The 115,343-nt window shown below is 38.7% G+C and carries 112 protein-coding genes, 3 tRNA genes and 1 riboswitch (2 of these 116 running past the window's edge); of the genes, 60 read left to right on the top strand and 55 right to left on the bottom strand.

Features of this window, described 5'->3' with window-relative positions; genetic code table 11:
- Together ilvE and folP are read right to left on the bottom strand one after the other, a co-directional pair.
- Positions 1-527 carry the 5' portion of a branched-chain-amino-acid transaminase gene (gene ilvE, locus BBI00_RS01310; protein ID WP_065397069.1) on the bottom strand. Its footprint begins 346 nt before the window's first position, so the window shows 527 of its 873 coding nt (coding positions 1-527); the start codon lies at positions 525-527; its stop codon lies beyond the left edge, outside the window.
- Positions 528-892: 365 nt separating this feature from the next.
- Positions 893-1,759 (bottom strand): dihydropteroate synthase, encoded by an 867-nt coding sequence (gene folP / locus BBI00_RS01305; RefSeq protein WP_065397068.1) that lies wholly within the window; start codon positions 1,757-1,759, stop codon positions 893-895.
- 291 nt (positions 1,760-2,050) lie between these two features.
- Here folP and BBI00_RS01300 point away from each other — a divergent pair, with 291 nt between their 5' ends.
- The 7 genes from BBI00_RS01300 (at position 2,051) to BBI00_RS01270 (ending at position 7,809) form a co-directional block, all read left to right on the top strand.
- Positions 2,051-2,617, top strand: coding sequence for a DUF1599 domain-containing protein (locus BBI00_RS01300; RefSeq protein WP_065397067.1), 567 nt, complete (start codon positions 2,051-2,053; stop codon positions 2,615-2,617).
- Position 2,618: 1 nt separating this feature from the next.
- Entirely contained in the window at positions 2,619-3,728 is a 1,110-nt protein-coding gene (locus tag BBI00_RS01295) for a BT_3928 family protein (RefSeq protein ID WP_065397066.1), read from the top strand.
- 82 nt (positions 3,729-3,810) lie between these two features.
- Positions 3,811-4,161 carry a TerB family tellurite resistance protein gene (locus tag BBI00_RS01290; RefSeq protein WP_065397065.1) on the top strand — a complete coding sequence of 117 codons (351 nt, stop codon included), beginning with the start codon at positions 3,811-3,813 and terminating at the stop codon, positions 4,159-4,161.
- Positions 4,162-4,185: 24 nt separating this feature from the next.
- Complete coding sequence (locus tag BBI00_RS01285; RefSeq protein ID WP_065397064.1) at positions 4,186-6,312, top strand: S9 family peptidase; 2,127 nt, start codon at positions 4,186-4,188, stop codon at positions 6,310-6,312.
- Between the two features lie 3 nt (positions 6,313-6,315).
- Positions 6,316-6,720 (top strand): hypothetical protein, encoded by a 405-nt coding sequence (locus tag BBI00_RS01280; protein ID WP_065397063.1) that lies wholly within the window; start codon positions 6,316-6,318, stop codon positions 6,718-6,720.
- A 13-nt stretch (positions 6,721-6,733) separates the two neighbouring features.
- Entirely contained in the window at positions 6,734-7,495 is a 762-nt protein-coding gene (gene tpiA, locus BBI00_RS01275; protein WP_065397062.1) for a triose-phosphate isomerase, read from the top strand.
- 14 nt (positions 7,496-7,509) lie between these two features.
- The gene (locus BBI00_RS01270) at positions 7,510-7,809 is read left to right on the top strand and encodes a hypothetical protein (protein WP_065397061.1); all 300 of its coding nucleotides are present in this window, start codon (positions 7,510-7,512) and stop codon (positions 7,807-7,809) included.
- Between the two features lie 47 nt (positions 7,810-7,856).
- Here the strand turns inward: BBI00_RS01270 and BBI00_RS01265 are convergent, their stop codons facing one another.
- Entirely contained in the window at positions 7,857-9,125 is a 1,269-nt protein-coding gene (locus BBI00_RS01265) for an esterase-like activity of phytase family protein (RefSeq protein ID WP_065397060.1), read from the bottom strand.
- Between the two features lie 258 nt (positions 9,126-9,383).
- A riboswitch (cobalamin riboswitch) is annotated at positions 9,384-9,571 on the top strand.
- Positions 9,572-9,642: 71 nt separating this feature from the next.
- On the opposite strand from BBI00_RS01265, the gene BBI00_RS01260 reads away from it, so the two are divergent.
- Complete coding sequence (locus BBI00_RS01260; protein ID WP_083988395.1) at positions 9,643-10,755, top strand: T9SS type A sorting domain-containing protein; 1,113 nt, start codon at positions 9,643-9,645, stop codon at positions 10,753-10,755.
- A 197-nt stretch (positions 10,756-10,952) separates the two neighbouring features.
- Here the strand turns inward: BBI00_RS01260 and clpP are convergent, their stop codons facing one another.
- The 3 genes from clpP to BBI00_RS01245 all read right to left on the bottom strand — a co-directional run bounded on the left by clpP (position 10,953) and on the right by BBI00_RS01245 (position 14,659).
- Positions 10,953-11,639: an ATP-dependent Clp endopeptidase proteolytic subunit ClpP gene (clpP, locus tag BBI00_RS01255; RefSeq protein WP_065397058.1), complete on the bottom strand. Its 687-nt coding sequence runs from the start codon at positions 11,637-11,639 to the stop codon at positions 10,953-10,955.
- A 113-nt stretch (positions 11,640-11,752) separates the two neighbouring features.
- Positions 11,753-13,738, bottom strand: coding sequence for a DNA primase (dnaG, locus tag BBI00_RS01250; protein ID WP_065397057.1), 1,986 nt, complete (start codon positions 13,736-13,738; stop codon positions 11,753-11,755).
- A 183-nt stretch (positions 13,739-13,921) separates the two neighbouring features.
- Positions 13,922-14,659 carry a T9SS type A sorting domain-containing protein gene (locus tag BBI00_RS01245; RefSeq protein WP_065397056.1) on the bottom strand — a complete coding sequence of 246 codons (738 nt, stop codon included), beginning with the start codon at positions 14,657-14,659 and terminating at the stop codon, positions 13,922-13,924.
- A gap of 160 nt (positions 14,660-14,819) precedes the next feature.
- On the opposite strand from BBI00_RS01245, the gene tsaE reads away from it, so the two are divergent.
- The 9 genes from tsaE to BBI00_RS01200 all read left to right on the top strand — a co-directional run bounded on the left by tsaE (position 14,820) and on the right by BBI00_RS01200 (position 22,351).
- Entirely contained in the window at positions 14,820-15,221 is a 402-nt protein-coding gene (gene tsaE / locus BBI00_RS01240) for a tRNA (adenosine(37)-N6)-threonylcarbamoyltransferase complex ATPase subunit type 1 TsaE (protein ID WP_065397055.1), read from the top strand.
- Between the two features lie 67 nt (positions 15,222-15,288).
- Positions 15,289-16,479: an alanine dehydrogenase gene (locus BBI00_RS01235; protein WP_065397054.1), complete on the top strand. Its 1,191-nt coding sequence runs from the start codon at positions 15,289-15,291 to the stop codon at positions 16,477-16,479.
- Complete coding sequence (locus BBI00_RS01230) at positions 16,480-16,851, top strand: hypothetical protein (RefSeq protein ID WP_065397053.1); 372 nt, start codon at positions 16,480-16,482, stop codon at positions 16,849-16,851.
- 18 nt (positions 16,852-16,869) lie between these two features.
- A complete protein-coding gene (locus BBI00_RS01225; RefSeq protein ID WP_083988394.1) occupies positions 16,870-17,643 on the top strand; it encodes a histidine kinase in 774 nt (257 codons plus the stop codon).
- Entirely contained in the window at positions 17,618-18,328 is a 711-nt protein-coding gene (locus BBI00_RS01220) for a LytR/AlgR family response regulator transcription factor (RefSeq protein WP_065397051.1), read from the top strand. The genes BBI00_RS01225 and BBI00_RS01220 overlap by 26 nt, the downstream gene beginning before the upstream one ends.
- A 108-nt stretch (positions 18,329-18,436) precedes the next feature.
- Positions 18,437-18,826, top strand: a complete 390-nt coding sequence (locus BBI00_RS01215; protein ID WP_065397050.1) for a hypothetical protein — start codon at positions 18,437-18,439, stop codon at positions 18,824-18,826.
- A gap of 103 nt (positions 18,827-18,929) precedes the next feature.
- Positions 18,930-21,200 carry a cation:proton antiporter gene (locus tag BBI00_RS01210; protein WP_083988518.1) on the top strand — a complete coding sequence of 757 codons (2,271 nt, stop codon included), beginning with the start codon at positions 18,930-18,932 and terminating at the stop codon, positions 21,198-21,200.
- Between the two features lie 99 nt (positions 21,201-21,299).
- Positions 21,300-21,782 (top strand): hypothetical protein, encoded by a 483-nt coding sequence (locus BBI00_RS01205; RefSeq protein WP_065397048.1) that lies wholly within the window; start codon positions 21,300-21,302, stop codon positions 21,780-21,782.
- 47 nt (positions 21,783-21,829) lie between these two features.
- Positions 21,830-22,351, top strand: coding sequence for a hypothetical protein (locus BBI00_RS01200; protein ID WP_228394694.1), 522 nt, complete (start codon positions 21,830-21,832; stop codon positions 22,349-22,351).
- Positions 22,352-22,668: 317 nt separating this feature from the next.
- Here the strand turns inward: BBI00_RS01200 and BBI00_RS01195 are convergent, their stop codons facing one another.
- A complete protein-coding gene (locus BBI00_RS01195) occupies positions 22,669-23,316 on the bottom strand; it encodes a hypothetical protein (RefSeq protein WP_065399571.1) in 648 nt (215 codons plus the stop codon).
- 180 nt (positions 23,317-23,496) lie between these two features.
- Between BBI00_RS01195 and BBI00_RS01190 the strand changes: the two genes are divergently transcribed.
- The 6 genes from BBI00_RS01190 (at position 23,497) to BBI00_RS01160 (ending at position 28,816) form a co-directional block, all read left to right on the top strand.
- Positions 23,497-24,078 carry a hypothetical protein gene (locus BBI00_RS01190; RefSeq protein WP_065397046.1) on the top strand — a complete coding sequence of 194 codons (582 nt, stop codon included), beginning with the start codon at positions 23,497-23,499 and terminating at the stop codon, positions 24,076-24,078.
- 248 nt (positions 24,079-24,326) lie between these two features.
- Positions 24,327-24,926: a hypothetical protein gene (locus BBI00_RS01180; RefSeq protein ID WP_123902210.1), complete on the top strand. Its 600-nt coding sequence runs from the start codon at positions 24,327-24,329 to the stop codon at positions 24,924-24,926.
- A 260-nt stretch (positions 24,927-25,186) separates the two neighbouring features.
- Positions 25,187-26,029, top strand: a complete 843-nt coding sequence (locus BBI00_RS01175; RefSeq protein ID WP_065397043.1) for a prephenate dehydrogenase — start codon at positions 25,187-25,189, stop codon at positions 26,027-26,029.
- A gap of 280 nt (positions 26,030-26,309) precedes the next feature.
- Complete coding sequence (locus BBI00_RS01170) at positions 26,310-26,576, top strand: DUF2089 family protein (RefSeq protein ID WP_065397042.1); 267 nt, start codon at positions 26,310-26,312, stop codon at positions 26,574-26,576.
- An 18-nt stretch (positions 26,577-26,594) separates the two neighbouring features.
- Complete coding sequence (locus BBI00_RS01165) at positions 26,595-27,176, top strand: YIP1 family protein (RefSeq protein WP_065397041.1); 582 nt, start codon at positions 26,595-26,597, stop codon at positions 27,174-27,176.
- A 5-nt stretch (positions 27,177-27,181) separates the two neighbouring features.
- The gene (locus BBI00_RS01160; protein ID WP_083988393.1) at positions 27,182-28,816 is read left to right on the top strand and encodes a serine hydrolase domain-containing protein; all 1,635 of its coding nucleotides are present in this window, start codon (positions 27,182-27,184) and stop codon (positions 28,814-28,816) included.
- Positions 28,817-28,914: 98 nt separating this feature from the next.
- Here BBI00_RS01160 and BBI00_RS01155 read toward each other — a convergent pair whose 3' ends face one another.
- Positions 28,915-30,333: an L-serine ammonia-lyase gene (locus tag BBI00_RS01155; protein WP_065399569.1), complete on the bottom strand. Its 1,419-nt coding sequence runs from the start codon at positions 30,331-30,333 to the stop codon at positions 28,915-28,917.
- 177 nt (positions 30,334-30,510) lie between these two features.
- Here BBI00_RS01155 and BBI00_RS01150 point away from each other — a divergent pair, with 177 nt between their 5' ends.
- Both BBI00_RS01150 and BBI00_RS01145 read left to right on the top strand, forming a co-directional pair.
- The gene (locus BBI00_RS01150; protein ID WP_065397040.1) at positions 30,511-31,089 is read left to right on the top strand and encodes a Crp/Fnr family transcriptional regulator; all 579 of its coding nucleotides are present in this window, start codon (positions 30,511-30,513) and stop codon (positions 31,087-31,089) included.
- A 61-nt stretch (positions 31,090-31,150) separates the two neighbouring features.
- Positions 31,151-31,774 (top strand): FMN-dependent NADH-azoreductase, encoded by a 624-nt coding sequence (locus tag BBI00_RS01145; RefSeq protein ID WP_065397039.1) that lies wholly within the window; start codon positions 31,151-31,153, stop codon positions 31,772-31,774.
- Between the two features lie 80 nt (positions 31,775-31,854).
- Here BBI00_RS01145 and BBI00_RS01140 read toward each other — a convergent pair whose 3' ends face one another.
- The 6 genes from BBI00_RS01140 to BBI00_RS01115 form a co-directional block, all read right to left on the bottom strand.
- Complete coding sequence (locus BBI00_RS01140) at positions 31,855-33,198, bottom strand: ammonium transporter (protein ID WP_065397038.1); 1,344 nt, start codon at positions 33,196-33,198, stop codon at positions 31,855-31,857.
- A 102-nt stretch (positions 33,199-33,300) separates the two neighbouring features.
- Positions 33,301-33,948, bottom strand: a complete 648-nt coding sequence (locus BBI00_RS01135; RefSeq protein WP_065397037.1) for an alpha/beta hydrolase — start codon at positions 33,946-33,948, stop codon at positions 33,301-33,303.
- A gap of 143 nt (positions 33,949-34,091) precedes the next feature.
- Positions 34,092-34,718, bottom strand: coding sequence for a YceI family protein (locus tag BBI00_RS01130; RefSeq protein ID WP_065397036.1), 627 nt, complete (start codon positions 34,716-34,718; stop codon positions 34,092-34,094).
- Positions 34,719-34,796: 78 nt separating this feature from the next.
- Positions 34,797-35,363 carry a YceI family protein gene (locus BBI00_RS01125; protein WP_065397035.1) on the bottom strand — a complete coding sequence of 189 codons (567 nt, stop codon included), beginning with the start codon at positions 35,361-35,363 and terminating at the stop codon, positions 34,797-34,799.
- A gap of 145 nt (positions 35,364-35,508) precedes the next feature.
- Positions 35,509-36,558 carry a glucokinase gene (locus BBI00_RS01120; protein WP_065397034.1) on the bottom strand — a complete coding sequence of 350 codons (1,050 nt, stop codon included), beginning with the start codon at positions 36,556-36,558 and terminating at the stop codon, positions 35,509-35,511.
- Between the two features lie 116 nt (positions 36,559-36,674).
- On the bottom strand, positions 36,675-37,238 hold the full coding sequence (locus BBI00_RS01115) for a hypothetical protein (protein WP_065397033.1): 564 nt from the start codon (positions 37,236-37,238) through the stop codon (positions 36,675-36,677).
- A 394-nt stretch (positions 37,239-37,632) separates the two neighbouring features.
- On the opposite strand from BBI00_RS01115, the gene BBI00_RS01110 reads away from it, so the two are divergent.
- Both BBI00_RS01110 and BBI00_RS01105 read left to right on the top strand, forming a co-directional pair.
- Complete coding sequence (locus tag BBI00_RS01110; protein WP_065397032.1) at positions 37,633-39,012, top strand: DUF1800 domain-containing protein; 1,380 nt, start codon at positions 37,633-37,635, stop codon at positions 39,010-39,012.
- 54 nt (positions 39,013-39,066) lie between these two features.
- On the top strand, positions 39,067-40,251 hold the full coding sequence (locus BBI00_RS01105) for a DUF1501 domain-containing protein (protein WP_065397031.1): 1,185 nt from the start codon (positions 39,067-39,069) through the stop codon (positions 40,249-40,251).
- Positions 40,252-40,705: 454 nt separating this feature from the next.
- Here BBI00_RS01105 and BBI00_RS23195 read toward each other — a convergent pair whose 3' ends face one another.
- From BBI00_RS23195 to BBI00_RS01095, 3 genes are all read right to left on the bottom strand, one after another.
- Positions 40,706-40,843, bottom strand: coding sequence for a hypothetical protein (locus BBI00_RS23195; protein WP_002980888.1), 138 nt, complete (start codon positions 40,841-40,843; stop codon positions 40,706-40,708).
- Between the two features lie 94 nt (positions 40,844-40,937).
- Positions 40,938-41,957 (bottom strand): helix-turn-helix transcriptional regulator, encoded by a 1,020-nt coding sequence (locus tag BBI00_RS01100; protein WP_065397030.1) that lies wholly within the window; start codon positions 41,955-41,957, stop codon positions 40,938-40,940.
- A gap of 111 nt (positions 41,958-42,068) precedes the next feature.
- Complete coding sequence (locus tag BBI00_RS01095) at positions 42,069-42,404, bottom strand: HopJ type III effector protein (RefSeq protein ID WP_065397029.1); 336 nt, start codon at positions 42,402-42,404, stop codon at positions 42,069-42,071.
- A 159-nt stretch (positions 42,405-42,563) separates the two neighbouring features.
- Between BBI00_RS01095 and BBI00_RS01090 the strand changes: the two genes are divergently transcribed.
- The 3 genes from BBI00_RS01090 to BBI00_RS01085 all read left to right on the top strand — a co-directional run bounded on the left by BBI00_RS01090 (position 42,564) and on the right by BBI00_RS01085 (position 46,098).
- On the top strand, positions 42,564-43,946 hold the full coding sequence (locus tag BBI00_RS01090; protein WP_065397028.1) for an RtcB family protein: 1,383 nt from the start codon (positions 42,564-42,566) through the stop codon (positions 43,944-43,946).
- A 43-nt stretch (positions 43,947-43,989) separates the two neighbouring features.
- A tRNA-OTHER gene (locus tag BBI00_RS23190) sits at positions 43,990-44,100 on the top strand.
- Between the two features lie 243 nt (positions 44,101-44,343).
- The gene (locus BBI00_RS01085) at positions 44,344-46,098 is read left to right on the top strand and encodes a hypothetical protein (RefSeq protein ID WP_065397027.1); all 1,755 of its coding nucleotides are present in this window, start codon (positions 44,344-44,346) and stop codon (positions 46,096-46,098) included.
- 333 nt (positions 46,099-46,431) lie between these two features.
- Here the strand turns inward: BBI00_RS01085 and cobC are convergent, their stop codons facing one another.
- Genes cobC through cobT form a run of 3 tightly spaced genes read right to left on the bottom strand, consistent with a single transcriptional unit; the run spans position 46,432 to position 48,758 of the window.
- Entirely contained in the window at positions 46,432-46,986 is a 555-nt protein-coding gene (gene cobC, locus BBI00_RS01080) for an alpha-ribazole phosphatase (protein WP_065397026.1), read from the bottom strand.
- The gene (locus tag BBI00_RS01075) at positions 46,971-47,753 is read right to left on the bottom strand and encodes an adenosylcobinamide-GDP ribazoletransferase (RefSeq protein WP_083988392.1); all 783 of its coding nucleotides are present in this window, start codon (positions 47,751-47,753) and stop codon (positions 46,971-46,973) included. The genes cobC and BBI00_RS01075 overlap by 16 nt, the downstream gene beginning before the upstream one ends.
- Positions 47,754-48,758, bottom strand: coding sequence for a nicotinate-nucleotide--dimethylbenzimidazole phosphoribosyltransferase (gene cobT / locus BBI00_RS01070; protein WP_065397025.1), 1,005 nt, complete (start codon positions 48,756-48,758; stop codon positions 47,754-47,756).
- A gap of 259 nt (positions 48,759-49,017) precedes the next feature.
- Here cobT and BBI00_RS01065 point away from each other — a divergent pair, with 259 nt between their 5' ends.
- The 9 genes from BBI00_RS01065 to BBI00_RS01030 all read left to right on the top strand — a co-directional run bounded on the left by BBI00_RS01065 (position 49,018) and on the right by BBI00_RS01030 (position 56,234).
- The gene (locus tag BBI00_RS01065; RefSeq protein ID WP_065397024.1) at positions 49,018-49,779 is read left to right on the top strand and encodes a nucleotidyltransferase domain-containing protein; all 762 of its coding nucleotides are present in this window, start codon (positions 49,018-49,020) and stop codon (positions 49,777-49,779) included.
- A 16-nt stretch (positions 49,780-49,795) separates the two neighbouring features.
- The gene (locus tag BBI00_RS01060) at positions 49,796-50,527 is read left to right on the top strand and encodes an ATP-grasp domain-containing protein (protein WP_065397023.1); all 732 of its coding nucleotides are present in this window, start codon (positions 49,796-49,798) and stop codon (positions 50,525-50,527) included.
- 4 nt (positions 50,528-50,531) lie between these two features.
- A complete protein-coding gene (locus tag BBI00_RS01055) occupies positions 50,532-50,966 on the top strand; it encodes an AAA family ATPase (RefSeq protein WP_065397022.1) in 435 nt (144 codons plus the stop codon).
- Positions 50,956-51,738: a tRNA(His) guanylyltransferase Thg1 family protein gene (locus BBI00_RS01050; protein WP_065397021.1), complete on the top strand. Its 783-nt coding sequence runs from the start codon at positions 50,956-50,958 to the stop codon at positions 51,736-51,738. The genes BBI00_RS01055 and BBI00_RS01050 overlap by 11 nt, the downstream gene beginning before the upstream one ends.
- A gap of 72 nt (positions 51,739-51,810) precedes the next feature.
- Positions 51,811-51,942: transfer RNA gene (locus BBI00_RS23185), tRNA-OTHER, on the top strand.
- A gap of 105 nt (positions 51,943-52,047) precedes the next feature.
- On the top strand, positions 52,048-53,424 hold the full coding sequence (locus BBI00_RS01045) for a TROVE domain-containing protein (RefSeq protein ID WP_065397020.1): 1,377 nt from the start codon (positions 52,048-52,050) through the stop codon (positions 53,422-53,424).
- A 43-nt stretch (positions 53,425-53,467) separates the two neighbouring features.
- Complete coding sequence (locus BBI00_RS01040; protein ID WP_165602485.1) at positions 53,468-54,367, top strand: WG repeat-containing protein; 900 nt, start codon at positions 53,468-53,470, stop codon at positions 54,365-54,367.
- Positions 54,368-54,453: 86 nt separating this feature from the next.
- Complete coding sequence (locus BBI00_RS01035; protein ID WP_123902209.1) at positions 54,454-55,167, top strand: hypothetical protein; 714 nt, start codon at positions 54,454-54,456, stop codon at positions 55,165-55,167.
- A gap of 8 nt (positions 55,168-55,175) precedes the next feature.
- Positions 55,176-56,234: a nucleotidyltransferase domain-containing protein gene (locus BBI00_RS01030; protein WP_065397017.1), complete on the top strand. Its 1,059-nt coding sequence runs from the start codon at positions 55,176-55,178 to the stop codon at positions 56,232-56,234.
- 121 nt (positions 56,235-56,355) lie between these two features.
- Here the strand turns inward: BBI00_RS01030 and BBI00_RS01025 are convergent, their stop codons facing one another.
- On the bottom strand, positions 56,356-56,700 hold the full coding sequence (locus BBI00_RS01025; RefSeq protein WP_065397016.1) for a TfoX/Sxy family protein: 345 nt from the start codon (positions 56,698-56,700) through the stop codon (positions 56,356-56,358).
- Between the two features lie 167 nt (positions 56,701-56,867).
- Between BBI00_RS01025 and BBI00_RS01020 the strand changes: the two genes are divergently transcribed.
- From BBI00_RS01020 to BBI00_RS00995, 6 genes are all read left to right on the top strand, one after another.
- Positions 56,868-57,383, top strand: coding sequence for a DUF2975 domain-containing protein (locus BBI00_RS01020; protein WP_065397015.1), 516 nt, complete (start codon positions 56,868-56,870; stop codon positions 57,381-57,383).
- Position 57,384: 1 nt separating this feature from the next.
- Complete coding sequence (locus BBI00_RS01015) at positions 57,385-57,588, top strand: helix-turn-helix domain-containing protein (protein ID WP_045494476.1); 204 nt, start codon at positions 57,385-57,387, stop codon at positions 57,586-57,588.
- 158 nt (positions 57,589-57,746) lie between these two features.
- A complete protein-coding gene (locus BBI00_RS01010) occupies positions 57,747-58,619 on the top strand; it encodes an ABC transporter ATP-binding protein (RefSeq protein ID WP_065397014.1) in 873 nt (290 codons plus the stop codon).
- Positions 58,620-58,621: 2 nt separating this feature from the next.
- Positions 58,622-61,867, top strand: coding sequence for a M1 family aminopeptidase (locus BBI00_RS01005; RefSeq protein WP_065397013.1), 3,246 nt, complete (start codon positions 58,622-58,624; stop codon positions 61,865-61,867).
- A gap of 101 nt (positions 61,868-61,968) precedes the next feature.
- On the top strand, positions 61,969-62,409 hold the full coding sequence (locus BBI00_RS01000; RefSeq protein ID WP_065397012.1) for a MarR family winged helix-turn-helix transcriptional regulator: 441 nt from the start codon (positions 61,969-61,971) through the stop codon (positions 62,407-62,409).
- Between the two features lie 6 nt (positions 62,410-62,415).
- On the top strand, positions 62,416-64,830 hold the full coding sequence (locus BBI00_RS00995) for a TonB-dependent receptor (protein WP_083988391.1): 2,415 nt from the start codon (positions 62,416-62,418) through the stop codon (positions 64,828-64,830).
- A 99-nt stretch (positions 64,831-64,929) separates the two neighbouring features.
- Here the strand turns inward: BBI00_RS00995 and BBI00_RS00990 are convergent, their stop codons facing one another.
- Positions 64,930-67,170: a polyribonucleotide nucleotidyltransferase gene (locus BBI00_RS00990; protein ID WP_065397011.1), complete on the bottom strand. Its 2,241-nt coding sequence runs from the start codon at positions 67,168-67,170 to the stop codon at positions 64,930-64,932.
- A 436-nt stretch (positions 67,171-67,606) separates the two neighbouring features.
- Between BBI00_RS00990 and BBI00_RS00985 the strand changes: the two genes are divergently transcribed.
- A complete protein-coding gene (locus BBI00_RS00985) occupies positions 67,607-69,022 on the top strand; it encodes a sugar MFS transporter (protein ID WP_065397010.1) in 1,416 nt (471 codons plus the stop codon).
- A 192-nt stretch (positions 69,023-69,214) separates the two neighbouring features.
- A complete protein-coding gene (locus BBI00_RS00980) occupies positions 69,215-69,574 on the top strand; it encodes a DUF4260 domain-containing protein (RefSeq protein WP_065397009.1) in 360 nt (119 codons plus the stop codon).
- A gap of 85 nt (positions 69,575-69,659) precedes the next feature.
- Here the strand turns inward: BBI00_RS00980 and BBI00_RS00975 are convergent, their stop codons facing one another.
- Positions 69,660-70,430, bottom strand: coding sequence for a hypothetical protein (locus BBI00_RS00975; protein ID WP_065397008.1), 771 nt, complete (start codon positions 70,428-70,430; stop codon positions 69,660-69,662).
- Between the two features lie 197 nt (positions 70,431-70,627).
- Positions 70,628-70,897 carry a 30S ribosomal protein S15 gene (rpsO, locus tag BBI00_RS00970; RefSeq protein ID WP_034692246.1) on the bottom strand — a complete coding sequence of 90 codons (270 nt, stop codon included), beginning with the start codon at positions 70,895-70,897 and terminating at the stop codon, positions 70,628-70,630.
- Between the two features lie 173 nt (positions 70,898-71,070).
- On the opposite strand from rpsO, the gene BBI00_RS00965 reads away from it, so the two are divergent.
- From BBI00_RS00965 to BBI00_RS00950, 8 genes are all read left to right on the top strand, one after another.
- On the top strand, positions 71,071-71,619 hold the full coding sequence (locus BBI00_RS00965) for a pyruvate decarboxylase (RefSeq protein ID WP_065397007.1): 549 nt from the start codon (positions 71,071-71,073) through the stop codon (positions 71,617-71,619).
- A 133-nt stretch (positions 71,620-71,752) separates the two neighbouring features.
- A complete protein-coding gene (locus BBI00_RS23180) occupies positions 71,753-71,911 on the top strand; it encodes a bacteriocin-like protein (RefSeq protein WP_165602484.1) in 159 nt (52 codons plus the stop codon).
- 170 nt (positions 71,912-72,081) lie between these two features.
- Positions 72,082-72,228, top strand: a complete 147-nt coding sequence (locus BBI00_RS23175; protein WP_165602483.1) for a bacteriocin-like protein — start codon at positions 72,082-72,084, stop codon at positions 72,226-72,228.
- 57 nt (positions 72,229-72,285) lie between these two features.
- Complete coding sequence (locus BBI00_RS23170) at positions 72,286-72,429, top strand: bacteriocin-like protein (protein ID WP_165602482.1); 144 nt, start codon at positions 72,286-72,288, stop codon at positions 72,427-72,429.
- Between the two features lie 33 nt (positions 72,430-72,462).
- On the top strand, positions 72,463-72,633 hold the full coding sequence (locus BBI00_RS23165) for a hypothetical protein (RefSeq protein ID WP_165602481.1): 171 nt from the start codon (positions 72,463-72,465) through the stop codon (positions 72,631-72,633).
- 168 nt (positions 72,634-72,801) lie between these two features.
- Complete coding sequence (gene mgtE / locus BBI00_RS00960; protein WP_065397006.1) at positions 72,802-74,124, top strand: magnesium transporter; 1,323 nt, start codon at positions 72,802-72,804, stop codon at positions 74,122-74,124.
- A 26-nt stretch (positions 74,125-74,150) separates the two neighbouring features.
- A complete protein-coding gene (locus tag BBI00_RS00955) occupies positions 74,151-74,888 on the top strand; it encodes an ABC transporter substrate-binding protein (protein ID WP_065397005.1) in 738 nt (245 codons plus the stop codon).
- Between the two features lie 348 nt (positions 74,889-75,236).
- A complete protein-coding gene (locus tag BBI00_RS00950) occupies positions 75,237-75,704 on the top strand; it encodes a cupin domain-containing protein (RefSeq protein WP_065397004.1) in 468 nt (155 codons plus the stop codon).
- Positions 75,705-75,760: 56 nt separating this feature from the next.
- Here the strand turns inward: BBI00_RS00950 and BBI00_RS00945 are convergent, their stop codons facing one another.
- Entirely contained in the window at positions 75,761-76,210 is a 450-nt protein-coding gene (locus BBI00_RS00945; RefSeq protein ID WP_065397003.1) for a GAF domain-containing protein, read from the bottom strand.
- Positions 76,211-76,223: 13 nt separating this feature from the next.
- On the bottom strand, positions 76,224-77,651 hold the full coding sequence (locus BBI00_RS00940; RefSeq protein WP_065397002.1) for a nicotinate-nucleotide adenylyltransferase: 1,428 nt from the start codon (positions 77,649-77,651) through the stop codon (positions 76,224-76,226).
- Positions 77,652-77,705: 54 nt separating this feature from the next.
- On the opposite strand from BBI00_RS00940, the gene BBI00_RS00935 reads away from it, so the two are divergent.
- Positions 77,706-78,473, top strand: a complete 768-nt coding sequence (locus BBI00_RS00935) for an MBL fold metallo-hydrolase (RefSeq protein WP_065397001.1) — start codon at positions 77,706-77,708, stop codon at positions 78,471-78,473.
- A 92-nt stretch (positions 78,474-78,565) separates the two neighbouring features.
- Positions 78,566-78,645, top strand: a tRNA-Leu gene (locus BBI00_RS00930).
- 90 nt (positions 78,646-78,735) lie between these two features.
- Here BBI00_RS00930 and BBI00_RS00925 read toward each other — a convergent pair.
- From BBI00_RS00925 to BBI00_RS00790, 27 genes are all read right to left on the bottom strand, one after another.
- Entirely contained in the window at positions 78,736-81,024 is a 2,289-nt protein-coding gene (locus tag BBI00_RS00925) for a S8 family peptidase (RefSeq protein ID WP_065397000.1), read from the bottom strand.
- Between the two features lie 6 nt (positions 81,025-81,030).
- Complete coding sequence (locus BBI00_RS00920) at positions 81,031-82,164, bottom strand: AAA family ATPase (RefSeq protein ID WP_083988390.1); 1,134 nt, start codon at positions 82,162-82,164, stop codon at positions 81,031-81,033.
- A gap of 394 nt (positions 82,165-82,558) precedes the next feature.
- Positions 82,559-82,771 (bottom strand): T9SS type A sorting domain-containing protein, encoded by a 213-nt coding sequence (locus BBI00_RS23725; protein ID WP_065396999.1) that lies wholly within the window; start codon positions 82,769-82,771, stop codon positions 82,559-82,561.
- A gap of 236 nt (positions 82,772-83,007) precedes the next feature.
- A complete protein-coding gene (locus BBI00_RS00910) occupies positions 83,008-83,952 on the bottom strand; it encodes a hypothetical protein (protein WP_065396998.1) in 945 nt (314 codons plus the stop codon).
- Between the two features lie 4 nt (positions 83,953-83,956).
- Entirely contained in the window at positions 83,957-85,348 is a 1,392-nt protein-coding gene (locus BBI00_RS00905; RefSeq protein WP_065396997.1) for a DUF4280 domain-containing protein, read from the bottom strand.
- Positions 85,336-86,040, bottom strand: coding sequence for a hypothetical protein (locus BBI00_RS00900; RefSeq protein WP_065396996.1), 705 nt, complete (start codon positions 86,038-86,040; stop codon positions 85,336-85,338). The genes BBI00_RS00905 and BBI00_RS00900 overlap by 13 nt, the downstream gene beginning before the upstream one ends.
- A 2-nt stretch (positions 86,041-86,042) precedes the next feature.
- Positions 86,043-87,875 carry a phospholipase effector Tle1 domain-containing protein gene (locus tag BBI00_RS00895; protein ID WP_065396995.1) on the bottom strand — a complete coding sequence of 611 codons (1,833 nt, stop codon included), beginning with the start codon at positions 87,873-87,875 and terminating at the stop codon, positions 86,043-86,045.
- 10 nt (positions 87,876-87,885) lie between these two features.
- Positions 87,886-88,920, bottom strand: coding sequence for a DUF2931 family protein (locus tag BBI00_RS00890; protein WP_065396994.1), 1,035 nt, complete (start codon positions 88,918-88,920; stop codon positions 87,886-87,888).
- A 137-nt stretch (positions 88,921-89,057) separates the two neighbouring features.
- Complete coding sequence (locus tag BBI00_RS00885) at positions 89,058-89,357, bottom strand: hypothetical protein (protein WP_065396993.1); 300 nt, start codon at positions 89,355-89,357, stop codon at positions 89,058-89,060.
- A gap of 4 nt (positions 89,358-89,361) precedes the next feature.
- Complete coding sequence (locus BBI00_RS00880; protein WP_123902208.1) at positions 89,362-91,221, bottom strand: type VI secretion system Vgr family protein; 1,860 nt, start codon at positions 91,219-91,221, stop codon at positions 89,362-89,364.
- Positions 91,222-91,478: 257 nt separating this feature from the next.
- Complete coding sequence (tssD, locus tag BBI00_RS00875; RefSeq protein WP_065396992.1) at positions 91,479-91,883, bottom strand: type VI secretion system tube protein TssD; 405 nt, start codon at positions 91,881-91,883, stop codon at positions 91,479-91,481.
- 257 nt (positions 91,884-92,140) lie between these two features.
- A complete protein-coding gene (locus tag BBI00_RS00870; protein ID WP_228394693.1) occupies positions 92,141-93,349 on the bottom strand; it encodes a PepSY-associated TM helix domain-containing protein in 1,209 nt (402 codons plus the stop codon).
- Between the two features lie 6 nt (positions 93,350-93,355).
- A complete protein-coding gene (locus tag BBI00_RS00865) occupies positions 93,356-94,396 on the bottom strand; it encodes an alpha/beta hydrolase (RefSeq protein ID WP_065396991.1) in 1,041 nt (346 codons plus the stop codon).
- A gap of 31 nt (positions 94,397-94,427) precedes the next feature.
- Complete coding sequence (locus BBI00_RS00860) at positions 94,428-96,587, bottom strand: TonB-dependent siderophore receptor (RefSeq protein ID WP_065396990.1); 2,160 nt, start codon at positions 96,585-96,587, stop codon at positions 94,428-94,430.
- A 337-nt stretch (positions 96,588-96,924) separates the two neighbouring features.
- Complete coding sequence (locus tag BBI00_RS00855) at positions 96,925-97,620, bottom strand: VIT1/CCC1 transporter family protein (RefSeq protein WP_065396989.1); 696 nt, start codon at positions 97,618-97,620, stop codon at positions 96,925-96,927.
- A gap of 553 nt (positions 97,621-98,173) precedes the next feature.
- Positions 98,174-99,649 carry an alpha-amylase gene (locus BBI00_RS00845; protein ID WP_228394692.1) on the bottom strand — a complete coding sequence of 492 codons (1,476 nt, stop codon included), beginning with the start codon at positions 99,647-99,649 and terminating at the stop codon, positions 98,174-98,176.
- A 14-nt stretch (positions 99,650-99,663) separates the two neighbouring features.
- Entirely contained in the window at positions 99,664-100,077 is a 414-nt protein-coding gene (locus BBI00_RS00840) for a low affinity iron permease family protein (RefSeq protein WP_065396987.1), read from the bottom strand.
- Between the two features lie 80 nt (positions 100,078-100,157).
- Positions 100,158-100,754 (bottom strand): Crp/Fnr family transcriptional regulator, encoded by a 597-nt coding sequence (locus BBI00_RS00835; RefSeq protein WP_065396986.1) that lies wholly within the window; start codon positions 100,752-100,754, stop codon positions 100,158-100,160.
- Positions 100,755-100,819: 65 nt separating this feature from the next.
- On the bottom strand, positions 100,820-101,227 hold the full coding sequence (locus BBI00_RS00830; protein WP_065396985.1) for a cytochrome C: 408 nt from the start codon (positions 101,225-101,227) through the stop codon (positions 100,820-100,822).
- A 5-nt stretch (positions 101,228-101,232) separates the two neighbouring features.
- Positions 101,233-101,505, bottom strand: a complete 273-nt coding sequence (locus BBI00_RS00825; protein ID WP_065396984.1) for a hypothetical protein — start codon at positions 101,503-101,505, stop codon at positions 101,233-101,235.
- A 2-nt stretch (positions 101,506-101,507) separates the two neighbouring features.
- Positions 101,508-102,500, bottom strand: coding sequence for a cytochrome c (locus BBI00_RS00820; RefSeq protein ID WP_065396983.1), 993 nt, complete (start codon positions 102,498-102,500; stop codon positions 101,508-101,510).
- An 11-nt stretch (positions 102,501-102,511) separates the two neighbouring features.
- On the bottom strand, positions 102,512-104,263 hold the full coding sequence (locus BBI00_RS00815) for a cbb3-type cytochrome c oxidase subunit I (protein ID WP_065396982.1): 1,752 nt from the start codon (positions 104,261-104,263) through the stop codon (positions 102,512-102,514).
- Positions 104,264-104,386: 123 nt separating this feature from the next.
- The gene (locus BBI00_RS00810) at positions 104,387-104,599 is read right to left on the bottom strand and encodes a hypothetical protein (RefSeq protein WP_065396981.1); all 213 of its coding nucleotides are present in this window, start codon (positions 104,597-104,599) and stop codon (positions 104,387-104,389) included.
- A gap of 320 nt (positions 104,600-104,919) precedes the next feature.
- Positions 104,920-105,840: a carbohydrate kinase family protein gene (locus BBI00_RS00805; RefSeq protein WP_065396980.1), complete on the bottom strand. Its 921-nt coding sequence runs from the start codon at positions 105,838-105,840 to the stop codon at positions 104,920-104,922.
- Positions 105,841-105,902: 62 nt separating this feature from the next.
- Positions 105,903-106,628, bottom strand: coding sequence for a hypothetical protein (locus tag BBI00_RS00800; RefSeq protein ID WP_065396979.1), 726 nt, complete (start codon positions 106,626-106,628; stop codon positions 105,903-105,905).
- A gap of 83 nt (positions 106,629-106,711) precedes the next feature.
- A complete protein-coding gene (locus BBI00_RS00795) occupies positions 106,712-108,058 on the bottom strand; it encodes an MFS transporter (RefSeq protein ID WP_065396978.1) in 1,347 nt (448 codons plus the stop codon).
- A 6-nt stretch (positions 108,059-108,064) separates the two neighbouring features.
- Entirely contained in the window at positions 108,065-109,501 is a 1,437-nt protein-coding gene (locus BBI00_RS00790) for a mannitol dehydrogenase family protein (protein WP_065396977.1), read from the bottom strand.
- 163 nt (positions 109,502-109,664) lie between these two features.
- Here BBI00_RS00790 and BBI00_RS00785 point away from each other — a divergent pair, with 163 nt between their 5' ends.
- Together BBI00_RS00785 and lgt are read left to right on the top strand one after the other, a co-directional pair.
- Positions 109,665-110,669: a LacI family DNA-binding transcriptional regulator gene (locus BBI00_RS00785; protein ID WP_065396976.1), complete on the top strand. Its 1,005-nt coding sequence runs from the start codon at positions 109,665-109,667 to the stop codon at positions 110,667-110,669.
- Between the two features lie 238 nt (positions 110,670-110,907).
- Positions 110,908-111,744, top strand: a complete 837-nt coding sequence (gene lgt / locus BBI00_RS00780; protein WP_065396975.1) for a prolipoprotein diacylglyceryl transferase — start codon at positions 110,908-110,910, stop codon at positions 111,742-111,744.
- 113 nt (positions 111,745-111,857) lie between these two features.
- Here the strand turns inward: lgt and BBI00_RS00775 are convergent, their stop codons facing one another.
- Positions 111,858-112,613 carry an SDR family oxidoreductase gene (locus BBI00_RS00775; protein ID WP_065396974.1) on the bottom strand — a complete coding sequence of 252 codons (756 nt, stop codon included), beginning with the start codon at positions 112,611-112,613 and terminating at the stop codon, positions 111,858-111,860.
- A 723-nt stretch (positions 112,614-113,336) separates the two neighbouring features.
- Between BBI00_RS00775 and BBI00_RS00770 the strand changes: the two genes are divergently transcribed.
- Entirely contained in the window at positions 113,337-113,765 is a 429-nt protein-coding gene (locus tag BBI00_RS00770; protein WP_065396973.1) for a cold shock domain-containing protein, read from the top strand.
- Positions 113,766-114,008: 243 nt separating this feature from the next.
- Here the strand turns inward: BBI00_RS00770 and BBI00_RS00765 are convergent, their stop codons facing one another.
- On the bottom strand, positions 114,009-115,343 hold the 3' portion of the coding sequence (locus tag BBI00_RS00765; RefSeq protein WP_065396972.1) for a TolC family protein. The gene runs 108 nt beyond the window's last position; the window shows 1,335 of its 1,443 coding nt (coding positions 109-1,443); its start codon lies beyond the right edge, outside the window — the gene reads right to left on this strand; the stop codon is at positions 114,009-114,011.

Here is a 115,343-nt window from a genome sequence, read left to right as displayed (position 1 = left end):
GCTTCGTCATATCCTTTATCTTTAGCATCCTGACAAGCCAGAATGGAATTGACATAGTGCCCGCCTACTTTGGCTTCTACCTTGAAGGCTTTAGGGTTGGGCCGCTGAAAGTCTGAAGTCATGATCTTCATTTTATCGGCGAGATATCCGTTATTCCATTCCCAGGCCAACAGGGAGAGATAAGACTGTTTTCCTTTTGACAGAGACATATTCGGGGAGCAGGTCACCAACGGTCGGATATAGGCATCTGTGAATCCGTTTCGTTCCAAAAGCTCATACGTAAGTTCTGTAAGCTGTTCTACGGAGTAATCGAAAGGGATATGCATCAGTTCTGCTGATCTTTTGAGTCTTTCATAATGTTCTTTTGCTTTAAAGATTGCTGTTCCGTTTTCTGTGCGGTAGGATTTAATGCCTTCAAACACAGAGTATCCGTAGTGGAGTGACTGCCCGTAAAGATCAGTTCCCGCTTCTTTTGCTTTCATAAAGTTTCCGTCAAAATAGATGATCGTGTCGTCGTTGTAATACATGTTATATGGGGGTTAAAATTTAATAAATGGGAATAAAAAAAGCCCTCTCACGCTGTGAGAGGGCTCAATATATGTACAGTCATACACTTTCCTTCTCACAGACGCAAGGGAATAATAATGACGATAATAATTACTGCTAATAACTGATACATATGCTGTACAAATAAAAATTAAAAAAAGCCGCTTCAAAAATGAAACGGCTTATATATAATTTAAATTAAAAATCTATTTTTAAAATGCCGTTTCCTTACTGTTGTAAATGACAACAGCTGCAATAGAAATGACAATAATATTTTTCTGATTCGTAAAATTCATGTTGCAAATGTATAAACTTTTTAATTACTCACAAGTTTTTTTAACACTTTTTATTTTTTTAACAAAAAGTGAGTAAGTGTTTCCTTTGCTTCAGCGACGTCATGAACTCTTAAAATTTTAGCTCCCTGTTCCAATACTTTCAGGTGAAGTTTCTGGGTTTCTTCATTGATATCCAGCGGTGATTTCCCAAGCGGTTTATAGATAAATGATTTTCTTGAAATCCCTATGAGTAAAGGTAATCTTCCAAATCCAAGGTATTCCACTTCACTGATCATTTTCATCTGGTCTTCTACGGTTTTTCCAAAGCCGAAACCGGGGTCAAGAATAATGTCTTTGACTCCTTTTTCCCGAAGCAGATTCACCTTCCCGGAAAAGTAACGATTGACCTCCAGCGTAATGTCTTCAAATTTTATCTTCTCATGCATGGTTTCATAAGACGGATTGATGTGCATAAGGATATAGGGAAGCTTTGTTTCCGCCACTGTATCAAACATTTCCGTATCATACTGCCCCCCTGAAATATCATTAACGATATCGATTCCTTCACTGAACCCAAACCTGACAGTAGCAGCATAAAAAGTATCCAGCGATATCAACGCTTCCGGAAATTCTTTTTTGATTCCGGAAATGACATTTCCAATCCTGTTTATTTCTTCTTCACTGCTGAGAAATTTGGCATGGGGGCGTGTAGACTGCGGACCGATATCAATGATTTCAGCTCCATCTTTCAGAAGTTTTTCGGTCTGCTTCAATGCCGCATTTTCATTATTGAATTTTCCGCCGTCAGAGAAAGAATCGGGAGTAAGGTTGAGAATTCCCATGATCTTTGGAGTGTCTAGCTGTACCAGGCGGCCATTGCAGTTGATTGAATAGGTTGGAGAGTCTGAGTGTGGGAGAGTTGAAGAGTTGGAGAGCATGGGAGTTTATAATTGATGAATGATAATTGATAAATGATTCTGTATTCTGCAAAATTAGTGATTTGTGAGTGTTTAATGAGAAATTAGAAGCTGGAAATTAGAAATGATGGGCGGGAAGTTAGAAGTTAGCACCCCACACTACACCCCGAAATCCAGTCCTCTTTATTCTTCAACCCTCAAACGCTCTTACTTCTTACTCTCCTACTCTCAAGCCCTCTCACTCACAAACTCGCCTCCTCAAATTCAAAAATCTAAAACCGAATTCGTATATTTGGAAGATTAAGAAAATTTATGCTAAAAACATCAGTACAATTCGGGGAAGTTATCAGTCAGTGCCGTGATCTTTTCAGTAAAAAATTACAGGATTACGGTGCGGCATGGAGGGTTTTAAGGCCGAGTTCCATAACGGATCAGATTTACATCAAAGTCAACAGAATCCGTACGCTGCAGATGACCGATAAAAAGATGGTGGATGAAAGTGAAGAAGATGAATTCGTCGCCATTGTCAACTATTCTATCATTGGACTTATTCAGCTTGAAAAGGGGCTTGCCAATGACTTTAATGAAAATAAGGAAGAAATTTTAAGCCTGTACGATAAATATTCCGGTGAAGCCAAGGCTTTAATGGAAAGAAAAAATCATGATTACGGTGAGGCATGGAGGGATATGAGAATTTCATCCATCACAGATCTTATTTATCAAAAAGTACTGAGAACCAAACAGATTGAAGACAACCAGGGGAAAACCATCGTTTCTGAAGGTCTTGATGCCAACTATTTCGATATGCTGAACTATGCCGTTTTCTGTCTGATTAAATTCTCTGAAAAAAACAATCAATTCGAACCCAAAACTATTTAATATGATCAAAGGTTTATTACGCTTTATTATTGCAGTTATTTTCATCCTTTCAGGCTTTGTAAAAGCTGTGGATCTGGTAGGATTTTCTTTCAAAATGGAGGAATATTTTTCTCCTGCGGTCTTTAATATGCCGTTTTTTGAAAAATTTGCCCTGCTGTTTTCAATCATTGTAGTGGTGCTTGAGCTTTTCCTCGGGTTTATGCTGCTGCTGAAATTAAAGCTTAAATTTACCTTATCATTTTTAATCGCTCTCTGTGTATTCTTCGGATTTCTTACTTTTTATTCGGCTTACTTCAATGTGGTAACGGATTGCGGATGTTTCGGCGATGCGATCAAATTCACACCATGGCAGAGCTTTTTCAAAGATGTGGCTCTTTTAGCAGGGCTTATCCTTCTGTTTGTAATGTATAGAAAAGAGTTCCGTAAAAAGGACGAATACGGAGTGAGCAGAAAAGAGTCTTCCAGCAAATTGAAATATGCTCTTCTGGGTATTTTTTCATTGGTCATGATTTACATTATGGCTCAGGGCATTATGCATGAACCGATCATTGATTTCCGTGATTACAAAATAGGAACCGACATCAGAGGAGAAAAGCTGAAAATAAGTAAAAACCCTTCTGAATATAAGACCTTTTATTCTCTGAAAAATCAGAAAACCGGGGAAGTTATCAGAATCAATCAGGATGATTATATCAAAGAAACAAAATACTGGGAAGAAGGATCGCCATGGAAAATTGAAGAAGGAAAAAATGAATCTGTACTGACGAAAGAAGGTTACAAATCTGAGATCGTAAAATTTAAAATTGAAAATCCTTCAGGAATGGAACTTACGGAAGAGATCATTAATGCGCCAAAAGCCGTATTGGTTTTTTCCTACCATCCAAAAGAGGTTCCGGCTGAACTGCTTCAAAAAGTGGAGGCCAAAGTAAACACGCAGAAAGGAGCATTAATCTATGGAATTTCTACAGACCCGAATACTTTTAAAACAATCAAAAATGCCATGATGGACGGAACTGCCATCAAAACAATAGCAAGAAGCAACCCGTTTGTTCTGATCCTGGAAAAGGGTAAAATCATTGACAAGCAGCCTGCTAAAGATTACGTTAAATAATACCGGAACAAAGGCCGGAATATCAATATCAATCCACAGAGCTGATCATCAACGTTAAACACTAAACTTAATTATAATACTTATGCAAAAATCAAATAAATCAATCGCCGGTTATCACTTACTAATGATCCTTTCTTCTGTAGACGGAGAGTTTGCTCCTGAGGAAGGAATGCTTGTACAGCAATATCTGGCCGATGAATTCCCGTTCAGGATGAATCTTGACAATGAGCTTGAAACCCTGGCTCTTTTACAGCCTGAAGAATGGAAAGACCATTTTGAGTTTCATGCAAGATGCTTCCACGAAGATTCTACCGAAGATGAGCGTGTAAAATTTGCAGAATTTGCAAAATCGCTGATCAAAGCAGATCATAAGGTAACGGATGAAGAGCATACATTTTACATTCTTCTTAAAAACCTATGGGGTTTGTCATAAAACCTCAATTCTAATAAAAAAACCATGAAAAAAATTTATCTAGGATTATTAGTAATGAGTGCATCTACATTTCAGTCTCAGCAATTTCCAAACCTGAAGGCTCCTGTTGCAGAAAAGCAGGAACACATTAGAGAAATCCACGGCGATAAGGTCAATGATCCTTATTACTGGATGATTGATTATTTTAAAAAAGGAAAAGACTCTACCAAAGTCGTTGACTATTTAAAGGCCGAAAATTCCTATTGGGAAGGTATGATGAAAGATACTGAACCTTTCAGAGAGAAGCTGTTCCAGGAAATGAAGGCCAGAATCAAGGAAAAGGATGAGTCTGTGCCTGTTTTCAAAAACGGTTATCATTACTACAGCCGTACAGAAGCAGGAAAACAGTATTTTAAATATTGTAGAAAAAAAGGCAGCCTTACTGCTCCGGAAGAAGTACTTCTGGATGTAGACAAGATGGCGGAAGGACATCCTTATTATGCCGCAGCAGGCTTCAGCATAAGCCCTGACAATACTAAAATGATCTACGGAGTGGATGATGTTTCGAGAAGGCAGTACAAGCTATTCTTAAAAGATCTTTCTACCGGAAAAACAACTGATCTCGGGATAAAAAATACAACAGGTTCTGCAACATGGGCCAACGATAACAAAACAATTTTCTATACCTCCAAAAATCCTGAAACCCTTTTAACGGAAAAGATCTTCAGACATACACTGGGAACAGATTCCGCAAAAGATGTTCTGGTATATGAGGAAAAGGATAAAACCAACTATATTGGTGTAGGAAAGACCAAAAACAACAAGTTTATCCTGATCGAATCCAGTGCTACCACTTCTTCTGAAACAAGGTATCTGGATGCCAATGATCCCAATGGAAACTTCAAAGTTTTCCAGCCCAGAATAAAGAACGTATTGTATAACGTGACTTCTCTGGAAGATAAATTTTTGGTAACGACCAATAAGGATGCCCTCAACTTCAAAGTGGTGGAGGTTCCTTTGGATAAAACCGGCATCGAAAACTGGAAAGATTTTATCCCGCACAGAAAAGATGTGCTGATGGAGGATGTTTCTGCATTCAAAAACTATCTTGTTTTCAGCGAAAGACAGAACGGACTGACCCAGCTGGTGATCTATGACAGACAAACAGGAAAAAAAGAGTTCCTGAAGTTTGATGAAGCCGCTTATACGGTTTATCCGTCAGCAAATCCTGAATACAATACTGATAATTTCCGTTTCGGATATACTTCCATGATTACTCCAGGTTCTCAGTATGAACAGGATTTAAAGACCGGAAAAAGAACATTATTAAAGCAGCAGGAAGTTCTGGGAGGGTATCAGAAAGACGATTATACCACTGAAAGGCTTTTTGCCACTGCAAAGGACGGTACCAGAATTCCGATTTCCATTGTTTATAAAAAAGGGTTTAAAAAGGATGGTAAAAATCCATTGCTTCTTTATGCATACGGCTCCTACGGAAGTTCTATGGATGCAACTTTCAGCAGTAACAGGCTGAGTCTTCTCGACAGAGGTTTTGCCTATGCTATTGCTCATATCCGTGGCGGACAGGAAATGGGCAGACAATGGTATGAGGACGGTAAAATGATGAAAAAGAAAAATACGTTTACCGATTTCATTGATGCCGGAGAATATCTGGTAAAAGAAAAATATACCTCTCCAAAGCATCTGTATGCCCAGGGAGGAAGTGCCGGCGGATTACTGATGGGTGCCATAGCCAATATGAGCCCTGAGCTGTGGAACGGAGTGATCTCTCAGGTACCTTTCGTAGATGTTGTCAATACCATGCTGGATACAAGTATTCCGCTTACGACCAATGAATATGACGAATGGGGAAATCCGAATAATAAAGAGGCCTATTTCTATATGAAATCTTATTCGCCCTACGAAAATATAGAAAAGAAAAACTATCCTAACCTACTGGTAACAACAGGTCTTCATGATTCTCAGGTACAGTATTTCGAGCCTGCAAAATGGGTGGCGAAACTGAGAGATATGAAAACGGATAAAAATGTATTATTGCTAAAAACCGATATGGACTACGGTCATGGCGGTGCTTCCGGAAGGTTTGATTACCTGAAGGATATCGCATTGGTATATGCATTCATGTTTAAACTGGAAGGAATTAATAAATAATCTATGAAAAAATTACTTGTTTTATCCCTGTTTTCTATAGCAGCAGGGTTAACAGCTCAAAAAAAGGAATATGATCCAAAAGTCATGGGATGTTACAAAGGCTCTGAAGTCAATCAGCAGATGGAAGGAGTTTCAAAATATTGGGTATCATGCAGGCTGGAAAAAGGTAAAAGCATTCTGATGTTTGTTGCCATCAACGCAGACGGCAGTGTGGTACAGGAAACGGAAAACGGCAGCTGGTGGACTCAAAACGGGAAATATTATGAACTTCATAAAACAGATAATGTGACAGACATTTATAATTATGAAGTACTGGCTAATGGTGATGTGAAATTTCAATCTGTCGAAATGATGGGAAAAAAGGACAACACCTATGTTTTTACTGACACAAAAATAAACGAAGATTAAATAAGAAATAATTATGAGAAGAAAAATAGTTGCAGGCAACTGGAAAATGAACAAAAATGTAATTGATGCACAACAATTGATGATTCAGTTACTAAGCTATAAAAACAACACTTCTACCAACTGCGAGGTTTGGATCGCTCCCCCGTCTCTGTATCTGATGATGGCCAAAGATATCTTTGAAAAGGATGAGATCGGAGTATTTTCCCAGGATATGAGCGAGCATGAAAGCGGTGCTTACACCGGAGAAATTTCTGCAGATATGTTAGAGTCTATCGACGCAACAGGTTCACTGATCGGTCACTCTGAGAGAAGACAATACCACGGTGAAACAGATGCCCAGTGTAACAAAAAGATTAAGCTGGCATTGGATAAGGGGCTTATTCCTGTCTATTGTAACGGGGAAACTCTTGATCAAAGAAAGGCCGGACAGCACCTTGAAGTGGTAAAAAGCCAGACAGAAGAAGCTCTTTTCACTCTTTCTGCTGAAGAGATCAGAAAAGTGGTAATCGCCTACGAACCGGTTTGGGCTATCGGAACCGGAGAAACGGCAACACCGGAGCAGGCTCAGGAAATTCATGCACACATCAGAAATATTATTGCGGCAAAATACGGTCAGGAAACGGCAGATGAAGTTTCAATCCTTTACGGTGGATCTGTAAAGCCGGACAATGCAAAAGAGATCTTCTCCCAGCCTGATATTGACGGAGGGCTTATTGGAGGTGCTGCTTTAAAATTAGAAGACTTCTCGAAGATCATTGAAGCTTTTAACTCATAAAGACTTTCCATCGGATGAACATAAAAAGATTCAGTATAATATTCTTCGGACTTCTTTTATTTGATTTGATTTATGTCTTTATCTATGATCAGTTTATGATAGGTTTAAAGCCTGAGTTCCTGAATTATCCATTGGCCCTGATCAAGGTTCTGGCGCTATTTCCGGCAGTTCTGTTTAATAAATCGCTGCCCTTCTATGCTCTTATCCCCACTTATCAGGCGATATTGATATTTATAGGGAACGTTTTGGTACAGGCATTTTTAATGTACAGATTCCTCTTTGGAGGAGTAAGAAATAAAAAAGACTATCAATAAAAAACGGCGGAATCTTCGATTCCGCCGTTTCCGTTAAAAAAATCTAATTATTGAATATCGACTACATACATTGTTCCTTTATCCACCTTTCCTGTTTTAGGCAGAATTTTTGCTTTGGGATTTCCGTTTCCATCATCTACAACTCCGAAATCATCATCATTGAAAACCGCCAGTTTATTGTTTCCTAAATAAACAATTCCTTCAAATTTATCATGCTCATACCCTAACTTTTTAACCAGATCCACGGCCAGGGTTTTGGAAACAGGTTTTATTCCGGCATTGGTAATTTCATCCCATGAGCATTGCTCCAGAGCCTTTCCGTTTATTTCTTTTCCGTTCACAGCATTGATGTCAGTCCCGTTTACATCTGTGGCATTGGCAAGGTTGATTCTGTATACTTTTTTGATTCCTCCCTGTGAACCGAAATTTCCATCCCTTTCGATCACTAAAAATTCAGTATTGCTCAGTGCGGTAATATCACAAACGGAATCGGAAGCTCCACCATCCTGTTTATATAGAAACTGTCTGGTCTGCCCGGTACTGATATCAAATGTCACAATTCTTATCAGGGTTGTATTGGTTGCCAACGCTTTAGTAGGGACAAACATCATCGATTGCATGGTACCTACCAGGGTTTTTCCATCCGGTGTCATACAAAGACCTTCCATTCCTCTGTTGGCTCTTCTTTTGGCTAAAACTGCAGGTAATTTTCTCGGGCCTGTATTTACCCCAACCGGACTTATTCTTTCCAGTTCAATCCCGTCAGCATTGTAATGTACAATATGAGGGCCATATTCGTCAGAAACCCAGAATGTACCATCCGGTGCAGCAACAATACTTTCACTGTCCAATCCGTATTTATCCGTACCCAGAACATTTCCGGAAGCATCATAAGGAACTTCTCCTGTACTGCCCATTCCCACAGGGTTCGGAAGCCCAGTAATAGGCTGTCCTCCCGGGTTTTTAAGTTTAATATATTTAATAACCTCCACATTCCCGTCTGCATTGATCTTAAAATGCATAATGGTTGGCGTGAAATTGGGTGTCAGGAATTTTTTTCCGTTCAGATAATCAGTATTCGGGCCACGGTCTGTAATCACATAAAATTCTCCTTTTCGGGTAGGATGTGCCGCCGCTCCTGAACCAAACCCACCATTGATCACGTCTACTCCATTGATTGTTGCCAATTTGGTAAAAGGAAATTCCTGGGGAAGTCTTGAGTAATTGATATCAGTATCCGGATTGTTTACCGTATCATTGTCGTTACATGATGCCAATGCAGCCAGCATCAAAACAGATAAAAGTAACTTTTTCATATTTTCTTTTATGGCTGCGAAAGTATAAATTGATTATAAACTGATCTTGAATACAATGATAATTGTACTTTAACAATAGAGCCTGCAAAATGAATTCAACATCAACAATAATAACCGGTATCAGAATCCGGAAATAAAAACACAATATCAAATTCCTTATTAATTTAAAAAATACAGCACTATAAATGCTTATTATAATTTTCTACAACAGGAAACGGATCAATAATTCACAAAAGGAGTACCAAAAATTTATATGATATATTTGCGGCGTTTTAAGGTTGAACACTGTTCATTAATAGGGAATCAAGTGAGAATATTATTCAATTCTTGAGCTGTACCCGCAACTGTAAACCGTTTCACCTCTAGCATTTTTGCCACTGGATCAATTTCCGGGAAGGCTGCTAAAGGATGTGAGCCAGGAGACCTGCCTTAGGACACTGTTTAAAATCCGGGGAACAAAGACAGGTTCTTTTTTCTGCCATAAGTTTCGGGAATAAAACTTTAATTTAATAATATCATGAGAAAAATCTATTTTTTTTTCTTACTGCTTTGTATGCAGTTGTTGTCGGCCCAGTTTACAGAAAACGACATTAAATTCTGGGTAGGAACCGGTTCTAAAAAGGCTTATTTCATTGCCGATTTCAATGACGATACAACCCCCAATTCTTATGCATGGGGATATCGCTTTGATGCTGATAATTTAAAAGCAGAAGATATGATGAATGCTATTATATCAGCAGAACCTAACATGGAAGCTGATATTTTATCAGGGTTTCTCTACAGCTTCAAATACAACCACCATACTCCAGGTACTAATGATTCCTGGATACCCTGGATAGGTTCAGATGCAGAAAATATGTCGAATAACAATAATGGTGCAGGTTATGTTGATTTAATAGACGGATTATGGTTTGGTATTAAATATGGTCTGGATGATATGGATATTCCCCCATCCACCCCTGTCCCTGCCTATAGTTCCCAATGGTATACCTCATCTCAGATCACCAACTGGATCGGAACCGGAACTCATAAAAGCCTTGTCGTTATTGATTTCGGGACAGATAATGCTAACGGCAATGCGCATTCTTTCGTTTTTGGGATCAAATACAACGGTACATTAACCGCTGAGCAGGCTCTACAGTTAATTCAGGCCCAGGCTCCGTATTTTAATTTTACCACAGCTAACAGTCAAATTTCCACCCTGTCATTAAACAGCTTTACCGGAAATTCTTCAGGAACTGACAGCTGGAAAGTATACAAAGGAAAAGATTTATCAAGCTGGCAAACGAAGGATAATCTGTCTCAGGTTCAACTGGCAAACAACGATTGGCTTGGACTGAGCTTTGGAGAAAGAAGACCTTTCACGCCTGCAGAAGCAGCTGATGCAATGCTGGGAGTTTCGGATGTGAATAAGAAAAAATTCAGTATTTATCCTAATCCCGCCAGTGATGTTATTCAGATCGAAACCACTGAAAAGCTTAAGGAGGTGAATATTTATTCTGTAACAGGACAGAAAGTGATGACTTCCCAGATGACTAAAATTGATATTCAATCATTACAGACAGGAATTTATTTCGTTGAGATTAAAACAAATGATCGTTCTACGATACATAAAATTGTTAAAAAATAGGAAATCAGTGTTGTAGCTTTCCCATATTCTGATAATGCAATACCAGCCGGATTCCTACGGAATGACCCAATTGAAATAATGGTTTACCCCAAATGGTCATTCCGTAGGAATCTAAACCTTTAATAACAGAATCAAAATTTTGCAGATCATAAAAAAACCGCACCAGATGGGTGCGGTTTCTGTGATTTTACAATCAATTATTTTTTCTCAGCTGCTCTCTGAAGTACCTCATCTACCATTCCGTAGCCTTTAGCTTCTTCAGAAGTCATCCAGTAATCTCTGTCAGAAGATTTTTCAACCCAATCGTAGGTCTGGCCTGAGTGGTGCGCGATGATTTCATATAGCTCCTGCTTCAGTTTCAACATCTCTCTAAGGTTGATCTCCATGTCAGAAGCAACACCCTGTGCTCCTCCTGAAGGCTGGTGGATCATTACTCTTGAGTGCTTCAGTGCAGAACGTTTTCCTTTTTCACCTGCCACCAGTAGTACTGCTCCCATTGATGCTGCCATCCCTGTACAGATTGTAGCTACATCAGGCTTGATGATCTGCATGGTGTCATAAATACCTAAACCTGCATATACACTACCACCCGGAGAGTTGATATAAATCTGAATATCTTTTGAAGGGTCTGCACTTTCAAGGAATAAAAGCTGTGCCGTAACGATATTCGCTACCTGATCATCAATACCTGTTCCCAGGAAGATAATCCTGTCCATCATCAGACGGGAGAAAACGTCCATCTGAGCAACGTTCAATCTTCTTTCTTCCATGATGTACGGGGTAAGATTCGTTGGGCCATACATTCCCATATACTGATCGGTAACCAGACCGTTGTTTCCTAAATGTTTTACAGAGAAATCTCTGAATTCCTTTTTAATGTCCATATTTCTATTATGTATTATTTTAACAAATATTCTCGAAGTTTAAATTACAATATTTATTCCTAAAATTTTATAGGACTTTTTGTCACAGAATCTTAGAAAACATTGTGCCTGAATTATCTTCTTCTGTCTCTATAGATTCCTTTGATGGGTGAATATTCAATGATATTGTTCAGCCTTATCGAAGCCTGTTTCAGCAGCGTTATTTTTTTTATGAGCTCATAATATTTCAATTCATCAGTATCCCTGTACTGATCGAGCTGTTTATCTGTTTCGGTGATCAGATAATCGATATACCTGTATTTATGCAATAAGACATCACCTTTAATCTGATCTGCCACCTTATCTCCGTAATTGGGCGGATAAATATTTCTGGAAGCCCAGTTTTCCAGTTCATCCAGAGGAATCAATGCATCTACAACCTTTGTGGTAATTTCTTCATCCATAAAAGATACAAAAAAGTTTCCACTTCTCAACTCGTCTTTCTGAATTCCTTCCTTTACCTGATTGATAATAATCTCATTCCCTTTAACTAAAAAAGTATATTCTTCCTCTTCAAAGTGATGAAGAATTTCTTCAATAACTGTTATCTGATATTCTTCATTATTTTCATTTCTCCTTTTAAGAACGATATCCCCGAATGCCAACATATGCTCAACAAGTTTGTTTTCCATAAACAAAACATCAAACAGGAAAGGATCTTCTTTTTCCTTATCCGGAGGAACAATCTCCATTTTCGGGGTTTCCTTCTCTTTTTGCTGCTGCTGAACGTGGTGGGTCTGGTTCTGGGTGATCTGCTTCTGAACATCCAGCTCGTTGAAAAGGCTCTGCTCAGAAAGTCCGAATTTATTGGAAACTTCCTTCAGATAAACTTCTCTTTTCAGTGCATTCTGTACAAAGGAAACCGATTTTACAATATCACGGATGGCTTCTGCCTTTTTGATAGGATCATTGCCTACATCTCTCAACAGGATTTCCGCTTTGAAATCGATGAAGTCCGTCGCTTCGTTTTCGATGTATTTTTCAACGTATTCCTGCGGGTGCTTTCTGGCGAAGGAATCCGGGTCATCCCCGTCAGGGAAAAGCAAAACACGGATGTTCATCCCTTCTGTCAGCAGCATGTCGATACTGCGGAAACTTGCTTTAATTCCGGCATTATCTCCGTCGAAAAGGATGGTTACGTTTTCAGTAAGCCTTTTGATCAGTTTAATCTGCTCGGTGGTAAGGGAGGTTCCCGAACTTGCTACTACGTTTTCGATCCCTGACATATGCAGGGAGATCACATCCATATATCCTTCTACCAAAAGACAGCCGTTCTTTCTTGAAATGGCCTGTTTACTTTGGTTTAAACCATAAAGAACATTGGATTTATGATAGATTTCGGTTTCAGGGGAATTAAGATATTTTGCCGTTTTGACATTGCTCTTCAGTATCCTTGCTCCGAATCCCAATACTCTTCCTGAAAAACTGTGAATCGGGAAAATAACCCTTTCCCGGAAACGGTCTACCCCGGCAGGAGTGTTTTCAGGGAAGATGGAAAGTCCTGATTTTTCAAGTATTTCCTTCGTATACCCTTTCTCCAGCGCATATGCTGTAAAAGCATTCTTTTTCTCCGGAGAATATCCCAACTGGAATTTTCTGATGATATCATCCTTAAGCTCTCTTTCTTTAAAATAAGAAAGTCCTATGCTTCTTCCCTCCTGATCATCCCAAAGTATTTCCTGAAAATAGGTATTGGCCACTTCATGAATTTTATAGAGAAGATCTTTTTCCGTCTGCGCATTTTTGGCCTCTTCGGAAATTTCACGCTGATCTTCTTCAATCTCAATTCCGTATTTCTTAGCGGCGTGGCGAAGCGCTTCAGGATAAGTAAAATTCTCAATTTCCATCAGGAAAGAGATGGCCGTACCTCCTTTTCCGGTAGAGAAATCTTTCCAGATCTGTTTACTTGGTGACACCACAAAACTTGGCGACTTTTCGTCGTGAAAAGGACTGAGCCCTTTGAAATTAGACCCTGCTCTTTTCAACTGCACATATTCACCCACAATCTCTTCTACTCTGATCGTGGAGAATATCTTATCTATGGTCTGTTTGGAAATCATGCTGTAAAATTAAGTATTTATGTACAAATCTGAAGCTTCGGGCAGCAGAATTTAAAACCGGCAAAAACAAAAAAATGAACAAAACCAGCCAATAATCAACAGACAGAAACCTGACCTCATCGCTTTATCAATAAAAAAATCTCCGTAACGGAGATTTTTAAGCGTCAGAAATAAAGGATGTCTTTACTTCTTGATGAATATTTTTGCAGAGGTATTACCTGATCTATCCGTAAACTCCACAATATAACTTCCTGCACTCAGATGGTTCACCGAAATCGAATTGTTATTCACTTTTGCGGTTTCCAGTTTTTTACCTTCCATGGTATAAACGGTTGCGGAAGTAATCTCTTTTTCTGATTTAAAAAATAAATCTTTGGCTGCAGGGTTAGGATAAATTCCGGTCTGCTTCTTTTTCACTTCAGCATCATGTACGGAAAGTGTCAGAGAGGTAACGTTCAGCGTATAAGGAACAGTTTGCGGGGCTGGCCATGAAGAAATCAATATATAATAGGTCTGCCCTGCAGTTACTGCAAAATTATCAATAAGTAAATCATCATCTGAAACATTGCCTTCACATGCAGCATAGTTCAAGCCGATATCTGCGCAATTGGTATAAACAAATAAGCCTGTCCATCCCGTTGCACCGGGAATTTCTATTTTTATAGTTCCTGAAGAGGCAGCGGTATAAGAATAAATCACATCATTCCCGCCATGGTAATAATTGCCAAAATCATCTGCAGAACCACTGCAAGCCGGGCTGTTATCAGGATCAGGGTCATAATTGTCTGCATAATTTGCGGTGTCATCCGTTGTCGTATATGGCAAGGAGGTAATTACAATAGGGTTGGTACAGGTTGTACCTACTTGTGCGCCTGCTATTCCAAAAAAAGAAATAAATAAAGCTAAGTAAATTTTTTTCATAATAAAATATTTAGTATTCAATCAAATATAAGGTTTCATTATCGAAAACACAAGAAAACACCACTCCAAACAAACGATACGATACATAAAAAGGACTTACTCTTTGTTATTAGCAATCAAAATAATAATAAAAAACATAATTTAGATTTAAATTTGGCAAATGAAAATACAATCTTTACCGGAATGGCAGCACATTGTGGATGAAGTCATTCCTAATCTAAAATATAATATCCTTTTATTAAAGGGAAACCTGGGTGCCGGAAAAACTACTTTCACTCAATTTCTGCTTAAAAACCTGGGCAGTGAAGACGAGGTAAACTCTCCTACCTACTCCATTGTGAATGAATATAACACTCCCAAGGGAAAGGTATATCATTTTGATCTTTACCGTCTCAAAAACATTGAAGAAGTCTATGATATCGGGATTGAAGAATACCTTGACAATTCTTTCCTGTGCATCATCGAATGGCCGGAAGTGTATGAAGATGAGCTGTACGGGCTCAACTACCACACAATGAGTATTGTGAACACGGGTGAAAACAGAGAAGTTACATTCGATTAAATATTATGTATCTTTGCTCATTAATTGAGTGTAAAAAACAATCTGTAAGACATAATTTAATTTAAGGATGAGTACAAATATTTTTACTCCTTTCACAGAAGAAGAATTGATGCCGAAAGAGGAAAAATTGGAGGTTATAAAGAAGGGAAAACAATTCAGTATTGGGATTCCCAAAGAGACCTGTCTCAACGAAAGGAGAACCTGCATTACTCCTGACGCCGTACAGGTGTTGGTAGAACACGGTCATGAGATCATTATAGAATCAGGGGCCGGGCAAGGGTCATTTTTTACAGATTTACAGTATTCTGAATCGGGAGCAAAAATTACCAATGATCCTAAAGAAGCATTCGGGCAGGATCTTATTTTAAAGGTCAACCCTCCTACTGAAGATGAAATTGAATATATGAAACCGAATACTTATCTGGTTTCAGCACTTCAGATCAACCTCAGAGATAAAGAATACTTCTTAAAGCTTGCAGAGAAAAAAATAAATGCCATCGCTTTTGAATTTATCGTGGATGAATACAAGCAGCTGGCTCTGGTAAGACTGGTGGGTGAAATTGCAGGAACCGTTTCCATATTATATGCTTCAGAATTATTGGCATTGTCAAATGGTTTAATGCTGGGCGGAATTACAGGGGTAAGACCTGCTGAAGTAGTAATCCTCGGAGCCGGAATTGTAGGCGAATTTGCTACGAAAGCAGCCATTGGCCTGGGTGCCAGCATAAAAGTTTTCGACAACTCATTATCTAAACTCAGAAGACTTCACACAATGGTAGACAGCAGGGTTCCCACATCTATCATAGATCCGAAGGAACTCAGCAAAAGCCTAAGACGTGCCGATGTGGTGATCGGAGCGCTGCCAAGGCTGAATATGACCCCTATCGTAACTGAAGATATGGTCATGAATATGAAAAAAGGGAGCGTCATCATCGATATTACCATAGACAACGGTAAGGTGATTGAAACTTCAGAACTTACCACCATGGAAGATCCTTACATCATCAAACACGGTGTGATCCACTGCGGACTTCCGAATCTTACCTCAAGAATGCCAAGGACAACAACCAAGGCGATTTCGAATTTCTTCCTTTCCTATATTTTGAATTATGATGAAGAAGGCGGTTTTGAAAATATGCTGATCCGCAAAAACGAAATGAAGCAGAGTTTATATATGTACAAGGGAAGACATACCAAAAAGATCATCTGTGACCGTTTCGGACTTACGTACCACGATATCAATCTTTTAATTTTCTAAATGAAAAAGCTGAAATTTTATGCAATAGGCTTCATACCGGGCCTATTGATTGTATTTTTTATTTTAAACAAAAAAGGGGCAAGCTGCAGCGGTTATTTACCGAACAGCCGTGTGATTGCAGAAACCCTGTCGAAGGAATTTAAGTATTCTGAAGAGGCAAAGAATGCCATGAGTATTTACAGAATTGATGAGAAGTTTGTAAAGGACAGCATCATTACCAATGGAAAAGTAGATTTTGACCGCAGCCATGCACAGAAAAAACCATGTCCGGATTATCTGATCTCTTATCCTGAAAAAAAGCCGTCTTACGAAATCACTTTTGAGAAATGTGAGGAAACCGTGACGGTAAACAGCCTGAAAAAACTTCAATAATTTTCTTTCACTGATCATATGGGGGGCAATTACTACATGATTCATGATTATCTGATATTCGTCGGGGTTTTTGCCATTTTCTTTTTCCTGACCACGAGCATTTACCTGTTCAGCCAGAATCAGAATCTGAAACAAAAAAATACCCAACTGTCAGAAACCAATAAGATCATTGAGCAGCGCCTGAATGAAGTACGCCTGGAACACATTGGTACCAAGCTGAATCCCCATCTTTTTAAAAATATTCTCAATTCAGTGCAGTCCCATGCTTACCAGACCTATATGTCGCTGGATAAGCTGGCCAATGTACTGGATTATATTTTATACGAAAGCAACAATAAGTTTGTAAGTCCTAAGGAGGAACTGACTTTTGCACTAAGTCTCATTGAAATTAATAAGATCAAGATCAATCCTCTTTTCGATTTCAGAATCAAATCCAGGATCAATAAATCCGATTCTGTGTATGAAGAAAAAGTGTTTGCCCCGTTAATCTCTGTGGATCTTATAGAAAATGCTTTCAAACATACTGACTTTCTGGCTCAGGATTCTTTTATTTCCATTTATATGGAGCTTGAAAACGGCATCTTCACCATGAAAGTCAGCAACAAAGCCTCTCTGAAAAATATCCTCGAGAAGGAAAAGAGCGGTTTCGGAAGCCAGTCTTTTGACCAAAGGCTTAAAATGATCTACAGTACTTACTATCAGCTGGAAAGAAGTTCTAAAAACGGGATTTTCACAGCAGAATTAAAAATCAATTTAGGAGAATTCTATGATAAAATGCGTTATTCTGGATGATGAACTGCTGGCCATCAGCTACCTTAAACTTCTGTGTGAGCAAATTGATGATGTGGAAGTGGTAAAGGCCTTCAACGATCCTAAGGTTTTTCTGAAAGAAATTGACTCCCTGGACTGTAATCTTTGCATTCTGGATATTGAAATGCCCGGAATGACGGGTCTTCAGGTTGCCGAGCTGATTTCCGGTTCAAAAAAGATCATCTTCACTACCGCCTATAAAGAATATGCAGCAGAAGCTTTTGATCTCAATGTAGTGGATTATGTAAGAAAACCTATTAAAAAAGAACGTCTGATCCAGGCTTTTGATAAGGCAAAAGAACAAATCAGCACCATCCAGAAAAAAACATTCATAGAATGGAATACCAACATCGGTAAAACCATCATTCCCACCGAACAGATTGTTTACATCAAAACTTCGGAAATTGACAGCCGGGATAAAGATATTACCCTGAATGACGGAACCGTTATCGTTTTAAAAAACCTTAATTTCAAAAATCTTCTTGAAATGCTTCCGGCTAAAGATTTTGCCCAGATCAATAAAAAAGAGATCATTGCAATGTCTTCCATCAAAGTATTTACCACCAACGAAATTATTACAACCATTCTCACCGAAGGAGAAAATTTCCTGAAGCTGCAAATCGGAGATACCTATAAAAGTGCACTGATGGAATTATTCGGAAAATAGATTTTTCAGACATTTCCGTTTTCATTACAGAAAGCTTTCGCTTCATTACATCTTCATTTTTTGTACCATTACAGGGACGTATTTTTACTCCTGATTAAATGATTAATAATGAAAAACTGTCTGTATGCAGTAGGAATTCTTCTATCCGGACTGTGCTTTTCTCAGGAAACGGGTTCAAAAATCAAGGTCTCATTTTTTGAGGGAATCGCAGTAGCCGGATATGTAGATCATGGTGCTTTTCTCAATTTTACCGGGCCTAATATAAGCCTTAAGCACAAAAACATAAAATATATTGCAGGGATGCTTCCCTCTCTTAGAATCAGGGAAGACAGATCCTCCGGAACAAGAAACAGCCCTGTTACGCCTACCTTAGGAGCCGGTTTTACGATGGTTTACAGAAAAATTGTCCTTCAGATTCCGGTCTATTATAACACCAAAACTCCGGACCAGAACGGAAGCTGGAAAATAGGGGCCGGCGTTGGATATTCATTTAAATAGATTTTATTACATTTTTTAGAACATTCATTACATTTTAAAAAAAAGTGTATTTAACATCAACATATTCTTATCAACTTTGCATTAAAATATTGGAATCATGAATTTGGGGAAATACAGAAATTTAATTTTCTACATTACGACTATAGCGGTTTTTTCCGGCCTGATGTACTTCTTTATCATGGAAGGGCAGACACTGGAAATCAAAGAAAATATCGTCAGTAAAACCAGCAGTGGCTCTACCTGGGACAACTTCCTTGAATCTTTTAAAACCAACCTTCACCACCCTCTGGCACTGCTACTGGCACAGATCGTAACCATTATTCTTACTGCCAGACTGTTCGGATGGATCTGTATGAAGATCAAACAGCCCAGTGTAATTGGGGAAATGATTGCCGGGATCGTGCTGGGACCTTCTCTTGTAGGGATGTATTTTCCTGAGTTTTCTGCATTCTTATTTCCAAAAGAATCATTGGGAAACTTACAGTTTCTCAGCCAGATAGGGCTTATTCTGTTTATGTATATCGTAGGAATGGAACTTGACCTCAGTGTCCTGCGAAAAAAAGCCCATGATGCTGTAGTGATCAGTCATGCCAGTATTATTATTCCTTTTGCGCTGGGTATTGGCTTGTCGTATTTTATTTATCAGGAATTTGCCCCTTCAGGGATTCAGTTTACCTCCTTTGCCTTATTTATAGCAATTTCTATGAGTATAACGGCATTTCCGGTACTGGCAAGAATTGTACAGGAGAGAAATCTTCAGAAGACCAAACTGGGCACCATTGTGATTACCTGTGCAGCAGCTGATGATATTACGGCATGGTGTATTCTTGCAGCGGTAATTGCTATTGTAAAAGCCGGTTCTTTCACAAGTTCCATCTATGTGATCATCATGGCAATAGCTTATGTATTTTTAATGATCAAAATTGTAAGGCCATTCCTGAAAAGGGTCGGGGATCTTCAGGCCGGCAAAAATACGATCAGTAAACCTATGGTAGCTATCTTTTTCCTTACCCTTATTTTATCGTCATATGTAACCGAAGTTATTGGGATCCATGCTTTATTCGGGGCTTTCATGGCAGGTGCCATCATGCCGGAAAATACAAAATTCCGGACCCTGTTTATCGATAAAGTAGAAGATGTGGCACTGGTACTGCTTCTGCCGCTGTTCTTTGTTTTTACGGGTCTTCGTACCCAGATCGGCCTTTTGAATGATGCACACCTTTGGATCACTGCAGGCTTCATTATCCTGACGGCTGTACTTGGAAAATTTGCAGGAAGTGCGCTCACTGCCAGGTTTGTGGGGATCAACTGGAAAGAAAGTTTAACGATTGGCGCCCTGATGAATACAAGAGGTTTAATGGAGCTTATTGTACTGAATATCGGGTATGATCTTGGGGTCTTAAGCCCCGAAATCTTTGCCATGCTCGTTATTATGGCTTTATTTACAACATTCATGACCGGGCCTGCCCTGGATTTCATTAATTTTATTTTTAAATCTAAAAAAGAGGAAGAGCCTGTACATGAAAACGATTCCCAATACCGCGTACTCTTATCTTTTGACAAACCTGAATCCGGAAGTACCCTCCTTAAACTGGCCCATGATTTCACCCATAAAATGAACGGCAATAAAAGCATCACCGCTATGAATATTGCCCCTGTGAACGAAATGCATGCTTATGATATTGATGAATATGAAGATTCTCAGTTTCAGCACGTCATTGAAACTTCCCATGAGCTCAACCTTGAAGTGACTACCCTCTTCAAAGCTTCTACCGATATAGAAAATGATCTTACCAGCATTACAAATAAGGGGCACTATGATCTTCTCCTGATCATGCTTGGAAAATCAATGTATGAAGGAAGCTTATTGGGGAGATTATTAGGTTTTACCACCAAAATTATCAATCCTGAAAAACTTTTGAATACGGTAAAAGGCAAAGGAAATATCTTCAACAACTCTCCTTTTGACGATTTTACCCTTCAGATTTTAGATAAAACCAATATCCCTGTTGGTGTATTGGTAGAAAAAAACTTTAAAACTGCCGATAAAGTATTTGTTCCGATCTTTAACTTAAGTGATTTTTACCTGCTGGAATATGCTAAAAGGCTCATCAATAATAACAATTCACAGATCATCATCCTGGATGCAGCAGGCCAGATCCGCAATAATATTGAAGTAAAGGAACTGATCAGAAGTATTGAGCAGGTAGCCCCCAATCATATTACGCTGTATAATGAGAAAAAGATAGAGAAAGAGTTCCTGAATTCCCAGGACCTGATGCTCATCAGCAGCAAAAGCTGGAAGAGTCTGATAGACACAAAAAGTCTTTGGCTGTCTGACATTCCTTCCACATTAATCATTTCAAATCCATAACACACACCGATATTTCTATTTCTACAAGAAGCTGTAAATATTATCTGTTGTCTGTAAAGAAAAAACGGGTATATTTATGGCTTCAATTTTTTTTGAACTATGCTGATCAATGATCAAAACGGATGGATAGAGCTGGAAACCTTTGATACCACACTGTATAAAGGAATGTTGCTTGAGGAACTGCAGCAGACTGCATTTTATAAAGAGAAATACTATAATATGCGGGATGTGACAACCGGATATTTCTGGTACTGTTTCAACACGATAGAAGTGCAGGGATATCAGGTGTATTTTCAACTGTGCTTTTGGAGAGATCAGTTGCACAGCATTCATATGAATACATCGGAAAACGGTGATGCAAAAGATTGGAAGGACTGGTCTGAAGAAAAAGAAATGCAGGTTTTCTACAGAAATAACAGGTTTCTGAGCCTTATTCTTGGAACAGCTCCTACCCGGAAAGAGAAAACACCCTATCCAAGATGTCTTTTCAGGTTTTCCTGGGGTGAAGTCTGGTCCGTTTATGATCCGAGAAGCGCCAGCAGCATGATGGGAATACATTATAAGGAAGAAGATAAAATATAAATTAACTAATAACCAAAGAATAAGATCGTAATATGTGCCGATACGCCATGATGGTTTACAAATGTCATTATGCATGTTTCAATTGTCAGAAGACATTCAAACGCCGTGTTTTAAAAGATGTAGACAGGGATGCAACCACTTCTGTGGAAGCCAGATGTCCTGAATGTGGAAGCATGATGGCCAATATGGGCCTGGATTTTGAATCACCGGCAAAAAATGATCACAAGCAATGGGCCCATATCCGGAATCTGTATACTGTTGGGATAACTTTCCATTCCTGCGGTTGCTCGGGCCCGGGATATATTCCGCAGGACCGCAAAGCGATTATCAACTACCTTGAAAAGATCCGTTCAGAATATATGCATTCGCTTGTATTCTGGAGATACCGTATAGAACCTGAAAATAAAAGAGAGCGTGAAGTAGAGTATCAGAAAAACGGCTCCAGGCTATGGGCTGTTAATAAAAATGCTTTCAGACAGACCGTAACCAATCAGGAAGGAATCAACTACTGGATCGGGAAAATCAAAGAGGTGGAAGAGCGGCTTACTCTCATCAGGGAAACTAAATAACTGATACGGCAGGAAACATTCATTAGTTCAACCACAAAAGTCACAAAAGCTTTTTAACACTTAAGTTATTTTAAGTGATATTTCTTGCGTATATTAAGTACACATAAGCCTTTGAAAATCTCTGATTTTCAATCAAAAAATCTGCGTAATCAGCTCAATCTGCGAGAGAATATATGCAAAACCAACAGCGGAATCAGTCTTACAATTAACCTTACGTAAATATTAAACTATTAACCCTTTTAAAACCAAAGGTTTTCAATTAAAAATCTGCGGAATCAGCTCAATCCGCGAGAGAATATATGCAAAACCATTTCTTCTCACTTCAAAAGCTCCATCAATCTTTTAAAATCATCCTGTATACTTTTCTCTTCTTCGGCCATATATTCACCGCTAAAAGGAGCTCCACAATCCTGGCTGTTCACAATATGAAACAGATTTCCCTTTTCAAAGTAATTCCTGTTTTCCATGATTTCTGATTTTTTAAAATCAAAAGCTTCCGTATCGTTATTTTCCTTCATTGCTTTGGCATCATAGAACATCGGACGGTTGTACTTGTAGTCTTTTTGAAAAACAAAAGACAATTGGCCGTTCATCAGGTAATATTCAATCAGAGCCTGTCCCATTTCGCCGTAATGTCTGGCTAAAACCTTTTCCAGGCGCCTGCCTTTAAAGAAAAAAGTAGCTTCACCCCCTTCAGCAGATTCTCCCTCAATGTCTTTTTTCAGGACAGAGGTCCATTGGGTGATGGAATTGATTCTTTTAAAATTAGTCCGGATTGGTTTCAGGCGGTCTTTTAAATATTCATTGGCAGCAATATCATCTTCACGGAAAGCTGCTTTGATTTTTACAGTGTCTTTTTTAATCCTATCAGAAAGGTCTGAAGATTCATGGTTGAAACTTCTGGCATATCCAAAATTTATAAAAGTCAATACAATAAGAATCCCAAGCCCATGTCTGCTTTTCATGATGTTGCATTTTACGTTAATAATAAGGATTAAAATTATTAAAAATAAATAACCTGGCCCCCATTGAAAACTCCGGAAATTATACCTGATTTCAGCCATTTTTCCTCAATTTACCGGTTACCATCCTATCTGTAGCAATGATAAAACTTATATTTACCCTGAAAAAACAGAATTACCACTATGAAAAGGATACTTCCGGTTTGCTTTTTACTGCTTCTGGCCAATGGTAAACACAGTGCAAAAGCTCATGAAAGAAATCATTCCCAAATCATCCCCTGTGGGCAGTCCTCTACAGATACAGACTTCATCAGCTACCCTGTTGATGACCTGGAAGGGATCACAAGCACCGGATATAACGGGATCTACAGAAATTTTGATTTTAACTACAGAAATGGAGAAACCATGTTTATCCTTGTTCCTAAGGCAGGAGCTGAAAAATGGTACCGGCAGAAGGTGAAACAGTATAAAAAAGAGACAGATACCAGGATTGAAAAATACCTGAACAGACAGTCATTCAGAAGTCTCAGCAAAGAATTTGATATCCTGATCTTCCATACTCCCAAAAAATTTCTGAAGCATACTCCGGAAATGGATGCTCCCTACACACCTCTGCCTCAGAGAAAAATATTTTTATACCAATATAACAGCACTAATAATACCTGGAAAACGATTGATACTTTTACTGTTAACCGTGATAATGACGAGGCAAAAGCCAGCCAATGGCGGGAAAATCATATGGTTAAACTGAGTTCGGTACAGTAACAAAACTGATTAGCCATGGTCTCAAACATAAAAAATAAAAGCTTTCTGATTCTATTGATATCTGTATTGATTAACTGCCAGGAGAAAAAACAGGTTCCGGAATACGGTTCCTGAAAAGACAGTTTCATCCCTTGTTGGCAAAATAACAGTTGATTTTGACAGGTATGCTTTAACGGGTAATTCCATAGGAAAAAGCTTTCAGTATTATAAAAGTAGAATTGAAACTTATAGTCGTTTTTAAAAAGAATATGATGATCAAAAAACAATATTCCATCTGCTTTACCCTCTTCGTATTCTGCACAGCTTCTCTGCTTTCGTGCAGGAAGGGTCATAAAAGTACTCTCATGCAGGAGATTGACAGCCGTGACAGTATCGCCATACAGACTTATATGGATGAGCTTTATCACCAGAAAATCAAAGATTCCATAAAGGGATTCTGGACATATTCTAGTTATGAAACTTATGTTCCATTATGGCAATTCGGGCTCATCTTTCAGGAAGGTAAAGAGAATGACAGTATTTACGGTACCTATCACCTGATCAGACAGGGAGAAAAGCAGGAAAACGGATGGCTTAAAGGCATTCTGATCAAAGGAAAAATAACCGCAGAACTTTACAATCCCAAGGAGTTTCCCGGTGAAAAAACCAAAATAGAACTTACAGGCCTGGGTGAAAAAAGCTATGATGATATGCAGCTAGAAATGATAAAAGTACCGGAAAGGCTTTCTTATTTATCTGAAACCTTTGCCTTAAGCAGGTTCGGACGTCGTCAAACCATAATAAAGTCAGGTTGCGCATATCCGGGACACATTAAAAGAAGGAAAACCACTACAACTGCAAAAAAATAGCTTTGTTACAGGCAAAAAGTTCTGTTGCAATGCTCCGGCAGCAACGGAAGGCAGACTGTTGACCTCCCGGTTCAGATCAGGAAGAAATCATAAAAATACATCAACTTTAAAAAAAATTTTATACCTTCGCCTCGTGAATTTTAATAACAGAACATATTATTACGGAATTTTTAACTCAGAACTGGGATAGGGATTCTTATGAACATAACTTAAAACCTCGTCCTTGACGAGGTTTTTTTTATTTACAAAAAGATTTAAAGATGAAAATAAGTATTATAGGAACAGGATTGATCGGAGGTTCGATGGCTTTGAAGTTAAAAGAGAAAGGAATAGCACACTTCATCTATGGAATTGATAACAATCAGCAGCATATCAGTAAAGCCCTGGAAATGAAAATCATTGATGCAGGAGCAGACCTTGAACAGGGGGTAAAAAATGCGGATGTAGTCATCATTGCCATTCCGGTAGATGCAGCGAGAAAAATACTTCCGGGAGTGCTGGACCTTATCTCAGATCACCAGACCGTTATGGATGCAGGCTCTACCAAAGCAGGAATTGTGAATGCAGTAAAAGACCATCCGAAAAGATCAAGGTTTGTAGCCTTTCACCCGATGTGGGGTACGGAAAACAGTGGTCCGCAGTCTGTTGTTGCCGAAAGTTTCTCAGGAAAAGCAGGAGTGATCTGTAATAAAGAAGAATCTGCCGAAGATGCCTTACAGACCGTTGAAAAAATCGTTGAAGCTTTGGATATGCATATGATTTACATGAATGCACAGGATCATGATATCCATACCGCTTATATTTCACATATCTCCCATATTACTTCTTACGCCCTTGCCAATACCGTACTGGAAAAGGAACGTGAGGAAGAAACGATATTCCAGCTTGCCAGTTCCGGTTTTTCAAGTACCGTACGTCTTGCCAAATCCCATCCCGAAATGTGGGTACCGATCTTTAAGCAGAATAAAGAAAATGTGCTGGATGTTTTGAATGAGCATATTTCCCAGCTCAGAAAATTCAAGTCTGCTCTGGAAAAAGAGAACTATGAATATCTTGAAGAGCTGATCACGAATGCCAACAGGATCAGAGGAATTTTAAGATAAAAAAATCCCGCATAAGCTCAAACCGGAAGAAACGAACTGAAATGACGATTCAGATTTTTTCTTCCGGTTTTATTTTCAGCTAAAAATTCTACACCTCCGATAAAGTGGTAAAATTCAGGAATTTTTGCCGGGACGGTTACTCAACAACGATTATATTCCCTTTCAGTATTCCACTTAACTTCTCCCTTCCCATTTCTTTTCATTGAATCAATTTTTAATAAAATTAAAAAATATTTTAACTTTATTAAAAAAAAGTATTACTTTCGTAAAAAAATAATTCATGAAGCTACCTATTGTCTGCCCAAGTTGTGATCATACGCTTAATGTAAGCCAGATGAAATGCCCGAGCTGTAAAACAGAAGTAAGTGGTGATTATGAACTGCCTGTACTCCTTAAACTGAATCGCGAAGAGCAGGATTTTGTTCTCAATTTTTTCCTCTCCAGCGGAAGCATTAAAGAAATGGCCAAGCAGGCAGGCCTTTCTTATCCCACTATGAGAAATAAAATGGATGACCTTATCACTAAAATCGAACAGCTGAAAAAATAACCTGTAAAACTCATTACCATGAACTGGAAAACCATTTTTAATCCATTTGAAAGATTTGATGAGAAACTTCTTCTCCTTGCCGGAATTCTTACCGTAATTATTGCTATTGCCGCAGGATACTGGACCGGAACTACTTTCAGCAGTATCTACAAGGTCAATAAGGTAGATCAGGTTTCTCTCCAGGCTGTAGCCCTGTCTACTCTCGCCAGCTTTACTCTTGCGATCATCATCCTTTATATATTGGGGAAAATTATAAATAATAAAACCAGAATGATCGATATCATCAATACTGTTCTGATTTCACAGCTGGTATTGGTTGTTCTGCAGTGTACGGAAAAAATCTCCTTTATACAGGAAGCCAGACAAAGGATGATCAGTTATGCTGCCCATCCCACCGATTCTGTTCCGCTGCCGGACACTGCTATTATGATGGGAATGGCTTTATTCAGTATCGTTCTGCTGACATACAGCATCGTTATCTTTTACAACGGTTTTAAAACAGCAACCAACCTTAAAAAATGGCAGCATATTGTACTCTTTGCAGTGGTCTCAATAGTTTCCACCCTCATCTGCCAGATCATTATGTCTAAATTCATTTAAATACCATGAAAAATAAATTATTTTTAGTGCTGGTTTTCCTGGCACATCTTTGTCACGCCCAAATTGAAGGAACCTGGAACGGCGAACTGGACACTCAGGCCATGAAACTACCTGTTATCGTTACAATATCCAAAAAAACAAAAGGCTATACTGCAGCCTTAGTAAGCCCCAGTCAAAGCTCCAGGGAATTTCCTGCAGACAACATCAAATTCGACAATAACGAGCTCACTTTTGATATACAGACCCTAAGAGCCGGATATAAAGGCACCTATAAAACAGACCATTTTGAAGGAGATTTTCTTCAAAACGAAAAAACAATGGCACTCAACCTTTACAGGAATGCCCAACCCGAAAGCTCAGCTATTCCCTATCTCAAAGATAAAGCGGTTAATACGCAGAGAATCGATGATTTTTTAAATTATATGGTTCAGAACAATCAGGTCATCGGAAGTATTTCCCTGTTCAGAAACGGATCAGAGGTGTATCATAAAGATTTTGGCCAGCAGCTTTTACCCAATGTAAACTATAATAAAAATACGGGTTACCAGATAGGTTCTATCAGTAAACTTATTACTGCGGTAATGCTTTTACAGCTTGTAGAAAAAGGGAAACTCAACCTTGCCGATCCGCTTTCAAAATTTTATCCCGACATTCCCAATGCCAGGAAAATAACCATTCAGCATATGCTGAACCATACCAGCGGATTGGGTGATTATGTAGGAAATAAAGAAAATAACTGGCTTTTTGATAAACCTGTGGGTGATGCAGCAATCATCGCAGCGATCAAAAAACAGAAAGTAAGCACAAAACCGGGAGAAAAAATGAGGTATTCCAATTCAGCCTATTACCTCCTGAGCAGAATTCTGGAAAAAATATATAAGCAGCCTTACCACCAGATCCTAAAAGAAAATATTCTGGCAAAAGCCCCGATGCCAAACACTTTTTCTGCACTTGACCGTCAGGAAAATGTATTCAAATCCTATGAATTAAAAAATAACGTCTGGAGTGAAGCCAGAGATTTTAATTTTGAAAACTGTATCGGACTGGGAGATATCACTTCTACCCCTGAAGATCTTAATATTTTTATCAATGCTTTTTTCAACGGAAAATTTATCCAGAAGAGCACGCTCGATATGATGATTTCCAATAAAAATGAAAAGTTGTTCGGTTCCGGAATTATGAAAATGCCTTTTTATAATATCACCTTATACGGACATGGAGGTGATACTGCAGGAAGTCATTCCACAGTGGGTTTTGAGCCGACAGATCAGCTGTCTTATGCCGTTACCATCAACGGAGAAAAATTCAATCACAACAGTTTCTATGTTGCCCTTTTGAACCTGATCTACGACAGAGAATATAAATATCCTGTATTCGGTAAGGCTAAAGCTCCGGCACCTGAACTGGAAAAATATGCCGGAGACTATACTTCAAAAGATATTTGTCTTGGCTTAAAAGTATTTGTAAGAGATGAAACATTATACGCCCAGGGAACCAATCAGGCTGAGTTTCTCCTGACACCTGCAGAAAAAGATCAGTTTACATTTGACAAGGCAGGCCTGAAGCTGGAATTCATCCCGGAAAGTAACCAGCTAAAACTTACTCAGGGCGGAAAAACCTACTTATTCAATAAAAAGTAATAAGCTTACTACACTGTTAACACCCTGAAAATTTACAACATAAAAAAATCCTTAGGAAAAAACCTAAGGATTTTATATTTTCAAAACATTGGTTACCATTAACATTCCGGAACGTTCACCGCAATTGCCAACCCGCCTTCAGAAGTTTCTTTAAAACGGTCACTCATAGACTGTGCGGTTTCCCACATGGTCTGAATCACCTCATCCAGGGTTACTTTTGCTTTTGTAGGATCACTTTCCAAAGCGATATTTGCAGCGGTAATGGCTTTCATCGCACCCATTGTATTTCTTTCAATACACGGGATCTGTACAAGTCCTTTAATAGGATCACAGGTTAGTCCCAGGTGATGTTCCATTGCAATTTCTGCCGCCATCAGCACCTGCCCTACGCTTCCTCCTAAAATTTCCGTAAGACCGGCCGCCGCCATTGCAGAAGATACACCGATCTCTGCCTGACATCCTCCCATCGCTGCGGAAATCGTTGCATTTTTCTTGAATAACGTTCCAATTTCACCCGCAACAAGCAAAAACCTTACAATATCGTCTTCACTGGTAAATGGCGTGAATGCCTGAGCGTACATCAAAACAGCCGGAATTACTCCACTAGCCCCATTAGTAGGCGCCGTAATGATTCTTCCGAAACTTGCGTTCTCTTCATTCACAGCCAACGCAAAACAGGCAATCCATTTGTTGATATTGGTAAAGTTTTCTTCAGCATCAACAACCTGTTGAAACCATTCGTCTTTATTTTTATAAATTTTATCACCTAACAGCTTTCTGTTGATTCCGGCTGCCCTTCTCGTAACATTGAGACCTCCCGGAAGAACCCCTTCTTTATTGACTCCTTTATAAACACATTCTTTGATCTGCTTCCAGATATATAAAGCTTCCTCTCTGGTTTCTTCCTGAGACCTCCAGCTCTCTTCGTTGATCAGGATCAGATCTGAAATTCTGCTGAAACCTAATTTCTGACAGTACTTTACAATATCTGAAGATTTATGACATGGGTACAGAGTACGTACACATTGCTTCTGAATAGAATTTTTCTCCTGGCTCGCAATAAATCCGCCACCTACGGAATAAAAATCCTGAACGAGTTCTGTTCCGTCTTCAAATACGGCTCTGAAGATCATTCCGTTCGGGTGGAAATCAAGGGATTTCTGCATGTTCAACACCAAATGGTACCCATAAATGAAGGGAATTTCTTTTTCCCCGCCCAGGTTGATGATCTGGTCTTTTTTTATTTTCTCGATTTTCTCATCAATTTTTGTAGTATCAATGGTCTTGAAATCTTCACCATTCAATCCCAGCATTCCGGCGATATCTGTACCATGTCCGATCCCTGTTTTTGCCAAAGAACCGAAAAATTCAAGGAAAACCTCCTTCACCTCTTCAATTGACCTCTCTCTTTTTATAATTCTGATAAATGCAGCAGCTGCATTCCAGGGGCCCATTGTATGCGAACTGGACGGACCTATTCCTACTTTAATAATCTCAAAAACCGATATTGATTCCATAAATATATCTTCATTTTCCTCAAAACAAAGATACATGATAAATCCTAATAAAAGCACAGCAAAATCGTAGATTTATTTGGTTTTGACTCTCTATAAAATAAGTATTTTTGTAAATGAGCTGATGATATGAATTTCAGTCAGATTGATCATTTACTCTTCTTTTTAATTATTTTTTGAATGGAAACATTAATCAAGGCTATTCTGCAGCATGTGCAGTTAAGTCCGGAAGAAATAGCGGTATGTAAAAGCTTCTGGACAGAAAAAACACTGGAAAAAGGGGATTTTTTATTAAGAAACGGTGAAACCTGCCGGTATGACAGTTATGTTATTTCAGGGGTTTTAAAAGCTTTTTGCATCAATGAAGAAAACGGGAACGAAGAAATCCTGTTTTTAGCTATTGACCATTGGTGGGCAACAGATATCACCAGTTTTTCAAAACAAAAGCCTTCCATTTATAATATACAGGCTGTTGAGAAGACAAAGCTCTTACAGATCAGCCATCAGTCTTTTCAAAAAATGCTGAAAGAAATTCCATCCTTAGAAAGATATTTCAGAATAATCCTGGAAGGGTATCTTGGAACTCTTGAAAAAAGAATTGTATTCAATCATATGCGCACCGCTGAGCAGAAGTATTATGATTTCCTGCAGACTTACCCTGATATTTCATCGAGGGTGCCTCAATATCTGATTGCTTCTTACCTGGGAATCTCCGCAGAATTTATCAGCAGGATCAGGAAAAAAAATAAATCCTCTTGAACCAGATCAATTTTTCAGGACTCAATAATCAGGAATTTTGCCGGTATAAATTCTTAAACAAATGAAAATACTGATTATTAATGCCAGTGTAAGAAGTGAAAGATCTTACAGCAGAAAACTGACCCGGCTTTTCGCTGAAAACTGGAAAACCAAATTTCCCCATGATACTTTCACCTACAGGGAAACCGGAACGGATACCATTCCCAATATCGATGAATCCTGGATTGCAGGTGCCTTCAAAAAACCTGAAGACAGAACTGAAGAAAACCAGAAACCTTTACAACTCAGCAATGAGCTGGTACAGGAACTCAAAGAACATGATGTATATGTAATCGGAACTCCAATGTACAACTGGTCTGTTCCTGCCGGGCTGAAAGCTTATATAGACCAGGTAATGCGGATCAATGAAACCTGGAAGTTCAGATCCGGAGTTCCGGATGGTGATTACGTAGGACTTCTTGAAAACAAAAAAGTCTTCATCCTTTCAACGCGGGGTGATACCGGGTACGGAGAAAATGAAAAGAACGGCCACATCAATTTTCAAACCACCTATCTGAAACATATTTTCGGGATTATGGGCGTGAATGATATCACAATACATTCTCTGGATAATGAAGAATTCGGAGGTGAAGTCTTTGAAAATTCAAAAAATAAGATCTTCAAAGCGATTGAATCAATTCAATAAATTATTTTTGATTCTGACAGACCGGTCTGCAGCAGTTCCAAAATTCAAATCATCAGATTTTTGGGACTGTTACTATGGTATCAAATGAAAGTTTCCTCATGCTGAGACAGGTCAAGGCCTTTATTTTCAGACTCTTCAGAAACCCTCAGGGTAATGATGGAATCCGTCATCTTATACAGCAGAAGCGAGCCGAAGAATGTAAAAACAGAAACCAAAACCAATGCTGCCATATGATGAAGAAAAACCTCAATCCCGCCATGCAGCAGGCTTGCTTTTTCACCATGAGCAAAAACAGCAGTAAGAATCATTCCCATTATTCCCCCTACTCCATGGCAGGCAAAAACATCCAGCGTATCATCTACTTTCTTTAAAACCTTCCAGTTTACCATCAGATTGGAAACTATAGCAGTAACAAATCCTATAAAAAGGCTCTCCTGAATACTCACAAAACCACATCCGGGCGTAATGGCCACCAGTCCTACTACCGCTCCTATACACGCACCCAAAGCCGAAATGCTTCTCCCATTGATCCTGTCAAAAAAGATCCAGGTCATCATTGCCGAAGCAGAGGCGATAGTTGTTGTTCCGAATGCGGTAGCAGCAGACGCAGAAGCGCTCAGCGCAGATCCTGCATTGAAGCCAAACCACCCAAACCACAGCATTCCCGTTCCCAGCAGTACGTAAGGAATATTGGAAGGCTCATGATGCGGATTTCTTCTGTTTCCTACTACCAGGGCTCCTGCAAGTGCAGCAAAACCGGCACTCATATGCACTACGGTTCCTCCTGCGAAATCTTTTACACCGAAATATTTGTTCAAAAGACCTTCAGGATGCCATACCATATGACAAAGAGGCGTATAAATAAAGATACTGAAAAGAACAATGAATAATAAATAGGAAACAAAACGAACCCTTTCCGCAAAAGATCCGGTAATAATAGCCGGAGTGATAACAGCAAATTTCATCTGAAACAGGGCAAAAAGGATAAAAGGAATAGTGGGAGCCATCATTTTATGAGGCAGATTTCCTACCCCGCTGAAAAAAGGATAACTTAATGGATTTCCAATGATACCGTAATGTGTTCCGTCAATTGTAATTCCTATAGATTCGCCAAAAGACAGAGAAAAACCCAACACCACCCAAACCATAGAGATGACTCCCAGAGCAATAAAACTCTGCAGCATGGTAGAAATTACATTTTTCCTTCCTACCATTCCTCCATAAAAGAAGGAAAGTCCGGGTGTCATAAGCAGAACAAGTCCTGCTGCAGCAAGGATCCATGCTACGTCTGCACCTACAATTTTATCTTCACTTAAAAACTCTCCCGTGTCAGGAATATTTGCAGCCGGGCTCCAGAATAAACCTCCGATGGCAACAATGGTGATGACAGAGAATGAAACAATCCACTTCAGTCCTATTTTCATAAAATTTATGTTTAACCCTATCAAATTTAAACATAAATTTTAAAAAAAATACATTTTCAACAACAAACCCCTATAAAATATTATTCAAGTAACAATATTTTATTATTTTTCACAAAACACTTCTTTCAAAATTTTTGAAACTTCCTTAGATTTAGTCGCCGGAAAAAGATGAGTTCCACCTTTGATCACATAATCCGGCTTAGAATAACGGATCGGAAAAACGATATCTTTATCACCAAGAATCTGGATCACGTCAGGATTTTCTTCGAATTTCCACTCAGAGACCTTTTCTACAGACCACTTGAGGTAGTAAGGATCTCGAACCTTGAAATACTGCAGGATCTTAGGATTTTTAGGATCAAAAAGTTTTCTGACCACACCATAGACATTAGCTGCTTTATCATTGAAAAGCCCTACCGGAAGTATTCTAGGGATTTTGGTAACCTCACCCGTTTTGATGAATCTGGATTTTTCCTTATCCGATTTTATGCTTCCCAGGATTACTACTTTCTCAGCAGGTTTCAGCCTGTTGATCTCCTGTACCATAATTCCTCCAAAAGAGTATCCCAGCAGACAAAACGGCTCCGAATCATCCACTTTTTCAGCCATCCTTTTCACGTAGGCGTCAAAAGGCTCGTTTTTCTCAGGAATAAGCCAGTCTATAAAAATCAGTTCACAGTGTCTGGGGAACTCTATTCTTTCCAATACTTTGAAATCTGCTCCCAGCCCGCTTACAATATAAATTTTCATACCACTAATTTATAAAAAATACAGACAGGCTAACCTTTCAGAGGGAAAAAGTATAAAGAAACAGCCTTTTCACACTCCTGTTTCCCACAAAAAAAAGAACAGTCCCTGAGCACTGTTCTTTTATATCAATATAATATTTAATTTTATTTTTTCTTCTTAGGAACTCTGTTCTCGTTGTCCAGCATTTCTGTAGAAACCTTGAACTGGATATCCATTTCATTCTTAATGAAGTAATCTTTCAGTGAAGACTGATAGAAAACTTTAAAGTCTCTCCTGTTCAAAGAGAACTTAGCAGACTCAATGGATGTTGTAAACTGGGTAACATATACATTAGCCGGGAAAGAGATTGTTTTTCTCACTCCTTTAAGGGTAAGATCTCCATATACTGTAGAGTTGTACTCACTGTTTGCCAGAGGGATGATTTTAGTTAAATGGAATTTAGCCACCGGGAATTTCTTCACTTCAAAAAAGTTGGTACTCTTCAGGTCATTGGTAAGTTTGATCTGATCTTCATCAGAAACATCACCTGCCATTATACTTCTCATATCTATCACAAATTCTCCGTCTACCAGAACTGTATGGTCAAAGTTGAATTTTCCGCTCTTCAGCTTTACGGTTCCTGAATGGGAGGAAGCTTCAGTTTTTACAACCTTATATCCCCACCATCTGATCTCTGATGAAGTCACTTTTGAAACTTTATCAAATTTCTTTTGGGCAGAAACCAATGACATACCTGCGCATACCATAGCAAACAATAGTAATCTTTTCATTCTTTTTTATTTACAATTCAACAAAAATAAAAAAAAGTGTAGAACTTCTACACTTTTAACAATCTTTTTTTGATTAATTTATTGAGCAGTTACCTTTACAACCATATCAATATCATCTTTCACAAAAACATCCTGCATAGTAGACTTGTAAGCTACATCAAATTTCTGTCTGTCGAAAGAGAATTTGTTGGATACCAAACTTACTACTCCTTTGCTGTAAGAAATTTTTGCAGGGAAAGAAACTGTATTGGTTTTTCCTTTTACAGTAAGGTTTCCTGTTACTAAAGAGTTATAGATCTTATCGTTGTTTTTCTTTACAGAAGTAATTTTGAAGCTGGCAGTAGGGAATTTTTCAACTTCAAAGAAGTCACCGTTCTTAAGGTGCCCGTTAAGTTTTTGCTGATATTCACCTGTAAGGTCAGTAGCGTTGATAGAAGTCATATCTAACACAAAGTTACCTCCTACAAGCTGGTTTCCTTTCATCACCATGTCTCCTGATTTTACTTTTACAGTACCATCGTGAGAGCTTGCCTCAGATTTTGCTACTTTATATCCCCACCAGTGTACATCAGATGCTACTACTTTTTTAGATTGTCCGAAAGCCAGACCACCGGCTAAAACTGCTAAGAAAAATATTTTTTTCATTGATTGAATTATTTTAATTAAGTTGATCACAAAGGTAGCCATCTTATTCGATAGATGGCGTTGATGTATATCAAGAAAAACAATTATTTTTATGAATAATATCATCCCGCAAAAAAAACTCCGGAAAGAATCCGGAGTCTGTATTTTATATCTGATAGTAGGCTGTGTAAAGGGCCATACCTTTTAATGCTGTGTGGTTTTGCTTGACCAGATAGATTGGAATGTTTCTCAGCATCTCTTCCATTTTATCACTGATCTTGAATTTTTCATAGAACTTGTCCTTGTCTATATATTCTCTCACGATCTGAGGGATATCTCCGGCAATCAGTAATCCTCCGGTAGCTTTCACCTTCAGTGTTAAATTATTCGCTTCACGGGCAAGGAATTCAAGGAAAGTATCCAAAGCAATCCTGCAGATCAATACATTCTCTTCTACCGCAGCTTTGTACAATTCTTCCACAAAATTCCCCTGTGCAAGACGCTCTCCCAGCCATTCCGGCTCAGGATGTCTTTTTACGTCTCTCAGGAATCTGTAGATATTGAATAAACCTGTTTTAGAAAGTACATTTTCCCAGCTTACAATTCCGTAAATATTATTCAGGAACTGGTAAAATTCAACTTCCACATTGGTTCTCGGTGAAAATTCAGAATGTCCGCCTTCCGTAGCAAAAGGTCTCAGGTATTTTCCGTCAAAGAAATAACCTGCTTCCCCCAAACCATTTCCGGGTGCCAGAACGGCAACATTCCCTTTTTCAAGATGTCCGCTTGTATAGATGGCTTCAAGATCATCATCTTCAAGAAGAGCCATTCCGTAAGCAGATGCTTCCAGGTCATTAAGCATTTCTACCTTTTCAAACCCGAAATCTCTTGCATATTCTTCAATGTCCAGGTTCCAGCCCAACCTTACAGGATTACTTTTCCCGTTCAGTACAGGCCCCGGAACTGCCATTCCAAGACGTTTTACATTTTCCAGTTGATTATCCTGAATAAACTTCTTCAGGATATCTGAAAAAGAAGCATATTCTTTGGTTTGATAAACATTCTGGACTTTCATCTCAAGACCTCCGTTACCGGAAACGAAATAGCCTAAGATGGTTATATCTTCACGAAGACTTGCTCCAATGATAGAAATATTATCATTATTATTGTTCTCTACTCCTGGTAAATAAAGCGGAAATTTTGGATTCAGAATCATAACCTCAAATTTTACCAAATATAATAATAGTTTTCGTAAATCCTGCACAGAACGAAAAAACCTTTCCACTTTCGTGAAAAGGTTTTGGTTAATAATTGTTTATATATTAAATCTAACTACTTTCCTAATGGAATATTATAACCGAATCCAACTCCGATATTCCCCACATTATAGTCCTGACCAGGTAAATCTCCTTTTGTTCCTACAAAAACCTTCTGGTATTGTACGAAGAAGTTCCAGTCTCTGTTGTGGTATCCGATTTCCGGTTTAAGGTAAAAACCTCCGCTTGCTCTTTCAACATTGGTGTTGGATGCCACTGCATTATCTCCAACCAGGAAACCATATCCTAAGTCTGTTCCGAAATAGAACCCGGTTTGTTTTGGATAAATTCTGATTAAAGCTGCCACAGGCACTACTCCTACATCATTATTTTTATAACCATTATTTTCTTTACCGAAATAATGAGTATATCCTGATGCGATACCTAAACCAAATCCTGGTGTAATCAGGTTCTGGTAAGCTACATCCACTCCTACCGCAGCGGAAAGATTATCTGAAGGAACTGCTAAACCAACATTTGCACCTACTTTGATCATATTGTTCATCTGAGCACTTTGGGCACTTACTACACCTGCTGTTAAAATCCCAGCAAGCAATATTGCTTGTTTAAACATTTTCATAACTCTAATTTTTAAATTTTACTAAACAAGAGGATGTAAAAATCATGCCAAGCAAGGCTTTTTTCTTGATTTTAACACATATACACAACATAAAATAATGAATATCAACATGTTAATTTTAACAAAATTTAAATGTTTGTTTAACAAAATTTATCAAAATAAAGCCTGAAATATGAAATAAGTCGAAAAAACAACAGCTTATAAAGTCAACTTAATGTATCATTTGATTTATTATATAGAGATCGGTGGTTATATTTTTAATAGCATAGAAATCCTGGGTTTTACAACAGTTCTGCAGTCCAGACTCAACAGATGATAATATTAACAATCTTTAACCCGTTATTATTTTAACCTTATTCTGTCAATTCTATCAAAAAAATAAATATTTTTCACCATGGCTGATTCATTATTACAAAACAAACATCTTCTTTGGCGCGCAGGTTTCGGTATTGGAATCAATCAGATTGATGATCTGAAAAATAAAAACACAAAAACGCTGATTCATGAATTATTTAAAGAGGACCGTTTCAGCGAAATCAATTATGATACTCCTGATGCCGATCCTGCCACAGATTATATGAACAGTACAGCTCCGGCAGAAAAGAAAAAGGAAATGCAGCGTCTCAACAGGCTCCAGAATAATGAACTGAACCTGAATTTTCTGAATACAATGGTGAACAGCAAAGAACAGCTGAGAGAAAAAATGGCGTTTTTCTGGCATGGACACTTTGCCTCTAGAGTGCTCAATCCTAAATTCAACAGACAGATTCTCAATACAATCCGCAAAAATGCGCTAGGAAATTTAAAAGACCTGCTTTTTGAGGTAAGCCAGTCGCCTGCCATGCTTAATTTTCTGAATAATCAGCAAAATAAAAAGGACCATCCCAATGAAAATTTTGCCCGTGAAGTAATGGAACTTTTTACCATGGGCAGAGGAAATTATACAGAAAAAGATATCCGGGAAGGAGCCAGAGCATTTACCGGATGGAGCTATGATAAGGAGGGCAATTTTAAAGAAAGAAAAAACCTTCACGATGAAGGCACCAAGACTTTCCTGGGAAAAACCGGTAACTTTGACGGATCAGATGTCCTGAATATTATTCTGGAACAGAAAGCCACAGCCAGGTTTATTACCACAAAGATCTATAAGTTCTTCGTCAATGAAAAAGCGGATGACAGTATCATTGATAAACTAAGCACCGGTTTCTATACTTCAGGATATGATATAAAAAAACTGATGACAGAGATTTTTTCAAGCGCCTGGTTCTATGATCAAAAGAACATCGGAAACAGAATAAAATCTCCTGTAGAACTGATGGCAGGAATCATGAGGATACTTCCCATGCATATTCAGAACCCCGAGAACCTTATTGTTTATCAGAAGTTACTGGGACAGATGCTCCTTTATCCTCCTAATGTAGCAGGATGGCCCAACGGAAAATCATGGATCGACAGTTCTACCCTGATGCTAAGACTTCAGGTTCCGCAGATCTGGTCCGGACTTCGCCCACTGGAATATAGCCCACGCCAGGATGATGATCTTGATATGGGGATGAAATCCAGAGAGACGGCTCTAAACAAGACTTTTAAAAACCCAAACATTACGATAGACTGGAACCGTGTAGATCAGACATTCGCCCATAAAAGCTGCGAAGACTACCTGATTATCAATACAAAAAATATGAATATGGACGCTGTAAAAAGCTTTTCGGATCATACCACAAAAATAAATGTCATCAACCTGATGTCAACCCCTGAATATCAATTAATGTAGATACCAGCAAGAGATCTCAGATAGCAGTATAAACCATAATCTAAACAAAAAGCTATGCTCATCAAAAGAAGAGAATTCCTAAAAATAAGTTCACTGGCAACTGCTTCCCTGCTGATGCCTGAATTCTTAAAAGCAATGACCCTGGACGAAGCACTTCCCGCCAGCCGGAATATACTGGTAGTACTCCAGTTCACCGGTGGAAATGATGGTTTGAATACAATTATCCCGGTAAAAAATGATATCTATTTCAGAGAAAGGAAAACCCTTGCCATCCAGGATTCAATGGCCCTGACTGATGATGCCGGAATCAATCCTTCCCTTTCCTATTTCAAGGAATTGTTCGATAATGGTGAGCTTTCTGTAATGAATAATGTAGGCTATCCCAATCCTGATAAATCCCACTTCCGGAGTATGGACATCTGGCATTCCGCCAGCAGAAGTGATGAATTTCTGGAAACAGGCTGGCTCGGACGGTTTCTGGATGAAGAATGCTACCGCTGTGAGCACCCTACCCAGGCGCTGGAAGTAGATGATATGCTGAGCCTTGCCTTAAAAGGTGAAAATAATAAAGCCTTTGCTTTTAAAGACCCCAAAAGGCTTTACCAAACGAGCCAGGAAAAGTACTTCAAGTCTCTGTATGACCATCATCACGATGATGAAACCGTTTCTTATCTTTATCAGACTTTAGGTTCTACCATTAATAATGCGGATTATATTTTTGAAAAAAGCAAAGCCAAAAAGACGGAACAGATTTATCCGAATTCCCAACTGGGAAAAGATTTCAAAACAGTAGCGTCCCTGATCAAATCCGACATCAATACACAGGTTTACTATCTTTCAATCGGGAGTTTTGATACCCATGTGAATCAGAATGACAGACAGAAAAAACTGTTCAGTGATATCAATGATGCCGTAAAATCTTTTGTGGCTGATATGAAAAGCAATGGCCTCTTCAATAATATCCTGCTGATGACATTTTCTGAATTCGGACGCCGGGTTGCCCAGAATGCCAGCAACGGAACAGATCACGGCACAGCCAATCAGATGTTTTTCATCAGTGGAAACCTGAAAAAGAAAGGTCTTCTCAATAGTCTTCCTGACCTTCAGAACCTCAACGAAGGAGATCTGATCTATACGGAAGATTTCAGAAAAGTATATGCCACGATCCTGAAAAACTGGCTTAAGGCTGACTCTTCTAAAGTTTTGGGCTGGAAAAACGGGATTTATGATTTTATATAAGTGAATTGAATTTTAGTAACCACAAAAGACACAAAAGTTTTGAATACTTAAGTTATTTTAAGTGACAAGCTTTATATATAAAAAGTGCACTTAAGTTTTGAAAATCTACGATTTCTAAATTGATTATTATTTAGATTACTTTTATAATGCATAATAATGGTACCAGAACGCTAAAAATATGCTGAGATTCTACGGAATGGCAAACTGTATGGTAAACCTATGATTCCAACTGTTCATTCCGTAGGAATCCAGCCAATGCTATCTTAAAAAACATTGGAAATTTAAACCTGTGCCATTTTTTGAGCTGAAAACGTAAGAATTCCCTCCTCCGGAGGGGTGGCAATAATTCAAAGAATTTTTGACCGGGTGGTTTCAATATACTCCAATAAAAAAGAGACTGTACATGCTATGACAGTCTCTTTTCAATAATTTTAAATTTTAACTACTTTTACGTTTAAGCAGTAATCTGCTTAGGTTCTTTCTCTTTCTGATCTTCCTTCTTATCAAGTTTCTCAGATATTTTTTTAACAATATATTCTATTGCTATAGGAGCTATGATTGCAATTAATGCTTTAAATATTCTTGATTTCATAATGTGATATTGTAATGGTATTAATGCAATTTCCAAGCCAAGATAAAATTGACAGCTAATTTCCGGGCAATTGATTTATATGAATATGCATCAATTATACATCATCAGGCACCATCAGATTCTGGTAATTTTTTCTTCCGGCATTGAATTTCTCTTCCATTTTCAGCCTCAGCTTCCGGGGTTTATGAACAATCAGAGATTCCCCGAAACCCAGCAACAGCCTTTCCAGCTCAAAATTGATCTGAACACAGATTTTAAATATCGTTCCACCCGGATCTTCACTGATGATCTCCTGACTCTTATGCAGGGGTTTTGTTTTGACATACGGTGCATTTCCTGAATCGACCCAAAAAACAACATTTTTAGGAACAATCCCCTCCGAAACGGTAACCCCGACAATATCTTTGAAATATTCGTCACCATCAAGGTCTTTGTCAATATACTGATGATTTTCATTGACTTCAATGTTTTCCATTCTGTCCAGTGCCAGATTGTACATTTTCTGCTTATAAAGACAGATCAGGAACCAGCGGTTATTGAATTCCTTCAGCAGCTGCGGATGAACCGTATAGATATTGGATTCTCTTGCCGTAAAGCTTTTATAAAGGATATTCAGCACTTTTTTACCGGCAATACTTTCATATAGTATATCAATATGCTCAAGACCTTTCAGCTGTTCATTTTTATCGAGATGAATAATAGATTTCTGGCTGGTTGCATGAATGGAATCTTCAAGCTTCTGGATAACCCCGTTCATTTCTTTAAACATAGAAAAGTCCTTGAACTGTTTTAAGATCTGGACTGCATTATTCATAGCCTTCAGGTCACTTTCATTCACAGAAATATTATGAATGCTGTATTCCGGGTCGCTGTAGCGGTAATATTTTCTTTCATATACTTCAATAGGAGCCTCATACCCGAATTTCTCACTCCGCATATTCTGAAGATCAAGCTGTACCGTCCGTTTACTTACATAGGATTCTTTACCTTCAAATTCAAATAATGCTTCAGAACACTCGTCAATGAGATCTTCCAGCGTGTATTTCCTGTATTTGTTTTTAAGGCATTTATCCAGTGTTTTATAGCGGATCAGGGCATTTTTATTGGATGACATGGTGATGATAATTTTAGTTAGGATAAAATCGCAAAAGGTGTGAATTGCCAAATCTTCCGCCAACTAAGGATGCTGAACAGCTGCTCTTCACATTTACTTTTTTAATGATCATTATTTCTCCTTCAGAGCATCCTCCTCAAAAATAACCCCTTCCCATCCGGACTGCATAAAGTTCCTGATATTCTGGTGGTCATTTCCATCAGGGTTTTTCAAAACATCATCCCTGTAGAATTCCCCGAAAAGCAGAAGGGTTTCTTCCGGAGTTAGATTCTGAAGCCTTGCAAAGCTGAAAACCTTGCATGAACCGTTATTCTGCCCTGCCTGATTGGTTGTATCGCCATTTTTAAAAGCAGTAGGCGTAAACTCGTAGTTCTGATCAATATAGGCAATTACATCGTTAAACTGAATGGTTTCCGGGAAATGCTTAAGTTGTTCTAATAATATCATAATGTAGGTTTTTAATTTTTATAGGTTGAGATAAGGACAAACGTATAATGATCTTACCTCTTATTTTTAATTTTTTGTAAAAATAATTAAAAAAAATATATCTACGCAAAACTATTGCGTAATTATACCTTTACTTTGCATCATCAAAATGAAAAAAAGATGGAATTTAACGGAAATAATTTAATCGAATTAGGATATAGACCTTCAAAATGGTTTAAAGATGCCATTGCCTATATCAATGAAAATAATCTGAATGACGATCAGATCGCAGAATATCTGGTACAGTTCAAACAACCGGACCTTATTCCGCTTCATGATACGGCTAAAGATTTTGTCATCAACATCAGAGCTGAACACGAAAGTGAAAACGATAATGTAGATAAAGTAATCAGAACCATGAAAGTGCTGATGAAAACCCCAACGCTTACCCAGGGAGCATTAATGCCGGACGCCTGTCCTACAGGTCCTGAAGGTTATATTCCGGTAGGAGGTGTGGTGGTTGCCCAAAATGCCATTCATCCGGGATTCCATAGTGCAGATATCTGCTGTTCTGTAATGCTGACCGATTTTGGGAAAGCCAATCCTAAAGATGTTCTGGATGCAGCACATTCTGTAACGCATTTCGGATACGGGGGAAGACCAAGAGGAGAACAAATGCCAATGTCCCAGGAACTGATGGATGCCTTCAGAGAAAATGATTTCTTAAATGATGAAAAACTGATCAGCATCGCCCGTTCTCATATGGGAACCCAGGGAGACGGAAACCATTTCCTGTTTGTAGGAATCTCTAAAAATACAGGAAATACCATGATGGTGACCCACCACGGTTCAAGAGCTCCGGGAGCTGCCCTTTATGATAAAGGAATGAAAGTAGCCAACCGTTTCAGACAGGAAATCTCACCTGAAACCCTGAAGGAAAATGCATGGATTCCTTATGAAACGGAAGAAGGAAAATCTTATTGGGAAGCGCTGCAACTGATCAGACAATGGACAAAGGAGAATCATATTTCCATTCATGATGCTGTGCTGAACAAGCTGGAAATGGAGAAAGAAAACAGATATTGGAATGAGCATAACTTCGTTTTCAAAGATGGAGATCTGTTTTATCATGCTAAAGGGGCTACTCCTCTGGATGATAAATTCATGCCGGATATCACCGGACCAAGACTGATCCCGCTGAATATGGCAGAACCGGTACTGATCGTACAGGGGAAAACCAATGAAAGAAACTTAGGTTTTGCGCCACACGGAGCCGGAAGAAACTTCAGCAGAAGCCAGCATAAAAGGTCTATGGCTCATAAAACCACTGAGGAAATCTTCAATGAGGAAACTTCAGGATTGGATATCCGTTTCTACTCCAATGAAATTGATATTTCTGAGCTGCCAAGTGCTTATAAAAGTGCTAAAAACGTGAGAGCACAAATTGAAGAATATGGGCTTTGTGAAGTACTGGATGAAGTGATGCCGTACGGATGTATCATGGCTGGTGACGTGCAGAAAAATGCACCATGGAAGAAAAAGAAAAAATTCAGAAAAGCCTGATGGATAATGGATAGCAAAACCTGACAGGTTTAATATAAAGGCAGGGGCAGTAGCTCAGATGGTAGAGCAACAAGATTACTTTTCGCTATTGGCATATAAAGTTCCTATCAATCACCAGGTTTGTAGGTCACAGGTTCGAGTCCTGTCTGCTCCTCATTATGATGAAAATGCTTATATTCACGTACCAGACATTCTCATCTTTCAAAAATTTTAAGGCAAAGAAAGTTCCTATATTTTGGATTTACTTTCCGCCTTTTTACCCACTATAAGGCAAAGGGAGTTCCTATTTTATCATTAAAGGTTTTACTCCCCGCCTTTTATAAAAATTATAGGTAAAAGGAGTTCCTATACCCTTCACTTTTAATGAATATACTCCTCACTTATTTAATTTTAAATCATGAAAACACTAAAATTATTCAATGCTGTTCTGGCTGTAAAATCCGATGAAAAACCTTTTGTTTCTGACGACGGTTTCGTGATAGAGCCTGATGCACTATGGGCAAAAAAAGAGATCATCTCTTATTATGCAAAGGAAAAACTGAATGGAAATGACCTGAATAAAACCTTTCATAAATCCTGGGCTAAAATAAAGAATACCTCAAGAACGGAACTGTTCTTTGAACAGATCAGACATTATATTTCAACCTATGGGAGCGATTTTCAGAGTGAAATCTATATTCCTCAGGAAGTCCTGAACGTTCCTGAAACCAAGCTGGTTTTTAAAGTAATCAAAGCTTATACTGCAGAAGAAATGCAGGAAAAATGCCTTTCTCTTCTGAAGTCAGGAATTGCTTTGAAAGAAGAAACCGTTGATGATCTGCTTGATATTCTGCATGCGGAACTGGAATATGATTTCACAGGAAAAGAAAATATCAGAAATAAAGAAGCCATTGTAAAAATCGCCGACCTGTATGATATCTATCCTGAAAATCCTGTTGAGTTTTTCCGTTATGTCATTTATAAAACAACCCAGACAACGCTTTTAATTAAAAACGATGAATTGATTGATTTGGTAAAGCAGAGTAAATTTAACCCTACCTATCTGTTCGAAAGCTTTGGCCTGGAAAAACTGGCAGAAATTTTCAACAGGTTTAAACCGCTTTTTCTTGCCTATAAAAACAGGGCACCGAAAGTAATCAATAAAATTTCGAAGCTGTCTAAAGTATATCATAAACCTCTGGTTTCTAACCCGCTGAATGATGCTACCCATACCCTACTGGAAAGCAGCGACTGGCACTGGCTGGAAAATGCGACACCATTTGCTCTGTTTAAAGCTCTCTCAGCATGCTACTCAAGAATGCATGGTCAGGATACATTTGTTTACAGGATCAGAAACGGAAAATCATGGGTGAAAAAAGGTAAGGAAACTTATGTAAACCAGGCCAATTATGAGTTTATCCTGGATTATCTGAAATTGAAATATGGAAATTTTTCCGGAAAGAAATTCTATTTCCCTGAAAATATAGAATTTGCATTGCCGGCTTCTGAAAAAATGTTTGTTGGAAACATTCCTGCCGGAACCCGTTTTTATGGTGACAGACTGGCCGTTGGGATCTACTGGGAAGACCAGTGGGGAGCCCGTGACCTTGATCTTTCAGGATTGAATATCGCCGGAAAAATAGGTTGGAATGCTGCTTATAATCAAGGTAACGGAGAATTGATGTACTCCGGAGATATGACATCTGCGCCTAATGGTGCCGTTGAATATCTTTATGCCAACAAAGGATTGGCTACACCTACCCTTATCATGAATAACGTTTTCAGCGGAGATGCGAATTGCGGATATAAAATCGTGATCGGAAAAGGGGATAATATTTCCTACGATTATATGATGAATCCCGATCATCTTTTTGCTGAAGCCAAATGTAACTCAGTCCAGACCCAAACAATCCTGGGAATGCTGTTGCCAAAAGACGGAAAGCAATGTTTCGTACTTCTGAATTTCGGAGCGGGACATTCTCATATTTCAGGAAATTCGGAAGTTTCTGTGATGGCAACAACCGCATTGTACCAGCAATGGTATGAAGCGATGTCCTTCAATAAGCTTATCAAAGAGCTCGGAGCAGAAATTACGGCAGAAAAAGCTGAAGCTGATTATGACTTCTCTTTGAAAAATCTGGAAAAAGATAGTTTTATCAAAATTTTTAAATAATTTTTTCTTGCGTCATCTGATGGTATCGGGTGGCGTTTTTTTAGGTGTAGTTTGAGAGATCACCCCTTCAGATCTTTGATTTGACACCTCCTTCAGTGAAGGGAATTTTATGTCTTCAGTTCAAATAATTGTTATAGGTTTCAATTCCTACAATAAGTTTACTGAAGACAGACATTCTGGATCCCTGAGGAATGACACAATTGGAATGATAAACTTACCATACAGTTTGTTATTCTGTAGGAATTTAAATAATTATCAATTTGAAATCAAATATTCTAAAAACTTCAGTACACTTTTATCCTTCAGTATTTAAATTTTTTGAATTTATCATTACTAGATATTCATCTTTTTAACGGAAAGAGTTTCTTCATTTACCTCAATGATCACCTTTTTACCATAGTCAATCTGAATGCTGAACATATTTTCAAGCGGAAACTGTAAAACCGTTTGTATAATCAGCCGGATCACTCCGGCATGGGTAATGAGTAAAACTTTATTGATTTCTTTCCTGAGAATCAGTTCATTCCAGAAGCTGAGCACACGGGTTTGCATTTCAAGCAGATTTTCACCTTTTGTTGCCTTTACATTGATAAAATCCTGGTACCAGGGGTTGATCTCATGTTCCGGAATATCAGTCCATTTCTTCATTTCCCAGTTTCCGAAATTCATTTCCCGCAGCCTTTCATCGGTCTTGTAACCGAATTTAAAATGATCAGCCAAAAGACGGCAGCGCTGTAACGGACTTGAAATAACCAGGTCAAAATCATGGTCTATACTTAATTGTTCAAAATCTTCCTTATAGTTTTTCTTTAAAGGCATTTCCGCAAATCCATAACAAAGGTTTTCCGGATTTTCCACTGCAGTATGACGGATCAGATGAATTTCCATACAATGATTGTTCCCAGATAAAATAAAACTTCACACACCTGCTGTACAGCGCCTAGGCAATCTCCGGTATAGCCACCGATATGTTTTTTAAAATACCACCCCATATAAAGCTTCCCTAAATAAGCCAGGGCAAAAGCAAAGATCAGCCGCCAGTCCGGAATCAGGGCAAAAGCAATTAAGACACTGATCAATCCTACCAGTAATGCCATCCTATCCAATGGTTTATTCGCCAAAGGTTTAGATTTGCTGGCATCAATATCTGTCACATACTGATGGGTATAGATCATGGTTCCGGAAATAAACCGGCTTACGGTATGAGCTAAAATGACAACTGCCAGTATTTTCCAGCTGTCAATCTTTTCCAAAGCCTGAATACTGAAGAACTTCAAGGCAAACAGCAGAATAATGCCGATGGTCCCATAAGCTCCCACCCTGCTGTCTTTCATGATCGTAAGAATTTTCTCTTTTCCGTATCCTCCTCCGAAACTGTCACACATATCTGTAAAACCGTCTTCGTGAAAAGCTCCCGTAAGCAGAACACTGGAAATCATCATGAGAACAATTCCTATTTCGGGATTAAAAAGCTGAGTGGCCAGATATAAAACAACGGCATTAATCAGCCCGACCAGCAATCCGACCCATGCAAAATACTTCTGCGAACGGTTCATAATATCACTGGAATAAGGCACAGTAAACGGAACCGGAATTCTTGTGAAAAACATCAGTGCCGTTACAAAATAGATCAGTTCGTTCTTTATGGCTTTCATCTATTCCTTATTTGAAACCTGAGCATCTTCAAAACTTGACATTTCATTCAGAAAACCAACAGCACTCTGAATAAGCGGATAAGCCAAAGCACAGCCTGTACCTTCTCCCAGACGCAGGTTGAGATTCAAGAGTGCTTTCTGCCCCAATAGTTCGAGTAAGCGGAGATGAGCGCTTTCGTCACTTACATGACAGAAAATACAGTGATCAAGTATTTCGGGAATTTTTTTCCAGACAGCAGCAACCGCAACCGTAGCAATAAATCCGTCTACCATGATCAGCATATTCTGACGGAAAGCTTCGTCCATTGCTCCCATCATCTGAACGATTTCCAGTCCGCCAAACGTTTGTGCGATCTCATCCACAGCAGTCGCTTCCGGATATTTCTCAATCGCAGAAGATAAAATACGGATCTTATTCTGCAGCTGATCATCATTCAGCCCGGTACCTCTTCCGATGCAGCTTACAACCGGAATATCAAACAATTTGCTCATCATCAGAGAAGAAGCTGATGTATTCCCGATTCCCATTTCTCCGAATCCAATGATATTACACCCTGTTTCTGCTATCCCGGCAACCACTGAGCGGCCGTTTGCCAATGCCTGCTGATATTCTTCAGGCGTCATAGCCGGCTCCTCTATAATATTCCGGCTTGATTTTCTTACTTTTTTACCGATCAGATTCAATCCTTCGGGAAAATCAAAGTTCACTCCGGCATCTACAATTTTAATATCAATACCGTGTTGTCTGCAAAAAACATTGATGGCTGCACCGCCTCCCAGAAAATTCATCACCATCTGATAAGTTACTTCCTGCGGATAAGCACTCACTCCCGCTGCAGCAATCCCGTGATCCGCTGCAAAAACCACCATATGCGGATGGGATAGCTGTGGAGATGTTGTATTCTGAACCATACCTATTTTATGGGCGAGACGTTCCAGATGACCTAATGCGCCCAGCGGTTTTGTTTTAAAATCAATTTTATGCTGCAGTTCGTTTGATACCATGGATGTAATATAGTTATGTTAAATAGTGAAAGTGCAATATTAGTGAAATAGAGGGTATTCCGGAGAATGAGTTTGTGGATTTATGATGGAAAAATTGTGATAAGAGATAAAAGACGGAGAAATAAATGACTTTACTCCCCGAAACTCATTACTCATTACTCATTACTCATTATTATAAGCTCTCAAACCTTTTCACAAAAAAATCTACGTAAGAACATTGCGCATCTATACTATTATTTTGCATTATAAATTGAAAACAATGACACCAAAAATATTAGAAAAAATAAAGGAAGTGGAAGCAACAAAAGGCGTAGAAGTTCTTCTTGCTGTAGAATCAGGAAGCAGAGCATGGGGATTTGCCTCGCCGGACAGTGATTATGATATCCGTTTCATATACCGCCATGAAAAAGACTGGTATCTTTCACCATGGGATAAGGATGAAACGATTGAATTTATGACAGAAGATGATCTGGACGGCTCCGGATGGGATCTCAGAAAAACCTTTCATCTATTGCTGAAATCGAATGCTGCTTTGCTCAGCTGGTTTTATTCTCCTATTATATACAAAGAAAACACTCAATTTACAGAGCTGTTCAGACCTTTGGCAGATGCCTGTTTTTCGCCGATAGCTGTTTCTTATCATTATCTAAGCATGAGTAAGAAATATCTGGAAGCGTGCAGAACTGATAATGTAAAATTAAAAAGTTACTTTTATTGCCTCCGTACTGCATTGACCGGAAAGTGGATCATAGAAAAAGGAACAGTTCCACCTGTGCTGTTCAGCGATCTGCTTATTTTAATAGATGATGAAACAAGACAGAAAATAGAAAGCCTGATTGCATTAAAAGCAACCAAAGGAGAATCTTATTACCACCCGAACGATTGGAAATTGTTTGAATTCCTGGAAAAAATGATAGCCGAAAATGAAGAAAGGTCAAAAGCTCTTCCCGGAAGTAAGGCAGATAAAGACAAAATGGAAAAAGTATTTAGGGAAATTCTGAACACTAAAAATATATATTGAAAATTAAAAACTAACTATGAAAAATATAATCGCCCTGTCACCCATGTATACGGAAGACAGTAACAATCTGAAAAAAGCGTCTCTCAGTTCTTCCTATGAACTGAGCCGTTTCAATGCCAAATGGAATGTTCCTGAAGAATTCCGTGCAGATGTGATTGCCGTGTATGGTGAGGATATCTATGCAGAAATTGTTGCTGACCAATGCAATTTAACCCTGCTAAAACCTGCAGATAACTGGTTAGCGCATATTGCCGAAGATTTTACAAAGCGTAGAATTTCTTATGGCCAGCTTAAAGACTTTACCAATCAGGAAAATATATTCATCAAATGTTCTGACTTTAAAAGTTTTAAAGCCGGGGTTTTTGAAAAGGTAACGGATATCAAAGGTTTTGATACGCTGGACCAGGAAATCACGGTCTTCACCTCAGAAGTGGTAGAGTGGGAACTTGAAGTAAGATGTTTCGTTCTTCATCATGAAATTAAGACCTATTCCTCTTACTGGCGAAACAATGCTTTTGATATGAACCCGTTGTCTGAAACAGAACAGCAGGATATGTTTTCTTTTTTTGATGCATTCATCCAAACATATGCTCCTACCCTTCCGGACGCCATTGTTCTCGACTTCGGGATCATCAAAGGAAAAGGCTGGGCATTGATTGAAGCTAATCCTGCATGGTGCTCCGGATTGTATGCCTGTGATGCAGAAAAGGCCCTGGAGGTGATTGTGAAAAGCTGTATTAAAAATTAGAAACATGGAAATGATCATATTTACAGGAATTCCTGCCAGCGGAAAAAGTTCTTTATACAAAGAACTTTTTTTCAATTCCCACATCAGAATAAGCATGGACCTCCTCAATACCAGAAATAAAGAAGGCAAACTGCTTCAATACTGCTTTGATACCCAGTCTAAAATGGTAATTGACAACACAAATGTCTCAAGGGAAAACAGGAGAAAATATATTCAGCTTGCCATTCAGAACAAATACAGCATTGTAGGTTATTTTTTTGAATCCGATATCAGAGATTGCCTTGAAAGAAATAAAAACCGAAAAGACTCTATTAATGAAACAGGAATAAAAGCAAAGTATAAAGAGCTGGAACTTCCTTCATTGGAAGAAGGTTTTGATCAGATAGTAAAAGTAAAAATTATTAATAACCAGTTTAAAATCAGTGATTATGAAATTTGAAGAGATGGAGAATTTAATGCGCAAAAATGAAAAGCTTTCTGAACAGTACATCCTCCCGGAAAATTTCATTATCGTAAGACTGGACGGAAAAGGTTTCACCAGACTGACCAAAGAAAAACTTTCTCTGGAAAAACCTTTTGACCGGAAATTTAATGAGGTGATGACGGCTACCGTAAAGCATCTTTTCAATTCAGGATTCAGGATTCTGTACGGCTACACGCAAAGTGACGAGATTTCACTGCTGATTCATAAGGATGATAATACATTCAGCAGGAAAATACGGAAAATTAATTCTGTACTGGCAGGAGAAGCTAGTGCCTTTTTCACGCTTCAGTTTCAGGAAATCTGTGTTTTTGACTGCAGGGTCATTGCTGTTCCGAACCGGAATATGATCTTGGATTATTTCTGCTGGCGCCAGGAAGATTCACACAGAAACTCTCTTTCAGCCTATTGTTACTGGACCTTAAGAGCTCATGGTTTCAATGCTAAACAAGCCACTGAAAAAATTGAAAAGATGTCTATGGCTGATAAAAATGAACTTCTTTTTCAGTACGGAATCAATTATAATCATATCCCGCTTTGGCAAAAAAGAGGGGTTGGAGTATATATCAGAGAGATCAGTAAAACAGTCTACAATCCGTTAACTGAGGAAAATACTGATTCCAGAAGAAAAGTTCTGCATATAGAAGAAGAATTATCCATCAGGGAAGATTACAGGGAATTTATAGACCGTATCCTTAAAGATTCATTGAAAAATGATGCAGAAAAATAATTTTTTTAAATAAAATATTACTACGCAAATACATTGCGTAAAAATCCACTTACTTTGCATTATCAAATAAGAGAGACTGTAGCTCAGATGGATAGAGCAACGTAAAAACACTTTATTAGGTTTTAATCTGCTATGGCAGGTGTGATGATAGAGTTACTTCGCATTCCACGCCGTAGGTCGCCGGTTCGAGTCCGGCCAGTCTTTCAGATGAAGTGGTGTGAGATTAAGGTTACTTCGTACTTTACATGCAAAACCACACCTTAATCGGTTTTAACCACTTCTTTTTATTAATACAAAAAACTAAGGGTTATGTCAAAATTTAACACAAAAAAAACTGGGTTCGACTCCGGTATCATCGCCGGAACATTGACAGATACAGCCGGAAAATATTCAGATTATGAATTACTGAGAAGGGTGACACTGGCCAATCTTCTTTTTGAATCCGATTATTACCAGTCTGCAGATACAATCATGAAGCAGATTGAAGATCTGTGCCATAAAGTAGATGGTGAAAAGATCATTGAGCTGGCTATGGAATGCCGTTTTAAGCAAAAACTGAGACATACTCCATTGTGGCTGCTTATCCTTGCCAATGAAATTCACGGAGTTTCCGTAAAGGATGCCCTGGCAAAAGTTGCCAACAGGCCGGATATGACTATTGATCTGCTACAGATGCTGAAAGTGAGAAATGGTTCTTATAAAATGGCTAAGCCAATCAAAAAAGGACTGGCCAAAGCTTTTGATCAATACGATGAATATCAGATTTCCAAATACAGAAAAAGCAATATGACGCTGTCTTTGATAGACGTTGTGAATCTGGTACATCCGAAACCAACCGCTAAAAATGAGTATGCATTGAAATCGCTTGTTGAGGATACCCTTCAGCCTGCCAATACATGGGAAACAGCTCTTTCTCAAGGTGCCGATAAAAAGGAAACCTTTGAAAGAATGATCTCTGAAAAGAGTTTAGGTTCTATGGCTATTCTGAGAAACCTTAGAAATATGACTGAAGCCGGCTTATCAAGAGCGGATATCAGGACTGCCATCTCACAGGTCAGCAGTTCATGGCTTACTCCTCTGAATTTCCTTGCTGCTCAAAGAAATGCGGTAGAATTTACAGCTGATATTGACCAGGCGATGGAAAAGTGTTTTTCCGGAGAGAAGATCAAAGGAACTACTATTTTAGCCATTGACGTATCAGGAAGTATGGGGCAGATTACTTCTTCCCAGTCCAAATTTTCAAGGATGGATCTTGCCTTTGCCATGGCAGCCGCAGGTTCCTATATTTTTGAAGACCTGATCCTGGTATTTACTGCAGGAGACGATTACCAAAGAACGGGAAAACATATGATCTGGAGCAATGGTAAAGGTCTTGGATTGTTTAATAATTATCAGTCGATCAATGCAGAAGTAGGCCATGGAGGGATCTTCACTTACCAGCTGTGTGAATGGCTGAAAGAAAAAGGCTACGCCAAAGATGCTGATCGATTAGTTGTTATCTCCGACAGCCAGGATATAGATGCTCATTACGGATCAGATAAAAAACCGGATACATCACCTTATAAAACGTCTTATATCATTGATATTTCAACCCATACCCACGGTATAAAAACCGGAAACTGGACTGCAGAAATCAATGGATGGAGTGATAAAGTATTTCATTATATTAAAGCTCTGGAAAGCTAATGTTTTCCAGAGTTTTTTCTTACGACCGGATAAAAATAAAACCATGAAAAAAAAGCTGAAATTCAGACACCTGAATGAAGAATTTGCCATAGCCCATGACAGGGAAAATGAAAAATACGGACTTTACAACAAGACTACCAGGAATTTAGACATTCCCCTGATCTACCATTATCTTGATGCTGATCTTGAAAGAAGCCAGCTTCTGACGGCAGAAAATGCTGATGGTTTCTATGGTTACCTGAATCTTAAAAATGAAGTGGTCATCCCTTTTCAATACGAACATGCCACCAATTTCTGGAACGGATTAGCCTACATCACCCGGTTTACAGACGAGAACGCTTATGAGGGCGTTATCAATGAGAAAGGAGCACTGGTTCTTCCCATGGAATATGAAAAACTTTACATTCAGCATCCCCATCACTACGCCATTGTGCAGAAAAAAGGGAAATACGGGATCATTACACTGAATGAACAGGTAATCCTCCCTCTGGAAATGGACCATATTGAGACCTTCGGCTATGATCAGCTATTTGAATGCACTCAAAATCAAAAAATCGGTATTTATGATGTAAAATCGGGGAAATTTATCATTCCCCCGGAACTGGATGGCATTGAAGAAAGTTTTATCGTTGATACAAAGCCCGGTTACGAATATTATGTTTTTATAAAAAATGAACTTCAGGCTCTGGTAAAGCATCAAAATGGGAGTATTACTTTCCTCACCGGTTATATTTATGATCATATCGACCATACCGGAATGTCTGAAAACAGGGTTATGGTGATGATGAATGGTCTTTGGGGAGCCACTGATGTGGATGGAAAACCGGTCATTCCATGTGAGTATGAATGGAGCCATCATATGGGAAACGGAAAAATAAAGGGAAAGAAAAACGGAAAGGAATATATATTGGATCTTAATGGAGCTGTTCTGGAAATTATCTGAAAATGTATTCTATTGCAGACTTTTCGGAAATATTATCTTTTAAAATGAATCAGGAAAATTATTAAATTACAGCACTGAAAATGACCATGAACTACAAAATTATACATAACGAAGAAAGACTGAAAGAGTTCATCAATTGGCTTCCGGATCTGCTGCCCCATGAACAGTACTATGTACAGCTTTTAGCAAGAAAAAAATACAATCCGGAAACCGGGCTGAAGTCTGATAAATCACAGCTCAAACGCTTCACCACAACAAAAGAAAGGCTGTTCCATAAGATCAGTCAGCTTGAATTGCCTCTCGGACGTTATGAATCCGGAGGTCTTGATATTTCCCAGGACAACCTGGCTCTTTATATTACTCCCAACCCAAGGGATCTGCATAAAGCTTCTTTACTGCTGATGAGAGAAATTGCAGATAAACTGATCAGAAATGACAATGCCATCAATCCGCATACCTCAGCTTTGAATATTATCCAGACCACTACCTCAAGGAAACTGTTCTTCGATCTTGACATTGATTTTAAAACGGAAAACCACTCGATCGCTATCAGCAAATTCAAAAAAGATATGGAAGATTGTCTCAATACTGACTGTCTTACCTTAGTGAAAACCAATGGCGGACTTCATTGCCTTATCAAACTGGAAGATATGAGAAAAGAATACCAGAAAAGCTGGTACCAAAAGGTTTCCCAACTCGGCTGTGATGAATATGAAGTGACCATGAACGGCGATAATGTACTTCCGGTTCCCGGATGTGTGCAGGGTATAGATTTTTCACCTTATTTTGCAGACCGATAATACAGATCATGACAATTAAAGACCTCAAAAACAAAAACCTCGTCCTCTTTGAAGCCATCTCCGGAAGCAGAGCCTTCGGGCTGGCTACGGAAAACTCAGATACAGATATCCGGGGTGTATTTTACCTGCCGAAAGAAGATTTCTTTGGGCTGAACTATATTCCGCAGATCTCTGATGAAACGAATGACATTACCTATTATGAGATCGGGAGATTTGTAGAACTGCTGCAGAAAAACAATCCCAATATCCTGGAAATTCTGGCCAGCCCGGAACACTGTATCCTCCACAAAGATCCGTTGATGAACCTGCTGAAACCTGAAGACTTTCTGTCTAAACTATGCAAGGATACTTTTGGCGGATATGCTGTTTCACAAATCAAAAAAGCAAAAGGGCTCAATAAAAAAATAGTAAATCCCGTAGAAAAAGAGAGAAAATCAATTATTGATTTCTGTTTTATCCTGGAAGGTCAGGGTTCTGTTCCGTTGAAAAAATGGCTGTCAGACCATGAAAAAATTCAGGAAAAATGCGGTTTGGTGAATATTGATCACACCAAGGGAATGTTTGCTTTATTTTATGATGAATCCGGAAGACCAGGATACAAAGGAGTCATTCAACACGAAGAAGCCAATCAGGTTTCCTTATCATCCGTTCCGAAAGAAGAAAAGCCTGCTGCGTACCTATTCTGCAATCTGGATGCCTATTCTGTTTACTGTAAAGAATACAGGGAATACTGGAAATGGGTATCAGAACGTAATGAAGACCGCTACAATGTCAATCAGGACCATGGGCAGAACTACGACAGCAAAAATATGATGCACACCATCCGGCTGCTGCAATCCTGTGAACAGATTTTTAAACATCAGTCGCTGAAGATTCAGGTTGACAACCGTGATGAGCTTTTAGATATCAAAGCCGGAAATCAATCCTATGAAAATGTGATGCAGAAAGCGGAAAACCTGATTACATCCATTGAATATTATCATTCCGTCTCAAATCTTCCCGCCTACCCTGATCTTGAAAGGACAACGGGAATTTTGATAGCAATCAGAGAAAAACTGTATAAGTAAATACAGAAGGGAGAAGATACCAATAGAACTTAAGACTTGTCCGAAACCGAATAACTCAATTAAACGCTTCCACTCTATGACGCTCAAACTCTCTCACCCTCACACCTGATCACCCTCAAACTCACTTCTTCCCCGAAGCCTTCGCTATTTTATTGTATTCAAGGCAGATTTTCATCCAGTACCCGAAATCAGAGGGATTCCGGTAACCTGCCGGTTCTACATAGCAGTAACCTTTGAGCTGCTTCCCTCTCATAATCATGGGAAGGAAACCGGTTTTTGCAGAAACCTCTTCTTCCAGTTCTGGGTTATACCGGCACATCAGATTTTCATGACTGATATTGATGCACATTTTCCCGTTCACCAGAAATGCCAGTCCGCTGAACATTTTTTTCTCTTCAACTTCAATATGATCTACGGTTGAAAGCCATTCACGTACCCGGTCTGCGAGTTCAATACTATACGCCATGATCCTGTGATTTTTTATAATTTAAAATTAAGAAAAACTATGATCAGTACAATATTTCCTGAGTATTTCTGAATAGGTATTAATTTTAAAAATAAAATTTAACTTAAATTAATTATTGTTTTACGATAATTAATTATACATTTGCAATATCAATTAATGATTATGACATGAACCAGACTAAAATTATTTCAAGAATACTGTTTTATATCTGCTCGCTTCTTTCGGCCGGATATTTAATGACTGTACTGTATTCCCTGTTTTGTCTTGTAACGGGTTATTCCATTATGCCTTACAATGAAGGAAAATACCTTCATATCAATCTTCCGTTTACAGAACAGCCTTTTCTGAATATTGAAAACAACTATCCGTATATGATTTTTTCTTTCCTTCTGGTACTGACCACTTATGGAATATTTTTCTGGTTTTCTGCTAAAGTTTTCAGAGTATTCTTCCAGCAGAAACTGTTCACTAAAGAAAACATAACGGAGCTTAAGAAATTTTACGTGTATAATATTTTCATCCCACTTCCGCTGGTGATCATTGCAAGTTTCTTCGTGGAAGTAGAAAATATGGTATGGGGACTGGTGTTTATTCACTTTATGCTTGGAATTTTCTGTCTGTTTCTTGCGAATATCTTTAAGCAAGGGCTACATTTGCAAAACGAACAAGATCTATTTATATAAAATGCCAATTATCGTCAACTTAGATGTCATGCTTGCCAAACGAAAAATGCAGAGTAAAGAATTGGCAGAAAAACTGGGAATCACTCCCGTGAACCTTTCCATCTTAAAAACCGGGAAAGCCAAAGGCGTACGCTTCGATACCCTGGAAGCCATCTGCAAAATTCTGGAATGCCAGCCCGGGGATATCCTGGAATATAAAGAGTAGCTTTTTTAGAGGGAGAGTTTGAGGGTTTTAGAGGGAGAGAGTTAGAGAATGAGAAAGCAAAAAACCTGATCCCTAAATTCTGATTTTTTTCTGATTTTTTTAAAATAATAACTGCAGCCGAAAGGCAGCCTGTCCTTCTATGGTCCAAACACAACATTATGAATACATTATCCATCAACAACTTAAGCCTTACGTACAAAAATGGTTTTCAGGCGATTAAAGATATTTCTTTGGAAATTAAAAATGGCATGTTCGGGCTGCTGGGGCCTAACGGAGCCGGAAAATCTTCGCTGATGAAAACCATTGTGGGACTTCAGAAACCGACTTCCGGGACATTGCTGTTCAACGGAGTTGACATTGCAGGAAATCCTGATTATATAAAAAAACATCTTGGGTTTCTGCCACAGGATTTCGGGGTATATCCTAAAGTTTCCGCTTATGATTTACTGGAACATATTGCGGTTCTCAAAGGGGTTACCGATAAAACCCAACGCAAAAACCAGATCCTGAATCTTCTTGAAAAAGTTAACCTTGCAGATTTCTCCAAAAAAGAAGTCCATACCTTTTCAGGAGGCATGAAACAGCGGTTTGGAGTGGCTCAGGCTTTATTGGGTGATCCTAAAATCATCATCGTTGATGAACCTACAGCCGGTCTTGATCCTGAAGAGCGCAACCGTTTCAACAGTCTGCTGAACGATATCAGCCAGGAGGTCATTGTCATTCTTTCAACCCACCTGGTAGAAGATGTAAGGAACCTCTGCTCAGAAATGGCGGTGATGAATCAGGGGCAGATCCTGAGAAAAGGAAACCCTGGAAAACTCATCGCAGAGCTGGATAACAGAATCTGGTCAAAGCCCATTGATAAAAATGAGCTGGAAAGCTATGGCTCCAGTTATGAGATCATCAGCAGACAGCTGTTGGAAAGGGCGCTTCATATTACCATATTTTCTGAAGAGCAGCCTAAAGACTTTATTCCTGTAACCCCTTTACTGGAGCATGTTTACTTCCATACTCTAACACAAAAACCTTAGTCATGAACACTATATTTTTATTTGAAGCCAGACGCACTTCCATGCACTGGCCAAGCTATCTTATTGCCCTGACCTTAGTGTTTATCGGTATTTTCTGTGGCAGCCGGTTCAATCTTTCCGTTGGACAGGGTATCTATTTGAATTCCCCTTATACAACCGGTTATATGGTGGGAATGCTGAGTCTATCCATTATCTTTTTTGCTACCATTTATGCGTTACAGCTGCTTTTTAAGGATCAGGACTCAAAGTTTGATATGATCCTGTTTTCATTTCCGTTTTCACAACGCACATATCTGAAAGGAAAATTCAGCAGTTATTTTCTTCAGACTTTTATAAGCTTTATTTTTTTAATAGCAGGTTTTATAACAGGTCAGCTTATGCGTACCGGAAGTGAAATGCAGGATACCTTCAGTATTTTTTATTATCTATATCCTTTACTGATCTTCGGGATGTTCAATACTTTGCTGGTATGCAGCTTTCTGTTTCTTCTTTCTTTAACGGTTAAGAAAAAACTTTTCGTGGTGGTAGGCGGGCTGTTTCTCTACATCTTTTATATGGTCGTTTTGCTGTTCTCCAATTCCCCTTTTATGGCCGGAAGTCTTCCTCAATCTCCGGAAGCACAGCAGATCTCTTCCCTGCTCGACCCTTTCGGACTCTCAGCTTATTTCCTTGAGTCGAAAAATCTTACGGTTCAGCAAAAAAACCAACAGATCGTCCCGCTCACCGGTTATCTTCTGTACAACAGAATTCTTTTCCTGCTTATATCCGGAGGATTTCTCCTGCTTACTGACAGATTATTTTCTTTCTCAAATGTTTCCGGTAAAAAAACAGGAAAACCAACCATTAAAACACTTCCAATTCCGGATTATACCGGATCAGAATATTCTGTGGCCATCGCTCATTTCGGGCCGGCTGCTTCTTACAGGTCTGTACTATCTTTTGCAAAAACCGATCTGATCTATCTGTTCAAAAGCATTACCGTTCCTGCTGTTTCTATGATCCTGCTGTTCTGTGTAGGTATGGAAATGTATGCTGAAATTGAAAAAGGCATCCGCCTTCCACAGAAATATGCCGGCTCAGGGCTTATGGCGGTAACTATTTCCGAGAATTTTCATTTGCTTGGTCTGCTGATTTCCGCTTATTTTCTGAACGACCTGTACTGGAGAAGCCGCTCATCCGGATTTTCTCTGATCGAAAACAGTACTTTTTTCTCTAAAAACAGATTAGCCGGGCATTTCATTTCCATGAGTGTACTGAGTTTTTTCTTCACCGGCATTTTAATCGTTCAGGGAGTTATTTTTCAGGCCGCTTATCAGTATTTTCACATTGACTGGAATGCCTATCTCGGGGTTTTCCTTTTCAATACTTTTCCTTTGATTTTATTTTCAGGACTCATCCTTATAATAAATGACCGGATTCCTAATAAATTCATTGCACTGGGTGTTTCCATTCTTGCTGTATTTACATTGGCAGGACCTGTTGCAGGCAAAATCCTTCCCTATCCTCTTTTAAGAATATTCTCGGATTTTAAAGGCACCTACAGTGATTTTAACGGATATGGCGTTTATCAGACCGCTTTTGCAAAAAGGCTTTTATTCGGGGCCGGAGTGATTGCTGTCCTGTGGATGCCGAATCAATTGACCAGAATAAAAAAATTACCAGTAATTCAGACTGTTTTCGTATGCATTCTTCTATTGTCAGGGATATGGGCCGGAGCTTCCTTTATAAAAGGCTATATGCCAAAAGATGAAGACCAGGCAATTATAAGCGCTGCCCAGTATGAAAAGCAATTCAAAAAATATCAAACCCTTCCCCAACCTGACATAACGGATATCACTACTGATATTAAGCTGTATCCTTCGGAAAATGCTTATCATATTACGGGAAAATATATTCTTAAGAACCAGTCTGATCAGCCTGTCAGTAAAATCCTTATCAACTTTAATAAGGATCTGAAGATCGAGTCAGCCTTTTTTCAATCAGAATCCCAAAGCATCAAAATCCATGAAAATACAGCAGAAGTACTTTTAAAGCAGCCTATGCAGCCTGACGGTACTGCTTCTCTGAATTTCAGTCTGTCTTATCATTGGTATGCAGTGAACGGACATCAGTCTTTCAATGCCATTATTGAGAACGGTTCTTTTATGAGAATCAGCAGATACTATCCCAGTGTGGGCTATCAGAAGGATGATGAGATTCAGGATGAGCATACACGCAGTACATTTAATCTTGGAAAACCCACAAAACTGAAAGCTCCGGAAGCTCCGGAAGTAATCAAAAAAGACTTTATCAACCTGAAGATGACTGTTTCCACTGAGATGAATCAGACCGTTGCAGGAACCGGCGATCTTGTGAAAAAATGGACAGAAGCGGGACGAAATTATTTTCAGTTCCAGGCAGATAATATTCCTTTCCGTTTTGCGGTTTCTTCAGCAGAATATCAGATGAGAAGTGTTAATCACAAAGGGATTGCCATCAATATTCTGTATCAGAAAAATCATTTTGAAAATGTGGAGCATCTCCTTACTAATGCCAAGCTTACCTTAGACTATTGCCGGCAGAATTTCGGAGCCTATCCTTTTAAGACCATTACCTTTGCTGAAATATCTTCTTTTACCAGAGGCTTTGCTGCCACTGCTTATCCGTCTGTTATTTTTATGCCTGAAGATATGGTGTTCCACGCCAACATTCATGCAGACAGGAAGCAGGATGTAATCAATGAACTGGCAGGACACGAACTTTCCCATCTCTGGTGGGGCAACAGCCAGATCGATCCTGATGACAGAGAAGGATCGGTAATGCTCACAGAAACCCTGGCCATGTATACAGAAATGATGCTCTACAAAAAAATGCACGGAAAAGAACAGATGATGGAAAGAATACAGGTACATCAGCAGATCTATGATAACGAAAAAGGATTGTCTGAAAACATCCCGATCTATAAGGCAACGGGTGATGTTCCGCATATCTCTTATTCAAAAGGTGCTGTTGCCATGGTAAAACTGAGCGATCTGATCGGTGAAGGGAAAGTCAATGCAGCTCTTAAAAATTTTCTCCGTAACCAGGCTTATCCCAAAAAACCAGGCTCACCGGATCTTCTGAATGAGTTTTACAAAGTTTCTCCTGATCAGAAAACAAGAGAACAGATTGACAGATTATTCAAAACCACAGAAAACAACCCTTTACTTTCTAATGCTCAAAAGAATTCCGTAGCCGTCCAGACAAGCGTTCCTATCGACAGTTTTTAAGTTTTCAGAAAATATTTTTCATAAAGTTGTAACAAAGTAAAAATGTATTCAACAAATTAATTGACATATCAATAATTGATACATCATTTTAATATAACAATATGGAAAAATTAAATTCAATTATATTCTACAACATAGATAAAGCGATCCGTTCCTATAGAAACTATGCACAACGCCAGCTGAAAGCTCATGGTTTTACCATCACGATCGATCAGTGGCTTATCATCAAAGCGATTCTGGAAAACCCGGGAATTACCCAGAATGAGATTGGTGATCTTGTTTTCAAGGACAATGCTTCTGTGACGAGAATAATTGATTTGATGGTAAAGTCCGAATATATTACCCGCCACGTACACCCTGATGACCGCAGAAAAACAAATCTGGAAGTGACGGCTTCCGGAAAGGAAGTCATCCAAAAGGTTCAGGACCTTGTTGAAAAGAACCGGAAAACGGCTTTGAAGGGCATCACAAAAGACGAGCTTGAAGTGATGTATTCTGCTTTACTGAAGATTTCAGAAAACTGTCTTAATTCTAAAAAGTAAAACGCTATGACCAGGATATTCACCCTCATTTTTATGTGGCTTCTGCTCTTTTTCAGCAGTATGCTTTCTGCGCAGGCCCTGCAGAGCTTCAGCCTGTCAGGCCAAATAAAGTCTGACAAAGCCGAGCAAATGGAAATCAACCTTCTTAACCCTGATAATCAACTGATCAAAACTGAAATTGCAGACTCCAATGGTAAGTTTACATTCAATGACCTGAAAGGAGGAAGCTATCATCTCAGGATCAGCAGGAATGGTGCTGAAGTTTATCATTCAGAAACCATTGCACTGGCAGACAATACAACGCTTCCTTCTATTGATCTGAATGTAAAATCTATTGAAGGGGTAACGATCACCAAAACCAAACCTCTTATTGAGAGACAGGACGGCAAGATGATCATGAATGTTGAAAACAGCATTGCCAGCACAGGAAATTCGGCTTTTGAGGTATTGGAAAAAGCACCGGGAGTAAGTATTGACAACAATGACAATATCAGCCTCCGGGGAAAAGGCAACCTCCTGATCCAGATTGACGGTAAAAACACTCCTATGACGGGAAGTGATCTTGCCAATTACCTGAAAGGCATGCCCTCCTCTACGATCGATAAGATCGAGTTCATCACCAATCCTTCATCCAAATACGATGCGGCAGGTTCCTCCATCATCAATATCAAGCTTAAAAAAGAGCAGCGAAGAGGCACCAACGGAAGTATTTCAACATCTCTGGGAACAGGAAAGTATATCAAAAACAATAACAGCTTCAGCATCAACCACCGGAATAAAAAAATCAATATTTTCGGGAATTACAGCTTTGCATACAGGGAGGCATATAACGGTCTGGTTCTGGACAGGAATTTTTATGACAATAATGTTTTCCAGAAAACCTATCTGCAGGACAATTATTTAAAGTTCAAATTCAATAACCACATTGCCAAGGCAGGAATGGATTATTATATGAATGATAAAAATGTTCTGGGCTTCTCCGTGGGTCTTATTTCTAACAAATTCGGCCTGAACGGAGATAATTCCAATATAACATTAGGCAGCACACATCTTCCTGAAAGTACATTCAATACCCTGAATACGTCTAATGACGAATGGACGAATGTATCTGTCAATTTAAATCATAAATATACGATCGATTCTTTAGGTTCTGAAATTTCCACGGATTTTGATTATATTAATTACTCCAATTCTTCTTTACAGAATTTTGAAACAAGAACCCATACCATCGCCAATAACCAGGATAACCTTGATATTCAGAAAGGTGATATGAACGGAAAGCTCAATATCTATTCTTTAAAATCAGACCTCACCAAAAATTTTAAAAACGACTGGAAACTGGAAAGCGGAATCAAGACCAGCTTTGTAAAAACCGACAATGACCTGAAGTTCTTTAACGCAACTACCGGTAGTCTTATCCCGGATCTGAATAAAACCAATCATTTTATTTATGAAGAGAATATCAATGCCATATATGGAAATGTGGCTAAGAAATGGGACAGATTAAAAGTGACAGCAGGTGTAAGGGTTGAAAATACAAATGTAAAAGGAACACAGCTTACCACCAACCAGGTTAACAAGAGAAATTACACCCAGTTGTTTCCGAGTGCCGTGGTGGGTTATGACCTGACCGAGAACAGCAATCTTGAGATCAACCTCAGCAGAAGGATAACAAGACCGAGTTACAATCAGCTGAATCCTTTTAAACTGTATCTTGATCCCACCACCATGAGATCCGGAAATCCGGACCTGAACCCACAGACAACAATGAATTATGAGCTTACCTACAGCCTCAGCAATAAATATTTTGCCACTTTAAGCTACAGCAAAACTTCGGATAATATCACCGATATCCTTAAACCTGTGGTGGAAGGCGGCCAGAACGTAACGGTACAGACTTTTGAAAACCTGAATTCTGCGTCTTATTTCGGATTGAATCTGATTGCTCCCGTAAAGGTGACGAAATGGTGGGATATGAACAACAGTGCCAATTTTTATTATGGCTCATACACCGGAAATGTATCCGGAACCCAGATCAATAATAAGGGAAATTTCACCTTCAGTATCAACAGTATCAATTCCTTTAAGCTGGGAAATGGATTCACAGCCGAAATTACAGGGAATTATAAGGCAAGGGAAATCTATGCCTATCTGAATGTGAGCCCTAACTGGTACCTGAATATCGGGGCGCAGAAGAAATTCAAAAACAACAGTGTCCTGAAGTTCTCTTTTAACGATATTTTCTTTACGAGCAATATCAAAGGGCAGACCGTGTACAACAACTATATAGAAAATTTTGCTGTAAAAAGAGATACCCGCGTGGCGACGTTATCTTATACTTATAACTTCGGGTCTTCCAAAAACGGACAGCCCAGAAAAACGGGAGGTGCTGAGGATCTGAAACAGAGAATCGGCAATTAATCCCGGGATTTTCCGGAAGGGATTGTTGGAACGAGCAACATTATACAAAACAAAAACTCCCTCAACATTGAGGGAGTTCTTTATATCTAAGAATGATTCTTATGCTTCAGAAGAAGGCTCCTGTTTTTCTACAGGTCTTTCACCTTGTGGTTTTTGTCCTTCCGGTCTTCTTTGTCCGTCTGGTCTTCCCTGTCCTTCAGATTTTGGTTTTCCTTCAGGTCTTGGAGGTCTTGGTAAAAGAACTTTACGGGAAAGCTTCATTTTCTTACGGTCGTCGTAACCCATAAATTTCACTTCTACTTCATCACCTTCAGCATAAGGAACTTTGTCTAAACGCGCCCATTCAATTTCAGAAATGTGAAGAAGACCTTCTGTTCCTTTAGCAATAGCAACAAAAGCTCCGAAATCCATCACTTTCACTACTTTACCTTTGTAAACTTCTCCTACAACCGGTACGAAAGTAATTTCATTGATCTTAGCAATAGCAGCGTTGATCTTTTCTCTGTCTGTTCCTGCAATTTCGATACGTCCGATTTCTCCGATCTCTTCGATAGCGATAACCGTTTCAGTATCTTTCTGTAACTGCTGGATAATTTTTCCACCAGGTCCGATTACTGCACCAATGAAGTCTTTAGCGATCTCCATTACTACCATCTTCGGAGCATGAGGCTTCACGTCAGCTCTTGGTGTAGAAATTGTTTCAGTGATTTTATTCAGGATGTGTAATCTTCCGTCTTTAGCCTGCATCAAAGCTTTCTCCATGATGTCCATAGAAAGTCCCTGGATTTTGATATCCATCTGACAAGCAGTGATACCGTCTTCAGTACCTGTAACTTTGAAGTCCATATCACCAAGGTGATCTTCATCTCCTAAGATATCAGAAAGTACGGTAAATTTACCTGATTTTGTATCAGTGATCAGTCCCATTGCAATACCTGAAACCGGTTTTGTAATCTGAACTCCCGCATCCATCAGTGCCAGTGTACCTGCACAAACAGTTGCCATTGAAGAGGAACCGTTAGATTCAAGGATGTCAGAAACGATTCTGATCGTGTATGGATTTTCTGCAGGAATAACTGCTGTTAAAGCTCTCTGAGCCAAGTTTCCGTGTCCTACTTCTCTTCTTGAAGTTCCTCTTAAAGGTCTTGCTTCACCTGTAGAGAACGGAGGGAAGTTATAGTGTAGGAAGAATCTCTCGTCGTGCTGCGTAATAACGCTGTCGATCATATTGGCATCTTTCACAGAACCTAAAGTTACTGCTGTAAGAGACTGGGTTTCCCCTCTGGTAAAGATCGCAGAACCGTGAGCTCCCGGAAGGTAATCGATTTCTGACCAGATCGGACGGATCGTCTGAGGATCACGACCGTCAAGACGGATATTGTCTTCAAGGATCATCTGACGCATCGCTTCTTTCTCTACGTCATGGTAATATACTTTAACGAAAGGAGTTACTCTTTCCAGCTCTTCTTCGTTTTCTGCGTACTGCGCCAGGAACTCTTCACGAATTGCTTTGAATTTATCGCCTCTTTCTTCTTTGTTGGATGGAGTTTTTGCTACTTCATATACTTTGTCATAGCACTCTTTCCATACTTTTTCACGAATTTCTTCATCGTGCTCTTCGTGGCTGTATTCTCTTTTAGGGAAAGATTTTCCTACTTTTTCAGCTAATCTTTCCTGAGCTTCGATCTGTTTTTTGATCTCAGCATGAGCGAAGTTGATCGCTTCAAGCATTTCCTGCTCGGAGATCTCCTTCATTTCTCCTTCTACCATTACGATGGAGTCTTTGGTAGCTCCCACCATAATATCGATATCTGATTTTAATAAATTTTCGTAGCTTGGGTTCACTGCCAATTGACCGTCAATTCTTACGACTCTTGCTTCAGACATTGGCCCGTTGAAAGGAATATCTGTAATAGCAATTGCTGCAGAAGCTGCCAGACCTGCCAGTGCTTCAGGCATTACTTCTTTATCATAAGAGATCAATGAGATCATCACCTGTACTTCTGCGTGGAAATCTTCAGGGAAAAGCGGACGTAATACTCTGTCCACCAATCTCATTGTAAGAACTTCATCATCAGAAGGTTTTGCTTCTCTACGGAAGAAATTACCAGGAATTCTTCCACCTGCATAAAACTTTTCTCTGTAATCTACCGTTAATGGTAAAAAGTCTACACCAGGATTTGCTTCTTTGTTGGCTACAACAGTTGCTAAAAGCATTGTTCCGCCACACTTCACCACTACAGATCCGTCAGCCTGCTTGGCCAGCTTTCCCGTTTCAATAGTGATTTCCCTGCCGTCTGCAAGGATAATCGTTTCTGTAAACGCTTGAGGTATACTCATAAAATTTGCTTCTTTATACTCCGTATTGAGTATGATTAATATTTAAACTCTTTAAATTTTCGTTTGCAAAGGTACTAATAATAATGATATATTAAATTTTTTCAATTGCATAAATAGGTAGTCAAAATACAATTTTTTGGCTATCAGTTTTCTGAAAGTTAAAAAAATCACACCGATAATCTGAACTTATTCATTTTTTAAGAAAAATAAAATCATGATTTTTTGTGATATTACATTGGAAAATCCTGCTGTTTTTGTATTATTGTCTCAAAAAATGAAAATAATATTTTAATCCTATAAAAAATACACCTTTGATGATAAAAAATCTTTAAATAATTGCAAAACCATAGGCTGATCCCTATATTTGCCCTACTTCACCAAATACAATGCTGTAGGCAAAAAGTTAAGGCCCTTTCCTTAAGATAAATAAATGTTTATGATTAATAAAGAAGTACAACCTCAAAGCAGGAATTATACGGTTCCGTTGATTACCATCACCCTGCTTTTTTTTATGTGGGGATTCATCACCTGTATGAATGACATCCTGATCCCTTATCTGAAGCAACTTTTCAGTCTCACCTTTTTCGAATCCATGCTGGTACAGTTCTGTTTTTTCGGGGCTTACTTTATCGGATCGCTGATCTATTTCCTGATCTCTATTTCCCAGGGTGATCCCATCAATAAGGTCGGATACAAAAAGGGAATCCTGTTCGGAATCGGTTTGGCAGCATTGGGCTGTATCCTGTTTTATCCGGCAGCCACTTTCTCCTATTATCCGCTATTCCTGGGCGCTTTATTCATTCTTGGTTTAGGATTTACGGTTTTACAGATTACGGCGAATGCCTACGTTTCACTGCTTGGTTCAGAAGACTCTGCTTCCAGCCGCTTAAATATGACCCAGGCTTTCAATGCCTTCGGAACAACCATTGCACCGGTACTGGGAGGCCACCTGATCTTTGAGCTGTTTTCCGAACCGGACGGAACGTTCAGTGCGGTAGCAACAAGAATTCCTTACTTAATCTTTGCAGCCATTCTTCTATTGGTGGGAATATTAATTTCAAGAGTAAAACTGCCTTCATTCCAGATGGAAACTGAGGAAACCGTACAAGGCTGGGGAGCTTTGAAATTCAGCCATTTAAAATTCGGGGTATTCACCATGTTCTGTTATGTTGGAGGTGAAGTGGCAGTAGGAAGTTTTATCATCAGTTTCCTTGAAGAAACAATGAAATTCAACGAAGCAATCAGTAAAAATTACCTTTCTTTATATTGGGGAGGGGCCATGATCGGGCGGTTCCTGGGGGCGATTTCGTTAAACCAATCCATCAGCCAGGCTAAAAAAGCTGTTTTCATGCTGGGTGCTGCAGCGTTGGTTTTCCTGGTGATTTTCAGCATTGTCAACCTTACATTTGATCAGATCAGCTTTTTCTTAGTGTTTATAGTATTGAATTTTGCTGCGTTTTTTGTAGGTAAAGCGGCTCCGGCAAGAACGCTTTCCATTTTTGCGGCCATCAATGTTATTTTACTGATCTCAACAATGATCAGCCATGGCGAAATGGCGATGTACAGTGTTTTAGGAATCGGGATTTTCAACTCTATCATGTTTTCTAATATTTATACATTAGCGATTTCGGGATTAGGAAAGTATACCAGCCAGGGTTCTTCCTTAGTGGTAATGGCGATTTTGGGAGGCGCGATCGTTCCTATCTTCCAGGGGCTTCTGGCAGATCAGTTTGGGGTGCAGCATTCATTTATCATTCCTGTATTCTGCTACCTTGTGATCCTGATCTTCGGTGCATACTGTACAAAATATCTTGGACATGTAGAAAATGCAGAAGCAAAATCCGGTCATTAAAATCTATCCATAAGTAATATAAAAGAAAGCGTTCCCAGTGTGAGGACGCTTTCTTTATTGTGCCATGAATACACGGGTTTTTATTTATTTCCGCATTCGTGACGGAAGATTTCCTACTCATTATACCCCCGTTTCCCTGTAACTTTCCTCTGAAGAAGCCTACTTATCCTGTATATTACCAAAAATCCTCCTATGAAGATCCAGTTACAACTTGAATATGCCGCTTTTTTACTGCTGGGAATTTTTGCTTTCGCCCAAACAGGATATTCCTGGTGGTGGTTTGCGGCTTTATTCCTTGCTCCTGATCTCTCTATGCTTGGGTATACCATCAATACTAAAGCAGGAGCATTTTGTTATAATCTCTTTCATCACTTTGGAGTAGCAATTGCCGTATACCTTATTGGAACAGCTTTATCCCTACCCTATTTCCAGATGGCCGGAGCAATTTTGTTTTCTCATTCTGCCTTTGACAGAATTTTAGGCTATGGATTAAAGTATCCGAATAGTTTTCAGAATACGCATTTGGGGAAGATCGGGAAAAAGATGGAGTAAATTACATCACGGTACTGGGCACCATGTCAAATTTTTTTGAATTTTTTGCCCCCTTTCGGCGGAGGGGGAATTTTGTACCTCCGGATTATCCCCACCAGTACTGATTCAGATAGAAATATTCATTCTGATATTCTATCACAAAACAATTATTATAGAAGGTTTTATAGGAAAAAATACGGGTGATCTCGTAGATAAAAAGGGAGTCAACCAAAGCAAAAAGAGTTGCTGAATAATTTTTGGAAATTACTTCATTATCATAGGTGTCATTTAATGATTTTTCAATAAAAGCTTTCAAAAGCGTTTTGTACTCTGTAATATTAAGTTCTTCCAGGCTGTCATTGATTTTAAGTTCAATTTCCGAGACCACTTCTCCTTTATAGAATTCAAAACATTCAAAATAATTTCCACCAATAAATTTCCTTTCCATATAAGGGTTTATGGCCATCAGAAAACCTTCGATAAGACTCATCTTATGATCTTCGTTCAGAACTCTGTCTTTATAAGAAGCCGGAATTTCATAATTATATTTTTCAAAAAACCTTACAAGCTTCCCTGCTACCCAAAGAGACTGTGTGCTAAAGAATTGACCTGGCTGTAACGGTATTAATTCTATTAAGAACCGATTGATATAGAATTCTCTGCCAAAACCAAGATCATTTCTTGGTATCATATCTGACATATCATGGTCAGTAATTTCCACTTGGTTTTCATTCACTGTTATCTCATTCAGGTTTTCATTAAAAAGAGTATAGGTGTAATATCCCTGAAGGGTCATTTGCTTAATAACTACTTTATGCTCATCCTTAAAGAAATGTGAAAGGGCAGCCTGTTCTCTGTTTTTAAAACGTATTTTCATCTTATTATTTTTAAAATGGGATTATGATTTCCATTTTTTGATACTGCAAAATAAACAATGAAATACGCAACCTTATTGCGTATAAATAAAATAGTGAAAAAGGTTCGCTGGAAATAAAAACAGCTGAGTCACTGATGTTTTGCAAACAAAAAAAGCAACCTCTTTCGAAGTTGCTTTTATTTTGAAATCTTTAAAGATTATTTTCTTAAACCTAGTTCAGCAATAATTGCTCTGTATCTTGCGATATCTTTGTTTTTAAGGTAATCTAATAAACTTTTTCTCTTACCTACCAATTTCACAAGAGATCTCTCTGTGTTGAAATCATGACGGTTAGCCTTTAAGTGCTGAGATAAGTGATTGATTCTGAAAGTGAAAAGAGCGATTTGTCCTTCAGCACTTCCTGTGTCCTGTGCAGATTTTCCGTGTTTTGCGAAAATTTCCTGCTTTTTGTCTGTTGTTAAGTACATTCCAATATTGTTTAATGATTATTATGTAACGGGTGCAAAATTACGACTATTTTTTGATTCTGCAAACATTATTGATTTCATAAATCAAAATTGATAGAAAAAAATGTTAAAAATTTCTTAATAAATTTGATGTAATCCAACGAAAAGGCAGTAATTTTGCATTCGAATTACAAATGAAAAAAATTATATTCTTTACAGCAGCGGTCACTTTTTTATTCATCGGTTTCACTTCGGTGAAAGCACAGAAAAATGCTGATGATAAAATAAAAAAAGTTCTCTATTTCAATCCCGAGGTAGAGCCTGATATCGATGAGATCAAAGATCCTACGAATGCTGCTTTTTTCGATGCCGTTTCTGACAACTTTAGCGGAAGAAAAAACAAGATGCTCCGGGCAGAAGTACAGGTTCCCTTCGACAGTATAGATAAGCAGACCATTATGGATTACTGCGTCAACAACGATGCTGATTTTGCCATTGTTTCCAAAGTAAGATACTTTAAAGTTGGTCTTGGAAAATACGTATTCTCTAACCAGGTGGTGGTAAGCATGAAGCTTTTCGGTTCAGACGGAACTCTGGTAACGGAGACGGATCATGATACCTACAGGAAAAATATGCGCTTACTGGGTTCTACCGTAAATTCTGTAAAAATAGGTACGGAAGGTGCCATCAAAGGGATCATCAAAAAGCTGAGAAAACTGAAGCCTGCAGAAGCTGAATTATAAGTTTGAAACTTTTAAGCCTGTACCTCAATCAAATCTTTTTGTTATTCATAGACGGATTCACGTCTTATATACCTGATATTCAATCACCTCAGCTACTTTCATTACTTTAGTTTTACCTTAAATCTAAATCATTATGAACAATTCAAATTTAAAAAAGCTGAGCAGAAACAGCCAGAAAGAAATTTCGGGAGCTGCCGGAGGTGGTATTAAAAAATGCAATTATTCTTTTGAATGTCCGGGAGGATCATGCTGCAGAAACGCCTGCGTCTATTACCCCTGCCCGGAATTATAAAAAAATTTCATGAAACAGAAGACACTTGTTTAAAAATAAAACAAGTGTTTTTTTTTGACTATTACACATAAATTCATACAATCAACTGAATTCCAATTAAATATTTTCACCAATTAATGAATAATATGAAAATATTTTATTAAATTAGTTCACCATTAAAACTAAATCTTATGAAAAATTTAAAGAAGCTCAACAGAACAGCCCAAAAGGCCATCGAAGGCGGCGGAATCATTAAAAGATGCAGGGAACATTTCGAATGTCCGGGCGGATCATGCTGCCGTAACACCTGTGTACTATATCCCTGCCCTTTAGAATAAGGAATAACAGTACAAATCTATTATCTCAGTCTAACTCATCTATAAAATCCAAAACTTATGAAAAATCTAAAGAAACTCAGCAGAGAAAAGGCAAAGCAGATTAACGGCGGAGCCATCCAGCGATGCAGTGAAACCAGACCATGTTTTATCGGCTACTGCTGCAGAGGTGCCTGTATGGAATATGCCTGCATGGAAGAGTAAATTCATTTTTATCTTTACACTAAGCTGATCATTATGAAAAATCCAAATTTCAAAAAACTGAACAGAACTGAACAAAAAGGGATCAAAGGCAGCGGACCGATAAAAAAATGCAGTACCAGCGCCCAGTGTGATCCCGGACAGTGCTGCCAGGGAGGGATGTGCGTCTACTCTCCTATTATAGAATGTGAACCTATTTTTGACTAATATAGGCTATTATGATTTTTTAAAATTTAATTTTGAACATCTGCTCCGGCAGGTGTTCTTTTGTTCTTATAATGAGGGATTAAACTTTAATTAATCCTTAATTTTCCCACTTTATTGCTCAGTCTTAAAAATTTGAATTATTTTTGCATATCCAAAAAATTTCACGTTTTGAATTCTAGAGACGAACTTATCTTCAACCCTGCCGATATTGCCGAAACTCTCAGCAACCTTCCTGCTGATGAGAGGTTACTGGCATTCCTGAAGGTTCCGAAAGAATACAAAGCCGAAGTTTTTTCACACCTTGATCCTGACTTCCAGGAAGATACTATCAGAAGTATCGGAAGTGACGAAGTTTCTGAAATCCTGAATGCAATGACTCCGGATGACAGGACTGCTCTTTTTGAGGACTTCCCGGACGAACTTATCAAGTACTCCATCAATCATCTTAACCCGCAGGAAAGAAGAATTGCCCTGAAACTACTGGGTTACAACTCTGATTCTATTGCCCGTCTGATGACTCCCTATTATATCCAGATCCGTAAGGAATGGAGCGTAAAGCGATGTCTTCAGCAGATCAAAAAAGTAGGAAAAAGGGTGGAAACCATGAACTATCTGTATGTAGTAGATGAAAGAAACCGCCTGATTGATGACCTTGCCATTGGTACACTATTGCTGGAAGAAGAAGACACTTTGGTTTCTGATATTACAGATAACCACTTTGTAGCGATTACCACCACCACCTCAAAAGAGGATGCGGTAACCTATTTTGAAAAATATGACCGTGGCGCCCTTCCCATCATTACAGAGGCCGGGGTACTGGTTGGTATTGTGACCATTGATGACATCCTTGACCAGATCGAACAGCAGAATACGGAGGATATTCAGAAATTCGGGGGATTGGAGGCCCTGGATCTTCCCTATACCCAAACTTCCTGGACAGAAATGATTAAAAAAAGGGCAACCTGGCTGATCATTCTATTTGTTTCAGAAATGCTGACCGCTTCAGCAATGGGATATTTTGATAAAGAAATTGAAAAAGCGGTGGTTCTCGCCCTGTTTGTTCCTTTAATCATCTCCAGCGGAGGAAATTCCGGTTCACAGGCTGCCACGCTGATCATCCGTGCAATGGCTCTACAGGAAATCGGGTTGAAAGACTGGTGGTATGTGATGAAAAAAGAGATCATCTCAGGAATATGCCTTGGGGTTATTCTGGGAATTATAGGATTTGTAAGGATCATGCTGTGGCAGCAGGTAGGACTCTTCAATTACGGACAATATTGGGTTTATGTAGGATTAAGTGTTTCCGTTTCTCTTATTGCCATTGTATTATGGGGAACGTTATCAGGTTCTATGATCCCGTTCGTTTTAAAGAAATTAAAGCTTGACCCCGCCACTTCTTCCGCTCCTTTTGTAGCTACATTGGTGGACGTTACGGGGCTCATCATCTATTTTACGGTAGCCGGACTTTTCTTAACCGGAAAACTTTTGTAATTTTAGGCATCAACTAAAATGCCAATATGAAAATCGTTTCACTTGTACCCTCTATCACTGAGGCTCTATTCGATCTGGGACTGACTGAAAATGAAGTGGTCGGCCGGACAAAATTCTGTATTCATCCTCAACATAAGATAAAAAACGTAGCAGTCATTGGTGGTACAAAAAACATTAATATTGATAAGATCAAAGCCCTGCAGCCCGACCTTATTCTTGCCAACAAAGAGGAAAATGTAAAGGACCAGGTAGAAGCGCTAATGGCTGATTGTAAAGTGATGGTAACCCATGTTGAAACTATTGAAGATAATTATTACCTTCTTAAAAACCTTGGGAAGCTTTTCGGAAAAGAAGAACGGGCACAGGCTTTCAATCTTAAAATCTATGATATTCTCAATCAGACTAAACTTGATACTCCGGTAAAGGCAGCTTATCTGATCTGGAAAAATCCTTATATGACGGTTGGTAAAGACACCTTTATCCACAGGATTCTATCGGAAATCGGCTTTGAAAATGTTTTTGAGGATAAAACCCGTTATCCTCAGATTGAAGCTGAAGATCTGGCAGAGGCTGATGTCATCATGCTTTCATCCGAACCTTTTCCGTTTAAGGAAAAACATATTGAGGAACTGAGAATAGTTTACCCTGATAAAAAGATAATGATCGTTGATGGTGAGGCTTTTTCCTGGTATGGAACACATATTGCGAAATGTGAGAACTACTTTAAAGAGCTTATTTCTGAGATTCATTCAATGCAACTTTGATTTTTTAACCACAAAAGGCACAAAAGCTTTAACACTTAAGTTGTTTTTAAGGGCTACTAACTGTTTGGGGAGTACCATAAGTTTTGAAAATCTACTATTTTCATATACGAAAACATCTGCGGGATGAAAAATCTGCGAGAGAATAGCTAACTACAAAAGAGTTAAACACTTAAAGTTTTCTAAGTTAAAAGCATATTCCATAGAAGTATACATGAGTTTTTGAAACTCAAAACTCAAAACTCAACACCGACACTTCACCAACCTGATAGAAAATATCTTTAATGAAAATTGCTTATTGTCTTATTCTGCAATTTTTGGTACATTGTTCTACATTAATATTTAAAATAAATGTCTGGTACTGTACTATTATCTGAAGGAGAAGAATTTGAGCACGTTATACAGGAGGTTTCGAAATACATCCGTCTTTATGTGATGCCATTTGGAAAGGATGAACGAACCTTTACACGCATCGACAAACGTGAAAACATGTATGGAGGAAACGGAACCGTGCATATGATACAGATGTTTGGCCAGAAGGAGCTGGCCAATAACCGACTGGCAGCTTATATGGTTTTATTAAACAAAGGCGATGAATCCGGGTTTCACACTCATCATGAAAGGAATGAAGAAGAGCTGTATGTGGTGGTACACGGAACAGGAGAATATCGTGAAAGAACAGGAACAGAAGGCCCTATCCGCACAAAAACACTTCAGAAAGGTGATATTACAGCGATCAGTTCCACAGGCTATCATTCCGTTGAAAACACTGGTGATGAGCCTTTAATTATGTTTGTTATCACGACCAACAACCCATAAAAAATAAAAACTCCGGATCTTATGACCGGAGTTTCATATATTCTTGTTGAATCTGCTTACAAAATTTTTGACACTTCATTACAAAGCCATTCCAGCAATTCACGGTCTTCATCCGTGAAAGGATCTACGGTATGAGAATCAATATCAATCTGTCCGATATTTTTCCCGTCTTTGAAAATAGGAACTACAATTTCTGCTTTTGTATCTATTGAGCAGCTCAGGTAATTGCTTTCTTCATTTACATCAGGAACCACAAATGTTTCGTTGGAAACGGCAACCTGACCGCAAATTCCTTTTCCATAAGGAATAATGGTGTGGTCAGTAGGTGCTCCCACATAAGGCCCGAGAATCAATTCATCCTTATCTCCGTTTTTGAAGTAAAACCCTGTCCAGTTGAAATAAGAAATCTCCTGATCCAGCAGATGACAAACTTTTTCAAGTTTTTCTTCCGTATTATGCTTAGGACTTTCAAGAATTGAGGAAAGTCTTTTCTTTAATTCTGACATTGTATATATTGTTTTAAGAGAATTGTTTTAAGGATAGTTCTTCTTTATAACCGAACATTCCACGCTCTTTGATCATTTCTGCCACGCCTTCCGGAACCTGAGTTTCCCAACCTTTGGTACAACATGCGATTTTTCTCAATATCTCCCTTGAATAAATTTCTAAAAATTCCGGGTTATAATTGGTAATATCTACAATACGGTTGTTACGTTTGAAATATTTATACAGTTCTTTAAGGTTCTCCTCCACTTTAAGGTTTGAAGAATCCAGTAACTGGTGGGTTTCAGGATCTTTATAAGGATAGAGATACACTCTCATTCCGTTTCTGAAGAATTTCCCGAATGCTTCAAGAATTCCTCCAGACAGATTCTTATAGTATTTCTCGTCAAATACCATCAACAGGTTATTTACCCCCATTGCAACTCCGATATCCCCGCTTGTATAAGAGGCAAAGTAGTCGATCAGCCTGTAATATTCTGAGAAGTTTGAAATGATAACAGTATAGCCCAGTTTACCAAGGATATCTACTCTATCCAGGAAATCCCTTTCATCAATATCTCCGTCTGCTCTCAGGTTAGAAATGGTAATTTCAATAAGGACTTCTGTTTCTTCATGGGTACAGATGGCATCTTTGAAAAACATATCCATCCCATTTTTAAGCATATCAATGTTTACTTTTGTTACCGGTCTGAAACTTCCTCTTACCGCAAAAATATTTTTCTTGTACAGCACATCTGCCGGAAGCATATTATTGCCCTGGGAATTAAAAATTACCGCATCAGTCATCCCGTTCTTTACCAATTGAAGGGACATCAGCCTGTTATCAACATAGGAAAAAGCAGGTCCGCTGAAATCGATCATATCAATTTCCAGGTTGTCTTTCGCAATATCGTCGTATAGGGATTCTACTAAAGTTCTGGGATTATCAAAGTAATTAAAAGCCCCGAAAATAAGGTTTACCCCGAGATTTCCTAAAGTTTCCTGCTGAAGAGTGGCATCATTCTCCTTGAATTTTACGTGAATGACAATTTCATTGTAATCTTCATTTTCTTTCGTCTGAAAACGGATTCCCACCCAGCCGTGGCCTCTAACTGTTTTATCAAAATTGATCGTCGTTACAGTGTTGGCATAAGAGAAAAATTTACGGTCAGGATTATTATCCCTGGAAATTCTTTCTTCGATCAGAGCGACTTCATAACGGAGCATTTTGCGAAGTCTGTTCTGGGTAACGTACCTGTTTTTTACTTCTTTTCCGTAAATGGCATCACTAAAATCTTTATCATAAGCAGACATTGCCTTAGCGATCGTACCGGAAGCTCCCCCAGCTCTAAAAAAGTGACGAACAGTCTCCTGCCCTGCTCCAATTTCTGCGAAAGTACCATAAATAGTAGGATCTAGATTAATTGTTAATGCTTTTTGTTTGGGAGTTAGTTTCTGATACATTAGGACATGAAATTTTTTGTAAATTTACCAAAATTAAACCAACCTCAAAACAAAATGAAGTTGAAATTTTTAGGAACCGGTACTTCCCAAGGTGTGCCCGTTATAGGCTGTACATGTGAAGTGTGTACTTCCGAAAATCCCAAAGACAAACGTTTGCGTTCTTCCGTAATGGTTACTACGGAGGAAAATAAAAAGATTCTTATCGACTGCGGCCCGGATTTCAGGCAGCAAATGCTTAGCAACCACGAACATACCGTAGACATTGCACTCATCACTCACGAACACAACGACCACGTAATCGGGCTCGATGATATGCGCCCACTGATCTTTAAAAGCGGAAAAGATGTTCCCCTTTACTGTTATTCAAGAGTAGCCCATGAAATAAAAAACAGGTTTCCTTATGCTTTTGCCGATGTACGATACCCGGGTGCACCCGCCTTTGAGCTTCACGAGATAGAAAATAAACCTTTCAAGGTTCTGGATACCGAGATCACTCCTGTTGAAGTAATTCATTATAAAATTACGGTCTTCGGGTATAAGTTTAAAAATCTGGCCTATATCACCGATGCAGGCTTTATTTCTGACACGGAAAAGGAAAAACTGAAGAATTTAGATGTATTGATTTTAAACTGCATCAGAAAATTTGACCCGCATCCTGCACATTTTATCCTTCCGGATGTTATTAAGCTCTTTGAAGAGCTGAAACCTAAAAAATTATTTTTAACCCATATCAGCCATCACTTAGGCCTGCATGACATTGAAGATAAACAACTTCCACCCGGAATGCACCTTGCCTACGATGGTTTGGAAATTAATTTTTAAAAAAATGTTTTAAAAAGCTTTTGAACATTCAAAAAAGTTCCTATATTTGCACACCAATTTGAAACAAACACCATGTTTGGAGTAAACATCAAGCCCAGGTGGCGGAATTGGTAGACGCGCTGGTCTCAAACACCAGTTCTTAGGAGTACCGGTTCGATCCCGGTCCTGGGTACAAAAAACCTCTGAAATCTTTTGATTTTCAGAGGTTTTTGATTTTTAGGGTGGTCAAAAGGTGGCTGATATTTTTTGTTAACGATTGTCATTATGACGTGACAGAGATTCTATTTTCAAGATCTAAACTAATAGGAAGCAATGCCGAATATTTAGCTCTAACCTTACTATACAAATCTACTTCTGACTTAGGAGTTGTTACAGTTAAAACTAATGTATATTTTATTTTTTCAGATTTATATCTTTTTCCACGCTCTAGAGCATGTAAATGAAACATAGGATTATATACATTATCTGCATTTTTATTTTTTCTTCTAGTGTCCATACTATCCCACTTAAAATCAGCGCGTAAATCATTTTCTACTTGATAAGGAGTTTGCCCAGATTCACTTACAGGAAAAGGAGATTCTCTAAACCACCCTGTCGACAGAAGTTCAACTTCCTTATCTGGATTTTTCACAACATCAACAATCTTCGTTGATCCACCATTTTTAAATTTAAATTTTGAGGTATGGGGATAAAAAGAAGTCACCACAGAAGATGTTGAGTAATCATCGGGACTTTGTGGGTCTACATTAGTTTGAGTCGAAACCGTCCATCGAAAATTCACTTTGCCCTTATCTATTTCTTCGGTCCAAGGGATAGGCAATTCTATAAATTTACCCGGCTCTACTTCTCCACTATATATAATTGTATAAGAAGATGCAGGACACGTGACAAGCTGCTGAATATCATCTGGCAGTATTCCATGTCCTAATTCAAAACTATGACTATCAGTAGTCTCAGATACACCATGTATGAGCAATACTCTTGCAACGAAACTATTAATAGTATCATTGCTATAGCCTACCAAATGAGCGCTCGCTGCAGAAACTAAAGGACTTGAAAAACTCGTTCCAGTTGTCAAAATTCTTAAATCTTGATTTTCACCCATTAACTGTATTGGGTTTTGAGCGCATCCACCAAATGCTGATAAATCAGGCTTTAATTTATTCCCCTCTCTTCCTGGACCGATACAACTATATGGAGCTCTAGTAATCTCAGCATCAATTTTTGAATATGCACCAACAGCAAGACCATTAACCATATCTGCAGGAGCTTGTATTCTGTTATAACCAGCTATATGACCATCATTTCCTACTGCCGTACAAAATAGGACACTATATTTTTGAATAAGCAAATCGCAAGCAAATGTAAATCGACTTATATGATCATCTAATATCGGTCCCGCAGGCCCCATACTTAGATTATATATTTTAATGTTGTCATTTTCAGGAACAATTTTTTCTATAGCATCAATTACTTCGTAAAGATCAGGATCAGAAGTATCAGAGGACAGTACCCTGAAATTCTTTACACTTACCTTAGGCTCTGGTAAGGTATCTGTATTTTTATATTTATTTAGCGCACCGTATAAAACTGCACTAGTTACCTGAGTACCATGTTGCTGATAGTATTCTACTGCTATACCTGGAACTGAATCTTCAGATTCTACATATGGATCTAATGCTGGATTTCCTGGAATATACCCCCCATCTATAACACCAACAACAATTGAGGATTTCCCCGTAAATTGCGGAGGAATTGGAGCACCACTCATAGGAGTTCCCCTTTCGATAGAGCTAAAATCTCTTGCTTCTAAAGGATGTAATGTTCGCAATGGATTATATCCGGATAAAGCCCTTACAACTTCTCGATCTCCGTAAAGACTAATAAACGTCACTCCCTCATCATATTGTTTACATTTTATACTTTCAACATCTACACCGGATGAATTTAGAACACTCATGAAATGATCAAAAGCTATTTCATAATCTATCTCAAAAGGGTGAAGTACAGCTTCTAAACACCCTCTTTCCCAATCATCAGGTATTCCCAGTATTTGTTCTTCTTCAGATAATAAATCAATACTTACAATTTTCCTTACATCTTCAGTAAATTTTTTTGTCAATCTGAATGGCGGTCTATCTAAATGATTCTTTAATTTATCCAATGCTTGTTCCGTTCCTCTTACAAAAAAAAGTTTTCCTGATTCCTCAAATTCATTTTGATCCTCACTATCTTCTGTCCTCCAAATTCTTGAACCAACTTCTTGTAATCCAAATTTCTCATTATTTCCATCAAAAAGAGAATCTGGATAATAGCTCTTTGCAGAAAAGTCAGGATGCATTCTTATACAAACAACAATTTCATTAGGCAACTTTGATGTTTCTGGCAAACTCCGAATTGTATCATGAACCTTATCGATATCATTCTTAATTCGATACCTTGCTTCCTCATAAGAAATAGGAAGTTTTAGAGGACCTCCTCCGCCATTTTTCGAAACAGGTTTGCTATAAACTTCTCCTTTATATAATATTGGTTTTCGGTTATTATTCATATTAAGTTATTTTATTTTAGAGATATGATGCTGTACACCCGCCGTACTTAGGCCGGTTATTTCTGAAAGTTTTCTTACAGTGATTTTTTTTCCTAACATTTCTTTGGCAAGAATGCAAAATTTTCCTCGAACTTTTTTATCTGCCGAATATGACTCAAGTTCATTAAGTGATGCTATAATCAACTCTTCGTCTTTTAAGGCAACACGGCGTTTAACATTATTTGTAAATTTACATATATCAGCTGCGCTTTTCCCATCAAGCAACCCTGCAAGCAACTGCAAAATGGAAATATTGTTTAAATCATCATTTAAAAATTGAATGAGGTTTTGATTTAATATTTTGATTATTTCCTCTGTTGATGGTAAAGGAACCTCTATTACATGATCAAATCTTCTCCATATCGCCCTATCTAGCAATTCAGGGTGATTGCTTGTTGCAATCAACATTGAAGAAATCGGCCAATCCTCCAACTCCATTAGAAGAACATTTACAACTCTTTTTATTTCACCAAGGTCTGTTTGGTCATCTCTTTTCTTAGCAATTGCGTCAAACTCATCTAATAGCAATACAGCTCCTGTATCTTTTGCATAATTAAGAACCTTTTTTATGTTATGACCTGTTTTTCCCATTAAATTAGAAATACTTGATGAAAGATCCATTATAACTAAATTTTTATTAAGCTTAGATGCAATATAATGAGCAAGCATTGTTTTACCCGTTCCAGGTTGTCCTATTAACAATAAATTAGTAGAAGGACTTATATCAAAAGCTAACAATGTATTCAAGTTGTTTCTTTCTTCCAAGATATCATTAATCCACATATTTATTTTCTCATTAAAAACAGGAAGCACTCCTCCATCCGAATGAGGCTTAATAATGCGAGCCATTTCTAAATGTGTATCATTATCAGTAGGAATAGGTATATTACCATGACTTCTTACTGCACTGCTTCCTGCAGAAGAATTTAGAGCAAGTATGTTTTGTATTGAAGACGAAACATCAGGATCTGATTTTCTAATAGACCTTGCTAAACTAAGAGAAATCACTTCAACTTTTCTAGTATCACCAGTAATCCCTGCAGTTACAAGATCTATTAAATATTTAGATATATTATCAGTTTTGTTTAGTTCTTTATTCATTGTATTATAAAATCTACCCTACAAAAATAACAATATAATAGTATTCTACAAATATTTTGTATGGTAATTTTATTTATATTTTTAAAACCATACAAAAAAAATATATCTATCATAAAAAATATCATATAGAAGTGACTGCGGAAAAATTTATTTTACAATACAGTATTAATGGATAATTTGATTTACATTTTTTTAAATATTATAATTAGGATAATAAATATGTACCAATCGTTTAAAAATTGTTTTTTTAAAAAAATACGCTTATTTTTGTAATGAAAGAATAGGATAAATAAAATCTGAACAGTTTTTTCTTTTTAAGTTAAAAATAAACTTATAAAAATCCATCTCAAATAATTTTGAAGATGGATTTTTTTGCCTTTTATAATTCACACGATTAATTAACTATAAATTTATGGATCGTATTTTCTGTTTTAAGAAAATACATACCCTTCAGTAGATTATCTATTAATATTGAATTGCTTCTTAAGTTTGATTTCTTAATCAGTTTCCCTTCACTATTATAAATAAGAACTTCATTTACCTTTTTATTAAGATACAGATATTCACCATTGTTAATTGGATTAGGATAAATTGAAAGCTGAGCCATCTTACTAACTTCACTAATTCACAAATTTGAATAGCATGACCAGGAAAGATCATCAATAGCAACTCTTTGCCCCGTATTAGGATTTACAACCTTAATAATGATATTAATAGAATCCATTTAGAAACTACAAGATTTTTACACCAGTCCTAGAATCAATAAAAACCAAAGATTCCCCATACAATTTCTCTGCAACTTGCGGAAATTCAACAAAAATTTTCCTTTATAAACTTTAAAACCTACTTTGATGAAGCAATATTGGAAATACTCTCAGAAGTGAGCATAAATTCTTTGGAAGGGAAATTCTTATAAGAGATTTGTACAGTTTCATATCTGGTTTCTTTGCCTAATCCTACCTGAAATGAAGTTACCTTTTCATCATACCTGTTTCTGTTGGTATCGATCTGTATTTCACGATCTGTGATAAGCCGGCTTTCAACATTAGTATGTTTTGTATATTTAAAAATACCTTTATTGGCAGACACCAGTTTTTTTTCTATTTCCTGGTCGCCTTCTGTGGATTCTTTTAAAAGATTCTGCAATATCCCGGCTTTATTATAGGTGAATTTTACATTCCATTTGTCGAGATAGTCACTGGCCTGGCTTCTGTAAGATTCCATATAGCCTTTGATTATTCTGAAATCCTTATGTTTATATTTTCCATAGGATGCAATATATTTTAAATCATCAAGGTTGTATCCTGTCAGAAAATCCTCCAGAAAGTCAATCAGATCAGGAATATTCAGATCTTCACCAACATTTTTCCGTAAGTATTTATAGTAGGAATCATTGAGATAAAAAACATCCTTGTTCCCAATTACTATTTTTCTTTCTTTATCATCAAACGCAATGGTAAGCTTGGTATCGTAACCTTCATTTTTATAATCCAGTAAAACCAGTTTCTGATTTTTTGTTAAGGTGCAGATATTGGGAACTTTCTTTTCTGACAGCTGAGAATCATTAAAATCATAAAAAGCTATACTGTCTTTTTTAGGGTTGGAGATATAAATAAGATGGTCCATGCTTACCTGATCGTCTTTACTGATCTTCCTGTCATCAACATATTCTCCCTTATCGATTGTTTTGTTGACAATCTGCGTTATAGAATAGGATTTGGGTACCTGGGCACAGGCATTGACATGAAATATCCCAAGGATAAACAGTATATATGCTAAATTTCTCATTGATTTAAATTTTTACTTTTTTCCAAAATATCGTATATCCGGCAACACGGGTTGCTTCTAAGCCAAAAGACTGCTTCGTGGCATTCTTGTAGTAAAAATTCCCTGTCGTCCAATAATCTTCTTTTGCAAAATCTGCATTCGGAATAGCATACACTGCTTTATTTTTTTCTTTTACGGTTTTGTGGGTATGATTCCCTTTATCACACTTATCATCATGAATTGAGTTGTATGCCAGAGTAGAACCCCTTCTTCCTGTTACTTTACCAACAAAAGAATCGTACAGGCTTTTACTGATTTTAATATAGTCATATTCATCAAATTTATTATGACCGTATTTTGTTTTACTGTCTGGCTTTAAATCCGTATCTATTCCCCAGGCGAGGAAGTCCTCCCCATCCCATTGTGTAGCGTTATCGGTAGGATCATTTTTCACCTCATCCACATCTCTCAGAAGAGCATCAATGGCACCTGCTCTTGAATACAGGGAAATGGTATCTTTTTCAGAGGTTTTCATTTCAACTTTATCTTTGGCATCCACACTGGAGTAGCTTGAATTTAATAATTCGAACATTGTTTTTCCAACTCTTTTTGCTTCGTTGTAGTTGGTGTGTGCTATATAAAGATACTCTTCTTTTTCGGATGACAGACCTTCATGTTTAATAATATTACATACCTTCTGGAACTCACTGTGTTCAATCTTGAGTTTTCTAGGGCTTTTGTAAATATCTTCTTCTGAGCTTTTTCCTTCACAGGCATACACGTCTGTTTCTTTTCCTATTTTCTGTCCTTTTACGCTACCTTCAAAAGTTCCATTATAATTATAAAAGTTACCGTTGATCTTTTCTTTGGATTCCGGTACAGGGGCTCCCACGGCATCTATACTTTCCGGCTGATGGACCTGTCCGCTGTCTGTAATGGTAATATCTACGCCTCCATAGGTGCAGGGGATGGTACTTTTCTGCAGTAACACCGGCTGCTCCTGAGACAGGTAGGTTCCTACATCTTTCCAGTCTCTTACATTCATAACGGTGGTACAGGGGGCGGCTGCATTGGGACTTTTTTTACAGTTCCCTAAAAAAACAAGACTCTTGGGGCCCCGCTCTTTTATGGTAGCCGTTTTCTTGTCCTGGATGGTAGGTGTATCATAATTCACCTTCATGGTTCCCTTGGGATTGGTGCACAATACACATTCCAGAGTAGCGGTATCTATCACCACTTTCAGTCCGGCCTCTACATTATCTTTTTTTTCATTTTCAGCACGTTTCTCTTCCATCTTCTTACTGTTGGCCGCTCTCAGCTCCTCACTATCCTGTGGAGTACCCGGTGGCTGAGCTTGCGGGGCCGGAGCCTGGTTCTGTGCTTTCGGTGCTACGCCTTCTTTATCTAATATATCCATAGCAGTGAATGTTTTAAATGAATATTGTGCTTTTTAATTTCTATAAAGCCTTCTTCATACTGATCTCCCTTGCAGGCAAATATGCCTCTGAAGTCACTGATATCAGTATGTTCCAGGTTTTGAGCAGAAATCTTTAAAACCATTTGATCTCCTACTTTCACAGGAGTCATTATTTCTATAAATCCTTCTGCAGACTCCCGTTTCCGTTTTGTTTCGAATGATTGCAGCAAACCGTTAAAAAGTAAGCCGAACATTTTATAACTTCCCAGGAAATCAATGAGCTTTACCTCATTTGCAAGCAAGCTACTTATCTGGCTGAAATATTGGTCTACAATTTCCCCTTTATGATCTTTTACTAATTCCGATTGAATTTTTGCCCATCTCAACCGAAGGAAAAGCAAATTGTCAACCGCTGTAATATTCCCTTCCTCGTCTACCCTGCATTCTATTTCATCAAACAGATAGCTTATTTTTTTAAGAAATTTTCCCATTGCATCTTCATCATCAGAAAAATCAAATTCTACAACCAAAAGCTGAAACCTATATTCTTCTTTTACTTTCCCAAGGCAGTAGACCTCAACCTGCCTGGCATAGCTTTTTTTGATATTGTAGGCAGGGTTTTTCTGTTCGGTCACAATGGTTTCCAACCGGTATGTTTTCTGATGGAAGTTCTGCAATATACTGGATGTCATATTTAATATATTCTTCTTTGATAATCATTGTTGGGATCCATTCCCATCCAGTCTCTGTTGGCCGACCAGTGAAGGTATTGCTTACGTATAATCCGTAATAATGTTTGCGGATGATAAGCGGTAACCGTCACCTCTTCCAATGTTGTCGTTTTCATTTTATTTCCGTTTTCATCCAGCTTTTCTTCAGGAGATTCTTCCGGACCAGGTTCCTGTGCGGGTTCGGGATGCAACAGTCTTTGTAATGCTTTCTCCTGTTTTTCTTTTTCAACCTGTTCATCTGTTTTGAAGTCCCATTTACCATCATTCTCAAATACATAACCATGTAAAAGGTCTTTTGCATGAGGCAGATATTGATCATGTTCTATGGAAAAAGCAGTCTCTGTTTTCGTCATTAACTGATGATTGTACAGATTTTCACCATGCTCTTCCATAAAATGCAGAGGGATATAGCTGTATTCTTTCCTTAGAAACCGGGTTCCGGTTATTTTACGGTACACCCCTCCCAGGGTAAGGACATTCAGGAAGCTGTTATTGATTTCGATCTGATCATCATCAAACCAATATTCATCAATCAGCTGTTGTCTGCGTTTATTGAGGAACCATACGGGTTTGTGATTGGAAGTTTCTATTTCATCCACTTTCTCTGTTCCGTTCTCATAAGCACCGCCAATATCGCAGTGTACTCCTGGAAATTCTTTTTCAATACTTCCCGGAAATTTCGTTAATGAAAAATTTTCCCGGTGCTCATTGGCTGCTGTAAAATGAACCGCCTTAAAGTAAGGTCCCGGATTTTTGAGCTGTAACTGCTCTACATCATCTCCGAAATTGTATTTAGGTCCTAAAGCAGAATGCTTCATCCCTTCCCATCCTATACGTCTGAGCCCTCCCATATCACCAAATTCCTCATAGGAAGATACCGTATCATACACCCCGATAAAACGAACATCAAGATCTAAGTCTTCAAGTTGCTGCTCAGATAAAACTTTTTTACTTAAAAGATAATATCCCAGAAAACCAAATTTCGGAAGCTTACCATCTTTGATATATTTCGGATCTACTTCTATATTATCTTTATCTATCCAGATATCTCCATATTCAGGAATCGCTGCCGGACCATAAGGAGAATTAACCTGTGTATATCCTATTATCTTTCTCGTTTTTTTGATCTCAACATCTTTGGGTCTTTTATTTCCATTGATTTCGTAAGCAAAATTTCTTGCCGCAGCAGCTCCACGACTAAACCCAAAAGTATCAATGGTAATTTTCATTAATTTTACTTTACCATTGGTCTCAGCAATAAGTTTTTTAATGCGGTCAGCGGTCATTTCACATCCTTTCCTCACTTTCCCCCGCACTCCGGTTTTACCGGACCCATATTGAAACCCATCATCTACATCTCTGTTATTATCCAGTGTTCCGATCCCTTCTACATAAACTCCATACGTTGCCTGTTGACAACATTTATACATTCTGGCAACATTGGTATAATCGTTACTAAAACTATTGTCAACTCCTTTTTTATCCAACCATCCCTGATGGCTAGATTTAAGATACTGATGGTATTCAGAATTATCATCCAGCATCTTTTTCTTTTTCAGTCTTTCATATTCTTTTTCCTGTAGGATTCTTGTCTCTTTAATTGCCTTTTCTTTTTCCCTGATCTGATCATCTGTATCAGTACTGTTCATTTTATTCTTTCCATCCCTGTACTCCATCCTCAGTTCGCTGTTTTTCAGATTATTCAGAGTACCATCAAAGAATACTCCGAATTCCAGATACAGCTCATCCAGAGGAGTTTTAGGATTGCCCGTGTTGTATACAAAAGTTTTTCCCATAGCTTTGTTTTTAGAAAACCTCTACTTTATCAGTCTTTATGAAGGCTTCTTTACCATTTTCACCTCTTAGCTTTATTGTGAAATAGCTGTTAGCCTCATTAACCTTAACGATAATGTCTGCCTTAGTTGAATCAGGATCATCACCAAACACTGCTTTAAAAGCTTCCAAACCTGAGTTTTCATTCAGGTCACAGTGAGCACCGTACATTTTATGATCCGCTCCTATATAGTCAAAAATAATCCTTACCGGGATGGCTCTTTGTTCGTTTACAGCCAATATGTTTTTTGCCGTGTCAAACTGTTCTTTCTCTCCATTCATTGTAGATATTTTAACATTAACTAATGAATTGAGTTTGGCATTTTCCGGCAGCTCGAAAACTGGTTTCCAGCTGTATCGGGTTCTATAGGTATCCCATAATCCCAATGGAATAGCTTTTCCTTTATTTTTTTCTCTTACCTCTGCAGGGATAACCTTACCATTATTCAATACATCATCCAGATAATCTTTCCTCCAGAAACGGTTCTGATGACTATCCAACTGGGCAATTTCCGATTCAGGAATTGTTACTTTTTTAGCCTGGTAACGTCCTATTTCCTTCTGAATTCCGACGCCGGCTATCCAAACTACCACTACACCTCCGGGAGCCATCCCAACGCCAATTTCATCGTAATTTAAATGCTCGATCTCACCACTTCCGTTTGTCACTTTTGTTTCATATCCTTTACTGAAGTATTCTTTAATTTTAGCAGTATCGATGGGAGTATCAATCATGTAAAACTGGTTTTCCATATAAGATATCCATACAAAATCCAGTCGGGAAGGAAGACTTTTAAAACCATTTCCCATCCCATGGTTGATGGAGCCCCAGGCACCATTTCCAGGTACCACCCCAAAGCCTAAACTTACCCATTCGCCCCCTTCACATTCTATCCCTCCTTTATATACTTCCATCGGATATCCCAGAGGAGCAGAAGTTCCTTCAGTCCATTCATATTTTGTCATAGTTTCAGTTTTTTTAGGAGCTTTTTTTTCCTGACACGACATCTGGGTGAAAAATAAAAAGCTTAATAGATATTTTAATATTTTATTCATTCTTACAATCTTATAAAGTAATTATGTCCTCCGTTACCATACATAATTAATTTTTACATTTCTGTTTTTTAACACAACAATTTCTGTTTTCAAGAGCATAATCGGGGAACTATAATCAACAGGATCACGGATATGATGACAAACCCTATCCCCCCTGAACAGATACCGAATAATATAAAATCACCTATTCCTTTTTTCTTCTTCTGAGCTGCTATTATAAATGGCAGAAAAAACAATACGGGCAGAAAAGCACCGCAGAGCCATACAGCCAGCCAGCCGCAATCACCGTCACCATAGCCGGTAAGATCCATTACACTTAATGTAATGATACCAGTGAGGATGACAAAAACCACAGATAAGAACAGAGCAATAAGTCCTTTTTTCAACATATATTTATCCTTTATTCACTTTGGCATCTATTTTCCCTAACATTTTAGCCACTCCTGAGCTTTGTAACAAAATGTCGCCATTCTTTGCTTTGTGAGTGGTTGTGGAAGTTGTTTCTTTTAAATCACCCGTTACATTGATGGTTTTATTTTCATTAATGGTCTGCTTATAATTTTTGGAAGTAAATTTATGATTGTTAATGATAGTAACAGCATTATCATTCCCAACGCTTGTCTTCATATCTTTACCAACATTGATGGTAAGGTTTTCTCCTGCATTAAAGGTCATATTCTTTGGTGCAGTTACTGTAATATTTCCTGCTCCGTCCATAAAATAGGTATTTCCGCTCGGGTCAAGAATCGTTACGCTTTTCTCATCATCATTCATCAGTACTTTGATTCCGCTTTTGGTCTGGATAGATCGCATATGATTGTTGATCCCACCCCCCAGAGCTGTTCCGCCATGGAACATTCCTCCCATTACGAAAGGGCGATCCGGGTGGTTATGGACAAAACCCACCATCACCTGATCTCCTACTTCGGGAATGGCCACATACCCTCTGTTCTGGGCAACCTGACCTGTTCCTCCTGCGTCAGGGGCCATCATCCGTATAAAATTGGTGGTATCATGCAACTGCCAGTCAAATTTTACGGTAATTCTTCCCTGATTCAACGGGTCTGTATTGGAAATCACGGTAGCGATCTGCGGCTGTGCAATAGGAACCGTAAAATCCGGTGTTGGAATATATCCCGTATCAGAAGCAATGGCTTCAAACCTTCCGGAATAACGTCCCAAAGCATCTACTTCATGAAGCACTTCCGTCATCATGAGTTTGGTAAAATAGGAGGTTTTATTGGTATCTGTTTTCCGCATATTGATATCTGCAACGCATCCCGGATATAAAAACGGAATCGTAGTTCCTCCGGAAACAGTAAAAACTTCTACAGCCTTACTTCCTGCCGTACTGGTTTGGGAAATCACGACATCCATATCAGTTGCCGCTTTGATAGGTGCTACCTGTAAGGAAGGGGTTTTAAATATCCCGTCGTTATTCTTATATGCAGTTTGTGCCAGGTTACTCACGTGTTTTATAGGGGTATCGCCCGAAGTAAGCTTAGCATTGGAACTGCTGTTGTAGCCATAGAAATGGGGCTTGATGTGTACTGCTTTCAGTTCAACATTCACATCGGAGACATTGCTTCCATAGATCAGCTCCAGGGCTTTATTCTGCGGAGGCATATTTCCGAAATGCAGAACTTCACCGTCATAATAGAACTGTTCTCCGTAAGCTTCTGCCATTCTGCAGAGATAATTGTAATGTGTTTCGTTATACTGGGCACTGTAAAGGATCTGTGAAGATGCCTTCGCGTTTATGCTGACATCAAATTTACTGTTTTCTATACCCTGTCTGATCACGTCCGTGGCAATGATTCCCATATTAACGGGTTTTTCTCCGCCAAAACTTTGGGTATGAGGAGCTCCGTCCAGTAAGATTGTAGGACTTTGTCCTTTTAAAACGATATTTCCAAGACTATGATTTTCCTGGCTGAACCCTACTTTTGTAATGACTCCCACAAATGTTCTTTCCGGGCTTCCCTCTACATCTTTATATTTAAATACTACCGTCAGACGTTTTCCTAGAAACTGTTGAGCTTCCTCCAGGTCATGATTTTGTGCCCCTCCTAAAGTATCGTGGGCCAGAGTCAGTTCAAATTCATGATGTTTTTTTACGCTTTGCTGCAAACGGAAATGTTTGAAGTGCTTTATCATTTTGCCTTCAATCACAATATCCAGCTTCACCACACGGTTGATTCCAGGAATATGATTCTCCGAAATCTTTTCGGAATTCGAGATATTTTTATTCATATTATGTAAGGTGTTTGGTAAGGTTTTATTCTTAAAAATACATTCAAAAACAGCCCTTTTATATAAAGTTATAAATTTTTCACAATATAAAGTGTATTTTCAATACTTTATTCTTTAAATCACAATCATTAACAAAATAATTTCCGTATTTCTATTTAATACTGTAAAAAATGACCGGAGACAAAAAAACAGAACAGTATTTCCTATACGGATGTACTATTCTGTTTTTATGTGTTCATTGCTAAGGAATCAGATTCCTAAGAAGGCCATGCTCCGAAATAAGCAGAATTTCCAAGGTCAATTTCTTCAGCACTTACTACAAAACTGATGTACATACTGTTGTCATCTATTGCGTTGAAATCTACTTCGTGCTGCACTACGTAACCGTTTTTCCACTTTAAAGTTGTCATTGTACCTTCTTCGTGAGATTTGTTGAAGACCACTTCCCCTACTGTCGGCTTGTATTTTCCGTTCAATAAGCTTTCAAGAATGTCAGATTTATCTGTAGCTTCTACTGTAATCTTGATTAATGCATTGGAGGGATCAGATGCTACACGTCCTGAAACATCTGTAGCTCTTGATACACTATAATTAAGTTTTAATAACTTTTGCCCTTCACCGTTGTTGAATTTTAAAATTCCTCTTGAATTTCTTTCTGCCATGATTGTAAATTTTAATCGTTAATATTTTGTGATTTTCTGTTTTTCTATATCACCAAATTTAGATGTATTTACCATACGGGAATAATTTTTTGCCTTAAATCTGAAAAAGTGTAGTATTTCTACGACTAACAATCGTTAGGTTTTTTATTCCCTGAAAATCAAAAGTTTATTTTCAGGAAGATGCCGGTATTTTTATTATGTACTCGGATGTTTACCGCAAAAAAGTTACCTCATCAGAAGTAACTTTTTGTTTGGTTTCAGACTGCGTGCCCGTGATGTGCCGACGCTCTTTGTCTGTGTTTGTTTTTAACTTCTTTTTTCTTTCCGGAAGATTTGTTTCTTCTGCCCCACCAGATCAGAAATCCTGTGATGGGTAATGAAGTGGCAATAATCCCTGCCAGAAAGGTTGAGAGCTTCCCAAACTGTCCCCACCATTGTCCCATATGCAGCTGCCAGACTATATTTTCTGTCTTTTCATGTTGCAGATATTGTTGAGCAACCGTAATCTCCCGGCCTGTATAGCTGTCATACACATGTACAGAGGCATGCTCAATACTTTTGAGTCCTACTTTTCCCGAAGTTAAAATATAGGCTCCCAGCTTTTTTCTTTCAAAATTCCAGATGCTGACTTGTTGATCTCCACTTTGAGCAAGAACTTTACGGGCCAACGGAACGATATCCAGGGGAGTTCTCGCAGAATCCAGCTTAGGAAGGGTATCCATCATATGTTCCGTAGTTCCGTTTGTCATTTTCACTGTAGTTTCCATCAGGGGTTCAAAAAAGATAATGAGTCCTGTCATCCCCAGCATGAAGCATACAATAAGTGAATAAAAGCCATAAACATTGTGAAGGTCATAATTAAATCTTTTGAAACGGGCCTTCCATTTGATCGTGAAGCTTGCCTGCCTGGTAGTTTTGTTCCATTTTTTAGGCCACCAGAGAATAAGCCCGGTAATGGTACTGATCACAAAGACAATCGTCGCAAGTGCCACGATCCAGCCTCCTGTTTTGCCTGCAAGAAATGAAGCATGAAAATGGGCCATGACAAAGAAGAACTGTAATGATTCATCTTTTTTAAGGATTTTCCCTGAGTAAGGATCTGCATATACCATGGCCAGCTTCGGACCTTCAGGGTTGAAAGCCCTTATACGGATGCTTCTTTCCGGGTCTTTAAAGAAGACAAACTCTGAAATATCATAACCCGGATTGGCCTTATTGAAGTTCGCTTTCAATACCTCTGCAGAGACTCTTTTCTGATCTTCAGGAACATTTACGAATCTGGCTTCTCCCGCACTCCAGTCCATAATCTCATCACAGTAAACGATAATGGTTCCCGAAAGTGAAACCACCACTAAAATGATTCCTGCCACTATACTTGGCCAAAGGTGCAGCCATGCGACAATCCTGCTGAAATGTGATTTTCCTTTTTTCCGGGATACTTTTGCTTTATTATCTGTATTCATCATCGGTTATCAGGGATAGAATTGTTTCTGAAGTTTCTCCAGTTCTTTTACAGCATCAGGAGTTCCTCTTTCTTTGGCTATATTGATTACTTTACTGAAAAATAATTCTGTAGGCTTAAAGGAATGGTTCAGATCTTTCGAAATGTCCTGATAATGCTGTGTAATCAGTGCAGGATTCTTTAATGCCTCTCTGAAATTCCATTTACTGGATTTAAATATGAAACGCAATCCGTCATTATTACCGGGCAGTGGCACGGTCCCGTGATCATCATTCTGATAGAAACCATAGTTCCATTGCAGATTTTTCAGCTGCTGTTTCTCGAGCAGGGTCTTAAACTTTCCTATTGCAATTTCATGCTCATCATCTTTGACGTTTCTTGCTTCGGCATTATTTGCCTGGGCCAGGAAAAATTTAATATTTTTAAAATCTGCAGTTGTTTTTTCCGCTTTTCTAACCATCAGCTCATGATCCCACCAAAGGCTTGGATCATTGGCAATATAAGCATTAAAAAACGGCTCTGACAGAAGGTTATTTACGGCAGTAAGGCCTCCGAAAGAATGTCCCACCAGAACTTTATAACCATTTGAACGATAGTTCTTCTCGATGTACGGGTACAGCTCACCGGTAATAAATTTCATGAACGTTTCATTTCCTCCGCTTTCTGTAAACATTGTCTGCTTTTTACCCGCAAAATCCATTTCCTTAGTGGCTTTTGTGGGCGTCAGATCTCTCGTTCTGCTGGTATTCGCTATGGCAACAAGAATAGCCTGAGGCAATATTCCAAACGGTTCTTTGCTTAAGTAATGGTATACTGAAGTAAGATAATTGAAATTATTCTCGGCATCCAGGACATAAATCACCGGATAAGCCGTTTTGGTATACTGATTATATCCCTCAGGCAGAGATACCCAAACGGAACGCTCTTCATGAAGGAACTCCGATTTCATTGGAATTTTTGTTCCGATGCTGATGGTTTCTGGTTGTGCAGTCTGTGCATTAGCTATAAGACCTGCAGCAAAAGATAATATAAATAATAGTCCGGTTCTCATTGATCTTCGATTATATTTACTGAATAGTTTATTAGAATTTATAGTGTAAGGAAAGTAAAACCTGTCGTGGGTTCTGAACATAGGTCCAGGAGTCTCCCAGATAATATTTCTGATTGGTGAAGTTATTCAGCTTGAGGGCTATTCTGTAGGATGAGTGATCATAGAAAACCGAAGCGTCAAATTTTGCATAGCCTTTAGAAATCACATCAGAACTGTCCACAAGATAAAATTTAGATTGTGCATTTCCTCCTGCCCCGATACCAAAACCTGAGAATTTTCCTGACGGCATGGTGTAGCTCAGCCAAAAGTTACCTGCGTGTCTTGCCTGCCCCGCCGGTCTCCTTCCCTCTACATCTGCTGCGGCCTTTTCATACACACTATCATTATAACCGTATCCCAAAATGACATTCAGCCCATGGAACGGCGATGTGATCAGATCCATCTCTATACCACGGCTTCTTTGTGTTCCATCCTGAATGGTAAGCGTAGGATCTTTTTCTGTAGGGGCTCTGCGAACTTTATTTTTCACCTGTATGTCATAATAACTTACCGTTCCGGAAAGTTTACCGCCAAGCAGTTCATATTTTACACCTCCTTCCCATTGGTTAGCCTGTTCCGGTTTATAGGTTCTTATTTCTCCCAAAGAGCTGCCTGGTGCAATATTTTTAAAACCGTTCATATAGTTCCCGAAAAGAGATACCTTATCTTTTACGATCTGATAGACCAATCCGAGCTTAGGAGACCATGAAGTCTGGATGTCCTTATCTGAAACACTGTTGAAATGATCATACCTCAGGGAAGCCATGGCAAATAATCTGTCTGAAAAACTTATCACGTCAGAAACATAGATACTGAAATTCCTGTAATCACGCTTATACCCTCTATAATCGGTCTGTGCCAGAACTTCCTGATAGGCAGCCTGTGAAATATAGGCAGCTTTATCATCATTAAAAATAACAGGCACAAATTGGTCAAGATTACCCAATTTATTTTTATAAATCTTTTGATCAATATCAGATATTACGCCTCTTTTATCCGTAGTTTTTGTGGTTGTATAATCGAAACCGACCAGGATTTTATTTTTAATTCTTTCAGTAATATTAAAATGACCGATAAAATTCTGCTGGATCTCCGTCAGGTTGAATGTACTCGGAATATGGTAATAATCTCTTCTTATTGTTCCTTTATCGGATAGATTCAGGAAAAGATAATTGGCATCATTTTCTGTTTTTGCAGACGAGAAGCTGGTTTGGGAAGTCCAGTTATTGGAAATCCTATAATTTGCCGTAGCAAAAGTATTGAATATTTTAGCTTTACTCTGAATTTCATCACTCGCATAAGAGATTTTTTTATCCAGGTTAAAATCGTTAATACTTTTATCTTTAAAGACAATATTTTTTCCGGTGATCAGCCCCATATAAGTCGTATTTCTGCTGATATCAAAATATTCAAAATCAAGATTAATATCCAGACGGTCATTGATTTTAAAAGAGAATGAAGGGGCAATAGCCACTGATTCCGATTTTCCAAAATCCTGGAAACTCCCCTCATTACTATAAGCTGCATTTATACGGGCCAGGAATGTTTTATTTTTATTGAGCGGTGTACTTACGTCCATTGTAAGCCTGTTACTGCTCCAGCTTCCTGCGGTGTATCCTATCTCGCCTTTAAACTGATGCAACGGCTTTTTGGTCACTCTGTTAACAAAACCTCCGTATCCTACTAATAAAGCAGAACCGAATAATGTTCCGGAAGGTCCTTTGATCACTTCAATCGCTTCAAGATTAACAGGATCGGATAAGGAAACAAAATTGGTCGCCATACCGTTCCGAAGCGCTCCTGCCGAAGCATTGGAACTGAAGCCACGCATGGTAAGCCCCAATCCAACTCCTCCACTCCCAACGCTTACGGATACGTTATTTACTCCGGGAAGCAAATTCAGTGAGCTTTGCAGATCCGTTGCTACCTGCTGCTGCATCAGTTCTTTGGGAAGAACAGTATAGACCTGTGGATTTTCCAGGTTCTTAAGGGGCATTTTTGCAATGTAGTCCGATTTTTTTTCTGCATATTTTTTAACCCCGGAAACAATGACTTCTTCAATATGCTTTGACTGAACGGATGAGTCCTTTTCTTGTTGTGCCCAAACGAATATTCCCGGTAATAAGGAAATTGAGCACAGTAGCTTCTTCATAGTTTATTTTTGCTGCAAAGGTATTTATTTTTATTAATTCTAAATAACAATTACAGAAAATATTCTATTAATATCATATTTCCATCAAGAATTCTGTCTATAATTTTTGCAGCTATCTAAACTTTTATATTAATGATTTTAACCACAAAAGGCACAAAAGTTTCAGACCCATATTTTTTTTAAAAGGCAAATTTCATGTTTAATAAGCACCTAAGTTTTTGAAAATCTTTGAGTTTCATCTTTATGTAAGCTTTTATCCGGCATCTTATCAACTTACTGAAGTGGACTGATGTGTTTCAAATAAAAGCTTTTGTGACCTTCGTGGTATTGTGAAGTTTTACGAGACATTGATTCCGAAAAGATGTCCTACCAGTGCAGTAACTCCCATGGCAACGGTTCCCCAGAAACAGATCCTAAGCATGGCAATTCCTATATGGGAACCACCTGTTCTGGCAGAAACTGCTCCCAACACCATCAAAAATATAATGGAAAAACCATATTGAAAGTAAACCATTTGATGGATCGGGGCCAGAAGAGAAACAGTAAATGGCAGCAAAGCACCTACCGCAAATGATCCAAATGAAGCCATGGCGGCCTGCAGCGGTTTTGCCTGGGTTATCTCATTGATGCCTAATTCATCACGGGCATGGGCTTCCAATGCATTGTGTTCACTAAGCTCAATGGCAACCTGCATGGCTGTTTCTTTGCTTACCCCCCGGTTTTCATAAATTTTAGCGAGTTCCCTGAGTTCTATTTCGGGCATGGTTTCAAGTTCCCGCTTTTCACGTATTAAATCGGCTTTTTCAGTATCTTCCTGTGAGCTTACGGATACATATTCTCCTGCAGCCATAGACATTGCTCCCGCAATCATCCCTGCCAGGGCTGCCAGAATAATGATATGGCGTTCAGGCTCAGCTGCTGCTACCCCAATGACGATACTGGTCGTGGATAGTAATCCGTCATTGGCACCCAATACCGCTGCCCGGAGCCAGCCCACCCGGTTCACATAATGTTTTTCCAACTCGTGATGCATAGTAAAATATTTCTGTGATGATGTAAGGTCTGTTATCAAACCCAGCTTAAAGGTACTAAATGTTTGATCTGGAATCAATTTAAATTAGGTACATTTTCTTTGGTATTGAAAATATTCCTTCGGGAACCAAAGGCCATCCGCTGACCAGCAATACCGGAATTACGTCTGCTTTTTTTTACAAGCTTTCATATAAAATATCCAGTACACTATGAAGATCACCTCCAGACAGAAGTCAACCAGATAGATGCCTCTGATAGTTCCTTTGAGATAATAATAAAGGTCAATACCTGCAAGCCCTGAGCAACCCAATATAATGGTAACCGCAATGAAAGGGCTCCATCTCACCTTTATAGCATACAGAATGCAGAATATAGGGCAAAAGTAAGAGACTGACTGTTTTTACCAGCCAAATATCAGTTTTGGGACCGGTAACTGCCATGAAACTTTCCATATGTACAAATGGCCAAAGGGCTGTGAGCAGATAATAAAAAATATGGACAAAAGGCAGTATTATAAATTTTTTCATGATAAATGTTTTTTTAACATTGCTTTTCTATTTCATTACCCATATACTTGACGATCTTTCCGCTACATAAAAGATTCCTTTTCCATTCTCATCCAATACCACTTCTTCTTTTCTGTTCTGCAAAAAATCATAAAAAACGGAACCGCTCAGACCGGCAGCCACTTCTATAGCTTTACATCCCGCTTCATTGTTGGAAATTATCACAATACATTGCTGATGCTCATCATCCCCCTGCCTGATCCAGGCTATACAATCGGGATGACCAAAATAGCTGATCTGCTCACCGTAAGCAAACCGTTTTCTTGCTTCCAACAATTGTGTAAGGCAGCTTACCGGCGGCATAATGACCTTTATCTCTTTATCATTTACTGTTTCTACATATTCTGCTCCGAATAGATCCGGATAGAATACACAGGGATATGCATTTTCAGACATAAGGATAATGGTATAAGCTATGGGTTTAAACCAATCTTTAACAGCAGATTCCAGAGCCTGAAGTTTCTGGGTATCGTGATTTTCAACAAAAGAAACAGAAGACACCGGGTTCCGTTCCAGAAAGGTATCTTTTACAATATTCCTCATGTCATAATTTTTACCTTCTTTAGATGCCTGATAAAAATTGTAATGGAGCGGTACGTCAAAAAAAGAGATGAGGTCATCCATTGTATCGGAAAAATCCGAGATCTTTTCTACTTTATCTTTCCAGAATTCTCCCATGATAAAGCAGTCTTTCACTTCCGTTTTGATATAGGTGATCCATTCTTTCAGAAATTCGGAAGAAATATGTTTAAGGGCATCCAGACGCAGCCCATCAACGTTTGTAGTCTCTGCATACCATCTGATCCAGTTTTTCATTTCCTGTACAACGTAAGGATTGCGGTATTCTATGTCATTGCCCATCAGATAATCATAATTTCCAAACTGGCCACTTACTGAAGGAGTCCAGTCCTGCCCATATTCGTTATGAATTTTAAAGACACCTTTAATCTCCTCTTCGTCCCGCCGGATCATGTCAATCCCGCTAAAACAGCGGTAATCCCATATAAAATCCGAGTACCTTTTCCTTCTTCCAGGAAAGGTAAATTTTGTAAAAGCAAGGGCAGAAAACGGCATTCCTATGATTTCATTACGGTTTTCTTCATTGACCTGGTGTACGGTAACCTGCTCCTGTTCATCGCCACCCATTCTGTGATTCAGAACAATATCGGCGTAAACGGACATTCCCAGCTCATGTGCTTTTTTGATTGCCCGGATATATTCTTCTTTAGTTCCATATCTTGTAGCTACACTTCCTTTCTGGTTAAATTCCCCAAGGTCATAAGGATCATATACATCATAACCTCTTCCTTCCATTCCCAATACACATTTTGTAGCAGGAGGAAACCAGACCGCTGTAAACCCCATATTTTTAAGGAGATCAGCTTTTTCCATAAATTCCTGCCAGAGATTTCCCGGATGATACCAATGGAAAAAATGAATGATAACTCCGTTTATAGTTTTCATATTGTAAATAAGGTTTATTTATACCGGTGATTGGGAATTATTTCTTGATCCTCAGTGTTGGATTTCCCAGCACGTTTCCTCCCAAGATTCTCATAAAATTTGTGAAGCTGGTCCAGCTCTTCTTCTGTGAGATCTTCAATATCTACAATCCGGTTACTGGCTTTTTTACTTGCTGCAAGCAACTCATTAAGTTTGATCTGAATGGCTTTGGAATCTTTATTCTGCGCTTTCTGGATCAGAAATACCATTAAAAACGTAATGATCGTTGTTCCTGTATTGATAATCATCTGCCATACTTCTGAAAAGCCGAAAAGAGGTCCTGTGGCCGCCCATATCACAACAAGTCCGGCTGCACCCAGGAATGCCCATGCACTGCCAGTAAAAAAAGCCGCCCAATCTGCAAATCTGTCAAAAAAATTCTGCTTCATATTACTGTGGTTTTAAATTATTTTTTAAAACAAGCCATACAGAATATTCTATATGACTTGTCAACATTAATCTATACTAACTAGAAAAATATCTTCCTGTTTCTGATTTCTACAATATTATTTTTCTCCATCAGTTTTATGGTCCGGATAGCAGTTTCTACACAAAGCCCTGTAAGGGAAGCCAGCTGCTGCCTTGTAAAAGGTATTTTAAAAGAGAATGGAGTTTTTTCTTTCTGAAAGCTTTTAAGATACACCATCACACCCATCAGACGATCCACAGGATGAGTGGAGGAATTCTTCTGCATCATGATATACTGATAGTATAAATAACCTGACATTGCTTTACATACATCAAGATACAGATTCGGGTAAAGTCTTAGCATGCTGAAAAAATTATTTTTACACAACCGAAGCACCGAACACTCTGTAATGGCTATAGAATCCATAGGATATGACCGATCAAGAAAAAGAAGGGAATCTCCTATACTTTGTCCTTCCGACAGTATGTTCTGTATGAATTCTTTGCCGTCTTCGCTCCTGTTATTAAGCTTTACCTTTCCTTTAATGATCTGATAATAGTACAACGGCCTCGCTCCTTCATGGAAAATGAATTCTCCCGGACTGTATTCTTTTATTTCTACGCCAGCAGAATCCAGAATTTTTTCGCTAATGACCATACTCTTCTTTTTTAATGTTTTATTCTTAAAAATTCTCTATCCGTAATATTCCATTGGCATTATAATTACTGGACATTATAACTTGTTATTTCATAATAGATGGCCCATGCCGTAAAGACAATGACAATGATCCATATCCAAAAAGGAATGGTCTGCGGGGTTTCACTTCCGTTGATCAGAAAGCTCTTTTGGTTTCCTTTATCATAAGCGTTGATCATCAATGAAAGTGTTCCGTCTACAATATCTTTGTTTTTCAATCCTTCTATCCGTATAGCGGGTCCGTTAGCCACTGTAAAGTATATTTTCCGGATGCCTTCTCTTCCCGATGGTGAATGGCTTACAATTTTTAAAACGTGCTCACCATCTGTCATCTTTTGGGTATCCAGATCAAAAACAATAGGGGTTTCCAGCTCTGCAACAGGAACCGGATCGTCATCAATAAACAGAAAAACTTTGCTTTTATCTTTAGTCATGATTTTTAATTTTCACCTGAGAAAACCGAGTATTTGATATGATCTTTATCTTTTTCACCGGGTTTAAACAGATATTTAACGGAAAATATAAAAGCCAGCACGGTTATCACTATGACAACGCCTACAATAAACCAGTCCCAGTTGCTTTCCGGGCCGGTTCCATGGGTAAAGTTCCTCGTCACTTCCGGCTGCTGTAACTTACAGGCATCGCAGGCAAAAGCATATACTGACGAAAGCACGCCATACAATACGGTTATATTTTTACAAAAATTTTTCATTGCTATTTTATTTTATCCATTATGGTTTTTACTTCTTCTACTGTTACTTTTTTAGCATTATTACCCCAGCTTGTCCTTTCATGATTCATAATGGCCGTTACATCTTCCGGGGTAAAATTGGCATTGGTTCCCACCGCCGGCATGGTAGCAAATTCAGGTCTCGGATCATAGCCTTTCATAATGATGGTAACATAGAGCTCGAGATCACCGCCGGTTACTACAGGACTTCCTTTCAGTGGAGGAAATGCTCCCGGAACGCCTTCTCCATTAGCCTGGTGGCAGCTTGCACAATTGGCTGTAAACAAGGCACCGCCATCCGGTAAGTTTTCTCCACCTTTTGCCGCTCCTTCCTCTTTTTTCTGTTTGTATAAAAATGCAGGAACAATAGATTTATCTGTATAATCTGTCTGTTTTAAAGATTTAAGATAGGCCACCAGAAAAAGGGCTTTCGGTCCTGCAACAATCTTTTTGGATTTATTTCTGATGAACTTTTCAGGAACTTTTACTTCTACATCTCCCGGCTGAAGGTAATCTCTTTCGATAAACAGCCACGGATAGGCCGGCATGATAGACTGCTCCACTGCTGCTCTGGGCTGGTAAAGGTGGATCAGGTGCCATTCTGCACTGGGCTGCCGTTCGCCGATATTGGTAAGATCCGGCCCGGTACGTTCCGTTCCCATCAGATTCGCTGTATTTCTCCAGAAGTCGGTGCGGGTATTGATGGCAAAATCAGCAGGTATGCTTGGTCTTTTCCCAAAAACGTTATCCATTTCCACATTTCTGACCTGCTGGGTATGGCAGGCCACACATCCGTTCTCAATAAAAACCATTTTCCCTGCCTTTTCTTCTCTGGTGAGTATCTTCGACTGCTTCGGCAATGGTTTATTGATTCTCTGATTATCCATTGCAGGCAAAATAGCAATATAGAGTGTCAGAAAAACAAACAGAAACAGCGCTGTGCCGAAAAGAATTTTATGATCATTAAAAAATACCATGCTACTGATCTTTAAGTATTAAACTCTGTATTTCCCAGTTGTTTCTTCGCTGCCAGAATTTCTGCCGGAGTCCGTGGAATCCTGACCTTATCCTCTTTTCTTACCATGCGGTAAAAATTATATGCAAAAATCAGATGGGAAACAAACATTAAAGTTCCCCCTATTGCTCTCCACAACCAGAAAGGAGCCATATTTACCACTCCTTCTATAAAAGGTTTTTTCCTGATCCATAACATTCCCGTCTGTGTTCCGCCGATCATTAAAGCAATGACATAAAATAACAGACCTATCAGGGCCAGCCAGAAATGGATTCCCACTAAAAGTTTTGGAGGTTCTTTCCCTGTAAGTCTCGGAACCAGTGTATAAAAAAAGCCCCAAAGCATAAATGTAATGATCCCATACATCGTGAGATGGGAATGTGCTACCGTAAAATCCGTAAAGTGCCAGAGCAGGTTGGTATATCTGAATGCTTCCACAGTTCCCTGGAATGATCCTGTAAAATAGAATATGATCCCCATGAAATAAAACGGCAGTGTATAGCTGGTTTTAAGCTGATACCAGGCCCCGTTGAAGGTCAGCAGGAAATTGGCTGTTCCTGCCACTACCGGAATCAGCATTCCGGCACTGGCTATAATGGCTGTAGTCTGCAGTCTCCAGGGAATGGCACTGAAAATAAAGTGATGGGTGCCGATAAGGGTATAAAAAAAAGTATGCGTCCAGAAGGCTAATATCCCCAGGCTATAGGAATAGATGGGCTTATTGAGCTGCTGCGGCAGAAAATAATACATCAGCCCCAGACTGATCATCATAAACCACATGCCTATAGCCTGATGCATATAATATCCCTGTATGATGGTTTCTCCCACTCCATCCTGCCATATGGGAATATTGGATATGACAATAACGATGACAATAAACATTGTGCCGGATATAATATACCAGTTGGATAAATAGATCTCCCTGGTCTTTCTATGAACAATCGGCTTAAAGTAATTATGCAGGGAAAGGGCCACCCCGATACCGAAAGTGATCATCACCGGCCATATATATTCCCGGTATTCCCCGCCTCCGTTATTAACTCCGGCAAGTACACATATCGTTCCGGCAAGTACTGCACCATTTACTAAAATAAGAGAAATATACCCCTGCCTGATATTAAAATTCTCCCTATTGCTGACCCTTGGGATGACATAATAGGCAAACCCCATCATCGCCAGGGATGCCCATCCCCAGAATACAGAATTGGTATGTCCCGGTCTTATTCGCCCAAAGCTCAGCCAGCTTACGTGATCAATATCCGGAACCACAAATTTTATCCCAGCATACAATCCGAAGCTTGTTCCCAGAATAAGCCAGAAAATAGCGGTTCCCAGAAAATAAAGAATGAGACGGCTCAACTCAGGAGAAATGTACTTCTGAAAAGAGGATGTTCTTCTCTTGGTAGGAAATACCCTCAGCTCTTCCACCGAATTTATATTTTGAATGACGCCTTTGGTATCTGCCGGGGGATGTGTTCCGGAAAGATCATTTTCAGGAGGGGTAAAATTCAGTTCCTTTTCTCTCTGCTCATAAGCGGCCACTTCTTCGGAGGAAAGATTCTCTATTTGTTTTTGGGTTTCCCTGGCTTCCCGGCGCTTTAATATTTTCGCATAAACCGACAGGAATTTAAGCACAACGATGATCAGTCCGCCTACAATAATCATGAGCAACAGCAATAAGGTAATCTGGATTCCCGTTTCTTTAAACAATGAAATATCTGCCATAACAATTGTATTATGGATTAATGAAATGTAATGTTCCGGTTTATTCTTTAATAGAAGCTGTATTGATATTGCTATGGAATATCAACCTCTTTTCACTGAGAAAAGTTATGTATTAAGCTGGGTTTATCGGCTCTTTTTAATAGAGTCAAGATCGTAGGCAGAACTGTCTACTGTAGCTGTCTGATCTGCAGAATCCGGTGAGATCTGTGCCGAACCTGAAGTAAGGCTGTCTGAAGCCATGATGGTATCCGTATTGGTCTGCCGGGGCTGTGGTTCTTTTGTGCAGCTGATGACAAAAATGCCTGTCAGTGCGACTAGTGATACAATAAATTTCATAGTATTAAATTTGTGGTGTGTGTAGTATCAAAAGTAGAAAACCTCATTGTAAAACTTTATGACTCAGATCATAGAGTACTGAAAGAGCTCTTTCAATATCAAAAAATCATTAATGATATTACTCTTAGAGTTGTGAAACTGTCATCAAAAGAAAACCTCAGTACAAAAGTGCATGAGGTCTTGTTTTTCATATGTTTTAATTAAGTATTGCGGATGCTGTCAGACTGTTTAAAATGTCTTTAGTATTTGATTATATTCTCAGCATTCATCTGATATCAAAGGACATCAGAGCCATTCTGAATGATGACACCTTTGGGAGTTCAGCTTAAAGCAGATATGGGATGACCGTTTTTGAATCTGATAAAATCTTCCAGGGAATATTCCGGGCAGGCACCCTCCTGTGAGGTTATAAACGCTCCAAGAGAAACAGCCTGAACCATGGTTTCATGAACGGTGCTTCCTGCTTCCAGCCTTTTGGAAAGAAAACCCGCTAAAAATGAGTCTCCACTCCCTACGGTATCTTTTATGGTCACAGGTATGGTAGGATACAGATAAAAATTATCCTGATTGGCATACAAAGCCCCCTTACTTCCCTTGGAAATAATGATCTCTTCAAGATCAAACTGATCCTGCAGGTATCTGATGCCATCCTCTTCGGTAGTGTAATCTTTCCCTAAAAAATCCAGCATCATGCGCATTTCTGCTTTGTTGAACTTGGCCAGATGGGTTTTGTGGAGTAAATCTTTTATCATCCCAACTTCATAATAAGGTTCTCTGAGATTGATATCAAAAACATTATACCCACCGAGCTCAAGCAATTGGAATAACGTATTTCTTGTTTTCCCGTTTCTTGCCGCCAGTGTTCCGAATACCAAAGCATCTGCTGAATTGAGAATCTCCTGATTTTCTGTGGTGATATCAATAAAATCCCAGGCTACTCCTTCTACAATATCATAATGGGCATCATTATTTTCATCTACCGTAGCGATCACAGTACTGGTAGGATATTGGGTATTGATCTGAACATGCTCTGCAGGAATATTCCAGTTTTTCATTTTTTCAAGCAAATCATGCCCCAGCTGATCATCGCCTACACTGCTTATCATACTGACATCCAATCCCATTTTGGAAAGGTGATAGGCTACATTAAAAGGTGCTCCCCCTATTCTTTTCTGTTCTCCCGGAAAAATATCCCAGAGAACTTCTCCAAAACAGACTGCTTTATTTTTTTGATCTTTCATTATATAAAAGTAATTAAATGTATTGAGTTGATAAAAGATTTACTCCTTTGAATGTCCCTGGCTCAGAATGAATAGGCCTGTACAGAAAACTGAAGAAAAGCATTGTTGCTGACAGGATTCCACATTCCCCATATACCTATAGGAATTTTATATCCCTGAATGGTAAAGGATTTTGAAATGATGAGGCTGATCTCATTGAAGCCTGCTTCCTTAGCAAAAAAATTATTCTTTTCTCCCTTGTTGTTCAATGCAAAACCATATCCTATTCTTCCGCGGACTTCAAGGTTCTCTTTTTTGTATACAGGATATTCCCCGGAAACAAATGAGGAGTATTTATTCTCCGTGTTTTCACTGTTCCGGTCTCTCCCGAAAACTATGGTATTCCAGCTTAGTACCAAAGGAAATTTATCACTTATGGTATAGTAAGATCTCAAATCCCAGAAACGCCCGGTCTGCCCTGCAGAATAATTAAAAAATTCTTTATTGTTGTAAGTGGCGCCCGGCGAAAAGTTATAGATATCCCATAATTCCAGGATAAGATGCTTGTTCTTGTATCCTATATAGTTATTAAATTCTTTATAGGAGCCATCCACATTGCCGCCGGCCCAGAATCCTCCATAAAATTTTTTATATTCCAGATGCACATCGCCGGTGTAAATAAGTCCCGCAGATACTTCAAGTCCCCGCCATAAATGGCTGTTTCTAAGCTGTAAAGCTGAATGTATTTCCTGTGCACCTGCAAAGGTCCCGAAAGCGCAGGAAATAAGTAATAAATAGTTTTTAAGCATGATCAGAGTGTTTTTTTAAGGCAGTAGGTATCCTGTATCCGGTAATCGCATACAGGATACTGCATTGATTGAAAAAAATATGATTAATTAATAAGGTCTTTTTCTCTTATACGTGATCCGAACAGAGCATAGCCCAGCATCAGCAATTCGCAGATCACGGTAAGCCACCAGGTCCATCTCCAGGAACCTAAAATATCAGCGAGGCCGCCCTGAATAAGGGTAAACACAGCTCCTCCAAATACTGCTGAAATAAAAATCCCGGAAGCTTTTGAAGTATATTTATTGAGTCCTTTTATGGAAAGGGTATAGATACAGCTCCACATTGATGAATGGAGAAGTCCTATGGCAACCAGAAACCATAGATTCTGAGTAATCATGGATATTAAAGCAAGAATGGTAGCAAGAATGGTTGTTGTCACCAGCTGCGTTCTTGCAGAAATTTTACTGAAAAAGCTTGACACCGCTCTTCCTACCAGAAAACCACCCCAGTATAATGTGGACAGTAATGCATGAATTCCCAGATCCATCTCTCCGATAATAATATCTGTTTTTCCGAAGAATGTGATCGGATGTCCGGAATCCATCAGTTCAAAGGCATATAAATTAATATTAGCCCCTATCGCCACTTCTGTTCCTACATAGAAAAAGATGGCCGTAACGCCCAATACAAAGTGCCTGAATGACCAGATGCTTCTGTTCAGCTTTTCTTCTCCAACCACTCTTGTGTGGGCAATATCAGGAAGGTCAAGCCTTTTGGTAATGATCATTACCCCCAGTATGCAGATGATAAGAACTGCCAGCGGAAGCAAAAGCTGCCTGATCTCTATATTCTCAATAGAAATCCCGCTGAACATGACTACTGTTACAAAAAATGGTGCAGAAGTAGTACCTATCGAATTAATTGCCGTCAGAATATTCAGACGCTGTACGGGCTGTGTTCCTTTCAGCTCATAGGATGCGGCGTAGGGATTTACAACAACCTGAATGATGGCTGCTGAGGTACCCATGAGGTAAGATCCGGCTACAAAAACAATAAACCCAAAAGGAATGACTGCATCTTTTATATTAAATTTTGCATCAGGATAATGATCACCAAACCATGATGAAAACAAGTACATGAAAAGCCCGGATATCATAAACAAAAGCCCGCGCAGGATCGTATTTTTATATCCATAGGCATTGACCCATTTGCTTCCCAGGGTTCCGTTCAGAAGATATCCTAAAAAGAAAAAAAAGGAAATCAGGGTAGTAAATGTATTTTTCAGGCTTCCTGCATGGCTCAGGAAAGTAAATTTCAATGGTGCCTGGAGCTGCTCATTCACAGTGGTCAGAAAACCTACAATAAAGTAGATAAATGTAATGATAGCAAACGGCAATATGGCATTGTTCTTTTTATGATCTAAAGAAGTTATATTGGGATTTATTTGCATGGCTTATTATTTTATGATTGATTGTAATACCGAGACCACTCCTGCATCTTTTATTTCCTCTGCAAACCGGATGTATAATTCTATAAATTGTCCGGAACCTTTCAGATGAACTCCTTTAAAAGCGGATAATTCCAGAAAGTCCTTTGGATTTTCACTGGTGATAAGCTGTTGATCACTTTCCGTCAGCCACGGCTCTCCGATCTCAAAACCATTACCCTGGTCATCTTTCCTGTATTTAAGATAATGTCTGTAGGAAGCAATAAGAAAAGCGGGTCTTGTAAGATCTGCTCCTGCCTTGATCATTTTATCAAGGTTAGGAATGATATATACCGGAAATTTTGAAATCCCGTCAAAGCACAGGCGGCTCACCTGGTCACTTACACTATGATTGGCAAACCTTTCGATAAGGGTTTCTTTATATTTTTCCAGGTCTGTATTTTCAGGAGCAGGAACGAAAGGGGTAATATCAGCATCCATAAAAGTCCTGATCAGTTTCACAAGGTTTTTATCCTGCATAGCCTGATCTACTTTTCGGTATCCCATCAGAAAAGCAGGATAGGACAATAAGGTGTGGGAAGCATTCAGCAGGCTCAGTTTCATATTTTCAAATGCGGCTACATCATGGGTAAACTCTACTCCTACTCTTTCCCAGGCGGGCCTTCCCGCTATAAAGTTGTCTTCTATGACCCATTGTATAAAATCTTCGCAGTATACAGGGACCTGATCATGGGTGCCGTTCAGTTTATTCAGCCTTTCAACATCTTCGGGGGTTGTAGCCGGTGTAATGCGGTCTACCATACTGTTAGGGAAAGTAACATGCTTTTCTACCCAGGCTGCCAGCTCTTTATCCTGGGCTTCAATGAACGTCATAAAAGCCCTTTTTGTTGTATTTCCGTTGTGCTGAAGGTTGTCGCATGACAGTATCGTAAGTCCAGCTCCGCCCTGTGCTTTTCTCTGGCGTAAACCTTCTGCAACAAAACCAAAAACAGTAACCGGAATGGCAGGCTTTTTCAGATCATGCTGTATTTTTTCATCACCGAGTATAAATTTTCCCGTTTCCTTATCAAGGTTATATCCGCCTTCCGTGATTGTTAAAGTGATGATTCTGACAGAGCTGTCAGCAATTTTTCTCACTACAGCTTCCGGATCTTCAACTCCCCATATCAGTTCTCTTAACGAACCTATTGTATACACCTCATCTTCGCCGTTTCTTCCGCAGATTGTAAGTGAATAATCAAGATGCTGGGCTCTCAGATTTTTTACTGTTTTTTCATCTGCAGGTAATAAACATACTCCGCAAATTCCCCAATTCTGCTGATCCTTATCATGCAGCAGCAGATTGGTATAAAATTGCTGATGTGCTCTGTGGAAATTCCCTATCCCGATATGTAAAATTCCCGTAGTTATATCAGAAACATCATAATGATAATAAACCATACTCATATATATAAATTTGTTAACAGATTAATCAATTCTCTAAATCTATATTAACAAATAGTTAATTTTTATATTTTTTGAAAAAATTTCAATTGGGAACGTTCCCAGAAATAAGGGAACGTTCCCAATTGCCATTTTTTTTATTATTTTAACCCAAAAAATATACTTGATGAGACGTATTACGATAAAAGATCTGTCTAAATTTTTGTCATTATCTACCTCTACGATCTCCAGAGCCCTCCTTAATGACAAAAATGTAAATGAAGAAACAAAAAAAAGAGTATTGGATGCAGCCGAAAAACTGGGCTATAAACCTAACCTTACGGCTTTAAATTTACAGTCCGGACAGTCCAAGACCATAGGATTTGTAGTTCCCGAGATGATCACCCCGTTTTCCTCGAAAGTTCTTAAAGGAATTCAGAATATTCTGTATCCGCTCGGGTACAGGATCATCATCACACAATCAGACGAAGATCCCGTTATTGAAAGGAAAAATCTTCAGCTGATGGAAGAGTTTAATGTAGATGCCATTATTATTAATCTTTGCCATGAAACCCAAAATAATGATATGTATGAGCATATTATCAATCAGGGAACGCCTATGGTATTTTTTGACAGAATTCCGCACAAATCCCTTGATGTTTCAAAAGTGATCATTAATGATTATATCAAATCTTCATTAATGGTAGAATACCTGATCAAAAAAGGAAGAAAAAGAATTGTCCATATAATGGGCCCTACAGGAATCCATAACGCCACAGAAAGGATGAACGGTTATAAGCGCATTCTCATGAAATACAATATTTTTGATGAGAATCTGGTTGTGCGCACTGACGGAATGACTTTTGAGCACGGTAAGAAAGCGATCAGGCAGCTATTGGCCAGGAATGTACAGTTTGACAGTATTTTTGCATTCAGTGATACTTTGGCGATGGGTGCCATGACTTATCTTCTGGAACAAAAGGTAAGTATTCCCGATGAGGTTGCCGTTGCCAGTTTTTCCGGAACGGAACTTTCATCAATGGTATATCCCCAGCTCACCAGTGTACAGCAGCCATTAGAAAAAATGGGGGAAGCTGCTGCAGAACTTGCATTGGAAAAAATCAAAGACAGTACAGCTCCAAGCAGATCTGTTTTGATGGATGCAGAATTGGTGTACAGATCTTCGACTTAACAGGTATTTTTAATAGATGGCCGGAAGATGGGAGAAAGAAAATGGAAGTTATTTTGAGTGATTTCATTAATGAACTGTCACTATTTAATAATGAAAAACGTGTATTCCTGATGGACAGTACGGCAAAACCATAGTTAATACTTTATGAATCAGCCCATAGAGTCCCCGAAACAGCCTTTCCTATCCGGAAAATCCTATTTTCTTATCTTTGCCTCTTTAAAATCCGACAACAATATCAATGAGTTTATTATACATCAACTGGGATATCAATCCTGAAATCGCCAATATTCTGGGCATTCCTTTAAAATACTACGGACTCCTATTTCTTACAGGGCTGGTCTTATCTTTAAATGTTTTAAAAAGTATCTATAAAAAAGAAAACCTCAGCGCAAAGGCTCACGATGCTCTATTCACCTATGCCCTGATAGGAATTATGGTGGGAGCCAGACTGGGACATTGTATTTTTTATGATTTTGATTATTATTCCCAGCACCCGCTTGAAATCTTTTTACCCATCCAGCAGGGACCTGACGGAACCTACCACTTTACAGGGTTTGCAGGACTGGCAAGCCACGGCGGCGGTATAGGACTGGTGATTGCCCTGTTGCTGTATGCAAGAAAATATACGATCCCGTTTATGACCGTTCTGGATGCAATTGCTATTGTGCTTCCGTTAGGCGGTACTTTTATCAGGCTGGCCAATCTTATGAATTCGGAAATCATAGGTATTCCTACAGATGTACCATGGGCTTTTATATTCAGACAGGTGGATGATCTTCCAAGACATCCTGCACAGCTTTATGAAGCGATTTCCTATATGGTGATATTTCTGCTCGTTTATTTTATTTACAGGAAAAATATATTCAGGATCGGACAGGGGTTTTATTTCGGAACCAGTATCCTCCTTATCTTTATCATGAGAATCCTGATAGAATTCATCAAGGTAGATCAGGTTGAATTTGAGCATGGAATGATTTTGAATATGGGTCAGCTTCTCAGTATTCCTTTTGTTCTTCTGGGATTGTTCTTTATGATCAGAAGTATTCTGGAAAAGGGAAAAATGAAAACGGCATAACACGATTAATAGACAGTAATCTTAGCGAAGAGCTGTTTTGTTCCCATAAAAAACTCACTGAAAGTTGTTTTCAGTGAGTTTCTTTTTTAACGGATATTAAAATATTAAACCGGTTATCTTGTGGTATACCCTCCGTTTGCAAAAATGGTCTGTCCGGTGATCCACCAGCCATCAGTTACTAAAAATTCTACCAGCGGGGCAATATCTTTGATATCGGTAAGTCCTCCCAATGCAGATGCTGATTTGTGATAAGCTACAGCATCATCGGTTTCCTGGCCGTAGAAGAAAGGAGTATCCATTGGCCCGGGAGCTACTGCTGTAACGGAAATTCCTCTCGCCCCGAATTCTTTGGAAGCAGCTCTCGTAAAATGTTCTACCGGTGCCTTTGCTCCTGCATAGGTAGAATACAGCCCCGTATAAGCCGCCAGCAATGAGGTTACGATCGTACAGATCTTTCCGTGATCATTCAGTTTTTTACCTGCTTCCTGTAAAAAGAAATAAGCGGATTTTGAATTGACATTGAACATGGTGTCATATTCTGATTCCGTAGTTTCAGCAAACGGTTTTTTCAGGACCATTCCTACGGTGTTGATCGCAATGTCTATTCCGCCATAACGGGAAATAGTTTCGTCAAAGAATCTGGTAATATTCTCTACTTTGGTAAGGTCTCCCTGAAATAAGAACGCTTCAGCTCCCAGTGCCTGAACCTCAGCAAGCGTTTTTTCACTGTCGGCTCTGGAACTTTCACTATTATAGTGTATGGCCAGTTTTGCTCCTTTTGCAGCGAAATCCCTGCTTAGCAATCCACCCAGGTTCTTGCCTCCTCCGGCAATTAAAACAACTTTTCCATTTACATCTTGTGTTGACATTATTCTTGATTTTTAAATGTTAATAAAGCAAAGATGGATAATAAATGGCATCTCAACATGGTGAATTTTTCGGGAATTGTATTGAAGCTAAAATGATATCGGAAATATTCTTTCAGTGATCTTATCATAAAAAGATTGAAATTTATATAAACACTTTTTCACAAACATCCTGCTATTTACCAGACAGATACGGCTTGAGCGAAGGTCATTCTATTAAACACTTCCTGTGAAACGCTGAAAATTAATGCATTTTAGGCACAACATTTGATACTTTCCACCCGTATTTATACACCACTTCATTCTATAATATATTTTTTTATAATCCTCAGCATGCTGGGGATTTTTTTATAGAAGATTCAAAACAGCTTATCTTCTCTTATAATCAGCCAGTAAAGCCTTTACAGCGATTTATCCAAAAACCATTTCTGATAATCAATCATTTAAAACCGGATTATTCATTTTATTGTTGTATATTTGTATGCTAGTAACCAAGTCACTACTTTGTTTTCTGTAACGACCGGAATATTTTTTATTCAGTCTTTGCTTTTTGAGCAGCCATATTTTTTAACTTTTATTCTTCTATTAAGAACAATACTTGTCGGAATTTTAAAGCTCTGTATGATTGGAACATCCAAAAGCAGGAAACATCGGCAGGCTTTATAGGTCAGAAAAGACCAGATTGAATCATTACAATTTATAGAAACTAAATACTAAAAATAATTTATGGCAGATTCTTTTTCTAAAAAGGAAAATTTCAAGAAAAAAATTCAAAAGCAAAAAGAAAAGGCGCTAAGACGCGAAGAACGTAAAACGAACAACAACAAAGGAAAAGACATGGAGGATGTCTTCATGTATGTAGATGAATTCGGGAGATTAACTTCTACTCCGCCTGAGCAGAGACAGGAAGTGAACCTTGATGATATTCAATTGGGTGCAGCACCTATTATTGAAGAAGATCCAAGAAAAACAGGAATTGTTACCTTCCTGAGTGAAAAAGGATATGGTTTCATCACTGAAGACAATACCAAAGAGAATATCTTCTTCCACAATAACAACTGTGCAGAGCCGGTGAAAAAAGGGAACAAAGTTTCTTTCGAAAAAGAGAAGTCCCCAAAAGGATTTTCTGCTGTTGAGATCCAGATCGTTAAATAATCTTTAATCTATCAGCATATCTTCTACTGATGGAGATATGTTTTGAAATAATACAGAAAGCCACCTTTTCAGGTGGCTTTCATCATCGTAAAAAATAAAAATGGGCCGGTTTACAAAACCGGTAAAAGAGTATTATAATTCATCAGAGATTTAAATAAGGTCTGAGAACAGTAAGGACAGCTTTCTGTGAAATCAGGTTGCTTCGCTTTAAGCTGACAACGCTGCCCTTAATATCCCTATCATTTAATCCAGTTTTCCTCCAAGCGCTTTAAACAGAAGAACATTATTCCTCGTGTTCTGATGCTGGAACTGCAGCAGGTCCAACTCAGCGGTCAGTTTACTTTTCTGGGAGTTGATCAGCTCAAAGTAGTTGGCATATCCTGTAAGATACAGATCATTGGATACCTCCACCCCACGATCAAGAAACCCTACTTCTTCGGATTTCAGTTTCAAAACACGTTCATAGATCTTGGTCTGTTTCAGAATAGACTGAAGCTCATTGAAGGCAGTGGTAATACTTTTCTGATAATTCAGGAAAGCAATTTCCTGCTCTTTACTGGCAACTTTAAATTCATATTTCAGTTGTCCTTTATTAAAAACAGGCACCATCAGACCTCCCAACAGCTGCCCTGCCAATGAACTGGGCTTGAACAGCGTTTCAACGGAAAAAGAATTCAATCCGAAACCTGCTCCCAGATCAATCTTAGGATAGAAAGCCGCTCTTGCCGCTTTTGCATCTGCCTGGGAAGCTTCCAGAACATAGTAATTGGCGGCCACATCCGGTCTGGAATGAATCACCGATTCTACGTTAATGGTCTTATTCAAAACATCCATATTGGTAGGCATCAGGGTTGTTCCCCGCTTCACATCGCCGCCATAACTTCCGGTAAGAGTGGTGATAGCCTGTTCTACGGTAACAATTTCCACTTTGATATGTTCAATTTCCGCAAGCCAGTTATTATTCTGGGCTTTAAACTGCTGTACAGCCAGTTCTGTAGCTTTCCCCACTTCACGCTGTGCCAGGACGATTTCAAATGCCCGCTGCTGGAGTTTATAGTTTTTCTGATAAATAGCCAGACGGTTATCTAAAGCAACCAATTGATAGTACAGATTGGCAATATCTGTGAAAAGCTCTACCTGAAGCAACCGTAATCCTTCTGTAGAAGCCAGGAATTTCTTCTGGGCGGCAATTCTTTTGTTTTTAAGCTTGCCCCAGGCGTCAATTTCCCAGCTGCTTCTTGCTCCCAGCCAGTAATTGGGAGTAAAATCACGATTGATCTTCTGGTCTTCGGTAATATTGGGTGAAAGATTGGTATCATAGTTTCCTACACCTTCCATTGTATATTTACCATAACGGTTCCCGGAAACTTCAGCGCCCACTTCAAGGGACGGCAAAAGATCCATTTTCGAACGCTGCAGAAAGCTGTTCGCAATCTCTACCCTTTGCTGTGCGATCTGAAAATCAGGATTGGCCTGCACCACTTTATCAAAAAGATCAAGCAGATGGGTATCTGTAAAATAAGCTTTCAGGTTCAGTTGCTGAAACTCTTCTGAGCTTGCCGTTTTAATCGGAGATTC

Origin of the sequence: Chryseobacterium arthrosphaerae, assembly GCF_001684965.1 — a bacterium.
GTDB classification, from domain to species: Bacteria; Bacteroidota; Bacteroidia; order Flavobacteriales; family Weeksellaceae; genus Chryseobacterium; species Chryseobacterium arthrosphaerae.
Note: the sequence above shows the minus strand (reverse complement) of the source record. Positions and strands in the feature narration are given on the sequence as shown.

Bases quoted from the DNA above. Each gene is read 5' to 3' on its own strand.
- folP (WP_065397068.1), bottom strand. From the start codon at position 1,759: ATGCTCTCCAACTCTTCAACTCTCCCACACTCAGACTCTCCAACCTAT.
- BBI00_RS01300 (WP_065397067.1), top strand. From the start codon at position 2,051: ATGCTAAAAACATCAGTACAATTCGGGGAAGTTATCAGTCAGTGCCGT.
- BBI00_RS01295 (WP_065397066.1), top strand. From the start codon at position 2,619: ATGATCAAAGGTTTATTACGCTTTATTATTGCAGTTATTTTCATCCTT.
- BBI00_RS01290 (WP_065397065.1), top strand. From the start codon at position 3,811: ATGCAAAAATCAAATAAATCAATCGCCGGTTATCACTTACTAATGATC.
- BBI00_RS01285 (WP_065397064.1), top strand. From the start codon at position 4,186: ATGAAAAAAATTTATCTAGGATTATTAGTAATGAGTGCATCTACATTT.
- BBI00_RS01280 (WP_065397063.1), top strand. From the start codon at position 6,316: ATGAAAAAATTACTTGTTTTATCCCTGTTTTCTATAGCAGCAGGGTTA.
- tpiA (WP_065397062.1), top strand. From the start codon at position 6,734: ATGAGAAGAAAAATAGTTGCAGGCAACTGGAAAATGAACAAAAATGTA.
- BBI00_RS01270 (WP_065397061.1), top strand. From the start codon at position 7,510: ATGAACATAAAAAGATTCAGTATAATATTCTTCGGACTTCTTTTATTT.
- BBI00_RS01265 (WP_065397060.1), bottom strand. From the start codon at position 9,125: ATGAAAAAGTTACTTTTATCTGTTTTGATGCTGGCTGCATTGGCATCA.
- BBI00_RS01260 (WP_083988395.1), top strand. From the start codon at position 9,643: ATGAGAAAAATCTATTTTTTTTTCTTACTGCTTTGTATGCAGTTGTTG.
- clpP (WP_065397058.1), bottom strand. From the start codon at position 11,639: ATGGACATTAAAAAGGAATTCAGAGATTTCTCTGTAAAACATTTAGGA.
- dnaG (WP_065397057.1), bottom strand. From the start codon at position 13,738: ATGATTTCCAAACAGACCATAGATAAGATATTCTCCACGATCAGAGTA.
- BBI00_RS01245 (WP_065397056.1), bottom strand. From the start codon at position 14,659: ATGAAAAAAATTTACTTAGCTTTATTTATTTCTTTTTTTGGAATAGCA.
- tsaE (WP_065397055.1), top strand. From the start codon at position 14,820: ATGAAAATACAATCTTTACCGGAATGGCAGCACATTGTGGATGAAGTC.
- BBI00_RS01235 (WP_065397054.1), top strand. From the start codon at position 15,289: ATGAGTACAAATATTTTTACTCCTTTCACAGAAGAAGAATTGATGCCG.
- BBI00_RS01230 (WP_065397053.1), top strand. From the start codon at position 16,480: ATGAAAAAGCTGAAATTTTATGCAATAGGCTTCATACCGGGCCTATTG.
- BBI00_RS01225 (WP_083988394.1), top strand. From the start codon at position 16,870: ATGGGGGGCAATTACTACATGATTCATGATTATCTGATATTCGTCGGG.
- BBI00_RS01220 (WP_065397051.1), top strand. From the start codon at position 17,618: ATGATAAAATGCGTTATTCTGGATGATGAACTGCTGGCCATCAGCTAC.
- BBI00_RS01215 (WP_065397050.1), top strand. From the start codon at position 18,437: ATGAAAAACTGTCTGTATGCAGTAGGAATTCTTCTATCCGGACTGTGC.
- BBI00_RS01205 (WP_065397048.1), top strand. From the start codon at position 21,300: ATGCTGATCAATGATCAAAACGGATGGATAGAGCTGGAAACCTTTGAT.
- BBI00_RS01200 (WP_228394694.1), top strand. From the start codon at position 21,830: ATGATGGTTTACAAATGTCATTATGCATGTTTCAATTGTCAGAAGACA.
- BBI00_RS01195 (WP_065399571.1), bottom strand. From the start codon at position 23,316: ATGAAAAGCAGACATGGGCTTGGGATTCTTATTGTATTGACTTTTATA.
- BBI00_RS01190 (WP_065397046.1), top strand. From the start codon at position 23,497: ATGAAAAGGATACTTCCGGTTTGCTTTTTACTGCTTCTGGCCAATGGT.
- BBI00_RS01180 (WP_123902210.1), top strand. From the start codon at position 24,327: ATGATGATCAAAAAACAATATTCCATCTGCTTTACCCTCTTCGTATTC.
- BBI00_RS01175 (WP_065397043.1), top strand. From the start codon at position 25,187: ATGAAAATAAGTATTATAGGAACAGGATTGATCGGAGGTTCGATGGCT.
- BBI00_RS01170 (WP_065397042.1), top strand. From the start codon at position 26,310: ATGAAGCTACCTATTGTCTGCCCAAGTTGTGATCATACGCTTAATGTA.
- BBI00_RS01165 (WP_065397041.1), top strand. From the start codon at position 26,595: ATGAACTGGAAAACCATTTTTAATCCATTTGAAAGATTTGATGAGAAA.
- BBI00_RS01160 (WP_083988393.1), top strand. From the start codon at position 27,182: ATGAAAAATAAATTATTTTTAGTGCTGGTTTTCCTGGCACATCTTTGT.
- BBI00_RS01155 (WP_065399569.1), bottom strand. From the start codon at position 30,333: ATGGAATCAATATCGGTTTTTGAGATTATTAAAGTAGGAATAGGTCCG.
- BBI00_RS01150 (WP_065397040.1), top strand. From the start codon at position 30,511: ATGGAAACATTAATCAAGGCTATTCTGCAGCATGTGCAGTTAAGTCCG.
- BBI00_RS01145 (WP_065397039.1), top strand. From the start codon at position 31,151: ATGAAAATACTGATTATTAATGCCAGTGTAAGAAGTGAAAGATCTTAC.
- BBI00_RS01140 (WP_065397038.1), bottom strand. From the start codon at position 33,198: ATGAAAATAGGACTGAAGTGGATTGTTTCATTCTCTGTCATCACCATT.
- BBI00_RS01135 (WP_065397037.1), bottom strand. From the start codon at position 33,948: ATGAAAATTTATATTGTAAGCGGGCTGGGAGCAGATTTCAAAGTATTG.
- BBI00_RS01130 (WP_065397036.1), bottom strand. From the start codon at position 34,718: ATGAAAAGATTACTATTGTTTGCTATGGTATGCGCAGGTATGTCATTG.
- BBI00_RS01125 (WP_065397035.1), bottom strand. From the start codon at position 35,363: ATGAAAAAAATATTTTTCTTAGCAGTTTTAGCCGGTGGTCTGGCTTTC.
- BBI00_RS01120 (WP_065397034.1), bottom strand. From the start codon at position 36,558: ATGATTCTGAATCCAAAATTTCCGCTTTATTTACCAGGAGTAGAGAAC.
- BBI00_RS01115 (WP_065397033.1), bottom strand. From the start codon at position 37,238: ATGAAAATGTTTAAACAAGCAATATTGCTTGCTGGGATTTTAACAGCA.
- BBI00_RS01110 (WP_065397032.1), top strand. From the start codon at position 37,633: ATGGCTGATTCATTATTACAAAACAAACATCTTCTTTGGCGCGCAGGT.
- BBI00_RS01105 (WP_065397031.1), top strand. From the start codon at position 39,067: ATGCTCATCAAAAGAAGAGAATTCCTAAAAATAAGTTCACTGGCAACT.
- BBI00_RS23195 (WP_002980888.1), bottom strand. From the start codon at position 40,843: ATGAAATCAAGAATATTTAAAGCATTAATTGCAATCATAGCTCCTATA.
- BBI00_RS01100 (WP_065397030.1), bottom strand. From the start codon at position 41,957: ATGTCATCCAATAAAAATGCCCTGATCCGCTATAAAACACTGGATAAA.
- BBI00_RS01095 (WP_065397029.1), bottom strand. From the start codon at position 42,404: ATGATATTATTAGAACAACTTAAGCATTTCCCGGAAACCATTCAGTTT.
- BBI00_RS01090 (WP_065397028.1), top strand. From the start codon at position 42,564: ATGGAATTTAACGGAAATAATTTAATCGAATTAGGATATAGACCTTCA.
- BBI00_RS01085 (WP_065397027.1), top strand. From the start codon at position 44,344: ATGAAAACACTAAAATTATTCAATGCTGTTCTGGCTGTAAAATCCGAT.
- cobC (WP_065397026.1), bottom strand. From the start codon at position 46,986: ATGGAAATTCATCTGATCCGTCATACTGCAGTGGAAAATCCGGAAAAC.
- BBI00_RS01075 (WP_083988392.1), bottom strand. From the start codon at position 47,753: ATGAAAGCCATAAAGAACGAACTGATCTATTTTGTAACGGCACTGATG.
- cobT (WP_065397025.1), bottom strand. From the start codon at position 48,758: ATGGTATCAAACGAACTGCAGCATAAAATTGATTTTAAAACAAAACCG.
- BBI00_RS01065 (WP_065397024.1), top strand. From the start codon at position 49,018: ATGACACCAAAAATATTAGAAAAAATAAAGGAAGTGGAAGCAACAAAA.
- BBI00_RS01060 (WP_065397023.1), top strand. From the start codon at position 49,796: ATGAAAAATATAATCGCCCTGTCACCCATGTATACGGAAGACAGTAAC.
- BBI00_RS01055 (WP_065397022.1), top strand. From the start codon at position 50,532: ATGGAAATGATCATATTTACAGGAATTCCTGCCAGCGGAAAAAGTTCT.
- BBI00_RS01050 (WP_065397021.1), top strand. From the start codon at position 50,956: ATGAAATTTGAAGAGATGGAGAATTTAATGCGCAAAAATGAAAAGCTT.
- BBI00_RS01045 (WP_065397020.1), top strand. From the start codon at position 52,048: ATGTCAAAATTTAACACAAAAAAAACTGGGTTCGACTCCGGTATCATC.
- BBI00_RS01040 (WP_165602485.1), top strand. From the start codon at position 53,468: ATGAAAAAAAAGCTGAAATTCAGACACCTGAATGAAGAATTTGCCATA.
- BBI00_RS01035 (WP_123902209.1), top strand. From the start codon at position 54,454: ATGAACTACAAAATTATACATAACGAAGAAAGACTGAAAGAGTTCATC.
- BBI00_RS01030 (WP_065397017.1), top strand. From the start codon at position 55,176: ATGACAATTAAAGACCTCAAAAACAAAAACCTCGTCCTCTTTGAAGCC.
- BBI00_RS01025 (WP_065397016.1), bottom strand. From the start codon at position 56,700: ATGGCGTATAGTATTGAACTCGCAGACCGGGTACGTGAATGGCTTTCA.
- BBI00_RS01020 (WP_065397015.1), top strand. From the start codon at position 56,868: ATGAACCAGACTAAAATTATTTCAAGAATACTGTTTTATATCTGCTCG.
- BBI00_RS01015 (WP_045494476.1), top strand. From the start codon at position 57,385: ATGCCAATTATCGTCAACTTAGATGTCATGCTTGCCAAACGAAAAATG.
- BBI00_RS01010 (WP_065397014.1), top strand. From the start codon at position 57,747: ATGAATACATTATCCATCAACAACTTAAGCCTTACGTACAAAAATGGT.
- BBI00_RS01005 (WP_065397013.1), top strand. From the start codon at position 58,622: ATGAACACTATATTTTTATTTGAAGCCAGACGCACTTCCATGCACTGG.
- BBI00_RS01000 (WP_065397012.1), top strand. From the start codon at position 61,969: ATGGAAAAATTAAATTCAATTATATTCTACAACATAGATAAAGCGATC.
- BBI00_RS00995 (WP_083988391.1), top strand. From the start codon at position 62,416: ATGACCAGGATATTCACCCTCATTTTTATGTGGCTTCTGCTCTTTTTC.
- BBI00_RS00990 (WP_065397011.1), bottom strand. From the start codon at position 67,170: ATGAGTATACCTCAAGCGTTTACAGAAACGATTATCCTTGCAGACGGC.
- BBI00_RS00985 (WP_065397010.1), top strand. From the start codon at position 67,607: ATGATTAATAAAGAAGTACAACCTCAAAGCAGGAATTATACGGTTCCG.
- BBI00_RS00980 (WP_065397009.1), top strand. From the start codon at position 69,215: ATGAAGATCCAGTTACAACTTGAATATGCCGCTTTTTTACTGCTGGGA.
- BBI00_RS00975 (WP_065397008.1), bottom strand. From the start codon at position 70,430: ATGAAAATACGTTTTAAAAACAGAGAACAGGCTGCCCTTTCACATTTC.
- rpsO (WP_034692246.1), bottom strand. From the start codon at position 70,897: ATGTACTTAACAACAGACAAAAAGCAGGAAATTTTCGCAAAACACGGA.
- BBI00_RS00965 (WP_065397007.1), top strand. From the start codon at position 71,071: ATGAAAAAAATTATATTCTTTACAGCAGCGGTCACTTTTTTATTCATC.
- BBI00_RS23180 (WP_165602484.1), top strand. From the start codon at position 71,753: ATGAACAATTCAAATTTAAAAAAGCTGAGCAGAAACAGCCAGAAAGAA.
- BBI00_RS23175 (WP_165602483.1), top strand. From the start codon at position 72,082: ATGAAAAATTTAAAGAAGCTCAACAGAACAGCCCAAAAGGCCATCGAA.
- BBI00_RS23170 (WP_165602482.1), top strand. From the start codon at position 72,286: ATGAAAAATCTAAAGAAACTCAGCAGAGAAAAGGCAAAGCAGATTAAC.
- BBI00_RS23165 (WP_165602481.1), top strand. From the start codon at position 72,463: ATGAAAAATCCAAATTTCAAAAAACTGAACAGAACTGAACAAAAAGGG.
- BBI00_RS00955 (WP_065397005.1), top strand. From the start codon at position 74,151: ATGAAAATCGTTTCACTTGTACCCTCTATCACTGAGGCTCTATTCGAT.
- BBI00_RS00950 (WP_065397004.1), top strand. From the start codon at position 75,237: ATGTCTGGTACTGTACTATTATCTGAAGGAGAAGAATTTGAGCACGTT.
- BBI00_RS00945 (WP_065397003.1), bottom strand. From the start codon at position 76,210: ATGTCAGAATTAAAGAAAAGACTTTCCTCAATTCTTGAAAGTCCTAAG.
- BBI00_RS00940 (WP_065397002.1), bottom strand. From the start codon at position 77,651: ATGTATCAGAAACTAACTCCCAAACAAAAAGCATTAACAATTAATCTA.
- BBI00_RS00935 (WP_065397001.1), top strand. From the start codon at position 77,706: ATGAAGTTGAAATTTTTAGGAACCGGTACTTCCCAAGGTGTGCCCGTT.
- BBI00_RS00925 (WP_065397000.1), bottom strand. From the start codon at position 81,024: ATGAATAATAACCGAAAACCAATATTATATAAAGGAGAAGTTTATAGC.
- BBI00_RS00920 (WP_083988390.1), bottom strand. From the start codon at position 82,164: ATGAATAAAGAACTAAACAAAACTGATAATATATCTAAATATTTAATA.
- BBI00_RS23725 (WP_065396999.1), bottom strand. From the start codon at position 82,771: ATGGCTCAGCTTTCAATTTATCCTAATCCAATTAACAATGGTGAATAT.
- BBI00_RS00910 (WP_065396998.1), bottom strand. From the start codon at position 83,952: ATGAGAAATTTAGCATATATACTGTTTATCCTTGGGATATTTCATGTC.
- BBI00_RS00905 (WP_065396997.1), bottom strand. From the start codon at position 85,348: ATGGATATATTAGATAAAGAAGGCGTAGCACCGAAAGCACAGAACCAG.
- BBI00_RS00900 (WP_065396996.1), bottom strand. From the start codon at position 86,040: ATGACATCCAGTATATTGCAGAACTTCCATCAGAAAACATACCGGTTG.
- BBI00_RS00895 (WP_065396995.1), bottom strand. From the start codon at position 87,875: ATGGGAAAAACTTTTGTATACAACACGGGCAATCCTAAAACTCCTCTG.
- BBI00_RS00890 (WP_065396994.1), bottom strand. From the start codon at position 88,920: ATGTCGTGTCAGGAAAAAAAAGCTCCTAAAAAAACTGAAACTATGACA.
- BBI00_RS00885 (WP_065396993.1), bottom strand. From the start codon at position 89,357: ATGTTGAAAAAAGGACTTATTGCTCTGTTCTTATCTGTGGTTTTTGTC.
- BBI00_RS00880 (WP_123902208.1), bottom strand. From the start codon at position 91,221: ATGAATAAAAATATCTCGAATTCCGAAAAGATTTCGGAGAATCATATT.
- tssD (WP_065396992.1), bottom strand. From the start codon at position 91,883: ATGGCAGAAAGAAATTCAAGAGGAATTTTAAAATTCAACAACGGTGAA.
- BBI00_RS00870 (WP_228394693.1), bottom strand. From the start codon at position 93,349: ATGATGAATACAGATAATAAAGCAAAAGTATCCCGGAAAAAAGGAAAA.
- BBI00_RS00865 (WP_065396991.1), bottom strand. From the start codon at position 94,396: ATGAGAACCGGACTATTATTTATATTATCTTTTGCTGCAGGTCTTATA.
- BBI00_RS00860 (WP_065396990.1), bottom strand. From the start codon at position 96,587: ATGAAGAAGCTACTGTGCTCAATTTCCTTATTACCGGGAATATTCGTT.
- BBI00_RS00855 (WP_065396989.1), bottom strand. From the start codon at position 97,620: ATGCATCACGAGTTGGAAAAACATTATGTGAACCGGGTGGGCTGGCTC.
- BBI00_RS00845 (WP_228394692.1), bottom strand. From the start codon at position 99,649: ATGAAAACTATAAACGGAGTTATCATTCATTTTTTCCATTGGTATCAT.
- BBI00_RS00840 (WP_065396987.1), bottom strand. From the start codon at position 100,077: ATGAAGCAGAATTTTTTTGACAGATTTGCAGATTGGGCGGCTTTTTTT.
- BBI00_RS00835 (WP_065396986.1), bottom strand. From the start codon at position 100,754: ATGGTCATTAGCGAAAAAATTCTGGATTCTGCTGGCGTAGAAATAAAA.
- BBI00_RS00830 (WP_065396985.1), bottom strand. From the start codon at position 101,227: ATGACTAAAGATAAAAGCAAAGTTTTTCTGTTTATTGATGACGATCCG.
- BBI00_RS00825 (WP_065396984.1), bottom strand. From the start codon at position 101,505: ATGAAAAATTTTTGTAAAAATATAACCGTATTGTATGGCGTGCTTTCG.
- BBI00_RS00820 (WP_065396983.1), bottom strand. From the start codon at position 102,500: ATGGTATTTTTTAATGATCATAAAATTCTTTTCGGCACAGCGCTGTTT.
- BBI00_RS00815 (WP_065396982.1), bottom strand. From the start codon at position 104,263: ATGGCAGATATTTCATTGTTTAAAGAAACGGGAATCCAGATTACCTTA.
- BBI00_RS00810 (WP_065396981.1), bottom strand. From the start codon at position 104,599: ATGAAATTTATTGTATCACTAGTCGCACTGACAGGCATTTTTGTCATC.
- BBI00_RS00805 (WP_065396980.1), bottom strand. From the start codon at position 105,840: ATGAAAGATCAAAAAAATAAAGCAGTCTGTTTTGGAGAAGTTCTCTGG.
- BBI00_RS00800 (WP_065396979.1), bottom strand. From the start codon at position 106,628: ATGCTTAAAAACTATTTATTACTTATTTCCTGCGCTTTCGGGACCTTT.
- BBI00_RS00795 (WP_065396978.1), bottom strand. From the start codon at position 108,058: ATGCAAATAAATCCCAATATAACTTCTTTAGATCATAAAAAGAACAAT.
- BBI00_RS00790 (WP_065396977.1), bottom strand. From the start codon at position 109,501: ATGAGTATGGTTTATTATCATTATGATGTTTCTGATATAACTACGGGA.
- BBI00_RS00785 (WP_065396976.1), top strand. From the start codon at position 109,665: ATGAGACGTATTACGATAAAAGATCTGTCTAAATTTTTGTCATTATCT.
- lgt (WP_065396975.1), top strand. From the start codon at position 110,908: ATGAGTTTATTATACATCAACTGGGATATCAATCCTGAAATCGCCAAT.
- BBI00_RS00775 (WP_065396974.1), bottom strand. From the start codon at position 112,613: ATGTCAACACAAGATGTAAATGGAAAAGTTGTTTTAATTGCCGGAGGA.
- BBI00_RS00770 (WP_065396973.1), top strand. From the start codon at position 113,337: ATGGCAGATTCTTTTTCTAAAAAGGAAAATTTCAAGAAAAAAATTCAA.